This is a genomic window from Pseudomonas sp. (genome assembly GCF_030698175.1).
In the GTDB taxonomy this organism is placed as follows: Bacteria; Pseudomonadota; Gammaproteobacteria; order Pseudomonadales; family Pseudomonadaceae; genus Aquipseudomonas.
This window is the reverse complement of record NZ_JAUYNT010000001.1, coordinates 1-115343: the sequence shown is the minus strand read 5'-3', so window position 1 is coordinate 115343 and position 115343 is coordinate 1. Positions and strand designations below refer to the sequence as shown.

Here is a 115343-nt window from a genome sequence, read left to right as displayed (position 1 = left end):
ACCAACGCCTACAGCAATGTGGTGTCGAGTTTTTTCAGCAGCAAATTTCAGCGTTCGGTGGAGGAGTTACTGGTTTCGCCGGTGTCGCCCCATGTGATTTTGATTGGTTATGTGGTCGGCGGCGTGTTGCGTGGCTTGGCGGTGGCGTTGATCGTGACCCTGCTGTCACTGTTTTTCACCAATCTGCAGGTGCATCACCTGGGGATCACCATATTGGTTATCACCCTAACCGCCTGTATTTTTGCCTTGGGCGGTTTTATCAATGCGGTGTATGCGCGCAACTTTGATGATATTTCGATTATTCCGACCTTCGTGCTGACGCCACTGACCTACTTGGGCGGGGTGTTTTACTCGATCCATATGTTGCCGCCGTTTTGGCAGGCGGTGTCGCTGGCCAATCCGATTCTGCACATGGTCAATGCCTTTCGTTACGGGATTCTCGGCGTGTCTGATCTGAATATCGGTGTGGCCATTGGGCTGATGTTGCTGACCGCCGCGCTGCTCTATTGGCAGTGCATTCGCCTGCTGATCAGTGGTCACGGCATGCGTCAGTAACGCCGCTGCGGTTAGCGCTGCGGGCGGGTTGTGCGCGGCGCTGAAAACAGCCGGCAAATTGGATACAATCGCCGTCTGTTCAGATTTGGAACTCCTCCCATGCATCCCGCCGCAGAACACTCACCGCTGGGCAAAGCCAGCGAATATGTCGCCACTTACACGCCAGCGTTGCTCTTTCCTATTCCGCGCGCGGCAAAGTGGGCGGAGCTGGGCTTAACCGCCCAGACGCTGCCGTACCAGGGCGTCGATCTGTGGAACTGCTATGAGCTGTCTTGGCTGACCCCGTCGGGCAAGCCGGTGGTGGCCATCGCCGAGTTTGCGATTCCCGCCGACTCGCCGAATATCATCGAGTCGAAATCCTTCAAGCTGTATCTCAACTCACTGAACCAAAGCGTATTTGCCACGCGCGACGATTTGGCGGCGGTGCTGCAGCGCGATTTGTCCGGCGCTGCTGGTGCGCCGGTTACCGTGCGGTTGCGTAGCTTGACGGAGGTTGAGGCCGAGGGCATTGCGCGCCTGCCCGGCGTTTGTATCGACGAGCTGGAGGTGGTCATCGAGGACTACAGCCAGCCGCAGCCAGAGCTATTGCGCTGCGAGCCAGGACGGGTGATTAGCGAGTCGTTGCACAGTCATTTGCTGCGTTCCAACTGCCCGGTCACCGGCCAGCCAGATTGGGGCACTGTGGTGGTCGAGTATTCGGGCGCAGCCCTGGATCACGGCAGTTTCTTGCGTTACCTGGTGAGCTTTCGCCAGCATGCCGATTTTCATGAGCAATGCGTTGAGCGGATATTTCTTGATCTGCAGCGCCTGCTCAAGCCGCAAGCATTAACGGTGTATGCCCGTTATTTGCGTCGCGGTGGTTTGGATATCAACCCGTACCGCAGCATGTCCGCCGTGCAGGCGGACAATCGGCGCTTGGTGCGGCAATAAGCCAGTCTATCAGCCTGCGCTGGGCATTAGATGCCCATATTGGCCAGGCTTTGGACAATGCTGCGCAAGGTTGCGGCAAGGGTCGGGTGCTCGGCTTCGAAGCGCTCAACGGCAAGATTGACCCCGTCGGTCAGTGAGGCGCTTGGCTTGTTACTGACCCCGAGGACCAGTTGCTGGTCGATTTCCTGCATAAGCGCGCTCAGCTCTGCGCGCTCGGCATCACTGAGTGACGGCTTTTGCGCCAGTTGATTGCGAAGCTCTTGCAGTTGCTGCTGCAGGTGTGCAGGCATAACGGTCTCCCTGAGTAAAACTTAAGTACTTACGAGTCAGCGTGACAAATTGCGCTGCCTACTTACAGACTAAGCCAAACGCGGCATTCTTGTCTGATCAGAGTCAAGGCAGGGTTGATCGCGCGGATGGATTCACGTCAGTTTGTGGCTGCCTAACTCGGCGTGTCAGGCTTTATACTTGCGCACAGGGAACTGGCTGCGCGGCCGGTGAATGACACAGTGGAGTAAATGACTATGGCTGTAATAGCTGAAAATTGGGCTCAGCAACTGGGCAAACTGGTTGCCTGCGCCGGGCTGGCGTTGCTGCCGTTGATGGCGCAAGCCGCCAGCGAAGATGATCCCTGGGAGAGCTTTAATCGCCCGGTGTTCACCTTCAACGATACCCTCGATACCTATGCGCTTAAGCCGTTGGCGCAAGGCTATCAAGCCGTCACGCCACAGTTTCTTGAAGATGGCGTGCATAACATGTTCAGTAACGTCGGCGATGTCGGCAACCTGGTGAATGACCTGCTGCAAGGCAAGGTGCATGCGGCGGGTGTTGATACCAGCCGGCTAATCTTTAATACCACCTTCGGCTTGTTGGGCTTTTTTGATGTGGCCAACAAGATGGATCTGCGTAGAAACGATGAAGATTTCGGTCAGACCTTTGGTGTCTGGGGAGTGGGCAGCGGCCCTTATCTGATTTTGCCACTGCTCGGCCCTAGCACTGCGCGCGATGCCGTCAGCAAGATTCCTGACAGCGTGCTGCAACCTTACCCGTACATCAGCGACGTGCCGGTACGTAACAGCATTCATGGCCTGGAAGTGATCGACACCCGCGCCAGCCTACTGTCTGCGGAGAAAATGATCACCGGTGATAAGTATGTGTTTATCCGCAATGCGTATTTGCAGAACCGCGAATTTAAAGTGACCGATGGTCAAGTGGTTGATGATTTTTGAATGATGTTGATACAAACAATGAAGGCGGCCTAGGCCGCCTTCATTGTTTTCAGTGGGATATCGGTCAGCTCATCGACAAAATAGTGAGCCCCAGTGATTGTCGACCGTCGCCTAAGTCAATGACGCGCACGACCTCGGTTTGCGCATCCAGGCCGGATAATTTGTCGTGGTCGGAGGCGATGTGAACCTTTACCTGCTGGCCCATTACCAGGTTGCTGGTGGCTTCTACCTGCATGCCAGTGCTGGAAAGATCGAGGCAGCGTGCCGGAGTTTCTTGGCCGTCATGGAGTAGGGTGACTGAGGCTTCCATTTGCATGCGGATGTAGTCGCGTTTCTCGCTATAGACACGATCAATTCGGCTCATAAATCCTTTCCTCTTGTTCTATGGGCTGCTCTGCAAACGTTCTTATAACCCCCCATGATTTGAGGTGTAAAGACGTTGTGCGACGATCGGCTCAGGCTTGAACCGCTCGGCAGATGGGAGTACCTTCTGCGCCTTGAAGTTAAGCCTCGCTAACGCACCAGCGCCCGCGCCTTGGTGCCAATTTTAACTCGTCCCCGGTGTTGTTTGCCTGGATAGCCAATGCACAATTCCAGTGCCACGCTGCTGATCATTGATGACGACGACGTCGTCCGAGCGAGCCTTGCGGCCTATCTCGAAGACAGCGGTTTTAACGTTCTGCAGGCCACCAATGGATTGCAGGGCCTTGAGGTGTTTGAGCGCGAGCAGCCAGATCTGCTGATTTGCGATTTGCGCATGCCGCAGGTCGATGGTCTTGAGCTGATCCGTCGCATTACCGCCCTTGGGGTGCAAACCCCGATCATCGTGGTGTCTGGCGCCGGCGTGATGAGCGATGCCGTCGAGGCGCTGCGTTTGGGCGCTGCCGACTATCTGATTAAACCCTTGGAAGATCTGGCGGTACTTGAGCACTCGGTGCGCAGGGCCTTGGATCGCGCGCAGCTGCGCTTAGAGAATCAGCTCTATCGCGACCAGCTTGAGGCGGCCAACCAAGAGCTACAGGCCAGCTTGAGCTTGCTGCAAGAGGATCAGAAAGCTGGTCGCCAAGTGCAGATGAATATGCTGCCGGAAACGCCCTGGCTGGTTGATGGCCTGCAGTTTGCGCACCAGATCATTCCTTCGCTGTATTTATCCGGCGACTTTGTCGACTACTTTCGACTCGATGAAAACCGGGTGGCCTTTTATTTGGCCGATGTTTCCGGGCATGGCGCTTCGTCCGCGTTTATCACCGTGCTGCTTAAATTTATGACCACCCGCCTGCTGTACGAATCGCGGCGTGGTGGTGTGTTGCCGCCGTTCAAGCCTTCCGACGTTTTAGTCCACATCAATCGCAGCTTGCTTAACTGCAAGTTGGGTAAGCACGTCACCATGATTGGTGGGATAGTCAACGTGCAAGCGCGTACGCTGACCTACAGTATTGGTGGTCATTTACCGCTGCCGGTACTCTTTAGTCAGGGTAAGGCGCAGTATTTAACCGGGCGCGGCTTGCCTGTGGGTTTATTCGATGAGGCCACTTATCAGGATCACACGATCGAGCTGCCCGACTCATTCAGCTTAACGTTGCTTTCGGACGGTATTTTGGACTTGTTACCCGGCGATACCTTGAAAGAAAAAGAAGCGCAGTTGCCTGAATTGATCAGTGCTGCGGGCGGTACCTTGGACGGGCTGCGCAAAGCCTTTGGGCTGGCCAAGCTCGGTGAGATGCCGGATGATATTGCCTTGCTGGTGATGAGCAGGAACCTTGCATGAGTAGCGGTAAAATCCAGTTTGCCGAGCAAAGCGGCACCTTTGTGTTGAAGTTTGTCGGTGAGGTGCGCCTGACCCTGTGTTCGGCGTTGGATACCACGATTGAGCGGATTTTCACTGCGCTAAATTTTTCCGCGATCGTGATCGATCTGACCGAAACCCGCAGCATCGACAGCACCACCCTGGGCTTGCTGGCCAAGTTGTCGATTCTTTCACGGCAGAAAATCGGCTTATTGCCGACCGTAGTCACCACCCACGAAGACATCACCCGCTTGCTGCAGTCGATGGGCTTCGATCAGGTGTTCAACATCGTCGATACGCCGCTGCCGTGCCCCGAGTGCTTAGCGGATTTGCCCTCGCAGGATCAGTCGGAAGAAGTGGTTAAGGCCAAGGTGCTTGAAGCGCACCGCATCCTGATGGGGCTTAATGAGTCCAATCGCGAAGCGTTCCACGACTTGGTCAGCGCCCTCGAGCGTCAGCACTGATTGGTTTTTTGGCAGCAAACTTGAACGCTAGAAACAACGGGTGACAGCCAAAAGCTGTCGCCCGTTGTGCGTTTAGGGCGGGATTTTTAGGCTTGGTTGGCGAGCAGTACTTCGAGCTTCTCTTGGTCGCGGGCGAACAGGCGAATACCCTCGGCCAGTTTCTCGGTGGCCATGGCATCTTCGTTCATGGCCCATCGGTACTGGCTCTCGTTCAGGTTTTGCCGTGCTTCGCCGGGGTTGCCGGGCTTAAGCAAACGGGGCAGTGGGGCCTGCTCGTCGGCGAGTTTCTGCAGTAGTTCAGGGCTGATGGTCAGACGGTCGCAGCCGGCCAGTTGCTCAATTTGGCCGAGGTTACGAAAGCTCGCGCCCATCACTACGGTGTTGTAGCCATTGGCCTTGTAGTAGTTGTAAATGCGCGTGACTGACTGCACGCCTGGGTCTTCGGCGCCAACAAAGTCGCGACCTTCGGCTTTTTTGTACCAGTCATAAATTCGCCCGACAAAGGGCGAAATCAAAAACACCCCGGCGTCGGCGCAGGCGGCAGCTTGAGCAAAAGAGAACAGCAGGGTCAGGTTGGTTTGAATGCCACTGCGTTCGAGTTGCTCGGCGGCTTTGATGCCTTCCCAGGTGGCTGCGACTTTGATCAGTACGCGCTCGCGGCCAACGCCGGCGTCCTCGTAGATGCCGATCAGGCGTTCGGCGCGGCGCAGGGTGGCCTGGGTGTCGAAGGACAGGCGGGCATCCACTTCGGTGGAAATTCGCCCGGGGATTAGTTTAAGAATCTCCTGGCCAACCGTGGCGCCAAACAGATCGCAAGCCAAGCCCAGGTCACCGGCGCAATTGCCCATGGCGTTGGCCAGTAAGGGGGCATAGCGTGGCAAGGAGGCGGCTTTGAGCAGTAGCGAGGGGTTGGTGGTGGCGTCCACCGGTTGCAGTTTGGCAATAGCGTCGAGATCGCCGGTGTCGGCGACCACGGTAGTGAATTGTTTGAGTTGATCCAGTTTAGAAGTCATGAGAGCCCTTGTCGTTGCGGATGCCATGACCTTACCCCAGTGTTGCGGGGCGCTCAACGGCTGCTAGTGGCCTTCGAGCAATTGCGTGGCTTGATCGAGCAGCAGTAGCGGCTCGCTAGCCTTGTGGATATCGACTGAGAGCAGCTGACGAAAGCGCCGGGCGCCGGCAAAGCCCTGGCCAAGCCCGAGTACATGGCGGGTGATGTGGTGCATAGCACCGCCGCTCGCCAAATGCTGCTCGATATAGGGCCGCAGCTGCCTGAGCGCCTCGGCGCGGCCAATAACCGGGTTAGTGCAGCCGAACAGTTGTTGGTCCACCGTCGCGAGCAGGTAGGGGTTGTGATAGGCCTCGCGGCCCAGCATTACGCCATCGAAGCCTTGTAGGTGGGTGCAACATTCATCGAGGGTTTTGATGCCGCCGTTGAGGATGATTTCCAGGTCGGGAAAGTCTTGCTTGAGTTGCGCCGCTACCTCGTAACGCAGGGGCGGCACTTCGCGATTTTCCTTCGGCGACAAGCCCGCCAGAATCGCAATCCGCGCATGCACGGTAAAGCTCTGACAGCCGGCGTCACGCACGGTGCCGACAAAATCGCAAAGTTCGGCGTAGCTGTCGCGGCCATCGATACCGATCCGGTGTTTAACCGTGACCGGGATGCTCACCGTATCAAGCATGGCTTTTACGCAGTCGGCCACCAACGCCGGATGCGCCATCAAGCAGGCGCCGATCATGTTGTTCTGCACCCGGTCGCTGGGGCAGCCAACGTTCAAGTTGACCTCGTCATAGCCGGCCTCTTCGGCCATCTGCGCGCACGCCGCCAAGTCGCTGGGCACACTGCCGCCCAGCTGCAAGGCCAGTGGGTGTTCCGCTTGGTTGTAACGTAAAAACCGCTCGTGGTCGCCGCGCAGCAAGGCACCGGTGGTGACCATTTCGGTGTACAGCAGGGCGTGCTTGGACAGCAGGCGCAAGAAGTACCGGCAATGGTGATCGGTCCAATCCATCATCGGCGCAACGGAGAAACGGTGCGACAGTGTAGGTGGCGTGGTTGCTGGGTTTGAGCCTTGTAGCATGCGGGTCTCCGGCGTGCGTGTAGCTAACGTGTTGCGGGTGTTTTTAATTACTGGGTGGTACGCGCTACCACCTAAACACCCGTCTGTACCACCGGCCCGCAGGATGTACCACCATGACAACCATCAGCCCCAGAAAGAAGGCTGACGGCTCGATCAGTTACACCGCGCAGATACGAATCAAAAAAGATGGGGCGCAAGTTTACACCGAGAGCTAAACCTTCGTGGGTAAGAAGGCGGTCGAGGCGTAGGCTAAGCGGCGTGAAACTGAGTTAAGCGAAGCCCACTGCGCCTCCTGCTTGGTGCTTGGTGCGCCAAGCATGCCGGCTGGCTTGGGAGGTGCCTTCTTGACTCGATCACTCGGCGCGCTGAAGGGGCGCTTCAGATCTTATAGCCCTAGCTCCGTCAGGCTTGGATGATCGTCCGGGCGGCGGCCCAGAGGCCAGTGGAACAGGCGCTCGCTGGCATCAATGGGCAGATCGTTGATGCTGGCATAGCGCAGGTGCATCAGCCCTTGCTCGTCGAATTCCCAGTTCTCGTTGCCGTAGGAGCGAAACCATTGACCGTTGGCGTCGTGCCATTCATAGGCAAATCGCACGGCAATACGGTTGTCATTATGGGCCCAGAGTTCCTTGATCAAACGGTATTCCTGCTCACGCTGCCATTTGCTGGTGAGGAAGGCGCGAATCTGTTCGCGACCGCGCGGAAACTCGCTACGGTTACGCCATTGACTGTCGGCCGTGTAGGCCAGGGCTACGCGCTCGGGGTCGCGGCTGTTCCAGCCATCTTCGGCCATGCGCGCTTTCTGCATGGCGGTTTCGCGAGTAAAGGGCGGCAGAGGTGGGCGGATTTCGGAGTTGCTCATGGTCAGTGTCCTGGTGGGGGGTATGTGTGGCGTGCTGGATTCAAAGGTCGAGGACCAGTGGCGGATTGCCCGTGGCGCTGGCTGCGGGCACTGCACAGCAGATCAGGGCCAGGCCGGCTTCCGGTAATTCGGCGGGCGGCAATGGATAGGTCACGGCGCCACTGATGATGGCCGTCTTGCAGGTGCCGCAGGAGCCACCGCGACAACTGAATGCAGGCGTCAGGCCACGGCTTTCGGCCAGCTCCAGTAGGCTGCCGCTGCCTGGGGTCCAGCGTGCCTTTTTGGCTGAGCGCGAAAACAATACCGGTACTGCCGAACGGGCTGCGGGCAGTTGGGCTGGCGTGCTGCTGCCTTGATCGGGTTGACGGCGCAGGCTGGAGGGACCAAAAGTCTCCGCATGGATGCGCGCATCGCTGACATTCAGCGTCCGTAGGCCGTCGTACAGGTCTTGGGTGAAGCTACTCGGGCCGCACAGGTAGAAGTCGTAGTCGTCGAAGGGCAGCAGCGACTTGAGCAGCGTCACATCGATGCGCCCGGCCAACTCGAAGTCCTGGCCTTCCAGGGCATGGGGCTCGGGTTGGCTGAGCAGGCGCAGGGCATGCACCGCTTGCGCGCCGCGTTGCAGCAGGCTGAATAATTCATCACGGAAGGGCAGTTCGGCCAGGCTGCGCGCGCTTTGCACCAGCCACACCGGTCGCGAGCGGCGCAGCCGTTGGTTCTGGTAGATGGCCTCGCGCAGCATGGCCAACAGTGGCGTGATGCCCACTCCGGCGGCGAGCAACACCAGCGGGCGCTGCTGCTCGGCATCCAGGCTGAAGCGTCCTTGCGGGGCGCGCGCTTCGAGCAGGCTGCCAACCTGTACCTGTTCGTGCAGGTAGCGCGAGACCAACCCTTCGCGCTTGACGCTGATGCGCAGAAAGTTATCCGACGGTGCGCTGGACAGGCTGTAGGTGCGGATCAGCGGCTGGGCCTGGCCGGCAATCGATAGGCGCAGGGGCAGGTGTTGACCGGCGCTAAAGGCCGGTAAACCAGCGCCATCGGCGGGCTCGAGGTAGAACGAACGAATGCTGCTGCTTTCATCGACGATGCGTGCCACCCGCAGCGGGCGCCATTGATCGCGCAGGGCATCCGCCGCCAAGCGCGCTTGGGCATCGGCCCAGTCGCCGGTCATCAGGCTGTTCGGCGAGTAGCTGTGAAAGTCCCAGCGCAAGACTAGGGCTGCCGGACGCCAGACCTGCCGCTCGACCTGCACCTGCCAGAGGCGTTCGGCGCCCTGGAAGGCCTTGACCTGCGGGCCTTCCAGGATCAGTTCAGTACGCCCGCTGACCTGCAGCAGATTGCCGCTGGCGAAGTCGATAAACAGCAAGCCGGCGCGCGGATTGAGCAGTAAGTTGCCCAGGGTGTTGAAGTGCAGGTTGCCGGCAAAGTCGGGGATGGTCAGGCAATCGCCGTCGACTTTGACGAAACCCGCCTGGCCGCCCCGGTGTGATACATCCACCGAGCGACTGCCATCGGCATGCTCGATGTAGCTGGCGACGAAGAAGGTGTCGGCCTGGGTAATCAGTGCGCGGGCCGCGTCATCCAGGCCGCTGCGCCGTTCGGCTGCGGGGCGTGCGCTCGGCGCGATGGCTTGGCTGAAGTGAAACTGACGCTGCTGAATGTACTGTGGGCAGTTACCAAAGGCGTGCTCGACGGCAATGTTCAACTGCGCGGCATCACGGGTCAGCACATGGCCATTGAGGCGGTTGCGTCGGCGGCTGTGCAGTTCGATGCCGAGCAAGCCAATCGCGGCACCGGTGGTCAGCGCCTGGGTGGCCGGATCGTCAGTCGCTAGTGGGCTGTGCAGTTGCAACAGTTGCGGCGCGGGGGCCTGGGCAAAGCCTGGCGGGCCTTCAACAATACTGGCCCAGGGGCGCCCCTCGGTATCCACGGCGCCGAACAGGATAAACGGCAGTTGCTGATAAAAAAGACGGTGTTGCTCGGGCATGTGATCGCGAATCACCCGCTGACCAAACACCTCCATGCGCTCGGCCACGCCAGCGCGTTGCTGCAATTGCTTCTCCCCGGCGTGCCAAGGTGAGGGGCCGCTGTCGTTGGGCGAGTGCATGCTGAGGCTCCGCGTGGATCTAAAAAATTGCCGGGCAGGCGCCTGCGCGCGGAGGCTAAGCGGCCGCCCGGCGCACTACATCAGGCGCTTTGCAGGCCGACGGCGGTGCGCTGCATCGGCACGAAACCCGGCAAGGCCTCAATGCGGGCCAGCCAGGCGCGCACGTGCGGGTAGTCGGCCAGCGAGACATTGCCTTCCGGGGCATGGGCTAGGTAGGTATAGGCGGCCACGTCGGCGATGGTGGCCGTGTTGCCGGTGAGGAGCGGGCTGCTGGTCAATTCTTGTTCCACAACTTGGAGCAGGGCATGGGCGCGGGCAATGGTCGACTCGGCATCGTAAGGTGCACCGAACACGGTGATCAGCCGCGCGGTAGCCGGGCCGGCGGCAATCTGGCCGGCGGCCACCGACAACCAGCGCTGTACCTTGGCGGCAGCGACGGGTTCGTTGGGCAACCAACGACCGCTGGTGTCGTACTTCTTCGCCAAGTACACCAGGATGGCGTTGGAGTCGCTTAATACGGTGCCGTTGTCATCGATTGCCGGCACTTGGCCGAAGGGGTTGATGGCGAGGAACTCGGGTTGCTTGTGCGCGCCCTTGGCCAGGTCGACGAAGACCAGTTCGGTCGGCACTTTCAGCAATGAAAGCAGCAACTCGACGCGATGAGCATGGCCGGACAGCGGGTGACGGAACAGCTTGATGGCATTGGGCATGGTGAACTCCGCAAGTAAGAAGCTGACTCAGCTACGGGGTGGCGATATACCAAGGTCTGCCGTGCTGATGGGGGCATCTTCGCTTTCTATGCGGGAGAGGAGAATCGCCATAAATGGCAATCCTTTGTTTCATATTGCGCAATAAAGCGCGACAGGTTGGTGTGTTTGCCTGGGGCCGGGTTAACGCAGTGCCGGATGTTCGCGCAGGCGGCTGACCGCAAAATCGACAAAGCTGCGCACCCGTGCTGCCGCCTTGCGGCCTTCCCGGTAGGCCAGATACACCGGCAGTGGCGGCAGCTCATAGGCCTGCAACAGGCGGCACAGGCGGCCTTGCTCGATGAGTTCGTGGACCTGGTAACTCATGCAGCGAATCAGGCCGCCATCTCTGCAGGCGGCAACAATGGCGGCTTGATTGGTGGTGCAGGTCAGGCGCGGGCGCAGACTGACGTTCAGAGCACTGCCCTGGTCCTGGAAGCGCCACTCTGGCAGGCGTGCATCGGCGCTGGAGTGAATGATCTGCTGGTTGAGCAACTCCTGCGGGCGCAATGCTGTGCCATGGCGCTGCAGATAGGCCGGGCTGGCGCAGACCACCCGACGAATGCTGCCGATCTTGAGGGCGAACAGTGAAGAGTCCGGCAGGGCGCCCATCAGCACGGCTACGTCGATCCCTTCTTCATGCAGGTTGGGAAAACGGTCGAGGTATTGGGCAAAAATATCCACTTGCGGGTAGGCATGCAGATAGTCGAGCAAGGTGCTCGTCATGATTTGTTGGCCGAACAGTAACGGCATGGCCAGGTGCAGCTGGCCACGGGGCTCGGCGTGCAGGCCGCAGGCCGAGGCTTCGGCCTCGTTGACCTCCTGCAGGATGCGCTGGCAGTCGCTGGCAAAGCGTTCACCGGCCGCGGTCAAACTTACCCCGCGAGTGCTGCGCTGCAGCAGTAGCGTACCCAGACGCTGCTCCAGTGCGGCCATTGCGCGGGTCACCGTGGGTGCCGAGATATTCAGGTGGCGGGCTGCTGCTGCCAGGCTGAGATCGCTGACCAGCGCCTGGAAAATACGCATTTCTTGGTAGCGATTCATCGCGCTCAGTCTCGGGCGACAGGGTTGAGTGCGTCGGATTGGCTCAGTTGCGCGCTGCAGAAATCGACAAAGGTGCGCACCTTGGCCGGCACTTTGCGCCCGCTTTGGTAGACCACATGGATGGGCAGGGGCGGTTGCTCGAACGCCTGCAGGACAATTTCCAACTCGCCGGCCGCCACCTTGCTGGCTACCTGATAGGACAGCACGCGTGTGAGCCCCCAGCCCAGGCACACGGCATTGATGGCGGCCTGGTTGGCGGTGACCACCAGTCGGGGTTGCGGACGAATATTAATGGGCCCCTGCGGGCCACTGAATTGCCAGTCGGTGAGCAGGGTGCTGGTGGCTGCAACCACCACTTGGTCCTGGCGTAGATCGTCGGGGTGCTGTGGGCGGCCATGTTCGTGCAGGTACGCCGGCGAGGCGCAGATCACCCGGCGCACCTCGCCGACTTTCAGCGCATGCAGACCGCTGTCGGGCAGGTTGCCGATGCGGATGGCCACATCGATGCCTTCATCGACCATGCTCACGACCCGGTCCACCAGCAACGCCTTGATGGTTACGGCCGGGTGCTGGGCCAGGTAGTCGACCATTACCGGGGTGATGAACAATTCGCCGAACAGTACCGGAGCGGTCAGGGTCAGTTGGCCACGGGCGATGGCGTGACTGCCGGCCGCCGACTCTTCGGCCTCCTCCAGTTCGGCGAGAATCCGTCGGCAGTCTTCCACATAGCGCTGGCCGGCTTCGGTCACATGCACGCTGCGGGTGGTACGGGCCAGCAGCAGGGTGCCGATGCGCTCTTCCAGGGCCGCCACGGCGCGGGTCACGCTGGGCGGCGACAGGTTCAGGCGGCGCGCTGCGGCGGCAAAACCTTGTTCTTCGGCCACGGCCAGAAACACCTGCATTTCCTGAAAACGATCCATCGAACGCTCCTCTCGGTCTGCGGTGAGTGTGCGTGATTTGTTTCATTTCTTGCAATAGAACCTTGTCGGTTGCGGTCGTTCATCTTCACAGTGTTGCTACCTACAGTGGTTCCACGTCGAACGCAGTTGGTTTCGACGCACTCAGGCACCTGAACCGACATCGATACTCCTCATGGCAAGGGCTCGCTGACAGCGCTCAAGCGTCCCTGAGTGGTGATCGAAATGTTCAGTAATCCCCTGTGCGCCGGAGCCGATGTGGCGTTCAAATCGCAGTACTTTGACGTGTTGTTGGCCGATACCCAACGCGTTGATTTCATCGAGATTCATGCCGAGAACTACTTCGGAGTGAGCGCAGATTTGACAGATTATCCAGTCCGGCTATTTTCAAATGGCGCGGGTCAAGGAGTACCGCGTAGCCCTAATAAGACACGGAGTGTTAATCATGCAAAAAATCCACATCCCTTCTGTTCTGTTTGCTCTCTTGGCGGGTGTTTCGGTTGCCGTTTCGGCCGCTGAGCCAGCGCCTATTCAAGCGACACTGCCTGCGCACACGCAAACTTCTGCCGCGGCGGTCGCCGAAGTTGGCAAGGTCAATCTTAATACTGCCGATGCCGCCACCCTTGAACGCGAGTTGCTGGGCATTGGTACGGTGAAAGCCAATGCCATAGTCGAGTACCGCGCTGCGAATGGCGCCTTTGCTTCGGTCGATGATTTGCTGGAGGTTAAGGGGATAGGTGCGGCAACCCTGGAGAAAAATCGCGACAAACTGAGCATCAACTAAGGTCACGGATGACCTAACCAAACCGGCCGATCACTGATCGGCCGTTTTGTTTTCAACCGGCAATCGGCAAGGTGCCACGGCATGGCGCTAATCAAGCCGGGTAGGCCATGGCTGGTCAGTACCTCGGCAAGCCTTCACCTGCTGGTCGGCAGGTGGTCGAGCCGTTGCTGCATGTGCCGCCATCGAGGACGATTATGATCTGCTGGTAGTGGCGCTGGTCGAGTTGCAGGGCATTATCGGTAAGCAAGTGGCGCACAGCTATGAGTGCGAGGCTGGAGTTTTTGCTATTTGGCTCCACGACCTGAAGTCGACAGCGCAGCTGAACGTGCTTTAGCACGGCCCCGCAGGGGTGAGCGTCAGCGAATCACCTGGGACGCAGTCCCTGGTGAGAGTTCGGCAGGCACAAAAAAGCCCCGGGATTAACCGAGGCTTTGTATTTGGCTCCACGACCTGGACTCGAACCAGGGACCCAGTGATTAACAGTCACTTGCTCTACCAACTGAGCTATCGCGGAATTACCGCTCGCATCCTACTGATTTAAAAGGCGAAGTCAAGCTTGTGGGGCAAGCTTGATGGCGCTTTTTAGAGAACTTTAGCGATCGCGTGGGTGACCGCCTCAAGGTTGTTATGGTTGAGCGCGGCCACGCAAATACGGCCAGTGCTGACGGCGTAAATGGCGAACTCATTTTGCAGGCGTTCTACTTGCGCGGCAGTCAGGCCCGAGTAAGAAAACATCCCGCGTTGGCGGGCGACGAAGCTGAAGTCGCGCTTGGCGTTTTGTGCGCTGAGCTGCTTAACCAGCGCTAGGCGCATGCCGCGAATCCGTTCACGCATTTCGCCCAACTCTTGCTCCCACAATGCGCGCAGTTCCGGGCTGTTGAGCACGCTGGCGACTATGGTGGCGCCGTGGGTCGGCGGGTTGGAGTAGTTGGTGCGGATCACCCGTTTAACTTGCGAGAGCACCCTGGCGGCTTCTTCTTTCGAACCGCTGACAATCGACAGCGCGCCAACACGCTCGCCATACAGCGAGAAAGACTTGGAGAACGAGCTGGAAACAAAGAACGCCAGCCCGGATTCGGCAAACAGGCGCACGGCGGCGGCGTCTTGCTCGATGCCATCACCAAAGCCCTGGTAGGCGATATCCAGGAAAGGCACATGCTCGCGCTCGCGCAGCACGTCCAGTACGGCTTGCCAGTCGTCCAGGCTGAGGTCGACGCCGGTCGGGTTGTGGCAGCAGGCGTGCAATACCACAATCGAGCGGGCCGGCAGGTTTTTCAGGTCTTCCAGCATGCCGGCACGATTTACGCCGTGGTTGGCGGCGTCGTAATAGCGGTAATTCTGTACCGGGAAACCGGCCGCTTCAAACAGGGCGCGGTGGTTTTCCCAGCTTGGGTCGCTGATGGCAACCACGGCACCGGGCAGCAAGTGCCTAAGAAAGTCGGCGCCGGTTTTCAGTGCGCCCGTGCCACCGACCGATTGGGTGGTGACGACGCGGCCGGCAGCCAGCAGTGCCGAGTCGGCACCAAACAGCAGCTTTTGCACGGCTTGATCGTAGGCGGCGATGCCCTCGATTGGCAGATAGCCGCGCGGTGCGTGGGCTTCAATGCGGGCTTGTTCGGCCGCGGCGACGGCGCGCAACAGCGGAATGCGGCCTTCTTCATTGAAATAAACCCCGACCCCTAAGTTGACCTTGTTGGTCCGGGTGTCGGCGTTGAATGCTTCGTTGAGGCCCAGGATGGGGTCGCGCGGCGCCATTTCGACGGCAGAGAACAGGCTCATGATGCGGCAACTCGAGAAGAAAGACGGAAGGCATGCAACACCTAGACGCTTCTAGCGTTAGGGGTTGCGCAAACGGGTCGCTATTATAGCCACCAAGAACGGGCGCGGCGATACGCTTGCGCACGCTTTTCACGGGTGTATGACGCCATCTGCCTAGTCGAGTCACAGGCGTTTATCGAGGTTTGCATGTCGAAGTTTGAGTTGGTTACGCGCTTCAAGCCTGCCGGCGACCAACCGCAGGCCATCAAACTGATGGTGGAAGGCTTGGAGGCGGGGCTGTCGCACCAAACCTTGCTCGGGGTGACCGGTTCGGGCAAAACCTTCAGCATCGCCAATGTGATTGCCCAGGTGCAGCGACCAACCATTATCCTGGCGCCGAATAAAACCCTGGCAGCCCAACTGTATGGCGAGTTCAAGGGTTTTTTTCCGAATAATGCTGTCGAGTATTTCGTCTCTTATTACGATTACTACCAGCCCGAGGCCTATGTGCCGTCCTCGGATACCTTTATCGAGAAGGACGCCTCGATCAATGACCATATCGAGCAGATGCGCCTGTCGGCGACCAAGGCGCTGCTGGAGCGCAGCGACGCGATCATAGTCACCACGGTGTCCTGCATCTATGGCTTGGGCGACCCGCAGTCGTATCTGAAGATGGTGTTGCACCTCGATCGCGGCGACCGCATGGACCAGCGCGAATTGCTGCGCCGTTTGGCCGACCTGCAATACACCCGCAACGACATGGATTTCGCCCGTGCGACCTTCCGGGTGCGCGGCGATGTGATCGATGTGTTTCCGGCGGAATCCGATCTGGAAGCCATTCGCATCGAATTGTTCGATGATGAGGTGGAAAATCTCTGCGCCTTCGATCCGCTCACCGGCGCGGTGATCCGCAAGCTGCAGCGTTACACCCTCTACCCCAAGAGCCACTACGTCACCCCACGGGAAAAATTGCTGGAGGCGGTGGAACACATCAAGGTCGAGCTCAAAGAGCGCCTCGAATACCTGCGCGTCAACAACAAATTGGTCGAGGCTCAGCGTCTGGAGCAGCGCACCCGTTTCGATATCGAGATGATTGTCGAGCTGGGCTACTGCAACGGCATCGAAAACTACTCGCGTTACCTGTCCGGGCGCGGTCAGGGCGAGGCGCCGCCGACCTTGTTCGATTACCTGCCGGCTAACTCGCTGCTGGTGATCGACGAGTCCCACGTCAGCGTGCCGCAAGTGGGCGCCATGTATAAGGGCGACCGCTCGCGCAAAGAGACCCTGGTGGAATACGGTTTTCGCATGCCTTCGGCGCTGGATAACCGGCCGATGCGTTTCGATGAGTTCGAGCTGATCAGCCCGCAGACTATTTTTGTTTCGGCCACGCCAGGCAATTACGAGGCCGAGCATTCCGGCCGGGTGATCGAGCAGGTGGTGCGCCCCACCGGCCTGGTGGACCCGCAGATTGAAGTGCGGCCGGCGCTGACCCAGGTCGATGACTTGCTGTCGGAGATCGCCAAGCGCGTGGCGCTCAAGGAGCGGGTGCTGGTCACCACCTTGACCAAGCGGATGTCCGAGGATTTGACCGATTACCTGGGCGATCACGGCGTGCGGGTGCGTTATCTGCACTCGGACATCGACACAGTCGAGAGGGTGGAGATCATTCGCGATCTGCGCATCGGCGTGTTCGACGTGCTGGTCGGCATCAACCTGCTGCGCGAAGGCCTGGATATGCCGGAAGTCTCCTTGGTGGCGATTCTGGATGCCGATAAAGAAGGCTTCCTGCGCTCCGAGCGCTCGCTGATTCAGACCATTGGCCGCGCCGCGCGTAACCTCAATGGCCGGGCGATTCTGTACGCCGACCGCATGACCGGCTCGATGGAGCGGGCGATTGGCGAAACCGAACGGCGCCGCGACAAGCAGATCGCCTTCAACCTGGCCAATGGCATCACCCCGCAAGGGATCTTCAAGGATGTGCAAGACATTCTCGAAGGCGCCGTGGTGCCCGGCTCGCGCAGCAACAAGCGGCGTGGCATGGCCAAGGCGGCCGAGGAGAGCGCCCGCTATGAAAGCGAGCTGCGCACCCCGGGCGAGATCGGCAAGCGGATAAAGCTGATGGAAGAGAAGATGTACCAGTTGGCCCGCGACCTGGAGTTCGAAGCCGCCGCGCAACTGCGCGACGAAATCCACAAGCTGCGTGAGCGGTTGCTGCAGGTTTGACTGGTCGTGAAAGACGCTAGGGAGTGTTAGCCGCTGTAGATTTTTAGGCTGTACTCGCCGCAGGCAGTACGGCACAGACTGCTCGGCTGCTCACGATTGGCGGGCTGTGCGCTGCGCTCCTGAGTCCGCCCTACATTTGCGTCTGTCCTCCGTTCTTAACGGCGTCGGCCAAAAATCATCAGCGACACGCCGCCCAAGGTGGCCAGGCAGGCTAGGCCGGCGATCAGGCTGAGTTGTTCGTTGAGCAGCAGATAACCCAGTAGCAAGGCCACCACCGGATTGACGAAGGCGAAGGTCGACACCAAGCTCGGTGGCACTTCGCGCAGCAGCCAGAAGTACGCGGGGTACACGCCTAGGCTGACCGGCAGCACCAAGTACAGCATCCACCACCATGAGTCTTGGCTGAGTTGTGCGAGGGTAAAGCCTTGCCAGTCACCATGCCAAAGCCCCAGCAGTGCCAGTACCGCGGCACCGATCAGCATTTGCAAACTCAGGCCCAGCCAGCTGGAGCTGAACGGCGGGCGCTGGCGCAACAGCCAGGCGCCGCAGGCCCAGAGCAGGGTCGCCAGCACCACTAAGCTGCCGGCAAACCATTGCTCGGGAGTGGCGCTGCTGCCCAGGCTGTTGCCCATCAACAGCACTATGCCGGCGCTGGCGACCAGCAGGCCGAGTATCACCCAGGCGGCCGGGCGCTCGCCCAGCAACCATTCCAGTGCCACGCTCCACAAGGGCAATGTGGTGTAGAGCATCGCCAACAAGCCGGTGGGCAGAAATTGGTTGGCGTAGATCAGCGCGCCCTGGCCGATGGCGATCAGCAGAACCCCGCCAATCAAGGCGCTGCCCCAGTCGCTGCGCTGCATCTTGGCGCGCGGGCGACTCAAGGCCCAGGCCAGTGCCAGCCCGCCTGCCAGCAGAAAGCGCAAGGTGCCCAGCACAAAGGGTGGCAGTTCACGCAGCAGGAAGTGATTGGCTAGATAAGTGGTGCCCCAGCCGATATAGATAACGGCAAAAGCAGTGATGATCAGCAACGTACGAGTGCGGGCGGTGGACATAAGAACCTGGCTGGCTTGCATGAGGCGGGGTGCGTAGGGTGGGCTTTAGCCCACCAAGACCTTGGTGTCGCGCTGCGGTGGGCTGTGTGGCAAATATTGAGCGGTGGTTAGTGCGCGGCGCTGGTGCCACTGGTGGCGCCGGCCGGTAGGTGGCGGGTAAAGAGTACCGCCAGCATGCTGATGCCGAGGGCAATGCCGATAAAATGGAAGGCGTCATTGTAGGCCATGATGGCGGCCTGCTGGTGGGTCATTTCACTGAGTTTGGCCAGCGCGGCCTGCTCGCTGCCGAGTTTGTCGGCCCAGAAGCTCAGGCGTTCGGCGACCTGCGGATTGCTCGGCACCAGGGCTTCGCGCAGGTAATCGAAGTAGGTTTTGGCGCGGTTGTCGATCAGGGTAGCGATCAGCGCAATGCCAATGGCGCCGCCCAGGTTGCGCAAGATATTGAACAGGCTGCCGGCGGAACCGGCGTCCTCTGCGCGCAGATAAACCGTGGCAATCAACGACAGGGTGACCATCACGAAGGGCAGACCGATGGCGCGCAGAATCTGAATTTGGTTGAGTTGGTCGCCGGCAAAATCCGGATTAAGTACTCCGGAGGCGAAGTTGGCAAAACCGAACATGGCAAAGCCGAAGGCGCACAGCCACTTGGGTGAAATGTGCTTCATGATCAGCGGCACCAACGGGATGATCAGCAACTGCGGCGCGCCCATCCACATGATCACTTCGCCGATTTGCATGGCGTTGTAGCCCTGGATTTGCGCCAGATACAGCGGCAAGGCATACACCGAGCCATACAGACCTATGCCTAAGCCGACGCTGGAAATACTCGACAAACCGAAGTTGCGATTGCCGAGGATGCGCAGGTTGATCAGCGGGTTGTCGCGGGAAAACTGCAAGATCACAAACAGAATCAGGCTGATCAAGGCGGTCGAGCCGAGACCGACAATAAAGTCGGACTCCAGCCAGTTGTTGCGGTGGCCTTCTTCCAGAAACACCTGCAGGCAGCCCAGTCCTAGGGCCATGGTCAGGATGCCAGGGTAATCGGCGGTATTGAGCATGCTCCACTGGGTGGGTTTTTTCTCCAGGCTGTAGAGCAGCCCGGCAATCATCAGCAGGCCGGGTGGCACGTTGATGTAGAAAATATATTCCCAGCCAAAACTTTCGGTCAGCCAGCCGCCCAAAGTTGGGCCGATGGCCGGGGCGAAGGTGGCGGTCACGGCAAACAAGGCCATGCCCTTGGCTCGATGGTGCTCGGGCAGTTTGATCAGCGTCATGGTGAACGCCAGCGGAATCAACGCGCCGCCGGTGAAGCCCTGAAAGGCGCGAAAGACGATCATGCTCTCCAGATTCCAGGCGGTGGAGCAGAGCAGCGAGGCGATCAGAAACAGCGCCGACACCCACACCGCCATTCGCCGCGCGCCGAACACCTGCACCAGCCAGGCGCTGAGCGGGATCATGATGATCTCGGCGACCAGGTAGGAGGTGGAAATCCACGAGCCTTCCTCTAGGGTGGCCGAAAGCGCGCCCTGAATGTCTTTCAGCGAGGCATTGGTGATCTGGATGTCGAGCACCGCCATAAAGGCGCCGAGCATCACGCTCATTACCGCAATCCAATCGCGCCGGCTGGGTTCGCCGACCGGCCGGATTAGTTCATCAGCTGCCACTGTCAGCGGCCTTGATCGAGACCTTGACCAGCACCGACATGCCCGGACGGATCTTGCCTTTGAGCGGGTTATCGGCGGCGAAGGTCAGTTTCACCGGAATGCGCTGCACCACCTTGGTGAAGTTGCCGGTGGCGTTGTCCGGAGGCAACAGGCTGAACTGCGCGCCGGAGGCGGCAAACAAGCTGTCGAGGCTGGCCTGAATCGGCTGGTCGGGGTAGGCGTCGAAGATCAGTTCGGCGGACTGGCCGACTTGCATATGGCCGATCTGGGTTTCCTTGAAGTTGGCCTGAATCCAGATGTCCTGATCGGGCACCAGTGACATCAGGTAGGCGCCGGTCTGCACGTATTGACCGTTACGGGCGGCGCGCTGACCGATGATGCCGCTAATCGGGGCGTGAATTTGCGTGCGGCTGAGGTTGAGTTCGGCCTGCGACAGTTCGGCGTGGGCGTTGGCGATCTGTGCTTCGAGGCGTTTGATCTCGGCATTCAGCGCGGCCACCTGTTGGCGCTGGGCTTGCAGGTCGGCTTGCGCCTTGCTCACCAGGGAGCGGGCCACGCGGCTGTCGGCGGCCAGGGTGGTGACGCGCTCTTCGGATACATAGCCGGGTTTGCGCAGCGCCTGGGCGCGGGATAAGTCAATTTGGGTGCGGCCGAAGGTGGCCTCGGACGCACCAACATCGGCTTGGCCGGCATCAATCAGGCTGGCTTGCTGCAACAGCTTGCTGCGCGCTTGCAGCAGTTCGGCCTCGCGGCTGGCCAGTGCGGCGCGGGCGCGTTCGATGGCCAGGCGAAAGTCCTCGGACTCCAGCTCAAGAAGTAAATCGCCTTGTTGCACGTGCTGGTTGTCGGTCACCAAGACTTTTTCGATCCGCGCACTCAGCTGGCTGGAGACTCGGGTGATTTCGCCCTGCACATAGGCGTTGTCGGTGCTTTCGATAAAACGGCCGATCAGCAGCCAATGGGCAAAAAAACCGCCGACCACGATGGCCAGCAGCGCTAGAAAAATGAATAAACGACGTTGCAAATGGGCGGACATAAAAGGCTCGGCTGACGACTGGCAGAATGTCGGTAAATCTAGCAGTGTTCCTTGTGTGCTTGTAGTCGGTAGACTTCGGAAACTTTGTTGCTTATGAGGAACAATCATGGGGCTAGATGATGCCTTGATCTTCACCCGGGTGGTCGAGTGCCATAGCTTCACCCAGGCAGCGCTTGGGCTGAACATGCAAAAGTCGACAGTCAGTCGGCGGATCGCCTTGCTGGAGGAGCGTTTGGGGGTGCGTTTGCTCAATCGCACCACCCGCAAACTGCGCCTCACCGAGGTGGGGCAGGCCTATTACGAGCGTTGCCGGCAAATCATGTTGGATTTTGCCGAGGCCGAGCAAGCGGTCATGCAGTTGCAGTTGCAGCCATCCGGCTTGCTGCGGATCACCGCGCCGATTGAATTTGGTCAGCTATTTCTGGGCCGGGTGCTGGGGGATTTTATGCGCGAATACCCGCAGATCACTGCCGAGGTTGAGCTGACCTCGCGCAAGGTTGATCCGGTCGAGGAGGGCGTCGATATCGTGATGCTGGTCGGTCAGCCGCAGGATTCGACCCTGATCGCCCGACGCCTGCTGATCAGTGCGCGCAGCCTGTGTGCCAGCCCGGCCTATTTGCAGTTGCATGGTGCGCCGCAGACGGTGGCGCAGTTGAGTGAGCATCGAGCCATTTTGCTGCCGGCGGATTCGCCGCGTTACTGGCCGGTATTGGGACAAAACATCGCCTGCCAGCGGGTGTTGTCGTGCAACAACATCACTTTTGCCCGTGAGGCGGCGCTGGCCGGGGCCGGGATTGCCGGGTTGCCGCTGATGATCAGTCGTGAAGAAGTGGCCAGCGGACGGCTGATTGAGCTGTTGCCGCAGGCGCAGCTGCCCAGCAGTGAGCTGTATGCGGTGTACCCGTCGCGGCGTTTTCAAACCATGAAAGTGAAGGCTTTCCTGGATTTTTTGCTGGCTAACCTGAGCACCGAGGTGGGGCCTTTGCTGGAGCCTTGAGTGGCGAGGCTGTAAGATTCGGGTCTTGATTGATCTGCGCTATTGCAAGCCGAGAGCCGAGAGTTTCCATGACCATTGTTCGTACCCGTATCGCGCCATCCCCGACTGGCGATCCGCACGTTGGCACCGCCTATATTGCGTTGTTCAACCTGTGTTTCGCCCGCCAGCACGGTGGTCAGTTTATTTTGCGCATTGAAGACACCGATCAGGTGCGCTCCACGCGCGAATCCGAGCAGCAGATTTTTGACTCGCTGCGCTGGCTGGGTATCGAGTGGGACGAGGGCCCGGACATCGGCGGCCCGCACGGCCCGTATCGGCAAAGCGAACGTGGCGAGATCTACAAGAAGTACTCCGATGAATTAGTCGCCAAGGGCCATGCCTTCCCGTGCTTCTGCTCGTCCGAGCGCCTCGACCAGGTACGCGCCGAGCAGATGGCCAACAAGGAAACCCCGCGCTACGACGGCCATTGTTTGCATCTGGAACCGGCCGTTGCGCAGCAGCGCATTGCCGCTGGCGAAGCCCATGTGGTGCGCATGCAGGTGCCGAGCGAGGGTGTTTGCGTGGTGCCGGACATGCTGCGTGGCACGGTGGAAATCCCTTGGGATCGGATGGACATGCAGGTCTTGATGAAGACCGACGGTCTGCCGACCTACTTTCTGGCCAACGTAGTGGATGACCATTTGATGGGCATCACCCACGTGTTGCGCGGTGAAGAGTGGCTGCCGTCGGCGCCCAAATTGATCAAGTTGTATGAGTACTTTGGCTGGGAGCAACCGCAGCTGTGCTACATGCCGCTGTTGCGTAACCCGGACAAGAGCAAGCTGTCCAAGCGCAAGAATCCGACCTCGGTGACCTTCTACGAGCGCATGGGCTTTCTGCCCCAGGCGATGCTCAACTATCTGGGGCGCATGGGCTGGTCGATGCCGGATGAGCGGGAGAAATTCAGTCTGGCTGAGATGATCGAGCACTTCGATATTCAGCGGGTCTCCCTCGGTGGGCCGATCTTCGACATGGAGAAGTTGTCCTGGCTCAACGGTCAGTGGCTGCGTGAACTGAGTGTCGAGACCTTTGCCGCCGAAGTGCAGAAGTGGGCATTCAATCCCGAGTACCTGATGCAGATCGCCCCGCACGTGCAGGGGCGGGTCGAGACTTTTAGTCAGATCGCCCCGCTGGCCGGGTTTTTCTTCGCCGGTTCGGTACCGCTGGACGCCAAACTGTTTGAACACAAAAAGCTGTCGCCTGAGCAAGTGCGCCAACTGATGCAATTGATTTTGTGGAAGCTCGAAGCGCTGCGTCAGTGGGACAAAGAGCGCATCACCGGCTGCATTCAAGCGGTGGTTGAGTCGCTGGAACTGAAGTTGCGCGATGCCATGCCGCTGATGTTTGCGGCCATCACCGGCCACGCCAGTTCGGTCTCGGTGCTGGATGCGATGGAGATCATCGGGCCGGACATGACCCGTTTCCGCTTGCGTCAGGCCCTTGAGTTGCTGGGCGGCGCATCGAAGAAAGAAGTCAAAGAGTGGGAGAAATTATTGGCGGCAATCGCCGGTTAATTGCGCTCCGGCCGCCGGATTATGCCGGTGGTCGGGGGGTAAGTGGTTGTTCTAGCAGCATAAACAAAGTCTGTTAAGCTAAATGGGTGTTGACAGACACAAGGGCCGCGCTTAACATGCGCCCCGTCCTTGAATGGGGGTATAGCTCAGCTGGGAGAGCGCTTGCATGGCATGCAAGAGGTCAACGGTTCGATCCCGTTTATCTCCACCAATTCTTGAATCTAGAGCTGGCCACCTCGGCTTTAGGTAGTTACACAGAAGGTTTTGCGTCCCCTTCGTCTAGTGGCCTAGGACACCGCCCTTTCACGGCGGTAACAGGGGTTCGAGTCCCCTAGGGGACGCCATTTTCAAACCGCAGTGCTTCGGTGTTGCGGGTCGAGAGACGTTAAATCTGGGGGTATAGCTCAGCTGGGAGAGCGCTTGCATGGCATGCAAGAGGTCAACGGTTCGATCCCGTTTATCTCCACCAATTATTGAGCCTAACGCTGGCCACCTCGGCTTTAGGTTGTTGTAAATAGAAGGATTTGTCCCCTTCGTCTAGTGGCCTAGGACACCGCCCTTTCACGGCGGTAACAGGGGTTCGAGTCCCCTAGGGGACGCCATATTTAGTTTTCCCGGTTTTCGGGTTCAGGGGTCATCCATTGGATGGCCCCTTTTGTTTGCCTGGATTTTTTCCGGGCAAGAAAACTTGTCCCTTGAGCGATCCTGGCGGTTAGCTGCCCTGGTTATTACGCCGCGGAGCGGGAGGGCGCATGATGATGGTTTCAACTCTGCTGTCCTGAGGCTGCCGTGAGCCAATCCCCTGCAATCATTCATGCCTTTAGCGAGCGCCGCGACTGTGTGCAGGCGCTGAGTGCCGAGCTCGCCGCGCAACTGCAGGCCGCGCTGAGCGCCAAGCCGCGCGCCAAGATGCTGTTGCCGGGTGGTAGCAGCCCGCAATTGTTGCTGCCGTTGCTGGCCGAGGCTGCGCTGGATTGGTCGCGGGTGGATCTGAGTGCCACCGATGAACGTTGGGTGCCGGCGGCCGATCCCGCCAGCAACCTGCGCTTGTTGCAGCAAGGCTTGCCCGCCGCGGTTTGTTTAGATCCACGTCAGGAGGCGAGTCCAGAGCTGGCTGTCCAGGCCTGGGGGGCGCAGCTGTGCACTTGGCTGCCGCTGGATTTGGTGCTGCTGGGCATGGGCGAAGATGGTCACTTTGCCTCACTGTTCCCGCAGATGCCGGGGGTGGCGGCGGCTCTTGACCCAGACTGCGAACCCGCCGCGCTGCTGGCGCAAGCGCCGAGCGAGCCACGCGTGCGGCTATCGACCAATTTGGCCCTATTGGCCAGTAGTCAGTGGTTGGGGCTCTTGGTGTTTGGCGCGGTCAAGCGCGAGATGCTCGAGGCGGTGCTCGCCGACATGCCGGCCAGTCGCGCTTGGCCGGTGCATGCGCTGATCTGGCGGACGACGCAACGGGTGCAGATCTTTTCCGCGCCCTGAGCCGTTACACTCGGCATTAATAGCTGTGTGAATAAACAGGATTGGCCATGTTGAGTGTCATTATGGCGACTGGATCGAAGTGGATACTCTACGTGGACTGTTGCAAGTTGAGTTAAGTGCCGCCTGGAAGACCCGGCCGATCAGGGCGCAACGAGTTTGGACTGGGACTCATAACATGGGAGTTAGAGCTATGCAGTTGAGCATTGAACAGGTACTCAAGCGCGCTCGCCCGGTATTGCCGGTGCTGGTGATTGAAGATGTCAGTCTGGCGCTGGATCTGGCGCGGGCGCTGTATGCCGGTGGCGTCGAGGTGCTCGAGGTAACCCTGCGTACCCCGCGAGCGCTGGATGCGCTGGCCGCGATTCGCCAAGAGCTGCCGCAGTTGCTGGTGGGCGCCGGCACACTGATCCACAGCGAACAGTTTCTGGAAGCCCGCGAGGCCGGTGCGCAGTTCGCGGTCAGCCCCGGCTGTACCGAACGCTTGGCTGCAGCGGCGGAAGATTCAGGGCTGCCGTATTTGCCGGGGGTGATGACACCGTCGGAGATCTTGCTGGCGCTCGAATACGGTTATCGCTCGCTGAAGTTGTTCCCGGCTGACGGCAGCACCAGCGTGAAGATGCTGAAAAGTTTCAAAGGCCCCTTCACCGGCATTAGTTTTTGCCCCACTGGTGGGGTGACACCGGACAATCTACTCAGCTTTTTGCGCTTGCCGAATGTCGCCTGCGTCGGTGGTACTTGGCTGGCACCGAGTAATTTGGTCCGTGCTCGGGCTTGGGATCAAATTACCCAACTGGCTTGCGAGGCTCGCGAAAGCGCCGCGCGCTTGGATCAGCAGTCATGAGTTGGGACTTGCCGACACCCTTTGTCATCGATCTGACGGTTAGCCCCGAGGATATCGACGGCCTTGGGCATGCCAACAACGCCGTCTATGTCAGCTGGCTGGAGCGCTGCGCCTGGCGGCATTCGCAGTACCTGGGCTTGGACCTGTGTGAGTACCGCCGGCTCGACAGGGCCATGGCGGTGTTGCGTCATGAGATCGACTATCTAGCCAGCGCCTATGAGGGCCAGCAATTACAGATGGCCACCTGGATTGTCGAGTCTGACCAGCGCTTGAAGATGACCCGCCGTTTTCAGCTGTGGCGCCCGGAAGACGCCAGCACCTTGCTGCGCGCGCAGACCACCTTCGTCTGCATCGAGATCTCCAGCGGCAAACCCAAGCGCATGCCGGCGGAGTTTCTCGAGGGTTATGGCGCGGCGGTGACCGAAGCTTATCCACTGCAGCTGTAAATGAGCTGAGTGGCGATGGACTGTTCGCTGCGCTCCTGAGTCCATCCTACGTCTTGCCTTCGGTACTGGATTGTTCGTCGTTTCAGACCGCTGAACGGCGGCAGATTTTGCCGTTGGCCCGAGCGCGCCTGCAGTACAATCGCCGCCCTTATTTCAGCCTGTGGATATTCTTGCGTGCAAATTGCCTTGGCGCCGATGGAGGGTTTGGTCGATGAAATCCTCCGTGATGTGTTAACCCGTGTCGGCGCTATCGACTGGTGCGTGACTGAATTTATCCGCGTCAGCGAGCGTCTGCTGCCGCTCAGTACCTTTGAAAAATTAGCCCCGGAACTGGCCAGCGGCGCCCGCACCGCCGCCGGCACGCCGTTGCGGGTGCAGTTGCTCGGCTCCGATCCGACCTGTCTGGGCGATAACGCCGCCTTTGCCTGCACCCTCGGCGCGCCGGTGATTGATCTGAACTTTGGCTGCCCGGCCAAGACCGTCAACCGTTCGCGCGGTGGTGCGGTGTTGCTCAAAGAGCCCGAGTTACTCCATCGCATCCTCTGCGAGGTACGCCGAGCAACGCCGGCGCATATCCCGGTCACCGCCAAGATGCGCCTGGGTTTTGATAGCCCCGACGCCGCCCTCGAGTGCGCGCAGGCGCTGGCAGACGGCGGTGCGGCACAGATAGTGGTGCATGCACGGACCAAAGCCGATGGCTACAAGCCGCCGGCCCACTGGGAGTGGGTGGCGCGGGTGCAGGAGGTGGTCAAGGTGCCGGTGTTTGCCAATGGTGAAGTCTGGGATCTGGACGACTGGCGCCGCTGCCGCGAGATCAGTGGCGTCGAGGACATCATGCTCGGCCGCGGCCTGGTCTCCCGCCCCGATCTGGCCCTGCAGATTGCCGCCGCGCGGGCCGGTGTTGAGGTTGCACCGATGACCTGGCTGCAGTTACAGCCAATGTTGTGCGAGTTCTGGCGGCAGGTGCGCAGCAAGATGACCGGCCGTTGCGCCACCGGGCGTTTGAAACAGTGGCTAGCGATGCTGAGCCGCAACTATCCGGAAGCCATGCTGCTGTTTCATGAAGTGCGCCGCGAGCATGACTGCGTCCGGGTTGATTTGCTGCTGGGTTTCAATGGCGCCGGCGAGGCGCTGTCGGCCTAAATTTCTGCCGTCCTTAATTGAGCGGTGGCCGTTGTTTGGCATGTGCCAGCAGGGCGCGAAAGGTCGGTAAGGGCAGGGGCTGGCTGTACAGGTAGCCCTGATACAGGTGGCAGCCTTGCAGTTGCAGTAGGGCTAGCTGCTCTTGGTGCTCAACCCCTTCGGCAATTATCTCAAGGCCCAGGCTGAGCGCCATGGCGACAATGGCGCGGATGATTTCGGCATCATTGGGGTTTTGTGTGGCGTCGCGCACGAACGACTGGTCAATTTTCAGGATGTCTACCGGCAAGCGCTTGAGGTAGGTCAGGGAAGAGTAACCGGTGCCGAAGTCGTCCATGGCAAAGCTGATGCCGAGTTTCTTCAGTTGCAGCATCTTGGCGATGGTGTCGTCGAGGTTGTGGATGACGATGCCTTCGGTGATCTCCAGGGTCAGCAGGGCGGTGTTCAGCCGACTGGCGCTCAGGCTGTGCTCAACCCGCTCGACGAAACCCGGCTGGCGGAACTGTCGCGGGCTGATATTTACGCACAAACTGAACTGCCCGGCGTTGATCAGCCCTTCGTCGAGGAGCTGGGCGCACAGATGGCAGGCTTCGCTCAGCACCCAGTCGCCGACCTCGACTATCAATCCGCTTTCTTCCAGTACTTCAATGAAGTGGATCGGCGATTGCGGGCCATGTTGCGGATGATTCCAGCGCAGCAAGGCTTCGGCGCCGATTATCTGGCCATCGCGGGCATCCACTTGGGGTTGCAAATACAACTCGAACTCGCCGCGGGCCAGGGCCAGGCGCAAGTCGTGTTCCAGGCGCAGCCGAGCGCTGGCGGCTGCCTGCATGTTTTTGCGAAACATCTGCAAGGTATTACGGCCGCTGGCTTTGGCGCGATAAAGGGCAATGTCGGCACGTTTGAGTAAGTCCGTCGGGGTGTCGCCGTGATCGGGAATCAGTACCATGCCGATGCTCGGGGTGACTTGCAGGCGATGGCCGTCGAGCAGCATCGGTTCGCTCAGCAGTTGCCGCAGCTTGTTGGCGACCTCCCGCACCTGGCGCGCCACTTCGGCACGCGAACCCTCAAGCCCGGAGATCAGTACCACGAACTCATCGCCCCCCAGGCGCGCCACCGTATCTTCCTGGCGGACGCTGATTTCCAGGCGCGCGGCGACCATCTTCAGTACGGCATCGCCGAGCGGATGGCCGAGGGAGTCGTTGATGTGCTTGAAGTGGTCGAGGTCGATAAACAACAGTGCACCGCGCAAGTTGTGGCGCTTGAGCAGGGCTACTTGTTGGCTAAGACGATCCATTAACAGGCTGCGGTTGGGCAGGTTGGTCAGTGAGTCGTGGTAGGCCAGGTGTTCAATCTGCGCCTGAGCTTGCTTGAGATCGCTGATGTCGCGGGCAATCAGCAGCAGGCAAGCGGTGCCGTCGATGGTGATCGGCTGTACCGAAATCTGCGCTGTCATCAACTGGCCATTGCGACCGCGGATATGCATCTCGAGGTTGCGGGCGCAGCCGTCACTGGCGAGGGTTTCCAGTAATAATTGACGCTGCTCAGCGTCCCATAGGTTGAGTTCCAGTGAGGTACGGCCGATGACCTCTTCTGCGGGGTAGCCGCTGATCCGACAAAAGCCTTGATTGACCTCTAAAAAGCGACCGCTGCTGAGCTCGCTAATGCTGATGCCATCGGGGGATGCGTGGAAGGCTTTGGTGAATTTCTCTTCGCTGAGAATGCGCAACTGTTCTGCTGCTTGCTGCGCGCTGATGTCACGAAAGGTGGTGATCATGCAGCGTTGCCGGCCAACACGAATCAGTCGGGCGGCGATTATGCAGGTCAGTAGTTGGCCGTTCTTGGCGCGAAATTTGACAATGATATTGTTCAGTTGACCCTGCGCCATCAGTTGTTTACCCAGCTGTTTGCGCAGTTCGAGGTCGAGCCAAAAATCTATTTCCAAGGCGTTTTTGCCGATGATCTGCTCTGGCTGCCAACCAAATGCCTGGGTAAAGCTTGGGTTGATCTCGATAAAAACGCCATCGCTCAGGCGGGTGACGCAAATAGGCTCGGGGCTGCCCTGGAACAACGAGGCGAATTTTTCTTCGGAGGCCACCAGTGCCTGCTCGCGCAGGGTGCGGGCGGTAATGTCGCGTAATACCCCCACCATGCGCTCGGGCTGGCCCTGAGCGTTGCGGTAGAGCTTGGCGCTGCCCTCCAGAAAATGCTGGCTGCCATCGGCATGCCGGGCGCAATAGGTGGTGCGCGTGTTGCTTTGGTGGCCGTCACGCAGTTGCTTGAAGGACGCCACTGCAGTGCGTTGGTCCTCCAGTGGAATGTGGGTAAAAAAGCTTTCCAGGGGGCCGTTATAGGTGTCGTTAGCCAGGCCGTGCAGGCTGGCGGCGCGCGCCGAGGCAAACAGTTGGTTGCTGGGCAGATGCCAGTCCCAGAGGCCCAGTTCGGCGCTCTCCAGTGCCAGTTGCAAGCGTTCCTGGCTGTCGCGCAAGGCTTGCTCTTGCTGGCGCTGGTGGCTGATGTCACGCAGGGTCAGGGCCAGGCAGACTTGTCCATCAATCAGGCACTCGGCGCCATACAACAGGTTGGTGCTGTGGTTGCCGTCGTGGTGGGTTAGTTCGACTTCCAAGTCTTCAAAGTGGCCATTGTCGGCCAGGACAGTGAGCATTGTTTGCCGGTCTAGCGGATTGCACCAGAGGCCCATTTCAAGGCTGGTGTGGCCGATGGCTTGCGCCGAGCTCCAGCCAAACTGGCGCTCAAAGGCCGGATTGACCTGCAGCAAAGTACCGGTGTCGCGCTGGGTGATGATCATGCTGTCGGGGGTGCTGCGAAACGATGCGGCAAATTTGTTTTCGCTAGCCCGCAGGGCGGCCTCGGCCTGCGCCGTGCGGCTTTCGCGCAGTAAGCCGGTCAGCTGCAGCTCGCCGTTGGCCAGTGACTGGCGCTGACCGCTGAGTTGCAGCCAGTGCATTTGCCCGTCGCTGTGCTGCACGCGGTGATGCAAGGCGGTTTCCAGGGGCAGGCCATTGATCAGCCGGCTGAGCGCCTGTTCGACGCTGGCTTGATCGTCGGGGTGCACCAATTCAAGGTAGGTCTGTGCTGCGCTGGGCGCTGGACCTAGCAGGCCGAGTAGTTGGCGGGCGGTGTTGGAGAGATAGATCCGCTTATGCGCCAAGGGCCAGCACCAAAAGCCCAGGTTTTCCTGCTCAAGCAGGCCGAGCAGGTTGCTGGCGACTTGCTGCAGTTGCGGCTCGTCCTCGCCCGGGCGTGGGTGAATCAGGGCTGAGAGCGCGGACGGCAAGTCGATCATGAGGGTGCCTGTGTTATGCGTTGAGTAGCTGCCAGGGTCGTTCTGCACTGGGGTGCGAGGGTTGCCGGGCGCTAGTCTTTGTTATTTTCAGGATTGACCTCAAGGTAGCTGTTTGGCAGCTGTGGGTGCAAGGTCGGCCTGCGCGTCGAGCAGCGCCATAAAGGCGCGGGTAGCATTGGATAGGGTGCGCTCGCTGTGCACGATATAGCCTAGCTGACGGCGCAGCTGAATACCTTCCAGCGGCAGGCGTGCTACCTGCTCATCGAGCATGGTGCGCGGCAGTACGCTCCAGGCCAGGCCGATGGAGACCATCATCTTGATGGTCTCCAGGTAGTTGGTGCTCATGGCGATATTGGGTGTTAGCCCCTGGGCTTCAAACAACCGGCGCACAATATGGTGGGTGAAGGTGTTGCCGCCGGGAAATACTGCCGGGTGCTTGGCCACATCCTTGAGGGTGATAGAGCCATTCGCCGCCAGCGGGTGTTCGGGGGCGGCAACGAAATCCAGCAGGTCATCCCACACGGCAACCGCGCGCACCGGCTCGCGGGTTTGCGGTGCCAGGGTAATCACGGCTAATTCGGCGCGGCCATGCAACACCTCTTCGTAAGCGACCTCGGAGTCGAGAAACTGAATATCCAGGGCGACGTGCGGATAGGCGCGCGTGAAAGCACGCAGCAGTGGCGGCAGGCGATGCAGGCCAATGTGGTGACTGGTGGCCAGGGTCAGTCGACCACTGATCTCGCCATTCAGATTGGTCAGGGCTCGGCGGGTATCATCCAGTACCCCGAGAATCTGATAGGCCCGTGGCAGCAGTGCGCGGCCGGCTTCGGTGAGGCTGACAACACGGCCTAAACGGTCGAACAGGCGCACCTTCAACTGTTGTTCGAGACCGGCAATGCGCTTACTGATGGCCGGTTGGGTGAGAAACAGACGCTCGCCGGCCAGGGAAAAACTGCCGGTTTCGGCGATGGCGATAAAGGCGTTAAGGCTGGCTAAATCCATGGGCGCTCCAAGTCCTGTTTCTGTATTCCTTGTGGGAATGATTTGGATAAAAAATATGAATTTGAGTTATTTATGCTAAGCCCCTAGCATCTCGTCTACAAGCTTTGCGGCTGCTTCTGTAAGCGGCTTCTCAATAGCACCACGCCTGATGAGGATTGACCGATGGCCGGTAAAACGCTCTACGACAAGCTCTGGGATGCGCACGAAGTTAAGCGTCGCGATGATGGTTCGTCGCTGATCTACATCGACCGCCATATCCTTCACGAAGTGACCTCGCCCCAGGCCTTCGAAGGGCTGCGTTTGGCTGGCCGTAAACCGTGGCGGATCGACGCCAACATCGCCACCCCCGACCATAACGTGCCGACCACCAAGGCCGAGCGCCAGGGCGGGCTGGAGTCGATCACGGACGAAGTGTCGCGCCTGCAGGTGCAGACCCTGGACGAGAACTGCGACGATTTCGGCATTCTCGAATTCAAGATGAACGACCACCGTCAAGGCATCGTCCACGTGGTCGGCCCGGAGCAGGGCGCTACTCTGCCGGGCATGACCGTGGTCTGCGGCGACTCGCACACCTCGACCCACGGCGCTTTCGGCGCGCTGGCCCACGGCATCGGCACTTCGGAAGTTGAGCATGTGCTCGCGACCCAGTGCCTGGTGGCCAAGAAAATGAAAAATATGCAGGTGTTGGTCGAGGGCCAGGTGCCGTTCGGCGTCACCGCCAAAGACATAGTGCTGGCGATTATCGGCAAGATCGGCACCGCCGGCGGCAACGGCCATGCGCTGGAATTCGCCGGTAGCGCGATTCGCGAACTGTCGATGGAAGGCCGCATGACCATCTGCAACATGGCCATCGAGGCCGGTGCGCGGGTAGGTGTAGTGGCTGCAGATGAGAAAACCATCGCCTACGTGAAAGGCCGTCCATACGCACCTAAGGGCGCCGATTGGGATGCGGCAGTTGCGGCCTGGGCCGATTTGGTCTCCGATGCCGATGCGCAGTTTGACACTGTGGTTGAGCTGGACGCAGCGCTGATCAAGCCGCAAGTCACCTGGGGCACTTCGCCTGAGATGGTCTTGCCGGTGGATGCGCAGGTGCCGGACCCGGCCGCCGAGAGCGACCCGGTCAAGCGCGATTCGATCGAACGAGCGCTTAAGTACATGGGCTTGAGCGCCAATCAGCCGATCACCTCGATCCAGTTGGATCGGGTGTTTATCGGCTCCTGCACCAACTCGCGGATCGAAGACCTGCGCGCTGCGGCCGTGGTGGCCAAGGGACGTAAAGTGGCCTCGACCATCAAGCAGGCGCTGGTGGTGCCGGGCTCCGGCTTGGTTAAAGCGCAGGCCGAGCTGGAAGGGCTGGACAAGATTTTTATCGAGGCAGGTTTTGAGTGGCGCGAACCCGGTTGCTCGATGTGCCTGGCGATGAACCCGGACAAGCTCGGTAATGGCGAGCATTGCGCCTCGACCTCCAACCGTAACTTCGAAGGTCGGCAAGGCACCGGTGGTCGCACTCATTTGGTCAGCCCGGCCATGGCTGCCGCGGCCGCAGTCACCGGACGCTTTATTGATGTACGCGAACTGAGCAACGCAGGAGCAGGCCAATGAAAGCGTTTACCCAGCACAGTGGTTTGGTCGCGCCGCTTGATCGCGCCAACGTCGACACCGACCAGATCATTCCCAAGCAATTTTTGAAGTCGATCAAGCGTTCGGGCTTTGGTCAGAACCTGTTCGATGAATGGCGTTATTTGGACGTTGGGCAGCCTGGGCAAGACTGCTCTAATCGCCCGCTGAATAAAGACTTCGTGCTCAACTTCGCCCGCTTTCAAGGCGCTAGCGTGCTCTTGGCGCGGGAAAACTTTGGTTGCGGTTCGAGTCGCGAACATGCGCCTTGGGCGTTGGAAGAATACGGTTTTCGCAGCGTAATCGCGCCGAGCTACGCCGACATCTTCTTCAACAACAGTTTCAAGAACGGCATGTTGCCGATCATTTTGACTGAGGCCGAGGTGGATGAACTGTTCCAGCAGTGCGAGGCCTGCGAGGGCTATCAACTGAGCGTCGACCTGGCCGCGCAAACCGTGACCCGTCCGGATGGCAAGGTCTATCACTTCGAGGTCGATGCCTTTCGCAAGCACTGCCTGCTCAATGGTCTGGACGATATCGGCCTGACCCTGCAGGAAGGCGAGGCGATTGCCGCCTTCGAAGCCAAGCACCGGCAGAGCCAGCCTTGGTTGTTTGGCGCGCTGTAAATTTGTGCTGCACACGCTAAGGAGGCGGCCATGAGTGACCACGAACAGGTTGTGCAACGCCAGTTTGGCGAACAGGCCGATGCCTACTTAAACAGTGTCGTGCATGCCCAAGGCAGCGAGTTTGCGTTGTTGCAGGCAGCGGTTGCCGGCCGCAGCGATGCGCGGGTGCTGGACCTGGGCTGTGGCGCTGGGCATGTGAGCTTTCACGTTGCGCCGCTGGTGGCCGAGGTGGTGGCTTATGATCTGTCCGCGCAAATGCTTGAGGTGGTGGCGCAAGCTGCGGTGGCGCGCGAGTTAAGCAATCTGCGCACCGTGCAGGGCGCCGCCGAGTGTTTGCCGTTTGCCGATGGCGAGTTCGACTTCGTGTTTAGTCGTTATTCGGCGCATCACTGGAGCGACCTAGGGCTGGCCTTGCGTGAGGCGCGGCGGGTGCTGAAACCCGGCGGCGTCGCGGCCTTTATCGATGTGATGTCACCCGGCACGCCGCTACTGGATACCCATCTGCAAACGGTAGAAGTGCTGCGTGATAGCAGCCATGTGCGCGATTATTCCTGCGTCGAGTGGCTGCGGCAGGTCGGTGAAGCGGGCTTGCAAGTGCGCAGCCATACGCGCCAGCGTCTGCACATAGACTTCAGGTCCTGGGTCGAGCGGATGCGCACGCCAGCGGTGTTTTGTTCGGCGATTTTGGCCTTGCAAGCGGCGGTGGGCGCCGAGGTCCGTGAGTATTTCGAGGTGGCCAGCGATGGCTCCTTTAGCTTCGATGTGTTGGTGCTTTGGGCCGAACGTTGAGCGGCTCTTATAAAACGAATTGATTGAGAGAGACGTAATGAGCAAGCAGATTCTGATTCTCCCAGGCGACGGTATTGGTCCGGAAATCATGGCCGAAGCGGTCAAGGTGCTAGAACTGGCCAACGACAAGTACAGCCTGGGTTTTGAGCTGTCGTTCGACGAGCTGGGCGGCGCCGCCTACGAGAAATATGGCGTGCCGCTGGCCGATGAGACCCTCGAGCGCGCCCGCGCCGCCGATGCGATTCTGCTCGGCGCGGTCGGTGGCCCGCAGTGGGACAAGATCGAGCCAGCCCTGCGCCCGGAGCGCGGTCTGCTGAAAATCCGCTCGCAACTGGGGCTGTTCGCCAACCTGCGCCCGGCGATTCTCTATCCGCAACTGGCCGATGCGTCGTCGCTGAAACCTGAGGTGGTGGCGGGGCTGGATATTCTGATCGTGCGTGAACTGACCGGCGGCATCTACTTCGGCCAGCCGCGGGAAACCCTGGTGCTGGAAGATGGCCAGCGCATGGCCTACGACACCCTGCCGTACAGCGAGAGCGAAATCAGCCGGATCGCCCGGGTCGGTTTCGACATGGCGCGGGTGCGTGGCAAGAAACTTTGCTCGGTGGACAAGGCCAACGTGCTGGCCTCCAGCCAGTTGTGGCGTACCGTGGTGATGGAGGTGGCCAAGGATTATCCGGACGTCGAACTCAGCCATATGTACGTCGATAACGCCGCCATGCAGTTGGTGCGTGCGCCTAAACAGTTCGATGTGATGGTCACCGACAACTTGTTCGGCGATATCTTGTCTGATGAAGCGTCGATGCTCACCGGCTCGATCGGCATGCTGCCGTCGGCATCCCTGGATGCCAATAACAAAGGGATGTACGAGCCTTGCCACGGCTCGGCGCCGGATATTGCCGGGCAGGGGATTGCTAACCCGCTGGCGACCATTTTGTCGGTGTCGATGCTGCTGCGGTACAGTTTCAATCTGCATGAAGCGGCAGCGGCCATTGAGCAGGCGGTGAGCCTGGTGCTCGATCAAGGCCTGCGTACCGGCGATATCTACAGCGCTGGTACCACCAAGGTAGGCACTGCGGCGATGGGCGATGCGGTAGTCGCGGCCCTGCGCGGTTTGTGATGTGTAATGTGTGATTTTTGCCGCGCGGCCACGGCTGCGCGCTGACTCTTTATTGAAGGTAGTGCTATGAAGCGCGTAGGTCTGATCGGTTGGCGGGGCATGGTGGGTTCGGTGCTGATGCAGCGAATGTTAGAAGAGCGGGACTTCGACTTGATCGAGCCAGTGTTCTTCACCACCTCCAATGTGGGTGGCCAAGGCCCGGCAGTGGGTAAAGACATTGCACCGCTGAAAGATGCTTACAGCATCGATGAGCTGAAAACTCTCGACGTGATCCTCACCTGCCAAGGCGGCGATTACACCAGTGAAGTCTTCCCCAAGCTGCGCGAAGCCGGTTGGAAGGGCTATTGGATCGATGCTGCCTCGACCCTGCGCATGGCCGATGAGTCGGTGATAGTGCTGGACCCGGTCAACCGTAAGGTGATCGACCAGTCGCTGGATGCCGGCGCCAAAGACTATATCGGCGGTAACTGCACCGTTAGCCTGATGCTGATGGCCTTGGGCGGCTTGTACGAAGCTGGCTTGGTCGAGTGGATGAGCGCCATGACCTATCAGGCGGCGAGCGGCGCCGGCGCGCAGAATATGCGTGAGCTGATCAAGCAGATGGGCGCCACCCATGCGGCGGTGGCCGATGATCTGGCCAACCCGGCCAGCGCTATTCTCGACATCGACCGCAAAGTGGCCGAGGCGATGCGCAGCGACGCATACCCGACCGATAACTTCGGTGTGCCTTTGGCCGGCAGCTTGATCCCGTGGATCGACAAAGAGCTGCCTAACGGTCAAAGCCGCGAAGAGTGGAAAGGCCAGGCGGAGACCAACAAGATTCTCGGCCGCAACAAGAGCCCGATTCCAATCGACGGTTTTTGCGTGCGCATCGGCGCCATGCGCTGTCACAGCCAGGCACTGACCATCAAGCTGAATAAAGATGTGCCGTTGGCGGATATCGAAAGCCTGATCAGCCAGCACAATCCCTGGGTCAAACTGGTGCCAAACCAGCGCGAGGCGAGCATGCGTGAGCTGTCGCCGACCGCAGTCACCGGCACCCTCAGCGTACCCGTTGGACGCTTACGCAAGATGAACATGGGCTCGCAGTACCTGGGTGCCTTCACCGTGGGTGACCAGTTGCTGTGGGGCGCGGCCGAGCCGTTGCGGCGCATGCTGCGGATTCTGCTGGAGCGTTAAGCGTTGTGGCTGGCGGCCGCGAGGTTGGTGCGGGCGCCGGTTTAACAGGCTGTTGAAAAAAGTAGCGAGCGAAGGTCAGGCAAGGCGAAATCAGCCGAAAAAGCGCAGTTTACTGGTCGTAAATGAGCATTTTTAGGCTGATTTCAACGCAGCATGGCCGAGCGCAGTAGTTTTTCAATGGCCTGTTAAAATTGCCTGGGTGCGGGGTGGCAGTTACAGTGCGCTCCCCGTTTCGCCTGAGGTCATGCTGTGAGCCAATCTTTTAATATCGCCGTAGTCGGCGCCACTGGCACGCTCGGTGAAACCCTGGTGCAGCTGCTGGAAGAGCGCGATTTTCCGCTGGGCACCTTGCACCTGCTGGCCAGCGCCGAGTCGGCTGGGCATTCGTTGCCGTTCAAAGGTAAAAATCTGCGGGTGCGTGAAGTCGAGGGTTTCGATTTTGCGCAGGTGCAACTGGTGTTTTTTGCCGCCAGCGAAAAGGTTACTAGCCGTTTTGCCCCGCTAGCCCATAAGGCTGGGTGCAGCTTGATCGATCTCAGCGGCGCTTTGCCGCTCGAACAGGCGCCGCGGCTGGTACCGGAGGCGAATGCCGAGCTGCTTGAAAGCCTCTCAGCGCCCTATCAATTGACCAGTCCGAGCCCATCGGTGGTTGCCTTGGCAACAGTGCTGGCACCATTGCGTGGCTTGCTTGAGTTGCAGCGAGTGACGGTGACGGCTTGCCTGGCAGTATCCAGTCAGGGTCGTGAGGGGGTGACTGAGTTAGCCCGGCAAACCGCCGAATTACTCAATGTGCGGCCCCTGGAGCCGCGCTTTTTTGATCGGCAAATCGCCTTTAATCTGTTGCCGCAAGCGGGCGCAGTTGATGCGTCCGGTCATGGGCTGCTTGAATTGCGGTTGGCGCGCGAGCTTAAGCAGGTATTGGCCTTGCCGAAACTGTCAGTGGCGGCCGCTTGCGTGCTAGCCCCGGTGTTTTTTGGCGATAGTTTGAGTTTGTCCGTGCAGACCGGCGCGGTGGTTGATCTGCCGGCTATTGCTACTGCTTTAAATGCGGCTGCAAGCGTTGAGTTGGTTGAGCTGGGCGATTATCCAACGGCAGTTGGCGATGCGGTTGGGCAGGATGAGATCTATGTCGGTCGGCTGCGCAGCGGGTTGGATGATTTGACTGAACTGAATTTGTCGATTGCGTCTGATAATGTGCGAAAAGGTGCTTCACTGAACGCTGTGCAAATAGCCGAGTTGTTGATAAAACACTATCTGTAAAAGATACTTAGCGTTAGATTTGAAGAATCATTCTAACTTAGCAATACTGAATTGGCTGAACGCTGGCTGGGATTCGTCGCAAGGCGCATGCAGTCAGTGACTTGAGACCCTCGCGTACGTCGAGAAAAAAAAGATAAAACAAAGGATCACGCTATGGTTCAGGTTCGCAAACTAGTACTGGCAATTGCAGCTGCTTCGGCGCTGAGCTCTGGTATGGCGCAAGCGTTAGGGCTCGGGGAAGTGTCCCTGAAGTCTTCGCTTGATCAGCCGTTGGTGGCAGAGATTGAATTGCTGGAAGTGCGCGACCTCGCCACTGGCGAGCTGATTCCAAGTTTGGCCTCGCCTGAGGACTTTACTCGGGCCGGAGTTGATCGGCAGTTTTTACTTAATGACCTTAAGTTCACGCCGGTGATCAAGGCCAATGGTAAAAGCTTTATTCGCGTCACCTCCAGTAAGCCCATACGTGAACCCTACCTGAATTTTTTAGTTGAAGTGCTCTGGCCAAGCGGTCGACTGCTGCGCGAATACACGGTATTGCTCGATCCGCCGCTGTACTCCCCGCAAACGACTGCCGCAGCTGCGCCGAGAATGCCGGTAGCAGCGCCTATGCCGCGCCCTGTAACTCCGGCGGTGCGCCCGGTTACCGCGGCAGCTCCAGCTCCAGTTGCCGCAGCTAGCCGTCCAGCAGCAGCGCCAGTTGCTGCGACATCCAACAAGCTCAGTGGCAAAGATTACAAAACCACCTCCAGCGACACCCTATGGGAAATTGCCCGTCGTCTGCCTGGCGGCAGTGCGAATGCTCATCAGACCATGCTGGCTATTCAGGACCTCAATCCGGATGCGTTCATTGGCGGCAATATCAATCGCCTGAAAAGCGGTCAGGTGCTGCGTCTACCCGATCAACAACAGATCAATAGTCGCTCGCCAAGTGAGGCGATTGCCCAGGTTAATGAGCAAACTGCCGCATGGCGCGAAGGCCGTAGCATTGCCAGCAGCGAGAACCGCCAACTGGATGCAACTAAGCGTAATGTTGCCGGTGCCGCGCCTGCAAAAACCGAAGCTAAAGACAGTTTGCAGTTGGTCGCAGCCGAGACCGGTAAGGCCGGCGCAGGTAGCGACAAGGGCGCTAATGGCGACAGCAAGGCGTTAAATGATCAGTTGCAAGTAACCAAAGAAAGCTTGGATTCAACTCGTCGTGAAAATGGCGAGTTGAAAGGTCGGATGACCGATCTACAAAGCCAGTTGGATAAGTTGCAACGTTTGATTCAACTCAAAGACGATCAGTTGGCCAAGCTTCAGGCCGACTTGGCCGCTAAAGGTAAAACAGCAGCGCAGCCGACTGCTGTGGTTGTGGCTCCCGCGCCAGCAACTAAAGAGCCTGCGGTTGCGGCACCTGCGGTAAAAGAGCCAGTTGCTGCGCCAGTACCGGTGCCAACTCCTGCCCCAGTCCCGGTGCCGGCCGTAGACGCTGGCAAGCCTGCTGCTACCCCTGCGCCAGCCACAGATTTCAACTACAGCGAAGAACCGGCAAAGCCCGCGGAAACTGTAGCGCCTGCTCCGGTTGAAGCTGCTAAGCCTGTAGTAGAAGTCGCCCCGGTTAAGCCAGTTGCCGTTGCGCCAGCTATGGCACCGGTTGCAGAACCTGAAGCGGAAAGCTTTATTGATGGTCTGCTGGCCAATCCAATGCTCCTGGCGATTGCCGGTGGTGGTGGTTTGCTGGCGTTACTGATCGGCTTGATGATGCTGTCCAAGCGTAACGCTCAGAAAGAAGCTGAGTTGCTCGAAGGCCTGCATGCAGACGATGACGAGCCGCTCGATAGTGATCTGGAACTGCCAGAAAGCAGCTTCGACGAGCTAGACACTCCGGTCGATACCGATGCTGATCTTGATGCTGCGCCTGAGCGGGTAACGGCCCAAACTGCAGACCCGCTGGGTGAGGCTGATATTTATATCGCTTATGGCCGCTTCAATCAGGCCGCGGAACTGCTGCAGAACGCCATCAATGACGAGCCACAACGCAGTGATTTGCGCCTGAAGTTGCTCGAGGTACAAGCTGAGTTGGGTGATCGCGATGGTTTTGCTCGGCAAGAAAGTGAGCTGCGTGAAATTGGTGGTGTGACTGCCGATGTCGATCAAATTAAAGCCAAGTACCCAGGCATGACTGCCGCAGCGGTAGCTGTTGGGGTTGCTGCTGCCGCGAGCAACATGGACGCTGAGTTGGATGCCTTTAGTCTGGATGATCTGGACTTGGATGAGCCTGCTGCAGCGGCTCCTGGGCAAGATATGGATGATGCGTTCGATCTAAGTTTGGATGACCTTGAGGCTGAGTTGGATAGCGACTTAGCTGCGAGCAATGCACAGGGCTCAAGCGCAGACTTTGCCGACCTGAGTCTGGATGGTGATTTTGATTTGGCTGATGAGGCGGTTAAGCCGACGGCGAATCAAGAGCTGAGTTTTGATCTTGAGTTGGATTCGCCAGTTAGCACGGCAGAAGAAGAGTTTGACCTGGCCGATTTCAGCCTGGAAATGGAAGCCGACGGTCAACCCTCTGTGGCTGGCGCCGATGAAGATTTCCTGTTGAGCCTGGATGATGAGCCTGCGGCAGTGACTAATGACTTTTCTGCGCTGAGCCTGGATTTGCCGGCAGACGAGCCGGCGGATGCGCTTGACCTGCCAGCAGACTTCGATCTGTCTTTGGCTGAAGAAGCGCCGGCAGTGGTAAGCACTGACAGCTTTGCCGCTCATCTTGATGAGGTGACGGCTGAGCTTGAGCAGTTGGCGAACAACCTCGATCAACCAGATGCTATGGATGATCTAGACGCGCCACTGCTTGATCTTGAGTCTGCCGAAGGCCTGGATGGCGATGACGACTTCGACTTCTTGTCCGGCACCGATGAGTCGGCCACCAAGCTTGACTTGGCCCGTGCCTACATCGATATGGGCGATACCGAAGGGGCGCGCGACATTCTCGATGAGGTTGTTGCCGAGGGCAGTGACACTCAACAACAGGAAGCGCGCGACTTGATCGCCCGTCTCACTTGATCAATGACTGAAGCAGTATTACCAGTGGCAGCCAATGTGGCTGCCACTGGCATTTTCAGGGTGGCCCTCGGGATTGAGTACAAGGGTTCGCGCTATCGTGGTTTTCAGCGCCAGCGAGCAGGCGTGCCAACCATCCAGGAAACCCTAGAAAACGCCCTGTCGAAAGTCGCGGGCGGCGCGCCGGTTAGGCTGAGCTGCGCCGGTCGCACCGATGCATCGGTGCATGCCAGTGCCCAGGTGGTGCACTTCGACACCAGTGTCGAGCGCAGCCTGCATGCCTGGGTGATGGGCGCCAATATGAATTTGCCGGCGGACATCAGCGTGACTTGGGCCAAGCTAATGCCGGCACATTTTGACGCACGCTTTAGCGCCAAGGCGCGGCGCTATCGCTATGTGATTTACAACGATCAAATTCGTCCCGCGCATATGGCCGAAGAAGTCACCTGGAATCACCGACCCTTGGATGTCGAGTTGATGCGCAGCGCCGCCTTGCAATTGGTGGGCACCCATGACTTCAGTGCGTTTCGTGCGCGCCAGTGTCAGGCTAAGTCGCCGATCAAAACGGTTCACCATTTGCAGTTACAGACCTTTGGCCGACTGATTGTGTTGGATATTCGTGCCAATGCCTTTTTGCATCATATGGTCCGTAATATCGCTGGCGTGTTGATGACCATAGGTGCCGGTGAGCGCCCGGTTGAATGGGCGCGTGAGGTGCTGGAAGGCCGCGTGCGTCGCACTGGCGGGGTAACGGCGCATCCTTTTGGTTTGTATCTGGTGCAGGTTGAATATGCCCAGGACTTTGATTTGCCGGTGCGTTATCTCGGCCCGCATTTTTTATCCGGGTTACCGGATGTTATGGTCGACCTTGAGTAAAGTTTCGCAGTCATGCCCATAGTCTGAGGTAGCCCTAAGGTGTCAGTCGTACGCAGCAAGATCTGTGGCATCACCCGTATCGAGGACGCATTGCTCGCGGTGGCCGCTGGAGCCGATGCCTTGGGTTTTGTGTTCTACTCGAAGAGCCCGCGGGCTGTTAGCGTTGAGCAGGCGCAGGCGATTATTGCGGTCCTGCCACCCTTTGTGACTACGGTGGGCTTGTTTGTTAATGCCAATCGGCGCGAGTTAACTGCGCTGCTTGATGGGTTGCCGCTGGATCTGTTGCAGTTTCATGGTGATGAGACTCCGGCCGATTGCGCCGGTTATCAGCGTCCCTACATCAAGGCGTTACGGGTTAAACCGGGTGATGATATTGCCCAGCTGGCTGCGCCCTATGAGCAGGCTTCGGGGATATTACTCGACACCTTTGTGCCTGGTGTTCCAGGTGGCACTGGCGCCGCATTTGATTGGTCATTGGTGCCGCACAACTTGTCCAAACCGGTGATACTGGCGGGCGGGCTCACGCCACAAAATGTGTTTACCGCTATCGAGCAAGTGCGCCCTTATGCGGTGGACGTCAGTGGTGGGGTAGAGGCGAGCAAGGGCATCAAAGATGCTGGCAAACTTGAGGCTTTTTTACGCGAAGTTCGCCGGGCCTAATGCTCGAACGGGCGTGCTGGAATGTTACTGAGGCATGGCTTTGCGGCTGATAGTGCTATGTGACGACCGCAGATGCTTGGCCGTCCATCAAGCTGCAATCAAGCATTTGCTCGGGTCTGCACTGCATGGCCGAGGCCAGCAGCTAGGCTGGGCCTACATTTTTAGAATTAAGAGCTGGAGAAAGAGAGCATGAGTAACTGGCTGGTCGACAAGCTGATTCCCACCATCATGCGTTCTGAGGTGCAAAAGAGCTCGGTCCCTGAGGGCTTGTGGCACAAATGCCCGTCTTGTGAGGCGGTGCTTTACCGTCCTGAGTTGCAAAAGACCTTGGACGTCTGCCCGAAGTGCAATCACCACATGCGCATCGGCGCGCGGGCGCGGCTGGATATCTTTCTTGATGCCGAGGGCCGTGAAGAGATCGCCGCAGAACTTGAGCCGGTTGATCGGTTGAAGTTTCGCGATAGCAAAAAATACAAAGACCGTTTGCTCGCAGCACAAAAACAGACCGGTGAAAAAGATGCGCTGATTGCCATGCGCGGCGCCGTGCTCGGTCTGCCGGTAGTGGCTTGTGCTTTTGAGTTCGGCTTTATGGGCGGCTCGATGGGCGCCATTGTTGGCGAGCGTTTTGTCCGGGCGGCGAATGTCGCGCTGGAAAAAGGCTGCCCCTTGATTTGTTTTGCCGCCTCCGGTGGCGCACGCATGCAAGAGGCGTTGATTTCGCTGATGCAAATGGCGAAAACCTCGGCGGTGCTGGCGCGTTTGCGCGAAGAGGGCGTGCCCTTTATTTCGGTGTTGACCGACCCGGTTTATGGCGGTGTATCAGCCAGTTTGGCCATGCTCGGTGATGTCATAGTTGCCGAACCGCGCGCTTTGATTGGTTTTGCCGGGCCGCGGGTGATCGAGCAAACGGTGCGTGAAAAGTTGCCCGAAGGCTTTCAGCGCAGTGAGTTTTTGCTTGAGCACGGCGCTATCGACATGATCATTCACCGTGAAGAGTTACGTCCGCGGTTGGCCCGTATTTTGGCGCAGATGCAGCATTTGCCTACGCCAACGCCAGTAACCACAGCGGCGATCGCTGCCCTATGACGCAACGGGCGCTGGCCGATTGGCTGAGTTATCTGGAGCAATTGCACCCGTCGGCCATCGACATGGGTTTGCAGCGTGTGCAACAGGTTGCCACTCAACTTGGCTTGAGTCGGCCAGCGCCCTTGGTTATTACCGTAACAGGCACTAATGGCAAGGGTTCTACCTGCGCCTTTTTGGAGTCCTTGCTGCTAGCGCAGGGGCTCAAAGTGGCTGTTTACAGCTCCCCGCATCTATTGCACTACAACGAGCGGGTGCGGATTGCCGGTGTCGATGCTACTGACGCCGAGCTCTGCGTTGCCTTTGCTGAAGTTGAGCGTGCCCGCGCGCAGATATCCCTGACTTATTTTGAGATGGGTACTTTGGCTGCCTTTTGGCTGTTTGAGCGCGCCGCTTTGGATGCGGTAATTCTTGAGGTTGGCTTGGGCGGACGGCTGGATGCCGTCAACCTGATTGACGCTGATCTGGCGCTGATCACCAGCATCGGCCTGGATCACGCCGACTGGCTGGGGGATACCCGTGAGTCGGTGGCCTTCGAGAAGGCCGGCATCCTGCGTGCTGGGAAGCCGGCGTTGTGCGGTGATCTCGACCCGCCCCTACCATTGCTGGAGCGAGTGGCTGAGCTCGACTGCCCGTTATTTCTCCGTGGCCGTGATTACGATCTGACGATTGATGGGGCGGTCTGGAGCTGGCGCGGCCTGAATGCACGCGGTGAAGTCTTGCAGTTAGACGCTTTGCCCTTGCTGGATTTGCCGCTGGAAAACGCCGCCTTGGCCGTGCAAGCCTACGCTTTGCTGGATTTGCCTTGGCGGCCTGTGCAGCTGGCGGCAGCCTTGGCGGCGACGCGGGTGGTTGGGCGTTTGGATCGGCGTCAGCTGCATTGGCAAGGTAAGTCACTGACACTGTTGCTGGATGTTGGGCATAATCCCCACGCGGCTGAGTATCTGGCGCAGCTGCTAGCCAGCCGGCCAGTACCTGGCAAGCGTCTGGCGGTGTTCGGTTTGCTGGCGGATAAAGACTTGTCGGGGGTGCTGAATGCCTTGCGCGATGAGGTTCAGGACTGGGCGGTGGTCAATTTGCCCACCGAGCGAGCGCGCCCGGCGGCGGAAATAAAAGCGGCGCTGCTTAACTTGGGTGCTCAGGTCGAGGCCTATGTGGATGTCGCAGCTGCGCTGCAGGTGCAGTGCGCGCAGGCCACGGCAGACGATGAAATTCTGGTATTTGGATCTTTTTATTGCGTTGCGCAAGCCCTGGAATGGTTGGCTTGTGTTGCTGCACAGGAGGTAGGCAATGGCTTTGCTCGATAGTGGGCTCAAGCAGCGAATCGTCGGTGCTTTAGTGTTGCTGGCGTTGATGGTGATTTTTCTGCCGATGTTGCTGTCTCGTCAGGATGATTTGCAGCGCGTGGTGGTCGATGCCCCTGCTATGCCGCAAGCGCCAGTGATGCCTCAGGTTGAGCTGGATCCGGTTAGCGTGCCACAGGCGCAGTCACTGCCTGAAGAGCCAGTACCGATGACCGAGTCGGAGATCGCGGCAGCTGCACCAGCCGTAGCTGTGCCGGCTAAGCCGGTGGCCGCAGTAACGCCGCCAGCCGCTACTAAGCCGTCGGTCGCCGAAGTCGCAGCGCCAGCCAGCCGTTTGGATGCCAACGGTCTGTCTGTCAGCTGGTCGATTCAACTGGCCAGTTTATCCAGTCGCACCAGTGCCGATAGCTTGCAGAATCGCCTGCGTGGTGCCGGCTACAATGCCTACGTACGCAACGTCGAAGGCATGAATCGGGTCTTTGTCGGCCCGGTCATTGAGCGCGCTGAGGCTGATCGTTTGCGCGATCAATTAACCCGCCAGCAGAAGCTCAATGGCTTTGTGGTGCGCTTTCAGCCCGAACGAGGCTGAAGCGCAGCTTACCGTGAGGCCGGCGCTCTGTTAAAATCGCCGGCCTTTCATGTATGCAGGCTTTGCTGTGGCACTTACTTGGGTTGATTGGGCGATTATCGCCATCATCGTTATCTCCTGTTTGATCAGCCTCAAGCGCGGCTTCGTCAAAGAAGCCCTGTCGCTGGTGACCTGGATCATTGCCGGCGTTGTTGCCTGGATGTTTGGCGGCGCGCTAGCCCAGCACCTCACCGACTTTATTGAAATGCCTTCGGCGCGAATTATCGCCGGCTGCGCGATTTTATTTGTGGCCACCTTGCTGGTGGGCGCCTTGGTTAATTTCCTGATCAGTGAGTTGGTGCGGGTGACCGGTTTGTCGGGCACTGATCGCTTTCTTGGCATGGTCTTCGGTGGCGCTCGCGGCGCCTTGCTGGTGGTGGTGCTAACCGGGCTGCTAAGCCTGGCACCCGTTCAGCAAGACCCGTGGTGGCAGCAATCGAGCCTGATTCCACATTTTCTAATAGTCGCCGATTGGTCAAAAAACCTGATTGTCGGGATGGCGGGTCAGTGGCTTGCGAGCAGTTTGCACGCGCCGAGTTAAAATCGCAGTTAAAGGGGCGTTGTGTGCTGCGCACCAATGCCCAGAATTAGCAGTACTACTAGCAGGGGTTGCGTCACATGTGTGGCATCGTCGGTATCGTCGGTAAGTCGAACGTCAATCAGGCGCTGTATGACGCGCTTACCGTCCTCCAACACCGTGGCCAGGATGCTGCCGGTATTGTGACTAGCCATGATGGCCGGTTGTTTTTGCGCAAGGACAACGGCCTGGTACGTGACGTGTTTCATCAGCGCCACATGCAGCGCTTGGTCGGCCATATGGGCATTGGCCATGTGCGTTACCCGACTGCCGGCAGCTCCAGCTCTGCCGAGGCGCAGCCGTTTTACGTCAACTCGCCCTACGGCATTACCCTGGCGCACAACGGCAACCTGACTAACGTCGAGCAGTTGGCCAAAGAGATCTATGAGTCGGATCTGCGTCACGTCAACACCAACTCCGATTCTGAAGTGCTGCTCAACGTGTTCGCTCACGAGTTGGCGCAGCGCGGTAAATTGCAGCCGACCGAAGACGACGTGTTTGCGGCCGTCACCGATGTGCATCAGCGCTGCATTGGTGGTTACGCCGTGGTGGCGATGATCACCGGCTACGGAATTGTCGGTTTTCGCGACCCGAATGGGATTCGTCCGATTGTCTTCGGTCAGCGCCACACCGATGAGGGCGTCGAGTACATGATCGCCTCGGAAAGTGTCTCGTTGGACGTGCTCGGTTTTACCTTGATTCGCGATCTGGCCCCGGGTGAAGCGGTGTACATCACCAGCGATGGCAAGCTGACAACCCGTCAGTGCGCCGCGAAGACCTTCTACTCGCCGTGCATCTTTGAGTATGTGTACCTGGCTCGTCCTGACTCGATCATGGATGGCGTCTCGGTGTACAAGGCGCGCTTGCGGATGGGCGAGAAGCTGGCGGAGAAAATCCTCCGTGAGCGGCCTGAGCACGACATCGATGTGGTGATCCCGATTCCCGATACCAGCCGCACCTCGGCGCTGGAGTTGGCCAACCATCTGGGCGTTAAGTTTCGCGAAGGCTTCGTCAAGAATCGCTATATCGGTCGCACCTTTATCATGCCGGGCCAGGCGGCCCGCAAGAAATCGGTCCGGCAGAAGCTGAATGCCATCGAGCAAGAGTTTCGCGGCATGAACGTCATGCTGGTGGATGACTCGATCGTGCGCGGCACCACCTGCAAGCAGATCATCCAGATGGCGCGTGAAGCCGGGGCGAAGAATGTCTACTTCTGCTCGGCGGCGCCGGCTGTGCGTTACCCGAACGTGTACGGCATCGACATGCCGAGTGCCCACGAATTGATCGCGCACAATCGCAGCACCGAAGAAGTGGCCGAGTTGATTGGCGCCGATTGGCTGATTTATCAGGATCTGGCCGATTTGGTCGAGGCGGTCAGTGAAAGCAATCCGGCGCTGCAAGGCTTTGATAATTCTGTATTCAACGGCGAATACGTGACGGGCGATATCGATTCGGCCTACCTGCACAAGATCGAGCAGGCGCGTAATGACCTGTCCAAGGTCAAGTCCAGCGCCGTCAGCGCGATCATCGATCTGTATAACAACTGAGTGGGAAGTGGGGAGTGAGTGATATGACGCGCGATTGGGATGCCGGGCGACTGGATAGCGATCTTGAGGGCGTAGCCTTCGACACCTTGGCGGTGCGCGCCGGTCAGCATCGCTCGCCAGAAGGCGAGCATGGTGATGCGCTGTTCTTGACCTCCAGTTATGTCTACCGCTCTGCCGCCGAAGCGGCCGCGCGCTTTGCCGGCGAAGTGCCGGGTAACGTTTACTCGCGCTATACCAACCCCACGGTGCGCACCTTTGAAGAGCGCATCGCGGCGCTCGAAGGCGCTGAGCAAGCGGTGGCAACTGCCTCCGGCATGGCGGCGATTCTGGCTTGTGTCATGGGCCTGTGCAGCGCCGGTGATCATGTTCTGGTGTCGCGCAGCGTGTTCGGTGCCACGGTTACCCTGTTTGAGAAGTACTTTAAGCGTTTCGGCATTCAGGTCGACTATGTGCCGTTGACCGATCTCGATGCTTGGCAGCGGGCGTTCAAGGTCAACACCAAGCTGCTGTTTGTCGAGTCACCGTCTAATCCCTTGGCCGAGTTGGTTGATATTGCCGCGCTGGCAGACATTGCCCACGCGCGTTCGGCGCAGTTGATCGTGGATAACTGCTTCTGCACCCCGGTGCTGCAAAAGCCCTTGGCGCTGGGGGCGGATATCGTTATCCATTCGGCCACCAAGTTCATCGATGGTCAGGGCCGTTGCCTGGGCGGTGTGGTGGCGGGCCGTGCGGCGCAGATGATCGAGGTGGTGGGCTTCTTGCGCACCGCGGGGCCGACCATGAGCCCGTTCAATGCCTGGGTGTTCCTCAAAGGCTTGGAGACGCTGCGTTTGCGCATGCTGGCCCATTGCGCCAGTGCCCAGGCGCTGGCCGAATGGCTTGAGCAGCAACCGCAGGTGGCGAAAGTCTATTACGCCGGTTTGCCCAGCCATCCGCAGCATGAGTTGGCCAAACGGCAGCAGAGCGGTTTCGGTGCGGTGGTGAGCTTTGAGGTGGTCGGCGGTAAAGAGGCTGCGTGGCGTTTTATCGACGCCACGCGGTTGATTTCGATCACCGCTAACCTGGGCGATACCAAAACCACCATCACTCATCCCGCGACCACTACCCATGGTCGCTTGTCGGTTGAGGATCGCGCCGCGGCAGGTATTCGCGACAGTCTGATTCGTTTGGCGATTGGCCTGGAGGATGTGGTTGATCTAAAAGCTGACTTAGCCCGTGGTTTAGCGGCGCTATAAAGACAGTTTGCGTCTGTAGTTGTAACTGTTCGGTCCAGGGTGCTGAGTCTTGGGATTCTGCTGGCAAGGCATCAGTTGATGCTTTGCCAGGCGCTTTGAAATTTGCCTGTTTTTAGAAAAACTTCAAGCAGGCTATTGACTTAGCATCGCCCCATGGGTAAATTGCACACCTCGCGAGACACTGGGTGATTAGCTCAGCTGGGAGAGCAGCTGCCTTACAAGCAGCGGGTCGGCGGTTCGATCCCGTCATCACCCACCAGTTCTCACGAGTACGAACGAAAGTTCGGCCGCTGCGCAGCGGTAGTTCAGTTGGTTAGAATACCGGCCTGTCACGCCGGGGGTCGCGGGTTCAAGTCCCGTCCGCTGCGCCATATTCGAAAGCCCTCAAGCAGAAATGCTTGGGGGTTTTTCTTTTGTTTCGGTTTTTGTTGTCATCTTTTGTTCATTGGGGATCTTTAGGCTGCGAGGTGGGTCTTGGTAAGACTCACTTTCGCAATCAAGGATTATCCCAATGAACGACTATCAAGAAGAGTTGCTCGACTACCACGCCACTGACTGGGAGCCGGCTGAGCCCATCGATGATGCCACCGAGCTCTAAGTGGGTTTAATGGGCGAGCCGTTGGCTGCGGCGAAATTCGCCGGGAGTCTGGCTGCTCCAGCGCTTAAACGCACGCTGAAAGGCCTCTGCCGACGCAAAGCCAAGCAGAAAGGCGATTTCACCAAAAGCCAGGTCGGTGTCGCGGATATAGCTGATGGCGAGGTCGTGGCGGGTGTTGTTGAGCACCGCCCGAAATTGCGTGCCTTCCTCGGCCAATTTGCGCCGCAGGGTCCAGCTCGGTAACTGCAAGCGCGCGGCAATCTCGGCCAGTTCCGGCTCACGACCATGCAGTAACGGCCCCAGCAGTTGGCTGATGCGTTCGGTCAGGCTGCGGGTACGGGTTAACTGCTCTAGTTCGCGCTCGCAAATCTCGAGTAGATGCCGCCAGGTGCTCGGGCAGTGCTGTGGGTTACGCAGGGCCAGGCTGGCTTGGCTTAGCTGCAGCTGATTGCGCTCGGCGGCAAATTCGACTGGGCCACTAAAGGCTTGCGGGTAGTGCTCGGCATAGCTGGGGGCGGCGAATTCGATGCAGGTCTGTTCCGCACTCAGGCGTTGGCCAGCCAAACTGCTCAGTTGCTGCACCCAGCCGGCCAATACCGAGTCGACCACGAAACGGTTGTAGGCGTTATACGGACTGATGGAGTAGAAACGCAGCCAGGCGCCCTGGGCGTCTTCGTGAAAACTCGATTGGCCGCGATAGTTATAGGCATACAGCGGCTCAAAACGAATCAGGGTGCGCGCGGCTTCCCGTACCGTGGGCGCCTGCGCTGCGGTAATGCCCGCCAGACCTGCCTGGTTGAAGCGGCTGAGTTGACCCATTTGCAGGCCCAGATAGGCCGCGTTGGTCAGTTGCATGGCGGCATGCCCCAGGCGCATATAGCGCGGGATCGACAGGCGCGCACGCGGTTGCGCCAGGCGCGCCGGCGCAAGATCAAATTGCTCGAGCAAGGCTTGCGGGTCTTGCCCGAGGGCTTGCACGCTTTCGGCTAAGCACTGCACAAAGCCCACCGATAAATCACCGAGGCGAACGCGGGGGGCTTTCATGGGCGTAGATTGCTGTGGTTGTGGCTCATGTTGTCCATATCCGGGCGGTGGTTTGCGCTCAGATTAGGGGGGAGGGTGGCGTTTGCCAAGGCTGGCTGCGCATTTTGATCAATAGGTTGTAATTTGCAGTCATTGATCGTCGCCCTGCGGGTCTTTATTGTCAGCACATAACCGATCGCTGCCGTTGATAAGGCCGGCGACATTCCGTGAATACACTGCCTGCTCTGGAGTTTTTATGCCTGCCGCTCATTTTCCGCATTTGTTGGCCCCGCTTGATCTGGGTTTTACCACGCTGCGTAACCGCACCCTGATGGGGTCGATGCACACCGGCCTGGAAGAAAAACCCGGTGGTTTTGAGCGTATGGCGGCTTACTTTGCAGAGCGTGCCTTGGGTGGCGTTGGCTTGATGGTGACCGGGGGTATTGGCCCGAACGCCGAAGGCGGGGTGTATGCCGGTGCGGCCAAGTTGACCACGCTGGAAGAGGCCGAGAAGCACAAGGTTGTTACTCAGGCCGTGCACGAAGCCGGCGGCAAGATTTGCATGCAGATTCTGCACGCCGGCCGTTATGCCTACAGCCCGCAGTCGGTGGCGCCGAGCGCCATCCAGGCGCCAATCAACCCGTTCAAGCCGCGCGAGTTGGATGAAGACGGTATCGAACAGCAGATCCAGGACTTCGTTAACTGCTCGGCACTGGCGCAAGTGGCAGGCTATGACGGCGTCGAAATCATGGGGTCGGAAGGTTATTTTATTAACCAGTTCCTGGCCCTGCACACCAATCAGCGCACCGATCGCTGGGGCGGTAGCTACGCAAACCGTATGCGTCTGCCGGTGGAAATCATCCGTCGGGTGCGTGAAGCGGTCGGCGCGAACTTCATCATTATTTACCGCCTGTCGATGCTCGATTTGGTCGAGGGCGGCAGCAGCTGGGACGAAATAGTTCTGCTGGCCAAGGCTGTCGAACAGGCCGGCGCGACCATTATCAATACCGGGATCGGCTGGCACGAGGCGCGCATTCCAACCATCGCCACCAAGGTGCCGCGCGCGGCCTTTACCAAGGTTACCGCCAAGTTGCGTGGCGAAGTCAGCATCCCGCTGATCACCACCAACCGCATCAATACGCCGGAAATCGCGGAGCAAGTGTTGGCCGAAGGCGACGCCGACATGGTCTCCATGGCGCGGCCATTCCTGGCCGACCCGGAGTTCGTCAATAAGGCCGCCGCCGGCCGTAGCGATGAAATCAACACCTGCATCGGCTGCAACCAAGCCTGCCTGGATCACACCTTTGGCGGCAAGCTGACCAGTTGCCTGGTTAACCCGCGCGCCTGCCACGAAACCGAGTTGAACTACATCAAAACCATGGCGGTGAAGAAGATTGCCGTGGTTGGTGCCGGCCCGGCGGGCCTGGCTGCCGCCACAGTGGCGGCTGAGCGTGGCCATCGGGTGACCTTGTTTGACTCGGCCAGTGAGATCGGTGGTCAGTTCAATGTGGCCAAACGGGTGCCGGGCAAGGAAGAGTTCGTGGAAACCTTGCGTTACTTCAAGCGCAAGCTGCAAACCACCGGTGTCGAACTGCGTCTGAATACCCGGGTAAGTTCGACTGAGTTGGCCGCAGGCGGTTTTGATGAAATCATCCTGGCCACCGGCATTGCGCCACGCACCCCGGAAATTGACGGCGTGGATAATCCGATGGTGATCAATTACCTGGATGCCATCCTCGGTCGCAAGCCAGTGGGTCAGCGGGTTGCGGTAATTGGCGCCGGTGGCATTGGTTTTGATGTGTCGGAGTTCATCACCCATCAGGGCGAAGCCACCAGCCTCAATCGCGAAGCTTTCTGGAAAGAGTGGGGCATCGATACCGATCTGGTTGCCCGTGGTGGGGTGGCCGGCATCAAGGCTCAGGTGCATGCGCCGGCGCGCCAGGTGTTCTTGCTGCAGCGCAAAAAATCCAAAGTCGGTGATGGCTTGGGTAAAACCACCGGCTGGATTCATCGCGCCGGGCTGAAGAACAAAAATGTGCAAATGCTCAACAGCGTCGAGTACCTGAAAGTCGATGACGCCGGGCTGCATGTGCGAATTGCCGCTGGCGAGCCGCAGTTGCTAGCGGTCGATACCGTGATTATCTGCGCCGGCCAAGACCCGCAACGTGAGTTGCAGGCAGCGTTGGAAGCCGCCGGGCAGAAGGTGCATTTGATCGGTGGTGCAGACGTGGCCGCTGAGCTGGATGCCAAGCGTGCAATCAATCAGGGCTCGCGCTTGGCGGCTGGGCTGTAAGTACCCGTCTATGCCTAGGTCGCGTTGCAGCTAATACGGCTGCAACGCTTGGATGTGGTGCCTAGGTAGCCGTTGTTGAGCCAGTGATCGGGCCAAGGCTTGCCGAGCAAGCACTTGCTGCGCCAACCAGCTGCGCGGCACTGTCCGACCGCATCACAGTTTTTGCTTGTCGCAGACCCTCTGCGTCTTAGCGGCCGGGCGGCTGCCAACCCAGTCACATTGCCCGTCGGTGATTTTCCCCTAAACTTGCAAAGCACAGGCTCGCGTTTGACTGCTCAGGTTCGCACCTGGCTGGCTGGCTGAATGTTGGCTGCGGCGCCGGGTGCTTGGTCGGTTTAGAGGAATATTCATGAGCCTGCAGAAAAAACCGCAGATGGTCGAAGCCGTGATGTTCTTCAGTGAGCGTGGCGGGATCTGTAAAGAAATGCTCTTTGCCGAGTTTGAAGCGCTGCTCGACGCTGTGGTCAACATGCCCGAATACGCCGACCAGCAGGTGCGCATGGCCTATCTGTTGGTTAATCCGCGGCTGCTGGTTCGTTCTGTGGTGTTCTTTTACCTCGATTTTGACGAAAAAGGCGCCGCCGATAGCGGCTGGAATATTCCGCTGCGGCATCTGGCCGACAACGCCGGGCGTGGGCCGGATCTGGGCGCCGGACCCATTCGTTTGGCGTGCCGCAGCCAATGCCCGGTGTCATGGCATCAAATGCACCTGTGGGATCCGAGCCTGAGCCCCGGGCACAACGATTTGGCGCTGCTGCGTGATACGGTTAAACGCAATCACATGGGTTTGTTGGTCGAGGATGATGCGCCGCAAGTGGTCGCTGCCGAGCGCCTGCAGATGGCCGTCGAAGATCACTGGTACCCGCCGGATCCACAGCAGTTACAGGCCGAGCAGCAAGCCCAGGTGCAAGCCGAGAAGGTTGATCAAGAGCAGCGGGTTAAGGCGGCTCAATTAATCAAGCAGCAACGCTTGCGGATCAACAGCCTGGCTCAGCAGCATGAGCAAGAGTTAGGCAAGTTCCGGCTGGCCAGCGACGAACAGAACCAGGCGTTGCACACTCAGTTGCAAGCTTTGCAGCAGGCGCTGCGTCAGCAGGAGGGGTTAAATCGCAGTCTCAAGGCGCAATTGAGCACGCAGGCCGATGAGTTTCAGAACGGCAGAGAGTTGATGACCGCTCAGCTACGCGCCCTTGAACAGCACGCGCAAACCGAGGCGGATATTTTTCGGCGCCAGTTTGAGGCTGAATTACAGGCGAAAGTGGCCGTGGCGGTGCTGGGGTACCAAGAACAATTAGCGCTGCGCGATGAGCAAGGCACGGGCAAGTCGCGCGAAGCCAGCGATGAACAAAACCTGTCGCTGCAAACCCAGCTGCAGGCAATGCAGCAGGCAGTTCGTCAGCAAGAAGAGCTTAACCTAAGCCTCAAAGCCCAGCTGAGCAGCCAAGCTGAGGGCTTTCAAAGCAGTCGCGAACAAATGGCCGGGCAACTGCGTGCACTTGAGCAGCACGCGCAAACTGAGGCCGATATCCTGCGGCGCCAGTTTGCGAGCGAGTTGCAAGCCAAGGTGGCGGCGGCGGTGGTTGAGTACAAAGAGCAAATTGCCATTCGCGATGTCGAGTTGGCCTATCGCAACGAACTGGATACCCAGTTAGAGCAAGAAGTCGCGCGCCTCAAGCATGAGCGCGACGAGTATGCCGGGCAGGGCAGTGAACAGGTGCTGGAGCGCTTGTCCAAGCTTGGCGTGGTGTTTGTGGTGTATCACCCGGGCGCCGGCCATCTGACTATTCCGTTGGCCGATGTTGCGCGCTATCAAGACAACCCCATGGCCTATGTGGCGGCCAAGTGTTTTGTCAGCGAGGCGCAGTACCGAGAATGGCATGCGCACTATCAGTCACCCACCTGCGCCGGCTTATTGCCCAGTGGCGAGCGCTGCGGCATACCGCTGGATCGTGTCGATGCGCCCAGCCGTTTTGTGCTTGGGCATTCCAACTGCTGTGCGCGGCACAAGAGCGCAAGTCCCTTGCGCACTGCGGGTTAACCTTTGCCATTAGTCATCCCGCACTGGCAACCGCAGGCCTTGCTTGAATCCTTGGAGTTTGACTGGTCGCGCGCCGCCGGAATTGAATTGGCCGTGCTGCGCCTGGAACTGATCGACCCGCTGATCTCCGGGAATAAATGGTTCAAGTTGGCGCCGTATTTGAGCGCCGCCGCCAAGGCTGGTTTTAACGGGCTGATCAGCCTTGGTGGGCCGCACTCCAATCATTTACATGCCCTGGCCGGTGCCGGCAAACGCTTTGATTTTCCGGTGGTTGGCCTGCTGCGCGGCGAGCCGCAAGACACCCCGACGGTGCGTGATCTGCAAACCATGGGCATGCAATTGCATTGGCTCGGTTATGGCGGTTATCGGGCGCGGCATCAGGCCGATTTTTGGTTGCCTTGGCAGCAGCGTTATCCGCATTTATTTGCCGTTGCCGAAGGTGGCCTGGGCTTGCTGGCCGCCCACAGTTGCGCCAGTTTGCGCCAGCAGGTGCAGGCCCAGCTCGATACCCTGGGCTGGCCCGACTATGACGCCTGGTGGTTGGCGGCGGGGACCGGTACCACTGCGGCGGGCTTGGTGATTGCCGAAGCGGGCGAGCACCCGGTTTATGCTGCCCTGGCGGTGCCGGCGGGGCATGGTACTGATAGGCAAATCGCGGCCTTATTGGCTGAGGCTGGAATGGCTAATCAGGGCTACCATCTAGTCGACGCTTGCCGCGGCGGCTTTGCCCGGGTTGACCCCGAGTTGCTGGCCTTTATGAGTGCCGCCGAGCAATCTAGCGGCGTCCAGTTTGAACCTGTGTATACGGCAAAAGCCTTGCTGGCATTGCGCCAGCATGTCGAGGCCGGTTACTTTGCGCCAGCAACCCGTGTGTTGTTCGTGCATACCGGTGGTTTGCAAGGTCGCCGCGCGTTGTTGTCGCCCCTGAGTTAAGCGTCCCGAGATGCTGGTCGCGTCGACAGAAAACCCAAATCTCGGTCCACGGAATCTGGATATTGTCATGAGCGAGCCGTTAAACCCCGAGCAACTTCGCAGCCTGACACCGCTTAATGCGCTGTCCGAGCAGCAGTGGCGCGAACTGCGTAGCCAATTGGTGCCGCAGCATTTGCTCGCCGGTCAGTTGCTGTTTCGCCGGGGCGATAAAGCTCGGCACACCAATTACCTGCTGTCTGGCACCTTGCTGCTGCGCGATGAAGCCGGGCTTGAGCACGAGTTGCAGGCTGGCACTGAGGCGAGCTGTCATCCACTGTCGCCCAGTTTGCCGCGCCTGCATGAGGTGCACGCGCTCACCGATGTCAGTTTGTTGCTGCTCGACAGCGCCACTTTGACGCGCTTGTTGACCTGGCGTTCGGCCTATCACGACCTGTTGCTGGAATTGGCTTCGACCGGTGAAGACATTGACTGGATCGAGCGCTTACTGGAAAACCCCATTTTTAACCGGGTGCCGCCGTCCAATGTGCGCGCCATGCTCGAACGTTTGCAGCGCCTTGAGCTGCTCGCGGGCAGCTCTGTGTTGAGTGAAGGTGAAGTTGGCGATTGCTGCTACTTCCTTAAAAGCGGCCGCGCCGAAGTGATTCGCGGCGCCGGCAGCGCCCACCAAGTGTTGGCCGAGCTTGAGGTGGGTGCCTGTTTTGGTGAGGAAGCTTTGCTGGCCGATTTACCCCGTAACGCCAGTGTCACCATGCTGGAGGATGGCGTGGTGCTGCGCCTGGATCGGCAAGATTTTTTCGCGCTGTTAAAGGCCCCAGTGGTGGATGAGGTGTCCTTTGGCGAGGCCACGCGTTTGTTGACTGCCGGCGCCCAATGGTTGGATGTGCGCCTGCAGCAAGAGTACGAGCACACCCATGCGCAGCAGGCGTTAAATATGCCCTTGCATTTACTGCGGCTGAAGGCCCGTTTGCTCGACAAAACCCACACCTACCTGTGCTACTGCGACAGCGGTAAGCGCAGTGCCAGCGCGGTATTTCTGTTGTCGCAGTTGGGTTATCAGGCCTATGCCTTGCGCGATGGTTTGGATGCGTTGCCGGCGGTGCAGCGCGGCGCTTTGCTCTGTGAGCACGGCTCGGGTTACCTGGCCCGCTCCGGTGGCCGCACCGAGCGCAGCCTATAACGGCGTGCTCCGCAATCAGCCGGTTTTTCCATGAATTCGGCGTCACCAGCAAAGCGCTGGCTGGTTGTTACTCGTCAGGAGTCGGCCAGTCATTGTTGACCAGAAACAGCCGTTGCAATTCGTGCCAGGCACCGCTCGCCCGCTGCTCAAGTTGCACCAGCAGCAGCGGTGCTCGAGAGTCGGCGCTTTGCTGCAGGTACAGTTCTAGCTGCGCCAGCGTTAGGCTGCTGTCTTCATCCGCGCGGGCCGGGGCCAGCCAGCGGCTGCGCGGCAACACTTGCCAGCGTGCCTGTGTGGCCTGTGCGGCAAAGCTGGGCCATTGCGCTCGATGCAGCCAATGCCCGCGTAAATGTGCGGCATGGGCGCCCTGGGGTGGTGTGCAATTGCTCGGCCAGGGGTAGAACAAATAACCGCCCAGCCACAACTCTGCCTGCACCGCCTCTATGTGCCAGTCGGTGAGCGCCGCGCCGCCTAGCGGGCTGCTGGACAGCGGCAACTGATGGTGGCGCAAATGCTCAAGTTTTAACCCCAGCCGATCTTGACCGCCGGGGCCGAGCCAGTTGGCTGGGTCGAGACCGCTGCAGTGCTGGGGGCCCAGGTAAAACTTGCAGGCCAGTTCGATGTGATGATCGCCGTCCGCATCGCGGATCAGTAAATCCATTTCGCCCAGGGTTTGCCCGCCTTGACGAATTGCCACGTTGGCCGCCAACAGCTCAACCCCAGGCGCTGCCTGCAGGGCGAATTGCCAGAGCTTTTCGTAGTACAGCCCCAGGCGCCGATTAGAGGCACGGGCCAGCCAGGCATCCAGCGCGCTCGGATCTTGATCCTGGCCCTGCAGCCAGTCGACCAATTGCTCCGGTACTTGCGCCCAGTCGCTGGCCGCCAGGGGATGGCGTTGTGGCCAGTCAGCCTCGAGCAGCAATGGTTGCGACAGCAGCACCCACGCCAGATCGCGCACGGCCGGGTGCTGCAGTTGTGCGGCTAATTCGCGCAGTTGGCTAAATGGATTCATAGCGCCAGCATAGCGCCTGGCTTGCACATTAGGCGCGTGCCGAACGAGGCTATGCAGCCGCCCGCTGGCTGCCAGCGGGATGTCAGTCGGTGCTTAGCTCGCGCGGATGACGTGTTTGATTTCCTGAAATGCCTGCAGGCCCCATGGCCCTAGTTCGCGGCCGATACTGCTCTGCTTGTAGCCGCCCCAGGCGGCCTGGACAAAGATCACCTGCGGTGCATTGATCCAGACCAGGCCCGCTTGCATGGCATTGGCGACTCGCTCGGCAGCGGCCTGGTCACGGCTGATTACGCTGGCGACCAGGCCGAACTCGCTGTCGTTGGCCAGTGCGATGGCTTCGTCTTCACTGCTGAACGTGCGCACGCACATCACTGGGCCGAAAATCTCTTCGCGCCAGAGCGCACTGTCTGTCGCTACGTCGGTGAAAATTGTCGGCTGCAGAAAATAGCCCTGGGCTAATTCGGTTGGTCGCTCGCCGCCGCAGAGCAGTTGTGCGCCGGCCTGCAGACCCGCTGCGATGTGCTGGCGAACCCGCTGATATTGCGCGCGGTTGACCAGTGGACCCATTTCAACGCCCGCTGTAAAAGGATCGCCAACGCGAATAGCTTGAGCCCGCGCCTTGAGCCGTTGCAGAAAGACCTCAGCCAGCTCCTCAGCTACTAGTACCCGGCTAGTTGCCGAACACATTTGCCCAGCATTAAAGAACGCCCCGGCGCAGGCGAGTTCCACCGCCAGCTCCAGATCAGCCTCTGCCAGCACCAGCAACGAGGACTTGCCGCCCAGTTCCAGGCTCACGCCCTTAAGCGTTTCGGCGGCGCGCTGCATCACCTGCACGCCCACGGCGTTGCTGCCGGTGAAGGAGACTTTTGCTAGCCGAGGATCGCTCGTCAGCGGTGCCCCGACGGCCAGCCCGGTGCCGCAAACGAGGTTGAATACACCGGCGGGCAGCCCGCTTTGGGCGATGATGTCCGCCAGCTCCAACTCGGGTAGCGGGGTAACTTCAGAGGGCTTTAACACCACGCTACAGCCTGCCGCCAAGGCCGGTGCCAGCTTCCAGGCGGTGGTGACCATGGGGAAGTTCCACGGCACTATCAGGCCGACCACGCCGCACGGCTCGCGGCGCAAGCGTGCGGTGAAATCGCGGCTGGGTAGCGCCACGTTGCTGTCCTGCTGGGCGTCCATGGTGTCAGCCAGGTCGGCGTAATACTCAAAGGTGCTGATCACGTCATCGACATCCAGCGCCGCTTCGCTCAGTGGTTTGCCGCTGTTGCTCGATTGCAGTTGGATTAAGCGCTGCCGGCGCGTCTGTACTCCACTGGCGATCGCCCGCAAGCACCGCGCTCGAGTCGCGCCGGTGCTCTGGGCCCAGGCCGGAAAGGCCGCGCTGGCGGCATCCACTGCCAACTTGACGGTAGCGGCGTTACCCGCGCCAACGCGGGCCAATGCTTGCTCGGTGGCGGGATTGATCACCACCAGCCATTCGCTAGCGCTCTGCCATTGCCCGTTGATATAAATGCCGGCGCGGCTCTCGCTCAGGCACGGTTGTGTGTTCAGCATGGCGTCATCCTGTTTGTCCGGTAGTGCCGATCGATTTAGATCGGCGCAGGTATTGCCCATAACGGCGGCTTACTCAGCGCTGTGTGATGGGCTTGCGAGACTTAGGTCTACGTCAGGCGGCTTCGCGCGCTTGAGGCATGGCTGCTGTGCGGGGATTTGCACTGAGCCAGCGCGGGCCTAACGGGCCATAGACTTCGGCCGGTTCCGGGAACAGCTTGAGCAACAGCAGATAGAGCAGGGCGGCCAGGCCGAGGGTGACCGGTAGGCTGATATCGATACCGCCAGCCAGGTCACCCAGCGGGCCAACGAACTGCCCCGGCAGATTGACGAAGCACAGGCCGATCACTGCGCTGGGAACCCAGGCGCCCATGCCGCGCCAGTTCCAGCCGTGGTGGAACCAGTAGCGGCCACCGGTTTCGCCGCGGGTAAACACCTGCAGGTCATCCGGGCAGTAGAAGCCGCGGCGAATGATCAGGCCGAGAATCATGATCACCATCCAGGGGCTGGTGCAGGTAATGATCAGCACGGCGAAGGTCGACACGCTCTGCACCAGGTTGAAGGCAAACCGACCAATAAAGATGAAGCTGATCGACAGCACGCCAATCAACAAGGTCGCCTTGACCCGGCTGAGTACCCGTGGGAACACGCTGGACATATCCAGACCGGTGCCATACAGCGCGGTGGTGCCGGTGGACATGCCGCCGATCACCGCAATCAGGCACACCGGCAGGAAGAACCAGGTTGGTGATACGGCTAGCAGGCCGCCGACATAGTTGTTGGCGGCGATGTAGTCCGGGGCGTTGGCCGCGACTATGGTGGCGGTGACCAGGCCGAAGAAGAACGGAATCAAAGTGGCGATCTGCGCCGCGACCACGGCCAGCATAATCCGGCTTTTCGAGGTCTGCCGCGGGATGTAGCGCGACCAGTCACCGAGGAAGGCCCCGAAGGAGACCGGATTGCTCATCGCCAGCAGGGTGGCGCCGATGAAGGCCGCCCAGAAGCCTTCGGCACCCAGGTTGACGCTACCGGCGAAGCCCGCATCGAAGGGGCCGGCGAAGGCCGCAACGCCGAGCAAAAACAACAGGCTGGCGGCCCAGACGGCAATCTTGTTGACCCACAGCATGAAGCGGAAGCCGTAGATGCACACGGTTAGCACCAGAATGGCGAACAGGCCGTAGGCCAGGCCCAGGGTCAGGTCGGTCTCCGGCAGGCCGATCAGCCGCTTGGCGCCACCGACCAGGGCGTCGCCCGAACTCCACACCGACAGCGAGAAGAAGGCGATGGCGGTGAGCAGTGAGAGAAAGGAGCCGACGATCCGCCCGTGCACGCCAAAGTGCGCACCGGAAGACACCGCGTTGTTGCTGCCATTGAGCGGGCCGAACAGACCCATGGGCGCGAGAATGATTGAGCCGATCAGTACACCGAGCAGAATCGCCCAGGCACCGGCCTGGAACGACAGGCCGAACAGCACCGGGAAACTGCCCAGTACGGCGGTGGCGAAGGTGTTGGCTCCGCCGAAAATCAGGCGAAACAGGTCGATGGGTTTGGCGTTGCGTTCGGCGTCGGGGATCTGTTCGATGCCGAAGGATTCAATTTGGGTAATGGCTGGTTTATTGTTTTTGTTATGCATGATTTCTCTCCTGGGAGTGGCGCTGCAGGTCAGGTCGCTGGACTGTGTTTGGGCATTGCCGACAAGTGCTCATGGCACGCCAGCCAACGGCCTGTTTGCGGTTGCTGGCGAAAGACGATGGTCTCGCGCTCCAGACTCAGACTCTCGTTGCCCTGAATGCATAGCCGGGTGCTGACGTCGTGGATAAAAATCGCCACATCGCCCTGCAGGCTGACGAACTGATTGCTTGAGGTGCAATCGAGCACCTCGAAACCGTCGCGCTGCCAGCTGTCCCACAGTTGGCGATAGGCGCTGCGCGAGAGCAGCGGCTGCTCGCAGCTGTGGAAGACGAAGCTGGCGTCTTCGCTGAAAGCCGCGAAGTAGGCGTCGCTGTCGTTGCTGGCGAAGGCGGCGACCAGTTGGGTGGCGGCCTCGAGTACCTGTTGGCGGCTCATCGCTTTGCCACTCCCGGCAGCACGCAGAGCATTTCGTAGAGCAGGTTGGCGCCGAGCAGCGAGGTGTTGCCGCTGGTGTCGTAGGGCGGGGAAACCTCCACCACATCGCAACCGATCAGCTCCAAGCCCTGGCAGCCGCGGATGATTTCTATTGCCTGAATGGTGGTCAGGCCGCCGATTTCCGGGGTACCGGTGCCGGGCGCCCAGGCGGGATCGATGCCGTCGATATCGAAGCTCAGGTAGACCGGGCCGCCGCCGACTTTCTCGCGCACTTCGGCCATCAGTGGAGCCAGGGATTTGTGCCAGCACTCTTCGGCCTGGACCACGCGAAAGCCCTGCTTGCGGCTCCAGTTGAAGTCCTCGGCGGTGTAGCCCTGGGCGCGCAAACCAATTTGTACCACGCGGTCGCAATCCAGCAGACCTTCTTCCACGGCGCGGCGGAAGGTGGTGCCGTGGGCGATTTTCTCGCCGAACATATGGTCATTCACATCGGCGTGGGCATCGATATGCACCAGGCCGATCTTGCCGTGCTTCTTCTTCAGGGCACGCAGAATTGGCAGAGTAATGGTGTGGTCGCCACCCAGGGTCAACGGCAGGATGCCGTGGCCGACGATTTTGTCGTAGGCCTCCTCGATGATGCGCACGGCGTCGAGCAGGTTGAAGGTGTTGATCGCCACGTCGCCGATATCGGCCACGTTCAGCGAGTCGAACGGGGCGGCGCCGGTGGCCATGTTGTATGGACGGATCATCACCGATTCGGCGCGAATTTCCCGTGGCCCAAAGCGGGTGCCGGGGCGCAGCGAGGTGCCAATGTCCAGCGGTACGCCGATAAAGGCGGCGTCCAGAGCATCCAGTTCAGCGGCAGTTTGAATATGCGGCAGGCGCATCATGGTAGCGATGCCACCGAAGCGCGGCATTTCGTTACCGCCCAGGGGCTGATGAAGAATCTTATCCACGAAGTGGCCTCACGCTTATTGTCGTTGTAGGAGTGAGGCGGATTTTGCGCAGAGTGGTTTGTCGGACAAATCGTTGGCGGCAAATACTTAGTTCAGAGATTTCTAAACTAACGGCCGCGACGTAGACTCGTTCGCAGAGTGGGTTTCAGCCCACCCTACGCCACCTGGGGCGCACCGCCGCGCCTGCATTAGCTGATGAGAAAGCCATGTCCAGCGTCTTACCCGATCTGAAACTGCTGCGGATTTTTGTCAGTGTGGTCCGTCATCAGGGCTTTGCGGCGGCGCAACAGGAGCTGAATCTGTCGACCTCGGCGATCAGCACCTATATGAGTCAGCTGGAGGGCCAGCTTGGCCTGAGCCTTTGTCATCGCGGGCGTGGCGGTTTCAGTCTGACCAGCAAAGGCGAGCTGTTCTTCCAGGAAACCTTGCGTTTGCTCGGCGAGTTGGAAGGTTTCGAGCGCTATGCGGCGGCGCTCAAAGGCGAGCTGCGTGGCACGCTTAATCTGGGGGTGATCGACTCGACGGTCAGCGACCGTGCCTTGCCGCTGGTCGAGACCATCGGCGTTTATAGCCAGGAATACCCAGCGGTGCATTTGCACCTGGCGGTGATGAGCCCCTATGAGTTGCAATTGGCGGTGCTGGGAAATCGTCTGGATTTGGCCATCGGCGCGTTCTCGACGCGCATGAGCGGTCTGGTCTATCAGCCGCTGTACCGTGAGCAGCATTGGCTGTACTGCAGTGATAGACACGCCTTATTTAGTGAGCGGCGGATACCGGCCGAGCTGATCACCCAGCAACGTATGGTCGGGCGCGGCTATTGGAGTCAGGCGGAGCTGGCGCGCCATGGTTTTAAGCACAGTGCGGCGACGGTGGAGAGTATGGAGGCGCAGTTGGTGCTGGTGCTGTCCGGTGCGTACATCGGTTACCTGCCCGAGCATTACGCGCAATCCTGGGTCGATCAGGGGCGCCTGCGGCCCTTGCTGCCGACGGCTTTCGGTTATCAGGCGCCGTTTTCCCTGGCGCTGCGCCGCGGGCGCTCCCGCGAGCCGTTGCTGCAGGCTTTTCGTGATCTGCTCAAGGCCCAGCTTAATCAGCCTTGATGGCGCCTTAGGCGCGCGCTTAAGCCCGCCGAATCAGCGATCTTTTGGCCAGATGATCACGCGCAGGTTTGCTGCCGCTGTTGGCTTGCGCCCATAATCGCCGCAGTCCATCTACCTTAGAGAGCCCCATGGAGCAATTTCGGAATGTCGGCATCATTGGTCGCCTCGGCAGTGCGCAGGTGCTCGACACCATTCGGCGGCTGAAAAACTTTTTAATTGCCCGCCAGCTGCATGTGATTCTGGAAGACAGCATTGCCGAGGTATTGCCCGGCCACGGCCTGCAAACCTCGTCGCGAAAATTGCTCGGGGAGATTTGTGATCTGGTGATAGTCGTCGGCGGTGACGGCAGTTTGCTCGGCGCGGCGCGGGTGTTGGCGCAGCACAAGGTGCCGGTGCTGGGAATTAACCGTGGCAGCCTGGGCTTTTTGACCGACATCCGCCCCGATGAATTGGAGCTGAAAGTCGGTGCCGTGCTGGATGGCGAGTACCTGTCGGAAACTCGGTTTTTATTGTCGGCCGAGGTGCGCCGGCATAACGAGGCGATAGGTCAGGGCGATGCGCTGAATGACGTGGTGCTGCATCCGGGCAAATCAACCCGGATGATCGAGTTTGAGCTGTATATCGACGGTCAGTTTGTTTGTAGCCAAAAGGCCGATGGGCTGATCGTCGCCACGCCCACCGGCTCCACCGCCTACGCCCTGTCGGCGGGCGGACCGATCATGCACCCCAAGCTGGATGCGATTGTGATTGTGCCGATGTACCCGCACACATTGTCGAGCCGACCGATTGTGGTCGACGGCAACAGCGAGTTGAAAGTGGTGGTGTCCAAAGACCTGCAGATCTATCCGCTGGTGTCGTGCGACGGCCAGAACCACTTCACCTGTGCCCCTGGCGACACCATCACCATCAGCAAAAAGCCGCAAAAACTCAGTTTGATCCACCCCCTCGATCACAATTTCTACGAAGCCTGTCGGACCAAATTGGGTTGGGGCAGTCGCTTGGGCGTACACGACTGATGTTGCTCGATCCGGATCGTGGTTATGACCTGATTGGCGACGTGCATGGCTGCGTCCACAGCCTCGAGCACCTGCTCGATCAGTTGGGTTATCGCCAGCATGCCGGGGTTTGGCGCCACCCACGGCGGATGGCGTTGTTTCTCGGCGATATCATCGACCGTGGTCCGCGTATTCGCGAAGCCTTGCATTTGGTCCATGCCATGGTCGATGCCGGCCAGGCCGCGTGCCTGATGGGCAATCATGAGTTCAATGCCCTCGGCTGGCAGACCTCGGTGGTCACGGCCGATAGCACCCGCTATGTGCGCGAACACACCCCCTTGCATGCGCGCCAGTTGCAGCAAACCCATCAACAGTTTGCCAACTACCCGGATGAGTGGCGCGAATTTATCGACTGGTTTCAGCAGTTGCCGCTGTTTATCGATGCGCTGCGTTTTCGCCTGGTACATGCTTGCTGGGACGCGCAGCTGATCGCGCAACTCAAACTCAGTTATCCGGACGGAGTCATCGATCAGGCCTTTGTCCAGGCGGCGGCAGAACCTGGCAGCTTTGCCAGTCGAGTGTTTAACCGACTGCTGCGCGGCACCGACATGCGCCTGCCGGATGGCCTGACCCTGACTGGGGAAGACGGTTATACCCGCGCGCATTTTCGCACCAAGTTTTGGGCCGATGCGCCGCAGACCTACGGCGATATCGTCTTCCAACCCGATGCTCTGCCCGAGCAGGTGGCGCAGACGCCCTTGTCGGTCGAGCAAAAGAGCCGCCTGCTGCACTACCCCGAGGATCAGCCCTTATTGTTTGTTGGTCATTACTGGCGACGCGGATTGCCAGCGCCGATTCGGCCGAATCTGGCCTGTTTGGACTACAGCGCCGTACTGAACGGCAAGTTGGTGGCCTATCGACTCGATCAAGAGCGCCAACTTGAGCCGAGTAAGTTTTGTTGGGTCGAGGTTGAACACCTGGAGGCGCCAAGGTGAGTGGGGTCTCTCTTTCTTTCCGTAATGGAGCTTTAGCGCTATATGGATGATGTGATGCTGGTTCAGTTGGAGACGGCTTTAGCCCTTTCTCCAGACAACGAAGCGCTATTGGGCCTGCTGCTGCAGGCTTATATCGAGCGCAACGAGTTTGCCCGTGGGTTAGCCAAGCTGCCGACAGGCCTGGAGGCTCGTGGCGATGCTCAGGCATTACGTCACCTGTCGGCGCGTATCTGCCTGGGTGCTGGTGAGCCGCAGCGGGCATTGCTGTTGCTGCCAGCGGATATGCCAGAAGAGCAGCTGCTGCGCGCCCATGCTCTGGCTGATTTGCAGCGCCGCGACGAGGGTCTTAAGGAGTATCGCTTGGCGGTGCAGGCTAACCCGGCGCTGGAGGACGTTTCCTTGCAGCGCCGCCTCAGTGCGCAGGTGGTGGATTTTCCTGGCGGCGAGGGGCGACCACGATTGCGGGTTATCTCCAACGATGATACCGAACAATCCGAGGCCACTCGCTTGCTGGCGCCGAACTCGGAAATCCTGACTTTCGAGGATGTTGGCGGCCTCGACGAGTTGAAGAAAACCATCCATAAAAAAATCATCCTGCCGTACCAAAAACCAGGGCTTTTCCAGCGTTTCCGCAAACGTGTGGGCGGCGGCATTCTGCTCTATGGGCCACCGGGTTGCGGCAAGACCATGCTGGCTAGGGCGACGGCGGGCGAGTGTAAGGCGACCTTTCTCAATGTGGCGATTTCCGATGTGTTGGATATGTACATAGGCGAGTCTGAGCGCAAGCTCCATGCGTTGTTCGAAGAGGCTAGGGCGAAGGCGCCGGCAGTGCTGTTTTTCGACGAGGTAGAAGCTTTGGGCGGCAAGCGCACTAATACCCGCGAGGCGACATCGTCCAAGCTGGTCAGCCAGTTTCTTACCGAGATGGATGGCTTTGCCCAATCCAACCATGGTGTGCTGATTCTTGCTGCGACCAACGTGCCTTGGTCGGTTGATGCCGCATTTCGTCGCCCTGGGCGTTTTGATCGGGTGTTGTTCGTACCTCCACCAGACCGTCCGGCACGGGCCAATATGCTGCGCCTGATGATGGCCGACCGGCCTTGCGAAGGGGTGTTTGACTACGAATTCCTTGCGCGCAACACCTCGGGTTTCTCAGGTGCAGATCTGCGCGAATTGGTGGAAACCGCCGTGGATGAGGCGATTGAGGAATCTATTGCCGAAGGGCGCGAGCAGCCCGTGACGGATCGCCATCTCAAAGCGGCGCTGAAAGAGGTGCGTGCCACCACGGTGGAATGGTTGACTACGGCGCGCAATTACGCCCGCTACTCCAACGAAGGCGGCCAGTACGACGAAGTGCTGGCGTTTCTCGAACAACATGGCAAGGGACGTTAATGGGCGAGCGTAGTGTGTATCGGATCGAAGATGAGTCGCGCCCCGGCAACCTGGCCAAATTTGCGGTCGAGCCACTCTGGCCAATGCTGGGGTTGATGATGGGCGGTGCCTGGCTCGGCTTGCCCTGGTTTGCCCTCAATGGCATTGCCGTTGGCAGCCCGACGCGGGTGCGCGAAGCGGTGCTCGCTGGGGTTGGCTTGCTGGGTAGCCTGGCCTTGGCGTTTGTGCTGCTGCATCTGTGGCAGAGCGGGTATGTGGTCTCCAAAGAAATGCTCCAGTACGCGCTGCTAGTGCTGGTGGTGTGGAAGCTGACCATCGGTTACATGTTGTTTTTGCTGCAGAGTTCGACCATCGAACTCTATCAATACTACGGCGGAGTGCTTAATCGCTTTGGCCTACCGGTGGCCTTGCTGGGCGCGTTTGCGCTGCGTGGTCTGGTGCTGGGCTTGCTGCCGTTCACGCTCTGGCAGTTGGTGATGAGTTGATGAACGAAACTTACCTATTGGATCTGGCCTACCAGCGCCTTAATAACGGCCAGGTCGAAGGCGCGATCAATTGCTTGCGGCAGTTGCTCAGCAATGCGCCTGAGCATGCCGAGGCTCATGCCTTGCTGGCGCTGTGTTTGCTGGAGATGCGCCGTGCGGTGGCGGCGGAACGTGAAGTTGGTCTGGCTCTGGCCAGCGATGCGCAGTTGGAGTTCGCCCATTTTGTTGCTGCACGGGTAGCGATGATGCGGCGCAAGTTCAAGTTGGCCGCTCGCCATCTGGCGCAAGTGCTGGAAATGAACCCCTTGGAGGTGCGCTATCAACTGGCCCAGGCCGACCTCCAGGCCTTGCTTGGCAGGCGCGCGCAGCAATTGCCCTATCTCCTGCGCGCCCTGGAGTTGGCGCCGGATGATCCGGATTGTCTGGCAGCGATGGCGGAGTTTTATCGTCGTGGTGGTGAAGTTGAACAGGCTGAGAATTTCGCTCGCCAGGCTTTGCAACAGCATGCCGCTCATAGCGGCGCAATCGTTACTCTTGGTCATTTGCTGTTGCGGCGCGGCGAGGTGCAGGCGGCGCGCGAACACGCGACCTGGGCCTTGGGCGAAGATGCCAATGACATTGCGGCGCTCTACCTGATATCGGCAGTGAAGGCGCGCAGCAACCCGCTGATGGGGCTCTGGTGGCGTTACAACTCGTGGATGTCGGAGCTTGGCCCTACGCACTCGATTATCGTGTTGCTGGTAATGTTTGTGGTTTATCGGGTGGCAGTCATCGCGGCAGGTCAGCACGGCCATATCATGCTTTCGCAGGTTATCCAGTGGGGGTGGTTGGCGTTCGTGATTTACAGTTTTGCTGGTCCGCAGATATTCAAGCGCTCATTGGCCAAGGAGTTGGAGCAGGTGAAGTTGTCCCGCGACTTCTAGCTTCGAGCTATGTTCTGACCGCCGTCGGTGCGCTGGCGCGCCTTCGCCGTTAAACTGCCGCTTTGTTTTGGAGACCGCTATGTCGTCCTTTGTTGAAATGATCGAAAACATCACCCCGGATATTTACCAAAGCCTGAAGTTGGCGGTGGAAATCGGTAAATGGGCCGATGGTCGCAAGCTGACTCTGGAGCAAAAGGAGCTGACGCTGCAGGCGATGATTGCCTGGGAGCTGAATAACCTGCCGGAAGAACAGCGCACCGGCTATCTGGAGCAGGAGTGCGAATCCCATCCGGCGCCGAAGCTGAATATCTTGTTCAAATCTTCGGACACCCAGCACTGATGCTGGAGCTTGGGCGCGGCGCCCTGAGTAAAATGAGCGCGCAGCTTGGCTCGCTGGAGCAGCCGGTGCAGTACGCGTTTTGCTTGGGTGAGCAGGAGGTGCCGGTTAATCCGCTGATCGGTCAGCGGCTGCGCCTGGATTATCTTGGCGCCATCCATTGCACGCATTGCGCGCGTAAAACCAAAAAGAGCTTCAGTCAGGGTTATTGCTACCCCTGTTTCACCAAGTTGGCGCAGTGCGACACCTGCATGATGAGCCCTGAGCGTTGCCATTACGCCGCCGGCACCTGTCGCGAGCCGAGTTGGGGTGAGCAGTTTTGCATGACCGACCATGTGGTCTATCTGGCCAACTCCTCCGGGGTCAAGGTCGGCATCACCCGCGCCACCCAGGTGCCAACCCGCTGGATCGATCAAGGTGCCAGTCAGGCGTTGCCGATCATTCGCGTCAGCACCCGGCAGCAATCAGGCTTTGTCGAAGACCTGCTGCGCAGCCAGGTGGCCGATCGCACTAACTGGCGCACCATGCTCAAGGGCGAGGCCGCGCCAGTTGATCTGCGCCAAGTGGCCGAGCAGATTCTTGGTGTGTGTGCCGAGGGTATGAGTGAGTTGCAGCAGCGTTTTGGCTTGCAGGCGATTCAGCCGCTGAGTGATGCCCAGGTGCTCGACATTCGTTACCCGGTCAGCGCCTATCCGAGCAAAATAACCAGTTTAGATTTAGAGAAAACCCCGCAAATCGAGGGCACCCTGCTGGGCATTAAAGGCCAGTACCTGATCTTCGATGTTGGGGTGATTAACATTCGTAAATACACCGCTTACCAACTTGCCGTGCAGCAGCTTTAGAGGTCACTCGTCATGCGTACCGAACAGCCGAAAATGATTTATTTAAAAGACTATCAGGCGCCCGAATACCTGATCGACGAGACTAATCTGACCTTCGAACTGTTCGATGACCATACCCTGGTGCATGCGCAGTTGCTGATGCGCCGCAACCCTGCGCGGGGTGCCGGTTTGCCGGCGCTGGTGCTGGATGGTCAGCAACTGGAGTTGCTCTCGCTGAGCATGGACGATCAACTGCTGCAGGCCGGCGACTACCAGCTGACCGATAACCATCTGACCCTGCAGCCCACGGCCGCCAGTTTTACCCTTAACAGCAGCGTGCGGATTCATCCGGAAACCAATACGGCGCTGGAGGGGTTGTACAAATCCAGCGGCATGTTCTGCACCCAGTGCGAGGCCGAAGGGTTTCGCAAGATCACCTACTACCTCGATCGCCCCGATGTGATGAGTCGCTTCACCACCAGCCTGAGCGCCAGCAAGCAGGACTATCCGGTGCTCTTGTCCAACGGCAACCCGATTGCCAGCGGTTCAGAAGAGGGCGGGCGGCATTGGGCGACCTGGCAAGATCCCTTTATGAAACCGGCCTATCTGTTCGCCTTGGTTGCCGGTGATCTCTGGTGCATTGAAGACAGCTTCACCACCATGAGTGCGCGTGAAGTGACGCTGCGTATCTATGTCGAGCCGGAAAACATCGACAAGTGTCAGCACGCCATGGACAGCCTGAAAAAATCCATGCGCTGGGACGAAGAAGTCTATGGCCGTGAGTACGACCTCGACATCTTCATGATTGTCGCGGTCAACGATTTCAACATGGGCGCCATGGAAAACAAGGGCCTCAATATCTTCAACTCCAGCTGTGTGCTGGCTCGCGCTGAAACCGCCACCGATGCCGCGCACCAGCGGGTCGAGGCGGTGGTGGCCCATGAATACTTCCATAACTGGTCGGGCAATCGGGTGACCTGTCGCGACTGGTTTCAGCTGTCGCTGAAAGAGGGCTTCACGGTGTTTCGTGACGCCGAATTCAGCGCCGACATGAACTCGCGCACCGTTAAGCGCATCGAGGATGTGGCCTACCTGCGCACCCATCAGTTCGCCGAAGATGCCGGTCCCATGGCCCACGCCGTGCGGCCCGACAGTTTTATGGAAATCTCCAACTTCTACACCCTGACCGTTTACGAGAAGGGTTCCGAGGTGGTGCGCATGCTGCAGACCCTGCTCGGCGCCGAAGGTTTTCGTAAGGGCAGCGATCTGTACTTTGCCCGCCACGACGGTCAGGCCGTGACCTGCGATGACTTTATCCAGGCCATGGAGGATGCCAATTCAGTAGAAGGGCAGGCTGTGGACTTGAGCCAGTTCAAGCGCTGGTACAGCCAGGCAGGTACGCCGCGCTTGGCGGTCAGCGAGGCTTACGATGCAGCTGCCAAGACTTATCACCTGACATTTCGTCAGGATTGCCCGGCCAGCCCAGGGCAGGTTGCCAAGTTACCCTTTGTTATCCCGGTCGAACTGGCGTTGCTCGACGCCCAAGGGCGCGAGTTGCCGCTGCGGCTAGTGGGCGAGGCTGCAGATGCAGTCAGTACGCGGGTGCTGTCGGTAATTGAAGCTGAGCAGAGCTTTAGCTTTGTCGATATCGCCGAGCGGCCGTTGCCGTCGTTGCTGCGCGGATTTTCCGCGCCGGTGAAGTTGAGCTTTCCCTACAGTCGCGAGCAGCTGCAGTTTCTGATGCAGCACGACAGCGATGGTTTTAATCGCTGGGATGCCGGCCAGCAGTTGGCGGTGCAGGTGTTGCAGGAGCTGATTGGCCAGGTGCAGCGCAACGAGCCTTTGTTGCTTGATTCGCGCTTGGTCGAGGCTTTGCGTGCGGTGTTAACCAATGAAAGTCTGGATCCGGCCATGGTTGCCGAGATGCTCTCGCTGCCGGGCGAGGCCTATCTGGCCGAGATCAGCGCAATGGCGGATGTCGAGGCCATTCATAACGCTCGCGAGTTTGCCCGCAAACAACTGAGCGAGGCCTTGTTTGAGCCGTTGTGGCAGCGCTATCAGGATAATCGCGTGGCTTCGCGGCAGACGGCCTATGTCGCCCAAGCCGCGCACTTTGCCCGGCGTAGCCTGCAAAACATTGCGCTGTCGTATCTGCTGCTCAGCGAGCGGCCACAGGTGTTGGCCGCCTGCCTGGAGCAATATGCAGTCGCCGACAATATGACTGAGCGCTTGGCGGCGCTGGCTTGTTTGGTCAATTCGCCGTTCGAAACCGAGCGGGCGCAGACGCTGGCCGACTTTGCCGAGCAGTTCAAAGCCAATCCGCTGGTCATGGATCAGTGGTTCAGCGTGCAAGCGGCCAGCGGTTTGCCTGGTGGTTTGCAGCGGGTGCAGCAGTTAATGACGCATCCGGCCTTTACCCTGAGCAACCCCAACAAGGTTCGCGCCTTGATCGGCGCGTTCGCCGGGCAGAACCTGATCAACTTCCATGCCGCCGACGGTTCGGGTTACCGCTTCCTCGCCGAGCAGGTGATTAGCCTGAATGCCAGTAACCCGCAGATCGCCTCCCGCCAATTGGCGCCGCTGACCCGCTGGCGCAAATACGATGCGCCCCGGCAAGCACTGATGAAGGCCGAGCTAGAGCGGATTCTTGCCTCTGGTGAGCTGTCTAGCGATGTTTATGAAGTGGTCAGCAAGAGCTTGCTGTAGCGCTTAACGGGCAAGATCGGCTTTAGACAAAGTGTTACCAGGCATGGCTGGGTAACACTTTTTTGTTACCTAAGGGAGTAAGCAGGATTTTGCTCATGCAAAGTCTTTCTTATAGCTGGTTAATTTGCCTTGACGGATAAATATTTTGCTGAAGGTTGATGCCGGTGCGAACTGATCGCGAATGACTGCGCGAGCCAGATCGTTAGACAAAGTCGGTGGGGGATGTGAAAAAGACGCTGTGACTGATCGGTCGCTGTACAGTCACAAAAGCGACGCTGCACCTTAGACGTGGAATCTCACTGTTTTTTAAGACTTTTGCCGAGTTGGCACTGTATGTGCTCTGTAGACAGGGTTAAGTGGGCGACTTTGATTGCCCCGCAAGCAAAAGGTCGTCATAGAAGTACGACCAAATCGGGCGCCTGAGTTCAGGTGCTCAATACAATAAGATTACTGTCAGCGGAGTAGAGCAACGATGGAATTTAAGACCCGTAAGCCCCTGTTGCGTTTCGCCCCGGCGAAAGCAGGTTTTGCCTTGGCTGGTTTGCTGCCGCTGCTGGTTGCTGTGCAAGCACAAGCTGTTGAATTCAGCTTCGCCGATGATGAAGTGACAGGTTCCGTTGATAGCACCGTGTCCTACGGTCAGCTGTGGCGTGTGCAGGGTCGAGACAAGACCAACGACGATATCAATGCCAACGATGGTAATCGTAACTTCGATACCGGCTTGGTTTCTGAAGTGTTTAAAATTACTACCGACGCCGAAGCTAAATATCAAAATTACGGCGTTTTTGTTCGTGGTACGGCGTCTTATGACACCCAGCTTATGGATAAGCGTAACGACTATTACGATAATAATAATCCTGCGCAGCCTAGCCAGAACTATCCGAAAGACAGCAGCTATACCTACGATACCCGTCACACTGCGGGCCGTAACGCTGAGATTCTTGACGCCTATGTGTATGGTAACTGGGATATTGCCGAGAAGCCGGTAACAGCACGTCTGGGTAAGCAGGTATTCAACTGGGGTGAGGGCCTTTTTTATCGCGGTGGCGTTAACACCACCAACCCTATCGATGCCGCCAAGTTCCGCTTGCCAGGTTCCGAGCTGAAAGAAGTACTGATTCCGGTGGAAGCGCTTAATCTTAGCGTGGGTCTGACCGATAACCTGTCGATGGAAACATTTTACCAGTTCAACTGGAAAGAAACTGCAATCGATCCAGTCGGCACTTACTTCTCTGAGACGGATTTGTTTGCTCCGGGTGGTAATACGGCCTATCGCGACTTTAGCGGAACTTCAGCAGCTCCGCTGATTCCTATTTACACGGCCATCGGTAATGGTACGGGTCCACTTGCTTTTCTTTCGCCTGCCGCCAAAGCAACAGGTTTGTATCAGCAGGGGGTTAATTTTTCAGACGGTAATGTTCTGAGAGTTGCCGAGATTGATAGTGATATCAATGCGAAAAATGATGGTCAGTTCGGTACTTCATTCAAGTATATAGCTGAAGGATTGAATTCGACCGAGTTCGGTGCGTACTTTGTGAATTATCACTCGAAAGAACCAGTCATTGCGGCCGACTTGAATGGTTATACCGGTGTCGATCTTGCAGCGCTTACAAGTGCTTTGGGTGGCTCTGCCGCTGCCGCTGGTGGTGCGGCTACCATTGATATTTTGGGCGCTGTGCGCGGCAAGCGCGAATATGTGGAAGATATCCGCATGATGGGCCTGAGTTTCAACACTACGTTGGATGAAACATCGGTATTTGGTGAGTTGGCCTATCGCCCGAATAATCCGATTGGTATCGCGCCGACTAACGACTTGATCGGCGACCTTATTCTGCAGGGTGCGCAGTTGGCTGATACCTCTGGCAGTCGGGGGCCTAATAGTGGCACGGCGTTGCTCGGCGGCGAACGTATTAATCGCAATGGCGAAGTTCATAACTATACCCGCGTAGAAACCTTCAATGCTTCTCTCGGGGCAATACAAAACTTCGGTACCGCATTGAGTTTTGACTCGCTGTTTGGTGTGGCTGAGTTGGCTTCCGAGCATTATCGCGGCGATAACCTGCAGTACACCGCATTTGATGGGTCTAATCGCTACTATGCGGGTCGTCCTAATAGCGCTTACCTAAGCGGCTATGATCGCTCCAGCCAGATCAACAAAAATGCCTATGGCTACACCCTGTTGCTTAACGGTACCTGGAATGATGTTTACGCAGGGGTGAACCTTTCCCCGTATGCAGTTTACAAGAGCGACTTTGAAGGTAACTCGAGTCAGACCGGTAACTTCATCGAAGGGCGTCAGGCTTATACCTTGGGCTTGCGTGCTAGTTATCTGAGCAGCCTAGAAGCTGAGCTGGCTTATACCGAATACTACGGCGCCGGTCAGGATAACGTTGCGCGTGACCGCGATAACATCGGTATGAACGTTAAGTACTCGTTCTAATTATTAAAAAATACCGAGGGCCAATGAGCCCTCGGTTGTTGAATCATCACGGAGAGATATGATGCTGAAAAAGCACACGCTGATTGGCGCCGCAATCGCACTGGCGCTGTCTGCTGGTAACGTTATGGCGGCAGTTTCGCCACAAGAAGCTGCGAAACTCGCTACTACCTTGACGCCATTCGGCGCTGAGAAAGCCGGTAATGCTGCAGGTACTATTCCGGCTTGGACGGGCGGTATCACTAAGGTTCCGGCTGAGTACAAAACCCCAGGCCAGCATCACCCTGATCCGTTCGCGGGTGATAAGCCGCTGTACACCATTACCAAAGCCAATATGGATCAGTACAAAGCCAACCTGACCCCAGGTGTTATTGCGCTGTTCAATGCTTATCCAAATTCGTTCCGTCTGCCGGTTTATCAGACTCGCCGCTCCGGTTCTGCACCGCAGTGGGTGTATGACAACACCGCTAAGAACGCCACCACCGCCAAGCTGGTCGAGGGTGGTAACGGTTTTGTTGACGCCTACGGCGGCACCCCGTTCCCAATCCCACAAAATGGTGTTGAAGCCCTGTGGAACCACGTGGCTCGCTACCGTGGCAGCTTCATCGTGCGCCGCGCCACTGAAGTGGCCGTACAGCGTAACGGTGACTACAACCCAGTGACTTCGCAGCAAGAAGCCTTGTTTCGTTTCTATAACCCTAAAGGCACGGCTGCCGATCTGAACAACACCCTGTTCGATTACCTGTCGTTCACCAAGAGCCCGGCTCGTTTGGCTGGCGGTGCGATTCTGGTTCACGAAACCCTCGATCAGGTAAAAGAGCCACGTCAGGCTTGGGGTTATAACGCCGGTCAACGTCGTGTGCGTCGTGCGCCTAACTTGGCCTATGACACGCCGATCTCGGCTGCCGATGGCCTGCGTACCGCCGATGACACCGATATGTATAACGGTGCTCCAGATCGTTACGAGTGGAAGTTGATTGGTAAAAAGGAAATCTACGTTCCTTACAACAACTACCGAGTTACTGCGCCTGGCGTTAAGTACAAGGATCTGCTGCAAGTGGGTCACTTGAATCCTGATCTAACCCGTTGGGAACTGCACCGCGTTTGGGTAGTTGAAGGCAAACTGAAAGAAGGCGCGCGTCATATCTACTCCAAGCGTGTGTTGTTCCTCGACGAAGATAGCTGGCAGGCTGCTGAAGTTGACCAATACGACGGTCGTGGCGATTTGTGGCGTGTGTCGGTTGCTTATCTGAAGAACTTCTACGAGCTGCCAACTACTTGGTCGGCACTGGATGTGTTCCACGATTTGCAAGCGCGTCGCTACCACGTACAAAACTTGGATAGCGAAGAGTCGACCACCATCGACTTCAGCCAACCGATTCCGGACGATGGCTACTTCAAGCCAGCTGCCCTGCGTCGTCGCGGCACTCGTTAAGCGTTACTGTTAAGTGCTAAGGCCGCTCATTCGTAGCGGCCTTTTCACGTTATAAGTCGACCAAATTGCAATTGCCGGCGATAGGTAACAAAACATAACGTCGCGCCGATTGTCAGGGGTTTGTATTGCTCGCTAGGATAGGCGGCCTACTTCGTAGAGCTTCCGATAATAATCAAGGGGATAGGTGTATGCGTGAGCCCATTTCGCGGCGCACACAGTCGGGTATTAGTGCAGCTTTGCTGCGCATGCCTGCGTTGCGCTGCCAGTCACCACTGGCTAAGGCCGTTTCGTTGCTCGGCGCCTTGTCGCTGCTAAATTTGTTTACTGCGCCGGTGATGGCGGCGAGTGCTGCAGATGCGCCGGTGTACTCGATAGTGATGCCAAAGGCCGCCAATAGCTTGCTGCTAGATGTTGCCCGAGCCGGCAGCCGTTTGGTCGCGGTGGGTGATCGCGGGCATGTGCTCTATTCCGACGACAACGGTGCCACCTGGACGCAAGCCAAGGTCCCTACTCGGCAAATGCTCACTTCGGTGTTTTTTGTCGATGACAAAAAAGGCTGGGTGACTGGGCATGACTCGCTGATTCTCGCCACTGCTGACGGTGGTCTGACCTGGACTGAGCAGTTCAGCGACCTCGAGCGTGAAGCGCCGTTGCTGGATATCTGGTTCAAGAATGCCGAACAGGGCTTTGCCGTCGGCGCCTATGGCGTCTTGCTGGAAACCACCGATGGTGGTGCGCAGTGGGACGATGTGAGTGATCGGCTGGATAACGAAGATCAGCGGCACCTAAACGGCATCACCGAAATCAAAGATTCCGGCCTGTTTGCGGTTGGTGAAATGGGCAGCATGTACCGCTCCAGCGACTGGGGGCAGACCTGGGAAACCCTGGAAGGCCCTTATGAGGGTTCATTATTTGGCGTTTCCGCCACCAGCGAAAGCGGTTCGGTGCTGGTGTATGGCTTGCGCGGGCATTTGTTCCGCTCCAGTGACTTCGGTAAGACCTGGCAGCAAGTTGATTTAAAAAGCGGCAATGGTGTCTTGGACTTCGGCTTGGCCAATGGTGCTTTGCTCAAGGACGGCTCGGTGGTGGTGGTTGGCCACGGTGGTAGCGTGCTGAAAAGTACCGACAAGGGGCACAGCTTCAGTGTGCTGAACCGTGCAGATCGCTTGTCTTTGTCCGGCGTTAACGCTGATGACAAAGGTAATTTGATTTTGGTAGGTCAGGGCGGTGTGCATGTCGCAACGTCTACTGGCGCCGCGCCACAACAATAAGCCGGGCTCGATAAGGTATTAGCGATGAGTAAGCATCACCAGGACAAGGCGACATTTCTCGAACGCCTGATTTTTAATAACCGCCCGGCAGTGATTTTAATCTGCCTATTGGTCACCCTATTTCTGGGTTTCCAGGCGTTGCAAGTGCGGCCCTCGACCAGTTTCGAGAAGATGATCCCTCTGCACCATCCGTTCATTCAAAAGATGATGCAGCACCGCGATGACCTGGCGGGTTTGGGCAATACGGTACGGATCTCGGTTGAGGCGGTGGATGGCGATATCTTCTCCAAGGAATATATGGAGACGCTGCGCCAGATCAACGACGAGGTGTTGTACATTCCCGGCGTTGACCGTTCGGGCTTGAAGTCGCTGTGGACGCCCAACGTGCGCTGGACCGAAGTTACCGAAGAAGGTTTTACCGGTGGCTCGATTATCCCGCAAACCTACAATGGCTCCTCCGACAGCTTGAATGAGTTGCGTAACAACATCCTCAAGTCGGGGCAGGTTGGCCGTTTGGTCGCCAACAACTTTAAATCGAGCATTCTCGATGTGCCGTTGCAGGCCTCCTATCCCGATCCGAATGACCAGGGCACGCTGTTGCCGCTGGACTACCGGCAGTTCTCCCACCAGCTGGAGGAGCGGATTCGCGACAAGTTTCAGCAGCAAAATCCGAATGTGAAAATTCACATCATCGGGTTTGCCAAGAAGGTTGGCGATCTGATTGATGGCTTGCTGATGGTGGTGATGTTCTTCGGCATCGCCTTCGGCATTACTTTGGTGCTGCTCTACTGGTTCACCTGGTGCATGCGCAGCACCATTGGCGTGCTGGTCACCACCCTGGTGGCGGTGATCTGGCAGCTGGGCCTGATGCACCTGGTCGGCTTCGGGCTAGACCCGTACTCGATGTTGGTGCCGTTTCTGATTTTCGCCATTGGTATTTCCCATGGCGTGCAAAAAATCAACGGTATCGCCCAGCACTCAAGCGATGCCGAGAACGCTTTAACTGCCGCGCGGCGCACCTTCCGGCAGTTGTTCCTGCCGGGGATGATTGCGATTCTGGCCGACGCCGTGGGCTTTATCACGCTGATGGTGATGGATATTGGCGTGATCCGCGAGCTGGCCATTGGTGCCTCGATCGGTGTGATGGTGATCGTGTTCACTAACCTGATTCTGCTACCGGTGGCCATTTCCTACCTCGGTATCAGCAAGAAAGCGATTGAGCGCAGTAAGAAGGATGCCAACAGCGAGCAGCCGTTCTGGCGTTTGCTGTCGAACTTTGCCCACCCGGTGGTGGCGCCGATTTCGGTGGTGATTGCCTTGATGGCCTTCGGTGGTGGCCTCTGGTACGGCCACGACCTGAAAATCGGTGACCTGGATCAGGGCGCACCTGAGTTGCGTCCCGATTCGCGCTACAACCTCGACAACAAGTTCATCATCAATAACTACTCAACCAGCTCTGATGTGTTGGTGGTGATGGTCGAAACGGCCCCTGAGGGTTGTTCAACCCATGAGGCACTGACGCCGATTGATGAGTTGATGTGGAGCCTGGAAAACACCCAGGGCGTGCAGTCGGCGATTTCCTTGGTGACTGTCTCCAAACAGGTCATCAAGGGCATGAACGAGGGCAACCTGAAATGGGAAACCCTGTCGCGTAACCAAGACGTGCTGAACAACTCGATCTCGCGCGCCGACGGCCTGTACAACACCGACTGCTCCTTGGCGCCGGTGCTGGTGTTCCTCAACGACCACAAAGCCGAAACCCTTGATCGTGCCGTCGCTGCCGTGCAGGCGTTCGCCAAAGAACACGACACCGATAACCGCAAATTTGTCCTGGCCGCAGGTAATGCCGGGATTGAAGCGGCCACCAACGAGGTGATCAAGGAGTCTGAGCTCACCGTGCTGTTGTTGGTGTATCTGTGCGTGGCGACCATGTGCATGATCACCTTTCGCTCATTCGCCGCGACCCTGTGCATCGTGCTGCCATTGGTGTTGACCTCGGTACTGGGTAACGCGTTGATGACCTTCCTTGGGATTGGCGTCAAGGTGGCGACCTTGCCGGTAATCGCCCTGGGTGTGGGTATCGGTGTCGACTACGGCATCTATATTTACAGCCGTCTGGAGAGCTTCCTGCGCGCCGGTTTGCCGTTGCAAGAGGCCTACTACCAGACCCTCAAGTCGACCGGTAAGGCGGTGCTGTTTACCGGCCTGTGCTTGGCGATTGGCGTGGCGACCTGGATGTTTTCGGCGATCAAGTTCCAGGCGGATATGGGTTTGATGCTGACCTTTATGCTGCTGTGGAACATGTTCGGCGCCCTCTGGCTGTTGCCAGCACTGGCGCGCTTCTTGATCAAACCTGAGAAGCTTGCAGGTAAAGTCGGCGGCTCCTTGCTCTCGCACTGATACTCGCGAGCGCCATAAAAAAACCGCAGCCTTGGCTGCGGTTTTTTTATGGCCGTGGATTCGTTATGTGTTGCAGCGTCGTAGCTCTTTGTAGGATGGGTTGAGCTTGCGATACCCATCGAGAATCCGACGGCGATCAAGTCGGTGATGGGTATCGCTGCGCTTCACCACATCCTACGGTTGGTTTTCACGGTTAATGGCTATCAACCCATGACGGGGACATAGCCATTTTATGGTTGTGTCCCCGTTGTCTGTTGAAGGCAGAGTCGTAGGACGGGCTCAGGAGGAGCGAGCCGTGCGTCGTTTAAGCGCTGCGATCTGGCACAACAGTAGACGTACCTGTGCTTTCTGCCAGCAGACTCACCCAGGTGCTCAGTGAGTGCCTGTGTGAGTTTGTCGGGCTTAGCGCGGATACAGCGGCGGCAGCGGGCTTGGCTCTTGGGTGCTGCTGCCGACGGATTCGGCGGCGGGCAGGGTGCGGATGGCGCGCCAGAGGTCTTCGCCTTGCCAGTGCTGGCCGGTTTCGCTGTAGAGCGCGCCGTTGAGGCCGTCGAGGGCGGCCGACAAGGGCAAGAATCGCGCGGCTAAGTCGGCCAGGGTTTCCGGCTGCTGGCGGGCCCAGGCATCCAGGGCTTGGCGGGTGGCTTGCGGCTCATTGCTTTGGCAGGCGCGTTTCAGATCATCCAGCAGGGTGCGCGGGCTCGGGCCGGTTTGGCTGGCGGCAGCTATGGCCGGTTGGCGGCGGGCACGCCACCACAGGCCAAAGCCCAGTAGGCTGGTGCCAGTCAGCAGGCCACAGGCCAGTTGCCAAGGCCACAGGGGCGGCCCTTCAATCGCCGGCAACAGCGCTGGTGGCTCGTTGCTGGTTGGCGGTTCAATCCCTGGATTCGCCGCGACTTCCAGCTGCCGGGCCGGCAGGCTGAGGTGTTCGAGGGTATCGGTTTGGGTGTTCCACCACGGCAGCTCGATGGCCGGTAACTCGACTGTGCCACTGCGGTTGGGCACCAAGGCTTCGCGCTCCTCGCGACTGCCGAGCAGGCCCTGCTCATTGATTTGATTGCTCAGCTGCGGCTGGTCCGGGTAATTACGCAGCCCGGCAATTGAACTGCTGGGCAGCGGCGGGAGTTGGGCGCTGGAGAGGCCTTCGGCGTTGAGTTTGAGGATCCGGGTTAGCGAATCGCCGACCTTGACCTTGTCCGGTTGCGGACTCCAGTTCTCACTGAGGGTGAGTGCCCGCGCCGGCAGCCAGGCGGCGTCGGCGGGGTACTGCGCCGGCTTGGCTTTGACCTGCAGATTGATCGGTGCCGAGTTAACCCGGGTCGGACGGCCGGGTCGGTCAAAGGGGCTGAAGTCATTGTTCTGTCGGGCGCTGGCGACCGTGGCGCTGAATTGCAGGGCCGGGATGGTCAGCTCGCCACTTTGCTGGGGGAAGATGCCATAGCGCAGCTCGATCACGCCATGGCGTACGCCGTTCAGCAGTTTCTCGTAGGTGCGTGGCTCGCTCAGTTGTTCGATGCGGGCATCGGTCATTTGCAGCGGGGTCAGACTGCTGTCGTCGTACAGCGACACCGAGTGGTAAATGCGTAGGGTCAAAATCGCCTGGGCCTGCACATAGACGCTGTCCTGGTCGAGGCTGGCCTCGATAAACACCGGCGCCAGTTTGCCCTGAGCCTTTTGACTGGCGGCAGTTAATACATGCAGGGTTATCGGTTGGCTGCTGACATCGCCGAGCTGGATCGGCGGTATCACCACATAGCCGGTTTGCTTGGGCTGCAGGGTAATGACCCAGCTGGTGGTGGAGTGGGCATTACCATTGTTGCTGCTGATTTGATTGAGTTGCCGGGTACCCAGTTGCTCGAACAGTTCATTCAGCGGGCTGAGGTCGGGTTTGCCGAATAAGGTGATGTCATCGGACTCAAGCGTTAGCTCGACGGTTTCACCCTCGCTTATTTGCACGCGGTCGACCCGCGCACTAAAGCCTGCGGCCTGCGCCGACAGGCTAAACAGCGCGAGCAATGTGAGTAGCAAGGAGAAGGGCAGTGAAAGTCGGTGGCGGATCATCGCGATTGTTCCTGACGCTGTTGCTGTTCGTACCAAAATTTACGCCGCAAGAGTTCACCCGGTTCGTCCGGGATCTGCCGCAGCCATTGTTCCAGTGCTTGCCGTTGTTCGGTGTCCAGCGGTTTTGCTGGCGTGCCTTCGGGGTCGTCGCTGGGTTGGCCGGGGTCTTTGCTGTCGGCCTGCTTGGCGGATTTTTCCTGGGTGCCTGCTTGGGACTTATCGGCCTTCTCGCCGGGCTTGGCGGGTGGCTGCTGGTCAGCTGGGTTTTGCGCCAAAGCCTGCTCGGTCGGCTGCTTGGCTTGGTCCTTGTCAGCCGCGTCGTTCGCCGGTTTTTCAGCTGACGGTTTTGTCGCCGACTGATCTTTTGGCTCGCCAGGTTCTTGCTGCGACTTGGCATCCGGCGCAGGCTCGCCCGGTTTTTGCGCTTGCTCACCGGCTTGGTTTTGCTGCTGTTGCTGCGAGGACTGCGAATCCTGTGGCTGCTGATCTTTATTGGGTTGCTGTTGATCTTGTTTTTGCTGCTGTTGTTGCTGTTGCTGACGTTGTTGCAGGGCTTGCTCGACCAGGGCTTTATTTTGTTTGGCTTGGGTCAGATCGGCCTGGCGCTCCAGCGCTTGTTCGTAAGCGTCGATCGCCGCTTCCAGTTCGCCGGCTTTGGCCAGGGCATTGCCACGGTTGTAGTGATCGGCGGCGCTATAACCTTGGGCGAAGCGTTCGGCGGCGCCGTTGTAGTCGCCGGCCTGATACAGGGCTTGGGCTTGCCACTGCGGGTTGTCAAAGCGTTTGGCCGCCTCCAGCGGTTTTTGCGCCTCAAGCAGGCGTTGGCCCTGTTGGTCGGGGCGTAGCCAGAGGTCATTAAACTCGAAGGCGTAGCTCGGTTGCGGGGCGGCCAATAACACAGGCAACAGCAGTGGCAAGCAGAACAACCAGCCGCGTCTCCCTGCGCAGGCGGCCAGCAGCAACAGCGGTAGCAACAGCCAGTGGCCCTGATCGGCCCAGGTGGTCAGCTGCGTTGGCTCGCTGCCTTCGCGCAGGCTTTGCGCGCCCTCGAGCAGGTTGAGGCTGCGCAAGTCGTCATCATCCAGGCTGGCGCTGGCATAACGTCCGCCCAGTTGACTGGCCAGTTGCTTGAGACTGCGGCTGTCCAGGCGTGGCAACAGAATTGCGCCTTGGGCGTCTTTCACAAAGCCGCCGCCCTCCAGCGCAATGGGCGCACCTTCGCTGGTGCCAATGCCGAGAATCAACAGCTGGGCTTTTTGCTGCTTGAGGGCCTGGCGAATGCCATCCTGTTCTTGCGGGTCAAGGCCGCTGTCGATTAGCAGGATTTTGCCCGCACCCTGGGCGCCTTGTTTGAGTAAGTCGGCGGCCAGGCTAACGGCCAGATCGGCGCGCTGGCCAGGGGTGGGCATGATCGACGGGTTCAGCGATTCGAGCAGGTTGCGGCTGGTGGCCAAATCATCCGACAGCGGCACCAGGGTGTGGGCGCTGCCGGCAAACACCACTATCGCCGTTTGCGCATCGCGCCGGCTTTGCAGCAAGTCCAGCAATTTGCGCTTGGCCTGGGCGAGGCGATTGGGCTGCACGTCGCTGGCCAGCATCGCCGGGGTCAGCTCCAGCACTACCACTAGAGGGTCGGCACGCTTCAGGCTGTTTTGTTCGACACGCTCCCAGCCGGGGCCGAGCAGCGCCAACAACGCCAGCAACCATGCCAGCGCCAGCGCCAGCCAGGGCAGGCGGCTATTGCGGCGACTGGCGCCGCTGAGCAGCACCTGATGAAAGGCCGCTGGCAGCAAACTTTGCCAGCGCCCGGCGCGTTGCTGGCGATGCCAGAGTTGCCACAGCAGCCAGCCGAGTAACGGTAACAGCAGTAGCCAAAACGGCCGTAACCAATGGGGCCAGAGCCCGCTCAGCGCAAGGCTGCTCATACTTGCCTCCGGCGCCACAGGGATTTGAGTCGTTGGATGTTGGGCCAGAGTTCGCGGCCCGCCAACAGCAGGCTAAGCAGTAAGGCCGCGCTCAGCGGCCAGCAATACAGTGCCAGCGCCGGACGGGCCTGGGTGGCTTGTTGGGCGACCGGTTCGAGTTGGTCGAGGCTGGCTTTGATCTCTTCCAGTTCATCGGCGTCGCGGGCGCGAAAATATTGCCCGCCGGTCTGGCTGGCTATGGCCTTGAGGGTCGGTTCGTCCAGGTCGGAGCCGGGATTCAGGCCAAACATACTCAGGATCCCGGCGTCGGGGTCGGCGCCAATGCCGATGGTGTAGATTTTCACCCCCTGTTCGGCGGCCAGGCGGGTGGCCGTCAGCGGTTCGATGGCGCCGGCGGTGTTGGCGCCATCGGTAATCAGTACCAGTATCCGGCTATTGGCCGGGCGCTGGCGCAGGCGTTTAACCGCCAAGCCAATCGCATCGCCAATCGCGGTGTTCTTGCCGGCGATGCCGATCACCGCCTCATCCAGCCAGGTGCGTACCGTGCGGCGGTCGAAGGTCAGCGGGGCTTGCAGATAGGCCTGGCTGCCAAACAGGATCAGGCCGACGCGGTCGCCGTGACGCTGTTCGATAAAGTCGCTGAACAGGTGCTTAACCAGGCTGAGGCGGTCGACGTCTTGGCCCTGCCACTGCATATCGCGCTGTTCCATGGAACCGGACACATCCACCGCGATCATCAGGTCACGGCCGCTGGCGGCCAACGGCAAGGGTTCGCCGACCCACTCAGGGCGGGCCGCGGCCAGCAGCAACAACAGCCAGATCAGCGCAAAAGGCAGTTGTTGCTGCCAGGCCGACAAGTTGGCCCGCGCCCGGCGCCCGGCCAGGGCTTCCAGCTCCGGTAAGAAGCTGACGTTGAGCGCCGCCTCGCCGCTGTCGGCCACCGGTAACCAGCGGCGCAACAGCCACGGCAGTGGCGCGAGCAAGAAGATCCACGGCCAAGTGAACTCAAACATGTTTGCGAATCCAGATTTCAATCGATTGGTTCAGGCCTTCGATGGCCTTGTCATCGAGTTTGCAGTGCGGCCGATAAGCGCCATCCACCAGCACCATCCAGCGGGTCAGGCCGGCGGCCGGGCAGCGACTGTCGAGGAAGGCCAGCCAGGCGCGGCCATTGAGGGTATGGCTGTGATTGTCCGGGTAATGACTGCGGCACAGGCGCTTGAGCAGACCGTTGAGTTGCTGCAGCCAAACCCCGGCGGGCTGATCAAAAGGCTTGGGCAAAAGGGCCAGCTCGGCCAAGGCGGCCGTACGCAGTGGATCGAGGGGCAGCTGGTCGCGACTTTTTTTCCGTTGCTTGGGCAATTTACGCACTAAACGCCACAGGCCCCAGAGCAGCAGCGGCAACAGCGCCGCCAGCAGCCACCAGCCAGGGGCTGGCGGCCACCATTGAATAGCGGCGGGGGCGATTAAGGGCTGCAGTTGCTCAAGAATGGGCTGAGTCGCTGGTGTGGCGATCTGGGGTTGCAGTTGCTCGCGAATGGGCTGAATCGCTGGTGTGGCGATTAGAGATAGCAGTTGCTCGAGCGGATTCATCGGCTTTTTCTCGGGCGCAGTGCCTGCAGGTGTTCGCGGATCTGTTCGAGTGGCGGGCTTTGGGTGGTTAGTGGCATCAGCGGGGTGCCGAGTTTTTGCGCCAGCAGTTTCCAGCGGGCGCGGCGGGCGTCCGCCGTTTGTCGATAAGCCTGGCGCAAGTCGCTGCTGTGGGTGTCGAGTTCGAGCTGGGCATCGCCCTGACTAAACCGCAGCAAGCCGGCGGCCGGCAGGTCGTGATCGAGCGGATCGGACAGCGGCAGCAGCAGCAAATCGGTGTGGCGGGCCAGCAGCGTCAGTTGCTGTTCGGCGCTGTCCGATAAGGCGCGCTCATCGCACAACACAATCGCCAGACTGCCGGGGCGTAACACCTCACGAGCGCGGCGCAGGGCCAGGCTGAAATCGTCGCCCGCCACTTGCAGCTCACTGTGCAGGGTTTGATTGGCGCGCGCCAGGCGGTTGAGCAATTGCAGCAGGCTTTGTTTGCTACGCCGCGGTTTGATTTCGTGTTGTTGGTTGTTACCAAACACCAAGCCGCCGATGCGGTCGTTATGCCCCAGCACGGCCCAACCGATCAGGCTGGCGGCGTGGGCGGCGAGCACCGACTTGAACATCAGGCTGCTGCCAAAAAACAAGCGGCGGCTTTGCTCGACCAGGATATAAATCGGCCGCTCGCGCTCCTCATGGAACACCTTGGTGTGCGGCACCTGGCTGCGCGCCGTAACACGCCAGTCGATGGTGCGCACATCATCGCCGGGCTGATAGACCCGCACCTGATCGAAGTCGACCCCGCGCCCGCGCAGCTTGGAGTGGTGCAAGCCGGCCAGCGGGCTGTGCTTGGCGTTAGTTGAAAACAGCTGCAACTCACGGGCGCGGTGACGCATCTCGATCAGCTCATTGAGGCTGACCTGGATGCCCGGCGTGGCGATATGGGTACTTGATGACGGCATTTAGGCAACGGCAACCACATCGAGAATGCGCTGTAGCACGCGGTCTTGATCGATGCCGGCGGCTTCGGCCTCAAACGACAAGATGATCCGGTGGCGCAGCACATCGAAGAACACCGCCTGAATATCTTCCGGGCTGACGAAGTCGCGCCCCGCCAACCAGGCGTGGGCACGGGCGCAGCGATCGAGGGCAATCGAGCCGCGCGGGCTGGCGCCGTAGGTCAGCCATTCGGCCAGCTCGGGGTCGAACTTGAGCGGGGTGCGGGTGGCCATCACCAACTGCACCAGGTACTCCTCCACCGCATCGGCCATGTACAGACCAAGGATTTCATTGCGCGCGGCAAAGATCGCCGCTTGGGTCAGTTTGTGTTCGGGTTTGGTTTCGCCATTCAGGGCTTCGCCACGGGCCTGCTGGAGAATTTTGCGCTCCACCACAGCATCCGGAAAACCGATTTTCACGTGCATCAGGAAGCGGTCGAGCTGGGCTTCCGGCAGCGGATAGGTGCCTTCCTGCTCGATTGGGTTTTGCGTGGCCATCACCAAAAATAACGGCGACAACGCATAGGTGCTGCGACCGACGCTGACCTGACGTTCGGCCATGGCTTCCAGCAACGCCGATTGCACCTTGGCCGGTGCCCGGTTGATTTCATCGGCCAGCACCAGGTTATGGAAGATCGGTCCTTGCTGGAACACGAAACTGCCGGTTTCCGGGCGATAGATTTCGGTGCCGGTGATGTCGGCCGGTAACAAATCTGGGGTGAATTGAATGCGGTGGAACTCGGCCTCGATGCCTTCGGCGAGCTCCTTGATGGCCTTGGTCTTGGCCAGTCCCGGAGCGCCCTCGACCAGCACATGGCCGTCTGCCAGTAGGGCAATCAGCAGTCTTTCGATGAGTTTTTCCTGGCCAAGGATCTGGGTTGAAAGAAAATGTCGCAGCGCGACAAGCGCCTCACGGTGTTCCATCGGTAAGCTCTTCTGGCAAATGTGACTGGTTGGTCGAGAGTTGCTTCAGGTTCTTGTAGGCGGCCACTTTAAAGCAATCCGGCGGCCGTACCTATTAGCAACAATCTCAGACCGCTACAGCTGTGATTTAGTTCTTGAACTAATGTTGAACAACAGGTTGCGCAGCACCCTTTGCTGCGCAATGGCATTCGGTCACGTGGGCTCTTGAGTTCATGGGCTGTTAAATAGAAATAACAACAGCAAGCCAACGGAGTAACAGCATGGCGTTCTTCACTGCGGCCAGCAAAGCCGACTTTCAGCATCAACTGCAAGCAGCACTGGCGCCGCACGTCAGCGAGCAAGATCTTCCACAAGTAGATCTGTTCGCTGAGCAATTTTTCGGCATAGTCGCCCTCGAAGAATTGACCGAGCGACGACTCTCCGACCTGGTTGGTTGCACCTTGTCGGCCTGGCGCCTGCTTGAGCACTTCGAGTATGACCAGCCGCAAGTTCGCCTGTACAACCCCGATTACGAAAAGCACGGCTGGCAGTCGACCCACACCGCAGTCGAAGTACTGCACCGCGATATCCCGTTCCTGGTTGACTCGATCCGCATGGAGCTGAATCGCCGCGGTTACAGCATCCATACCTTGCAGAATAATGTCCTCAGCGTACGCCGCAAAGCCAATGGCGATCTGCAGGAAGTCTTGGCCAAGTCCAGCCAGGGCGAGGGCGTGATACAGGAGTCGCTGATTTACCTGGAGATTGATCGCTGCGCCAATGTCGGTGAGTTGCGCACCCTGGAGAAAGCCCTGCATGAGGTGCTCGATGAGGTGCGTCAAGCGGTGCTGGATTTCCCCGCGATGCAGGCTCGCGCGCAAGCGTTGTTGGCCGGCCTCGACAAGGGCAAGGCGGCAGTTGACAGCGCCGAGCTGGCGGAAATTAAAGTCTTTATGAGCTGGCTGCTGGACAACCACTTCACCTTCCTCGGTTACGAAGAGTTCAGTGTGGTGGCCGATCAAGACGGCGGTCGGATGGTCTATGACGAGACCTCGCTGCTGGGCTTGTCAAAATCGTTGCGCCTTGGTCTGCACCAGGACGAGCTGCATATCGAGCCGCAAGCCGTCGACTACCTGCGCGAACCTCGGCTGTTGTCCTTTGCCAAGGCCTCTCTGCCCAGCCGTGTACACCGGCCGGCCTATCCCGATTTCGTCTCCATTCGGCAGATCGACGGCAAGGGCAAAGTTATTAAAGAGTGTCGCTTTCTCGGCCTCTATACCTCGACGGTGTATGTCGAGAGTGTGCGGCAAATTCCCTATATTCGCCGCAAGGTGATCGAGATTGAGCAACGTTCTGGCTTTGCCAGCAGCGCGCACTTGGGCAAAGAGCTGGCGCAAATTCTCGAAGTCTTGCCGCGCGACGATCTGTTTCAAACCCCAGTCGATGAGCTGTTCAATACCGCCATTGCCATCGTGCAAATTCAGGAGCGCAACAAGCTGCGCCTGTTCTTGCGCAAAGACCCCTACGGACGTTTTTGCTACTGCTTGGTCTATGTGCCGCGGGATGTTTACTCCACCGAAATTCGCATGAAAATCCAGCAGGTTCTGATGGAGCGCCTGCAGGCCAGTGACTGCGAGTTCTGGACCTATTTCTCGGAATCGGTGTTGGCGCGGGTGCAGCTGATTCTGCGGGTTGACCCGAAAAACCATCAGCAAATCGATATCGCCAAGCTTGAGCAGGAAGTCATTCAAGCCTGCCGCTCATGGAAGGATGACTACGCCAGTTTGGTGGTCGAAAGCTTTGGCGAGGCCCAGGGCACCAATGTGCTCAGCGAGTTCCCGGACTGCTTCCCGGCCGGTTACCGCGAGCGTTTTGCCGCCCATTCGGCGGTAGTCGATATGCAGCACCTGCTCAGCTTGACCCCCGAGCGCAAGTTGGTGATGAGCTTCTATCAACCGCTGGCCTCGACCGAGCAGCAACTGCATTGCAAGCTCTATCACGCCGACTCGCCTTTGGCGCTGTCGGATGTGTTGCCGATTTTGGAGAACCTTGGCCTGCGGGTATTGGGTGAGTTCCCTTACCGCCTGCGCCATCAAAATGGCCGCGAGTTCTGGATTCACGATTTCGCCTTCACCTATGCCGAAGGCCTGGATGTGGATATCCAGCAGCTCAACGACACCCTGCAAGATGCCTTTGTGCACATCGTCGAAGGGGCGGCTGAGAATGATGCCTTCAACCGCTTGGTGTTGACTGCGGCCATGCCGTGGCGCGATGTAGCGCTGCTGCGCGCCTATGCGCGTTACCTCAAGCAGATTCGACTGGGCTTTGACCTGAGCTATATCGCCAGCACCCTGGTTAACCATGCCGACATCGCCAAAGAATTAGTCCGGCTGTTTAAAACCCGCTTCTACCTGGCGCGCAAGCTGACTGCCGAAGACTTGGCCGACAAGCAACAACGTCTGGAACAGGCGATTCTGACTGCACTGGACAACGTCGCGGTGCTCAACGAAGACCGCATCCTGCGTCGCTACTTGGACTTGGTGAAGGCCACCCTGCGCACTAACTTCTATCAGTTGGATGCTAACGGCCAGGCCAAGGCCTATTTCAGCTTCAAGCTTAATCCTCGGGCGATTCCTGATATCCCGCGGCCGGTGCCAAAATTTGAAGTGTTCGTCTACTGCCCGCGGGTCGAAGGCGTGCATTTGCGCTTCGGCGATGTGGCCCGTGGCGGCTTGCGCTGGTCGGATCGCGAGGAAGATTACCGTACCGAAGTGCTGGGTTTGGTCAAAGCCCAACAGGTGAAGAACGCGGTGATTGTGCCTGTGGGCGCCAAGGGCGGCTTCATTCCCCGCCGCTTGCCACTGGGCGGTTCGCGCGATGAGATTCAGACCGAGGCGATTGCCTGCTACCGGATCTTTATTTGCGGCTTGCTCGACATCACCGACAACCTCAAAGAGGGCGCGGTAGTGCCACCGCAAAACGTGGTGCGTCACGACGAGGATGATCCTTACCTGGTGGTGGCGGCCGACAAAGGCACCGCGACCTTCTCCGACATTGCCAACGGCATTGCCGCTGAGTACGACTTCTGGCTGGGTGATGCCTTTGCCTCGGGCGGCTCGGCCGGTTACGACCACAAAGGCATGGGCATTACCGCCAAGGGCGGCTGGGTTTCGGTGCAGCGGCATTTCCGCGAGATGGGCATCGATGTGCAAAAAGACCCGTGCACGGTGATCGGTATCGGCGACATGGCCGGCGACGTGTTTGGCAATGGTCTGCTGCTGTCAAAATCCTTGCAGATGGTCGCCGCCTTTAACCATATGCATATTTTTATCGATCCCAATCCCGATGCGGCGTTGAGCTTTGTCGAACGTCAGCGCTTGTTTGATCTGCCGCGCTCGTCCTGGGCCGATTACGACACCAAGCTGATTTCCGAAGGCGGTGGATTGTTCCTGCGCAGCGCCAAGAGCATCCCCATCAGTGCGCAAATGCAGCAGCGCTTCGATATCCAGGCCGACAAGTTACCGCCCACCGAGTTGCTCAATGCACTGCTGAAGGCGCCGGTGGATTTGCTCTGGAACGGCGGCATTGGCACCTATGTGAAAGCCAGCAGCGAAAGCCACACCGATGTCGGCGACAAGGCCAACGACGCCCTGCGCGTCGATGGCCGCGAGTTGCGCGCCAAGGTGGTGGGCGAGGGCGGAAACCTCGGTATGACTCAGTTGGGGCGGGTCGAGTACTGCCTCAATGGCGGTGCCAGCAATACCGACTTTATCGACAACGCCGGTGGCGTCGATTGCTCCGACCATGAGGTGAATATCAAGATTCTCCTCAATGAAATCGTCGGCAGCGGCGACATGACCGGCAAGCAACGCAACAAGTTGCTGGCCGAGATGACCGATGCGGTCGGCAGCCTGGTGCTGGGCAATAACTACAAGCAAACCCAGGCCTTGTCTCTGGCACAGCGACGGGCGCGCGAGCGGATCGCCGAGTACCGGCGCCTGATGAATGCCCTGGAGGCCGATGGCAAGCTGGATCGGGCGCTGGAGTTTTTGCCCACCGATGAGCAGCTGGCTGAGCGGGTGGCTAACGGCCAGGCGCTGACGCGGGCCGAACTGTCGGTGCTGATCTCCTACAGCAAAATCAACCTGAAAGAGTCGCTGCTCAAATCCCTGGTGCCGGACGATGAGTACCTGGCGCGGGACATGCAAACCGCTTTCCCGCCGCTGCTGACCAAGAAGTTTCCACAGGCCATGAGCCGCCATCGACTCAAGCGGGAAATCGTCAGCACCCAGATCGCCAACGATCTGGTCAACCACATGGGTATTACCTTTGTGCAGCGTTTGAAGGAGTCCACCGGCATGAGCGCGGCCAATGTCGCCGGCGCTTACGTGATAGTGCGTGATGTGTTCCAGTTGCCGCACTGGTGGCAGCAGATCGAGGCGCTGGATTATAAAGTGCCGGCCGAACTGCAACTGATGTTGATGGATGAGCTGATGCGCTTGGGGCGCCGGGCCACCCGCTGGTTCCTGCGTAGCCGCCGTAACGAGCTGGATGCCGCCCGTGATGTGGCGCATTTTGCTCCGCGCGTCGAGGCCTTGGCCGGTCGCTTAGATGAGCTGTTGGATGGGCCGGTGCGCGAGCAATGGCTGGCGCGCTTCCAGAGCTATGTCGAGGCCGGCACACCTGAGCCGCTGGCGCGGGTGGTGGCGGGCACCAGCCATCTGTACACGCTGCTGCCGATTATCGAAGCCTCAGATGTTACCGGGCAAGACCCGGCGCGGGTGGCGAGTGCCTACTTCGCGGTGGGTGGCGCGTTGGATCTAACCTGGTATTTGCAGCAAATCACCAGCTTGCCGGTGGACAATAACTGGCAGGGCTTGGCCCGCGAGGCGTTCCGGGATGATCTCGACTGGCAACAGCGGGCGATTACCGTTTCGGTACTGCAAATGGCCGATGCCCCCGATGATATCGAGGCTCGCACTGCGCTGTGGCTCGAGCAAAATCGGCCCTTGGTAGCACGCTGGCGCGCAATGATGGCCGAGCTGCGCGCAGCCACCAGCGTCGATTACGCCATGTACGCCGTGGCTGGGCGCGAGCTGCATGATCTCGCCCAAAGCGGCCAGCATGGGGTGAACATCTCATAATGGCGCACAGGTAAAACCATTGAGCCCCGCCAAGTGCGGGGCTTTTTTATCGGTTTGATTTGGTTTTAGCGAGGTGGGCGGTGCTGGTGTTGCAGCGCTAGACGCTGCTTAGCGTTTGAGTTGCTGCAAGTAACTGACCGCGTCAGGTGCTCCGGCTAAGCGTAAACCGTCGCCCAAGGCACGGGCTTGCTCGTGGGCTTTGGGCAGCAGCAGGAACTCGGGAGCGCCGGGGCTGCGCAACAGCGATAAACGCGCGTAGGGCAGGCCGTGGTCGAGCAGCAGCGCCATAAAGGCCGGATCGCTCCAGGCTTGCACCGGCATTGCCAGCATGTGATAGCAGCTTTGCAGCTCGCTAAGGCCTGCGGGGTCGATCTGGTAATGGGTCAGCTGCGCCGGCAGACTGATCTCCAGGCCGCGCCGGCGCGCATAGGCGATGGCACAGGCGAAGGCTTCCAGATTTTGTTCGCCGCTCCAGTACAGTTGTTCGCCATGCCAGTTAGCCTGGCGCAGGTTGATCTGCTCGCCAGCAAGAAAACGCGGCAGCGCTTGGCTGATGGCTTTGACGAAGTCTTTGTAGCTGATGATGCGAATGTGGTGGCACGCCGCAGAGGCGGCGTACTCCTCGAAGCTGCTGCAGTGCGCCCGACTGCTGTCGGTGCAGGAGAAACCGCTGATGGTGCGCAAATCAAAGTTGTCGAGCTGTTCTTGGCGCTGCTTGATCAGGCGGATGAGCACCGCATGGGCTTGGGCCTTGTCTTCTTGTACCGGGCCGGAGAGGGCGCCGCGGGGCAAATCCAGCAGTCGCTGCAAGGGCGGGCCAGACTCCCACCAGATGCTTTGCTCAAGGCTCGGCAGCGCCTGAAAGGGTAACTGCAGGCTGCTGGCACGCGCAAAAATCTGTCGTGAGTTGCGCCCGGCAAGGCCTAAGCGTTGAACGAGGGCGCCCAGTCGCGAAGACAACGATGCAGACTGCTCAGTAAAGCTCATGACCAACCATGCTCTCCTTGATTACGACTAGCGCTGGCGTAGCTAAGGCCTTGCCAAATAACCTTCGCCGCTCTGCTTGGTGCTGCTGCTTGTGGCAACATTACATGCTTCATAGTCCCGGGTGCTTCCATGCCAGTTCTGTTGTTGGATATTGCACTATCTGCGCAATCTTTGCTCGCCGTCTATCAAGGTCGGGCGAACCGGGTATTGGTGTCCAGTCGCGATGGCCAGCGGGTGAATTTGCCGGCCCATCATTTACGGCCTTTTCTGACCCATGCCGGTGTCTATGGTTCCTTCGCCTTGGAGTTTAATGCGGCCGGTGAGTTGCTGAGTTTGCGCAAGATCAGTCAATAGCCACATAGCTGCCTCGCTTGCCAGGGGTGGCGCGGCTATAATGGCCGGCTAATCAGGCTGCATAGTCGCGCGCGGTAGTTTTTATCCGGCCTGTAATTTCCAGTCTAACTATTGAGCCAAGCCTGCCCATGTATACCCTGGCCCGCAAGCTGCTGTTTAACCTCGCCCCGGAAACCTCCCACGAGCTGTCCATCGATCTGATCGGTGCGGCGGGACGCTTGGGGCTGAATGCCTTGCTAACCAAAGCCCCGGCGAGTTTGCCGGTGCGGGTCATGGGCTTGGATTTCCCCAATCCTGTGGGGCTGGCTGCCGGGTTGGACAAAAATGGCGATGCTATCGATGGCTTTGCCCAGTTGGGTTTCGGTTTTGTGGAAATTGGCACAGTCACCCCGCGCCCACAGCCGGGCAATCCCAAGCCACGCTTGTTTCGTTTGCCGGCGGCCGAGGCGATCATCAATCGCATGGGCTTTAACAATAACGGCGTCGATCATCTGCTGGCGCGGGTGCAGGCGGCCAAGTTCAAGGGTGTGCTGGGGATTAACATCGGCAAGAACTTCGACACCCCGGTTGAACGGGCGGTGGATGATTACTTGCTGTGTCTGGATAAAGTCTACGCCCACGCCAGCTATGTCACGGTGAACGTCAGCTCGCCCAATACCCCAGGGCTGCGCAGCCTGCAGTTTGGCGACTCACTCAAGCAGTTGCTCGAAGCCTTGCGTCAACGTCAAGAGGATCTCGCTGCCAAACATGGCAAGCGTGTGCCGCTGGCGATCAAAATTGCCCCGGACATGACCGATGAGGAAACCGTCGAGGTCGCTGCGGCATTAGTGGAAGCAGGTATGGATGCGGTCATTGCTACCAATACCACGCTGTCGCGCAGCGGCGTTGCCGGGCTGCAGTTCGCCGATGAGGCCGGTGGGCTTTCCGGGGCGCCAGTGCGCGAGCAAAGCACCCACATCGTTAAGGTGTTGGCGGCAGAGCTGGCGGGGCGTTTACCGATTATCGCGGTGGGCGGGATTACCGCAGGCCAGCATGCGGCCGAGAAAATCGCCGCCGGTGCCAGCTTGGTGCAAATCTACTCGGGCTTTATCTATCAAGGCCCAGCGCTGATCCGCGAATCTGTAGATGCGATTGCGGCCTTGCCACGTAAAGCCTGATGACGGTGCGTTAGAACTAAAAAGGGCCCGGTTAAGGGCCCTCTGCAGCAATTGCCCTTCGGGGCATCATTGATGAGGTCGGCAGCAGTTCTTAGCCGACAGCGTGGAGTTCGTTGAGGCGGTGGATGCCAGCGGTACCGGTCATGCCGGCCCAGTTGTCACCGCGGCCCTCTCGCCAGCCGTTAATCCAGGCTTGGCGAACACTTGCTGCAGTGAATGGACAGAGTTCGTACGACTTACCATGAACGCCATATTGATAACCGCGTAAAAAAGCTTTTTCCATTGGATCACGCTTAAGTCTTCTCATAGGGTGAAGCCCTCAAATGTTGACTGTGATATTCCTTTGGCCCCTAGCTGGGGTCGGGCAGAAAGTTCTGCCGGCGCAGCCCATTGCCATTGTGGCGGGTTGCTGCCGACACCAAGACGGTGTCGGGCTGGGTTAATTTCTAACCAATGCCGTTAGCCCTGTGAATGACCTTTTTGTCATAAGAAGGTAACGGTTTTGTGAGTCGGGCCATAAGGCTGGAGTGCCAGTGGCCTAAAAATTTGCCTGAGCCCCAGTGTTCAGCGGCGCGCAGAAGGTGCGTCGGTGTTATTGCCAGCGTCGAGTCGGCGGTGGCTGGGGGCCTGTTTATTCCGACGAAGGGTCGCTCTGCGGGCTTTTGTCACTTACTTTTGTTGTGCGTACAGTTTGTGTGCGCGACTAACTGCCTTAGGCACTGGATATCCCCATGTCGGATCGTTTTGAACTCTTTCTTACCTGCCCCAAGGGCCTGGAAGCGCTGCTGGCCGAAGAGGCTACTGCTTTAGGGTTGGAGGAGGTGCGCGAGCACACCTCGGCGATCCGTGGCTTTGCCGATATGACCACGGCGTACCGGCTGTGCCTCTGGTCACGCCTGGCTAACCGGGTGTTGCTGGTGCTGTCGCGCTTTGCCATGCAAGACGCCGACGATCTGTATGACGGCATTCTGGCGGTCGATTGGCACGAGCATCTGCTGCCCACCGGCAGTCTGGCGGTGGAGTTCAGTGGCCAGGGTTCGGGTATCGATAACACCCACTTCGGCGCGCTGAAGGTCAAGGATGCGATTGTCGATAAATTGCGTAACGCCGCCGGTGACCGGCCTTCCATCGACAAGCTCAACCCGGACATGCGCGTGCACCTGCGCCTGGATCGTGGTGAGGCGGTGTTGTCGTTGGATTTGTCCGGCCACAGCCTGCACCAGCGCGGTTATCGCCTGCAGCAGGGTGCGGCACCGTTGAAAGAAAACCTCGCTGCGGCGATTTTAATCCGCTCCGGCTGGCCACGAATCGCCGCCGCTGGTGGCGCGTTAACCGACCCGATGTGCGGTGTGGGCACCTTTTTGGTCGAGGCAGCGATGATCGCCGCCGATATCGCGCCGAATCTTAAACGCGAACTTTGGGGCTTCTCGGCCTGGCTCGGCCACGTGCCGGCGCTCTGGCAGCGTCTGCATGCCGAGGCGGTCGAGCGGGCGGCGATTGGTTTGGCTAAGCCGCCGTTGTGGATTCGTGGCTATGAGGCCGATCCACGCTTGATTCAGCCGGGGCGCAACAACGTCGAGCGTGCAGGCTTGTCGAACTGGATCAAGATTTATCAGGGCGAACTGGCCACCTTTGAGCCGCGCCCGGATCAAAACCAAACTGGTTTGGTGATCTGCAACCCGCCCTATGGTGAGCGCCTCGGTGATGAGGCCAGCTTGCTCTATCTCTACCAGAACCTCGGTGAGCGTCTGCGTCAGGCCTGCTTGAACTGGGAGGCGGCGATCTTTACCGGCGCCCCCGACTTGGGCAAGCGCATGGGCATTCGCAGCCACAAGCAATATGCCTTCTGGAACGGCGCCTTGCCGTGCAAGTTGCTGCTGATCAAGGTCAGCCCCGAGCAGTTTGTCACCGGCGAGCGGCGCACCCCTGAGCAGCGTCAAGTGGAACGTGAGCAACTGGCCATCGACGGCCCAAGCACTGAACCAGTAGCAGCGCCGGTGGTGGCGGAGTTGGCGCGTTTGAGCGAAGGCGGGCAGATGTTTGCCAATCGCCTGCAAAAAAATCTCAAGCTGCTGGGCAAGTGGGCGCGCCGCGAAGGCGTCGAATGCTACCGGGTGTATGACGCCGACATGCCTGAATACGCCGTGGCCATCGACCTGTATGGCGATTGGGTGCATGTGCAGGAATACGCCGCCCCGCGCACCATCGAACCGGAAAAAGCCCAGGCACGTTTGTTCGATGCCTTGGCGGCGATTCCGCAAGCGCTGGGCGTGGACAAAAACAAGGTGGTGGTCAAGCGCCGCGAGCGCCAGAGCGGCACCAAGCAATACACCCGCCAGGCGGCCCAGGGGGTGTTTCGCGAGGTCAACGAAGGCGGCGTCAAGCTGCTGGTGAATCTCACCGATTACCTGGATACCGGTCTGTTTCTCGATCACCGGCCGTTACGCTTGCGCATCCAGAAGGAGGCGACCGGCAAGCGTTTCCTCAATCTGTTTTGCTACACCGCCACCGCCACCGTGCATGCGGCCAAAGGCGGGGCGCGCAGCACCACCAGCGTCGACCTGTCGAAAACCTATCTGGACTGGGCACGGCGCAACCTGGCGTTGAATGGCTTCTCCGACAAAAACAAGCTGGAGCAGGGCGATGTGATGGCCTGGCTAGCGGCCGATCGCAGTGAATACGACCTGATCTTTATCGATCCGCCGACCTTCTCCAACTCCAAACGCATGGAGGGGATCTTCGATGTGCAGCGTGATCATGTGCAGTTACTGGACTTGGCCATGACCCGCTTGGCACCGGGCGGCGTGCTGTATTTCTCGAATAACTTTCGCAAGTTCATCCTGGATGAAGGCTTGGCCGCGCGTTATGGCGTGGAAGAAATCAGCGCCAAGACCCTTGACCCCGATTACGCCCGCAACAGCAAGATCCACCGCGCCTGGCGATTGACGGCACTGGCGGCTAACGCGGAGGTTTGAAAAGGTAGGGGCTCAGGAGCGTAGCGAGCAATCCGCCGGCTGCGGGTGTACTGCCTGCGGCGAGTACACCCTACGGTTTAAGGCTTGTTGACCTTGCTTTGCTGATACAGCCCCAGCAGCACCTGATCGAGAATCGACGAGGCGCCCCATGGTCGTGGATGGTTGAGGATGGCCACCACTGCCCAGGTGTTGCCGTTGGCGTCGCGGCTAAAACCGGAGATTGCCCGCACGGTGTTCAGGGTGCCGGTCTTGATATGGCCTTCGCCTGCCAGGGCGGTGCGCCGTAGACGCTTGTGCATGGTGCCGTCCATGCCTACCAGTGGCAGTGACGATATAAACTCGGCGGCATAGGGGCTGTTCCAGGCCGCTTGCAGTAATCCCGCCATTTCCCGCGCGCTAATGCGCTCCTGGCGCGACAAGCCGGAGCCGTTCTCGATCATCAGGTGTTTAGCATCGATGCCTTTGCGTGCCAGCCATTGCCGTATCACCCGCAGCGCAGCCTTGGCGTCATCGGCGTCGCTGGCAGTGCGAAACTGCGCGCCAATGCTCAGGAACAGCTGCTGGGCCATGGTGTTATTGCTGTACTTGTTGATGTCGCGAATGATCTCCACCAGGTCGGGAGAGAAGGCGCGGGCTAGCAGACGGGCGCTTTTGGGCACATTGTCGACCCGGTCGTGGCCGTTGATAGTGCCGCCCAGCTCTTGCCAGATGGACCGCACCGCTCCGGCGGCGTAGCTCTGGTGATCAAGCAGCGCCAGGTACGTCTGGCTGCTGCAACCGTCGACCAGCTTGCCGCTGACCACCAGATTGATACTGCCATCCGCCTGTTTGCTTGGGCTGTAGCGCACATCCGGATTGGGGCATTTGCCGGCTGGCAGGGCTTTGACCCGGTTGTCGATATGAATGCTGGCAATCGGCGGTTCGGCGGCCAGGGTCACCTTGCCGCCTTCATTGCGGGCGATAAAACGCACCGACTTGAGGTTTACCAGTAACGAATCTGGGCCGACCAGGAAAGGTTTGTTGTCGTCATTACCGTCATCATTAAAGGCCGCTAGCTGCGGTTGCACGAAGTGGCTGCGGTCGAGCACCAGATCGCCGGTAATCTGCTGCACACCATTGGCGCGCAGGTCGCGCAGCAGCAACCAGAGTTTCTCCATGTTCAACTTTGGATCGCCGCCGCCCTTGAGGTACAGGTTGCCCTGCAGTACGCCGTTGCGCAGCGTGCCGTCGGTGTAAAACTCGGTTTTCCATTGATGGGTCGGGCCGAGCAACTCCAGCGCTGCATAGGTGGTGATCAGCTTCATGGTCGAGGCCGGGTTCACTGCCGCGTCGGCATTGACTATGGTGGCCAGCCCCGGGCCATTGAGTGGCAGCATAACCAGCGACATGGCGCTGTTGTCGATTTTTGCGGTCTTTAACGCCTGCTGGATTTTCAGCGGCAGTACAGTGTTGGTTGGCGCGGCGTTAGCGCTCACGGCCAGCGGTAATAACAGGCTGGCGAGGGCCAGTTGACGCAGGGTGCGCAGCGCCAGGCCCAGACCCGACAGGCGACGGTTAACAAGAAAAGATGACATTAGTACAAGGCTTCCACACAAGTTTGGCAAAACAGCTTCTGAAAGATCGGCATTATGCCCGAAGCGCCCTTTGCATGCGCCCTGCGCTGATGGGCTGGGCAGCTTGCTGGCGGGCAGGTCGCGCGACAGAGAGTCGGGCGGTCGCGACGCTAAGCTGTTAAAGTGCCGCGGCTTATTTTATGAATTTAAGTTTTATTTATTTAAGAAAGGTGAGGATTTTTCATGGCTACTAACCGTTCCCGTCGTCTGCGTAAAAAACTCTGCGTTGCCGAGTTCCAGGAGCTTGGTTTTGAGCTGACCCTGAATTTTCAGGAAAACTTGGCTGAAGAGTCGATCGATGACTTCCTGGAAGCCTTCGTTGCAGACGCAATCACTGCTAACGGCATGGGTTATGTCGGCGGTGATGACTATGGCTTCGTGTGCCTGGGCAAGCGTGGTTCGGTCAGCGCTGAGCAGCGCGCCCTGGTTGAGGCCTGGTTGCAAGGCCGCAGCGAACTGACAGCTTTTACTGTTAGCCCGCTGCTGGATGTGTGGTATCCAGAAAACGATATCGCCCAGGCTTGATCCTGGCAGCCTGTCGGGCTTAGGCGTCCGTAGCGAGGGAAAGACCGGTTTGAGGCAGTTTTTGCGCTCTTTTGAGGCGAATAGTCATTCTATTCAACGAGAAAGAGCGCAGGAAATGACCAAATCCGGCTTTTCCGCAGTAGGACAGACCTACGCCCGACAGGCTGCTGGTGTTCAGGGCTGGCGCTGGCCGGCCCTGAACCGCTGTTTGTTAGGTTGCACTCCTCGCGTTAACACCTCGTTTATCCCCGCTGTCTCAGTCGGCCGCCAGCTTGGCTAATAAGCTGCTTTCGTCGACCGCATCAATCTGTTCAGGCTTCAGGAAGCGTTGCGCGTACTGGCGATAAACCCCGCTGCGCACGAACAACTCAAACAGTTGCGTATCCACATGCGCGCCCTTGCACATGCCGAGCATGATGTTTAGCGACTCGGACAAGGTTTTGCCTTTCTTGTAGGGGCGGTCCACCGCTGTTAGCGCCTCAAAAATATCGGCAATCGCCATCATGCGGGCCGGCAGGCTCATGTCTTCACGTTTCAGGCGTTTCGGGTAACCCGTGCCATTCATCTTTTCATGGTGGCCACCGGCGATTTCCGCGACGTTTTTCAAGTGCGGCGGGAAGGGCAGGTGGTTGAGCATGCGGATGGTTTGCACGATGTGATCGTTGATGATGAAACGGTCCTCTGCGGTCAAGGTGCCACGGGCGATGCTCAAGTTGTACAGCTCGCCGCGATTGAATTTGTAGGTCGGCACCTCGAGCTTGAAGCCCCATGGATTGTCGGCGGGCATTTGCTCGCTGGCCTTGCGTTCAAGCAAATGCTCGGGGCGATCGGCCAGCAGTGGCTCGTCCACCGGCAGACTGGGCGCTGGGCTACGGGCTTGACGTTGCGCCTCTTCCCACGACACCCCGAGTCGGTCATCGAGGGTGCGCCGCCAGGTGCGCTGGGCGATGTGCTGAATGCGTGCCAGATCGGCCTCGGCCATGGCCTCACCGCCCAGATTACAACGGGCGATAAAGGCGAACTCTTCATCCAGGGCGCTTAACCGCTGGTCACGCTGCAGCGCTTGCTGGCTGGCATCGGCGCCTTCGCTGCGGGCCTGCCAATAGTCGATCCAGGCATCGCGTTTAAGCACTTCAAAGCGGGTGCGGATTTCATGGATGCGGTCGTAGAGGGTTTCCAGTTTGGTGGCTTTATCGACCACGTATTCGGGCGTGGTGATCTTGCCGCAATCGTGTAGCCAAGCGGCGATATGCAGTTCTTCCCATTGCTCCTCAGTCGGTTGGTAGCTGGCAAAGGCCGGCTCCGGGCTGTCGGCGGCGGCGTGGGCGAGCATCAGCGTCAACTCCGGCACCCGCTGGCAGTGGCCGCCGGTGTAAGGGCTTTTGGCGTCGATGGCGCCGGCCAACAGTTGGATAAAAGCTTCCAGCAAGTGTTTTTGTTGCTCCAGCAAACGCTGACTGTCGATGCACAGGGCAGCCACGCCAGACACCGCCTCGATCAAGGCAATGCGCTCGGGGCGTAGCAGGGTTGGGTCGTGTTCGTCAGTGTTATCACGGTGCAGTAATTGCAGCACGCCGAGGGTCACGCCCTGGCGGTTATGCAGGCCACAGCTGACCAGGTGAATCATCGGGCTGTCGAGGCTGTGCAGCAGGCTTTGCAAGGGCCCGGCTTGATCAAAACCCAGGGCGACCACAGCGCTGGCGCCGCCACTGGCCGGGCCTTTGAGCCAATCGGGCAGGCTGGGGTCGCCGCTGTGGTAACTGCTGAGGGAGTGCTCGCTGAGGTTTTGTTGCACGCCATCAATAATCAGCGCCTGGGGGATCAACTGGCCGCTGTCGGGCTCGATCAAATACAGCAGGCCGCCGCTGGCCTTGCCGATGCTGACGGTCTCATCGAGCACCCGCTGCAATAAGGTATCGAAGCGTTTTTCGGCCGATAAGCTGGCGGCAATCTCGAGAAAGCTGGCGATGGTTTCTTTCATGCGGTTCATCGACAACGCCAGGCGGTCAACTTCCAGCAGGGGCGAGCGGCCGCTGGCGGGATGGTTAAAGTCAAAGCGCTGAATCGCTTCGGCCTCCAATACCAACGCGTTCAGCGGTTTGACCACGCTGCGCGAGGCCAGCCAGCCGACCGGCAGGCACAACAACAGGGTGGCGAGGGTGATGATCGCGCCTTGCCAGCGAATGCGGTAAGCCTCGGCCAGTAGTTCGTCTTCGGGCACCAGCAGCGCCAGCTCCAAGCCTTGCGGGCCGCCCTCGTTGATATGGGTGCGCGAGATGATCCAGTCGCGCTTGTTCAGGCGCAAATGCCCCTGCTGCTGCCGATTATTGTTTGGCTGTAGCAGGGCGGCCAAGGGAACGCTGAGTTCGGCGGCCTTGAGCAACTGCACGCTGCCGCCGGTTTCTACCAGCAGCGTTGGTCGGCCCGGATAGGCAATGGCGTCGCCGTCGCTGTCGAACAGCAACACTTCGGTACTCGGGGTGATTTGATGTTTGCTCAGGGTGGCAGACAGGTCGTCGAGGGTTAGGTCGGCGGCCAGCACTATGTTGAGGCCGATGTTGCGCGCCAGGGTGGTGCCGACTTGCTTGCTGGAGAAAAACCCATAGGGCGCCGTGGTGATTTGCTCGGCATCGCTAAGCGCACTCTGATACCAGGGCCGCGTGCGCGGGTCGAAGTCCTCACCGCTGCGCTGGATATGGCGCAGCAGATTCAATTGTTGATCGAAGAACTGATAGCTCGACTGCACGGCGCCATCGTTGTGTTCGATGGTCCAGAGTTGGAAGGCGGCGTTCTCGGGTGCTTCAAAGCGCTGCCTGAACGCGGCGCTGCGCAGTGGCCGCAGCATGAAAAAATCGCCATTGGGGTAGCCCAAATACAGCGCGGCGAGTTTGGGGTTATCGCTTAGGGCCTGGGCGAAAGGCGCCAGTAACGCTTGTCGCTCGCGGGGTTGCGCCTTACGGGTGCTTGGGTCAAGCGCCAACAGGCTGAGCAGTTGCCGAATGGGTGTGTAGGTGTGGTCGAGGTCCAACTGCACTTCAGTTGAGATTCGCGCAAAGAGTTTTTCGCTGCTGGAGAGAATAATGCTGCTGGTTTGCTGGTAATTGAACACCCCCAAGACCATTCCGGTGGCCAGCAGCAGCAGGGTAAAGAGCGCGCTGATGTGCATGTGCAGTGGAAAGCGACGGGCAGTTGCGGGTTTGGCTTTGGCCATAGCATTAGCGTCCAATTTGCTTAAGGGCGGGCACAAGCATAGATGGACTGGGGTGCAACTGTGCAGACCGGCCGCCAACTGTGATTGGCGGTCGGTTCAGGGCTTACACCGGGCTGGAGCGACCGGTCATTTCGCGGGCCATCTCGGTGGCGTAGCTGTCAGTCATGCCGCCGATAAAGTCGATCATCCGTAAAAACGACTGATACAGCGGCCAGCTCGGGTCGGGGGCATTATTGCCGAGCAAGTCGAGAATCCGCCGGCTCTTGAACGACGGTGTACGTCCACCATGTTGCTCCACCGCCGCGCCGCAGAAGGCATTCAGCAGAATCTCCAGGGTGGTGTAAGCGCCAATTTCGTGCAGGGTTTTGCGCTTGTCCTGGAAGATTTTTTTCCGCGCCAGGTCTTTGGCTTCCAGCACGCAACGCTTGGCCGGGCCGTGCATATGCTCAACCAGGTCGCCCTCCAGATTACCGGCCAGCAGCGCTTGCTGTTGCTCGACAAAGGCCCGCGCTGCGGCATTGGTCAGGTGCTCGATGGCCTTGCCGCGCAGAATCGCCAACTTGCGCCGCCGTGAGTCCTTGGGGCCGAGCTGGCGATAGGTTTCCGGCAAGTCGTCGCCGACCAGGTTGAGCAGCAGGGCTTCGACTTCGCTGTAGTCGAGAAGCTCCATTTCCAGGCCGTCTTCCAGGTCGATCAGGCCGTAGCAGATGTCATCGGCGGCCTCCATCAAATACACCAACGGATGGCGCGCCCAGCGTTGGTCTTCGATCTGTGGCAGGCCCAGTTTGCGGGCGATTTGCTCAAGTATCGGCAGCTCACTTTGGTAGCAGCCGAACTTGTGTTTTTTATAGCCCAGGGCCTGGGCATGGCGGGCGGTCCAGGGGTATTTCAGGTAGGTGCCCAGGGTTGCGTAGGTCAGCCGGGTGCCGCCATCGAACTGGTGATATTCCAGCTGGGTCAGCACGCGAAAGCCTTGGGCGTTGCCTTCAAAGTTAAGAAAGTCGCCGCTCTCTGCGTCGCTCATCGCATCCAGCCAGCCGCGCCCGGCGGCCTGCTGAAACCAATGGCGGATGGCATCTTCACCGGAGTGGCCAAAGGGCGGATTGCCGATGTCGTGGGCCAGGCACGCCGACTGCACGATCATGCCCATGTCGCTCGGGTCGCACCAATCGGGCAGCTCTGCGCGCAGCACTTCGCCGACGCGCATGCCCAGCGAGCGACCGACGCAACTGACCTCCAGCGAGTGAGTCAGGCGGGTGTGGATATGGTCGTTACTCGACACCGGGTGTACTTGGGTCTTGCGCCCCAGGCGGCGAAAGGCGCCGGAGAAAATGATGCGGTCATGGTCTTTATGAAACGGACTGCGGCCGAGCTCATCGGCGCTGTGCAGCGGTTTACCAAGACGTTCGCGGGTAAGCAGGGTTTGCCAATCCAAAACTGATCCTCGCCATTAAGTGGCTATTAGATCCTTAGCTTCGGTGTTCGGTTGCGCGCCTGCAAGGGCCACAAACAAACTGCGCGGGGCTGTTAAGAATTATTAAGGGCTATGTCCCAGTTATGTGTTGCAAAGCGCAAGTCCCGTAGCCTCTGGTTTGTGACCCAGATGGATGTGGAGAAAAGAACGGCTGTGGCTCTGCAGGATTGTCAGCGTACTCACGTTTGCTTCGCGGATAAATCCGCTCCTACACAAGCCCAGCACCTGCAATAATTTCATCGGCTGCCTCCCTGTAGGAGCGGATTTATCCGCGATTGGTCGGTGCAGGCAGCACAAATATCAAGGCTAATTCCCTCTCGCGAAAGGGGCCCTCGCAAGGCATCGCTGGTACATAGTCCTTAATCAGGGGCCAGTTGGCTGGCGCTGAGCTGATGTTCTTCGCCGGCGTAATAGGCCCGCACACGCGGGTCCATCACCGCTCGCCAAAGCGGCGGAAACAGCGCCAGCACCACCATGCCGGCGTAGCCGTTGGGCAGTTGCGGGCTGCTTTCGTGGTGGCGCAGCACCTGATAGCGACGTTTGGCGTAGGCGTGGTGATCGGAGTGGCGTTGCAGATGGAACAAAAACAGGTTGGTCAGCAGGAAGTTGCTGTTCCACGAATGGGCCGGACCGGTTCTTTCATAGCGACCGTTTTCCAGCTTGCGTCGGTGCAGGCCGTAGTGCTCGAGGTAGTTGACGATCTCCAGCAGGGTCACGGCCACCAGGCTTTGGCCGAGAAAAAAACCCAGCCCCAGCCAGCCAAAGGCCCAAGTAAAGCCGAGGGCGAAGGTTGCGCTGAGGGCGTACCACCAGATCAATTCATTGTGCGCAGACAAGGCTGGCAGGCCTTTGCGCTGCAGGCGCTCGGCTTCGAGCTTCCAGGCATTCAGGAAGTTGTGTTTGTAGGCATGCGGCAAGAAGCTGTACAGGCTTTGCCCGAAGCGCGAAGAGGAGGCGCACTCCGGGGTTGAAACATGCACGTGATGGCCGCGCACATGCTCGACTTTAAAGCCGGCGTAGCAGACGGCGGCCAGCAGCACGCCGCCGGCGTTTTGCTCGATGGCCGGGTCTTTGTGCACCAGTTCGTGGGCCACGGTGATGCCGATGGCGCCCATCACAATGCCCACCGAGAGCGTCCAGCCCAGTTGCCCCAGCCAACTCCACTCGGGATTGTTGGCCAGTATCCAACCGGCCCAGGCCAGCATGCCGAGCAGGATTGGCACGCAGGCCAGAGTCAGCAGCCGGTAATAAAATTCGCCCTCCAGTTGCGGCACCTGCAGGCGTTCTTCCGGGTTGGCCGGGTCGCGGCCGAGCAGGGCATCGACGAAGGGAATCAGGCCAAAAATCACCAGCGGCACCAGAAAGCTCCAGGCATCGGCATGGCTGCTGCCTTGCGACAGGTAATAGCTCAGGGGCACTAAAGCGACCGGCAGTAGCCAGAACCAGTAGCCGATTTTTTTCAGGCTGAGCATCCAGTCGGATGAGCAAGTTGCAAACATGGTGGGCTCCTTGGGGTTTAATCGTTGTCGTTTTTATTGTTGGATTGTCGGACAATTATTGCCGGCAATTGCGCCCCGCCCAGCCTATCTTTAGCACGGCAACACCAGTGGCTACCGGGGTGGTTGGGTAACGGCCTGTGTTACACTCGCCGGCCTGCGTGGCAGACCATTTAAAGGAACAGCATGACGTTCAAGGCCCCGGACAGCCTCGCTGAGCAAATCGCTCACCACCTTGCCGAACGCATCATTCGTGGCGAGTTAAAAGAGCGCGAGCGCATTCAAGAGCAAAAAGTCACCCAGGCCCTGAATGTCAGCCGTGGTTCGGTGCGCGAGGCCTTGCTGATTCTCGAGCGCCGCCACCTGATCGTGATCTTGCCGCGCCGCGGCGCGCAGGTTACCGAGCTGACAGCGCATAACGTCAAAAGCCTGTATGCGCTGGTGATGGAGCTGTACATAGTGCTGGGCAACGCGGTGGCCGTCAGCTGGCGTAACGAGGCCGACTTGGCGCCGCTGCTGGCAGTGCAGCGGCAATTGCAAGCCAGTGCGGCGCGCGAGGATATCGACGCCTTTGTGGAAAATAGCTTCGATGTGATGCGTGCAGCATTTCCCTTTGCCAACAATCCGTACTTGCAAGAAACCCTGGAAAACCTGCTGCCGGCCATCAGCCGCACTTACCACCTGGCGCTGGCACGGCGTAAATCTGAAATGAGCCAGTTCCTGAATACCTTTGCCAGCTTGCTGCAGGCGGTGTTGGCGCGTAATGCCGAGCAAGTTCGTAGCGTGTTGCTGGCCTACGGTCAGCGCAACTGCACACTGGTGCTGGCCGCAATGGCCGAGCGCTAAGGGCCTAAGGGAAACGGATTGCTATGCGGCTAAAGTGCATCAAACTGGCGGGGTTCAAGTCCTTCGTCGACCCGACTACGGTCAACTTTCCGAGCAATATGGCGGCGGTGGTTGGGCCTAACGGCTGCGGCAAATCCAATATCATCGACGCCGTGCGCTGGGTGATGGGCGAAAGCTCGGCGAAGAACCTGCGTGGCGAGTCGATGACCGATGTCATCTTCAATGGCTCCACCAGCCGCAAGCCGGTCAGCCAGGCCTCGATCGAGCTGGTGTTCGATAACAGCGACGGTACCCTGCTGGGTGAATACGCCAGCTATGCGGAAATCTCGATCCGCCGCCGGGTCACCCGCGACAGCCAAAACACCTACTTCCTCAATGGGGTGAAATGCCGGCGGCGCGACATTACCGATATTTTCTTGGGCACCGGCCTTGGCCCGCGCAGTTACTCGATCATCGAGCAGGGGATGATCTCCAAGCTGATCGAGGCGCGCCCCGAGGACTTGCGTAACTTTATCGAAGAAGCCGCCGGCATCTCCAAATACAAGGAGCGCCGCCGCGAGACCGAAAACCGCATCCGCCGCACCCACGAGAACTTGGCGCGTTTAACCGATCTGCGTGAAGAGCTGGAGCGCCAGCTCGAACGACTGCAGCGCCAAGCCCAGTCGGCGGAAAAATACCAGCAGTACAAGGCTCAGGAGCGCGAACTCAAGGCCCAGTTGTCGGCCTTGCGCTGGCAGAGCCTGAATCAGCAGGTCGGCCAGCGTGAAGCGGTAATCGCCCAGCAAGAAATCGCCTTCGAGGCGCTGATTGCCGAACAACGCAGCGCCGATGCCAGCATCGAGCGGTTGCGCGACGGCCATCACGAGTTGTCCGAGCAGTTTAATGCGGTGCAAGGGCGGTTTTACTCGGTCGGTGGCGATATCGCCCGCATCGAGCAAAGCATCCAGCACGGTCAGCAGCGCTTGCGCCAATTGCAGGATGACTTGCGCGAGGCCGAACGGGCCCGCCAAGAAACCGCAGCGCACCTGGGCCATGATCAGGATTTACTCGCCAGCCTGACTGAAGAGCTGGCCCTGCTCGAGCCCGAGCAAGCCCTCACTGCGGCCTCTGCTGAAGAAGCCGCTGCCAGCCTGGAAGAGTCGGAAACGGCGATGCACGGATGGCAAGAGCAGTGGGACACCTTCACCCAGCGCAGCGCCGAACCGAGGCGTTTGTCTGAGGTGCAGCAGTCGCGGATTCAGCAGCTCGAGCAAAGCCTCGAACGCCTGGCCGAGCGCCAGCGGCGCCTGACCGAGGAACGTCAGCAACTGGCTGCCGACCCGCAAGACGCGGCCATTCTCGATCTGGGCGAGCAGCTGGCGATCAGCGAGCTGACCGTCGAGGAATTGCAAACGGCAGAGCTACGGCTGGCCGAACAGCTGGAACAATTACGCGGCCAATTACAGGCGGCCAATCAAGCTCAGCAGCAGGCCCAGGGCCAGTTGCAACGCTTGAATGGACGGATTGCCGCCCTGGAGGCCTTGCAGCAGGCGGCATTGAATCCGGGCAAAGGCACGGCGCAATGGCTGCGCGAACAACGCTTGAGCGAGCGGCCGCAGTTGGCGGCCGGCCTGCGGGTTGCGCCCGGTTGGGAGCTGGCGGTCGAGACGGTGCTGGGCGCCGATCTACAGGCGGTGTTGCTCGATGAGGGGCAAAGCGCCGGCTTGGCTGAGCTGGATTTCGCCAGCTTTAACCAGGGCGATTTACGCTTGATCACCGCCGGCGTTGCGGGCCTGCGTTTGCCTGGCAGTTTGCTCGATAAAGTCGAGTCGGGCATCGATTTAGCGCCTTGGCTGGGCCAGGTGCTGCCGGTCGAAAGCCTGCAAGAGGCGCTGGCGCTGCGCAGCCGATTGGCGCCCGGCAGCAGCCTGATCAGCCGCGACGGCTATTGGCTGGGTCCGCACTTTCTACGGATTCGCCACGCCGATGCCGCCGAAAGTGGCGTGCTGGCCCGTGCCCAGGAATTGGAACTATTGCTGGCCGAGCGTGAACAATATGAAGCCGAGTTGGCCGAGCTTGAATTGCACTTGCAGCAATTACTCGGTCAACAGCGCGAACAAGAGCAGCTGCGCGAACAGCAGCGCCGCCGCTTGCAGGATGAGACCCGCAGCGCCGGTGAATTAAAAGCCCAGTTGTCGGCCGTGCAGGTCAAGGTCGAGCAGTTGCAACTGCGTCAGCGCCGCCTGGATGCCGAGGTCGAGGAGTCGACCGAGCAGTGCGCCCAAGAACAAGAGCAATTGGGCGAGGCTCGGTTGATCTTGCAGGACGCCCTGGACGCCATGGCGCAGGACACCGAGCAGCGCGAGAACTTGCTGGCCGCCCGCGACAGCTTGCGCGAGCGGCTCGACCGGATTCGCCAAGAGGCGCGCCAGCACAAAGACCATGCCCATCAACTGGCGGTACGCCTGGGCGCGCTGCACAGTCAGCACAACTCCACCCGGCAAGCGCTGGAGCGCCTGCAATTGCAAGCCGAGCGCCTGCATGAGAAGCGCGAACAGCTCGATCTGAACCTGGGTGAAGGCGAGGCGCCGCTGGAAGAGCTGCGCATGAAGCTGGAAGAGTTGCTCGACAAACGCATGGCCGTCGAAGACGAGCTAAAGCTGGCGCGTTTGGGCCTGGAAGATGCCGATCGGCAACTGCGCGACAGCGAGAAGCGCCGCAATCAGGCCGAGCAACAAGCGCAACTGTTGCGCGGCCAACTGGAACAACAACGCCTCGACTGGCAGAGCCTGAATGTGCGCCGCGCCGCGGTGGTTGAGCTGCTGGAGGCCGAGAGTTATGACCTGCACACAGTGCTGGCCAACTTGCCGAGCGAGGCCAGCGAAAGCGTCTGGACCGATGAACTGGAGCAGTTGGCTGGGCGCATTCAGCGCTTGGGCGCGATCAACCTGGCGGCGATTGAGGAGTATCAGCAGCAGTCCGAGCGCAAGCGTTACCTGGATGCGCAAAACGCCGATCTGGTGGAGGCGTTGGATACCCTGGAAAACGTGATCCGCAAGATCGACAAAGAAACCCGCAACCGTTTCAAAGCGACGTTTGACCAGATTAATGGCGGCCTGCAGGCCTTGTTCCCCAAGGTGTTTGGTGGCGGCACGGCGTATCTGGAATTGACCGGTGAAGACTTGCTGGATACCGGCGTGAGCATCATGGCCCGGCCGCCCGGCAAGAAGAACAGCACCATTCACCTGCTGTCCGGTGGCGAGAAAGCCCTGACCGCGCTGGCGCTGGTATTTGCCATCTTCCAGCTCAATCCCGCGCCGTTTTGCATGCTCGACGAAGTTGACGCGCCGCTGGATGACGCTAACGTCGGCCGCTATGCACGCTTGGTTAAAGAGATGTCGGCCACCGTGCAGTTCATCTATATCACCCACAACAAGATTGCCATGGAAATGGCCGATCAGTTGATGGGGGTGACCATGCACGAGCCGGGCTGCTCGCGCTTGGTGGCGGTGGATGTCGAAGAAGCCTTGGCAATGGTTGAAACTTGATGCGACAGACGGTGTAAAATTGACTTTTGTCGTGCTAGTTTAGCCAAAAGTTTTTGTAAGCCCCGGAAAACGCCTGCTAGAACATGGAGTTGGCGCCAGGGTTGAGTTAAGAGTCGCGGGCCGGGAAGCCCTTTAATCATTATTTTTTTAGTCGGAGTTAGTGGATTACATGGAAATCGGTCTGCGTGAGTGGCTGATCGTCATCGGCATTGTGGTGATCAGCGGCATTCTTTTTGACGGCTGGCGCCGTATGCGCGGCGGCAAGGGCAAACTTAAATTCAAGTTGGATGGACGCTTTGGCGACCTGCCCGATGACGATGGTGATCCAGCTTTGCTAAGCCCGGCGCGGGTGGTCGACCGCCAGCGCGAGCCAAAGCTGGACGAAGAAGATTTGCCGGTAATGAACGCCAGCGAATTGAATCGCCGCCGCGCTGGTGAGCCGAGTCAGGGCGACCTAAACCTCAGTGAGCCAGTGCCCACCCTGCTCAATCCAGTGGTGGCTGGCGAGCCTAAGCAGCCGGCGCTGAGCCAAGAAGACAGTCAGCCATTACCGCCGGTTGAAGAAGTTTTGGTGATCAGCGTGGTGGCCCGCGAAGACGAAGGTTTTAACGGCCCGGCGCTGCTGCAGAATATTCTGGAAAGCGGTCTGCGTTTCGGCGAAATGGATATTTTCCATCGTCACGAAAGCATGGCCGGCAACGGTGAAGTGTTGTTCTCCATGGCCAACGGGGTAAAACCTGGCACCTTCGACCTGGATGATATCGATCACTTCACCACCCGCGCCGTGAGCTTCTTTCTCGGCATGCCGGGACCGCGTCATCCGCGCCAGGCCTTCGATGTGATGGTGGCGGCGGCGCGCAAGTTGGCCAGCGAGCTGAACGGCGAACTCAAAGATGATCAGCGCAACACCATGACCGCACAAACCATCGAGCATTATCGTCAGCGCATCGTCGAGTTTGAGCGCAAGCACATCATGCCCAAGCGTTGAGGCAACCTTACTCGCTGCTAAGCGTTAAGTGAGTCGTTAAAAGAGCAGCCTCGGCTGCTCTTTTGCTTTTTGAGAGAAATTGTTATGACCGACACCGCCGCAAACGCCGCCCAACGCATCCTCGAACTGCGCGCCGAACTGGACAGGCACAACCACAGTTACTACGTGTTGGACGAGCCGAGCATTCCGGATGCCGAGTATGATCGCTTGTTCCGCGAATTGCAGGCGCAGGAAGCTGAACATCCAGCGCTGGTCACGGCCGATTCGCCGACGCAACGGGTCGGCGGTACGGCGCTCAGTGCCTTTGGCGAGGTCAAGCATGAAGTGCCAATGCTCAGCCTGGGTAATGCCTTTGAGGAAGGTGATCTGCTGGATTTTGACCGCCGTGTGCATGAGGGGCTGGACCTGCCGGTCGGCGATTTGTTTGGCGGCGGCGCGGAAGTTGAATACTGCTGCGAGCCCAAGCTAGACGGTCTGGCCGTCAGCTTGCTGTACGAGAACGGCCTGCTAGTGCGTGGTGCCACCCGTGGTGATGGCAGTACGGGTGAGAACATCAGCACTAATGTACGGACCATTCGCAACGTGCCGCTAAAGCTGCACGGCGAGGGCTGGCCGAGCGTTCTGGAAGTGCGCGGCGAAGTGTTTATGTCCAAGGCCGGTTTCGCTGCACTCAACGCACGGCAACTGGAGAATAGCAGCAAGACCTTCGCCAACCCGCGCAACGCGGCGGCTGGCAGCCTGCGCCAGCTGGACCCGAAGATTACCGCCAATCGTCCGTTGGAGTTTTGCTGCTATGGCATTGGCCGCGTCGAAGGCGAGTTGCCGGCGACTCAGGTGGGCATTCTCCAGCAACTGAAAGTATGGGGGCTGCCGATCAGTCGCGAGTTAAAGCTGGCCAGGGGGGCCAACGAATGCCTGGCCTACTACCGCGATATCGGCGAGCGGCGTGCCAGTCTGGCCTATGAAATCGATGGTGTAGTGTTCAAGGTCAATGACCTGGCCTACCAGCGCGAGCTGGGATTTCGGGCTCGCGAACCACGTTGGGCGATTGCGCATAAATTCCCGGCGATGGAGGAACTCACCGAGCTGTTGGATGTGGAGTTTCAGGTCGGTCGCACTGGCGCAGTGACGCCGGTGGCGCGCTTGAAACCGGTGAAAGTTGCCGGGGTGATGGTGGCCAATGCCACGCTGCACAACATGGACGAAGTCGCGCGTTTGGGCCTGATGATCGGCGACACGGTGATCATTCGCCGTGCCGGTGATGTGATCCCGCAGGTGGTGCAAGTGGTGCTGGAGCGACGCCCGGCGGATGCGCGGCCGGTGCAAATCCCCGAGCAGTGTCCGGTGTGTGGTTCGGCGGTTGAGCGCAGCCAACTAATCAAACGTAGTAAGGGCCGCGAGACCATCAGCGAAGGCGCGGCGTATCGCTGCGTTGGGCGACTGGCCTGTGGCGCGCAACTCAAACAGGCGATCATTCACTACGTGTCGCGCCGTGCCTTGGATATCGAAGGCCTGGGCGAGAAAAGCGTCGATCAGCTGGTGGACGAAGGTTTGGTTCGCTCGCCAGCCGACCTCTATAAATTGACCTTCGAGCAAGTTGTCGAGCTGGAAGGCTTTGCCGAGCTATCGAGCAAGAACTTGCTGGCCGCTATCGAAAACAGTAAGAAACCTGAGTTGGCGCGCTTCATTTATGCCCTCGGTATTCCCGATGTCGGCGAGGAAACGGCCAAAGTATTGGCGCGTTCGCTGGCCTCGTTGGCGCGCATCAAGCAAGCCTTGCCCGAAGTGCTCACCTACTTGCCGGAGGTGGGCCTGGAAGTGGCCTATGAAATTCACGAGTTTTTCAGCGATGCGCACAATCGCAGCGTGATCGAGGCGCTCGAGCAAATACTGGATATTCAGGGTCAGGGCGAGTTGGGCGCAGAGTTTGCCGCCAGCACCACCTTGGCCGGTTTGCTCGACAAACTGCATATTGCTTCAGTCGGCCCTACAGGCGCTAAAACCCTGGCCGCCAAGTTTGGCGAGTCGCTGCAAAAAGTGCTGGAAGCCGATTGGCTGGACCTGCGGCAAGCGTTGAGCGAGAAACCAGCGAATGCCGTGCGTGAGTTTTTCAGTGTGCCCGAGCACTGCGAACGCGCGCTGAAAATCGAAGCGCAGCTGCGTGAGTTCGGCATGCACTGGGAAAGCCAAAAGCGAGTGGTCGAGGGTTTGCCGCTGGCCGGCCAGACCTGGGTGCTGACCGGCACCCTGGAAGTGATGAGCCGCGATCAGGCCAAGGCCAAGCTCGAGTCTTTGGGCGCTAAGGTGTCGGGCTCGGTGTCGGCGAAAACCCACTGCGTGGTGGCGGGGCCCGGGGCTGGCTCGAAGCTGGCGAAGGCATCCGAGTTGGGCGTTGCGGTGCTGGATGAGGCGGGGTTTTTACAGCGCATGCTAGAGCTTGGGCTGACGACCTGATCGCGCCGATCAGGTCGTCATAAACACTTAGTTGATGGCGTCGCTGAGGGCTTTGGCCGGGACAAACTTAACCACGTTCTTGGCGGCGATTTCGATCGCTTTACCGGTTTGTGGATTGCGCCCGGTGCGGGCCGGACGCTGAGTGACTTTCAATTTGCCAATCCCCGGCAGGGTGATTTCATCGCTGTTTTCCAGGGCGTCGCTGACGATTTCGCTCAGTTGCTCAAGCAGTGCACGAACCTTGGTTTTCGGGCTGTCGACAGCTTCGGCAAGGTCGTTGATCAGTTGGTCTTTGCTGGTGGCCATGGTGTTGCTCCTTGGGTTGGAAAGGCGATATCTCGGGATCGAGGCAGGCACGTTAGGGTCTGTTGCCGTTTCATCGCGAGCCGCGTTGCCGCGAGAAATGACCCCCGGTTAGGCCGCGCCCGCTCCCGGCGGGCTTGCGGCATTCACCCCATCCATGGGGATTGCGCAGGACGCAGGTAATGGTTATTCCCTTGCCAAGTCCTGCAACAACAGCGGGGGCCATTTCTCGCGCAACCCGAAGGGCCGGGCCTGTTTTTGCGCGAGACGGCGTTTCTCGTCGCTCATTTGGAACAACCAAACCGCGCTCCTCGTGCCTTGCCTCGCGCAAAA

At 59.2% G+C, this 115343-nt stretch carries 89 protein-coding genes, 7 tRNA genes and 1 pseudogene (1 of these 97 running past the window's edge); 61 read left to right on the top strand and 36 right to left on the bottom strand.

What is annotated here, in order from left to right:
• Positions 1 to 555, top strand: the 3' portion of a protein-coding gene (locus Q8R10_RS00485; RefSeq protein WP_305650015.1) for an ABC transporter permease. The gene continues 240 nt to the left of window position 1, outside the view; the window shows 555 of its 795 coding nt (coding positions 241-795); the start codon falls outside the window, past its left edge; it ends in the stop codon at positions 553 to 555.
• A gap of 99 nt (positions 556 to 654) precedes the next feature.
• Positions 655 to 1485, top strand: coding sequence for an NADPH-dependent 7-cyano-7-deazaguanine reductase QueF (gene queF / locus Q8R10_RS00480; RefSeq protein ID WP_305650013.1), 831 nt, complete (start codon positions 655 to 657; stop codon positions 1483 to 1485).
• 26 nt (positions 1486 to 1511) lie between these two features.
• Here queF and Q8R10_RS00475 read toward each other — a convergent pair whose 3' ends face one another.
• Positions 1512 to 1775, bottom strand: a complete 264-nt coding sequence (locus Q8R10_RS00475; RefSeq protein ID WP_305650011.1) for a DUF4404 family protein — start codon at positions 1773 to 1775, stop codon at positions 1512 to 1514.
• A gap of 234 nt (positions 1776 to 2009) precedes the next feature.
• Between Q8R10_RS00475 and Q8R10_RS00470 the strand changes: the two genes are divergently transcribed.
• Positions 2010 to 2714: a VacJ family lipoprotein gene (locus Q8R10_RS00470; protein ID WP_305650010.1), complete on the top strand. Its 705-nt coding sequence runs from the start codon at positions 2010 to 2012 to the stop codon at positions 2712 to 2714.
• Between the two features lie 64 nt (positions 2715 to 2778).
• Here the strand turns inward: Q8R10_RS00470 and Q8R10_RS00465 are convergent, their stop codons facing one another.
• Positions 2779 to 3078, bottom strand: coding sequence for a PilZ domain-containing protein (locus Q8R10_RS00465; protein WP_305650008.1), 300 nt, complete (start codon positions 3076 to 3078; stop codon positions 2779 to 2781).
• 219 nt (positions 3079 to 3297) lie between these two features.
• Between Q8R10_RS00465 and rssB the strand changes: the two genes are divergently transcribed.
• Positions 3298 to 4482, top strand: coding sequence for a two-component system response regulator RssB (gene rssB, locus Q8R10_RS00460; protein WP_305650007.1), 1185 nt, complete (start codon positions 3298 to 3300; stop codon positions 4480 to 4482).
• Complete coding sequence (gene rssC / locus Q8R10_RS00455; protein ID WP_305650005.1) at positions 4479 to 4964, top strand: anti-sigma factor antagonist RssC; 486 nt, start codon at positions 4479 to 4481, stop codon at positions 4962 to 4964. Before rssB ends, rssC begins: the two co-directional genes overlap by 4 nt.
• 86 nt (positions 4965 to 5050) lie before the next feature.
• Here rssC and tal read toward each other — a convergent pair whose 3' ends face one another.
• Both tal and dusA read right to left on the bottom strand, forming a co-directional pair.
• Positions 5051 to 5977 (bottom strand): transaldolase, encoded by a 927-nt coding sequence (tal, locus tag Q8R10_RS00450; protein WP_305650003.1) that lies wholly within the window; start codon positions 5975 to 5977, stop codon positions 5051 to 5053.
• Positions 5978 to 6040: 63 nt separating this feature from the next.
• Positions 6041 to 7045 carry a tRNA dihydrouridine(20/20a) synthase DusA gene (gene dusA / locus Q8R10_RS00445; protein WP_305650001.1) on the bottom strand — a complete coding sequence of 335 codons (1005 nt, stop codon included), beginning with the start codon at positions 7043 to 7045 and terminating at the stop codon, positions 6041 to 6043.
• A 113-nt stretch (positions 7046 to 7158) separates the two neighbouring features.
• Between dusA and Q8R10_RS00440 the strand changes: the two are divergent.
• A pseudogene (locus tag Q8R10_RS00440) lies at positions 7159 to 7290 on the top strand (site-specific integrase); the annotation flags it as partial.
• A 140-nt stretch (positions 7291 to 7430) separates the two neighbouring features.
• Here the strand turns inward: Q8R10_RS00440 and Q8R10_RS00435 are convergent.
• The 6 genes from Q8R10_RS00435 to Q8R10_RS00410 form a co-directional block, all read right to left on the bottom strand.
• A complete protein-coding gene (locus tag Q8R10_RS00435) occupies positions 7431 to 7907 on the bottom strand; it encodes a nuclear transport factor 2 family protein (RefSeq protein ID WP_305649999.1) in 477 nt (158 codons plus the stop codon).
• Between the two features lie 40 nt (positions 7908 to 7947).
• A complete protein-coding gene (locus tag Q8R10_RS00430; RefSeq protein WP_305649997.1) occupies positions 7948 to 10014 on the bottom strand; it encodes a pyridoxamine 5'-phosphate oxidase family protein in 2067 nt (688 codons plus the stop codon).
• An 80-nt stretch (positions 10015 to 10094) separates the two neighbouring features.
• Positions 10095 to 10724 (bottom strand): glutathione S-transferase family protein, encoded by a 630-nt coding sequence (locus Q8R10_RS00425; RefSeq protein WP_305649995.1) that lies wholly within the window; start codon positions 10722 to 10724, stop codon positions 10095 to 10097.
• Positions 10725 to 10904: 180 nt separating this feature from the next.
• Positions 10905 to 11804 (bottom strand): LysR family transcriptional regulator, encoded by a 900-nt coding sequence (locus tag Q8R10_RS00420; protein ID WP_305649993.1) that lies wholly within the window; start codon positions 11802 to 11804, stop codon positions 10905 to 10907.
• Positions 11805 to 11809: 5 nt separating this feature from the next.
• Complete coding sequence (locus Q8R10_RS00415) at positions 11810 to 12724, bottom strand: LysR family transcriptional regulator (RefSeq protein WP_305649991.1); 915 nt, start codon at positions 12722 to 12724, stop codon at positions 11810 to 11812.
• A gap of 141 nt (positions 12725 to 12865) precedes the next feature.
• The gene (locus Q8R10_RS00410) at positions 12866 to 13051 is read right to left on the bottom strand and encodes a hypothetical protein (RefSeq protein WP_305649990.1); all 186 of its coding nucleotides are present in this window, start codon (positions 13049 to 13051) and stop codon (positions 12866 to 12868) included.
• Positions 13052 to 13166: 115 nt separating this feature from the next.
• Between Q8R10_RS00410 and Q8R10_RS00405 the strand changes: the two genes are divergently transcribed.
• Entirely contained in the window at positions 13167 to 13505 is a 339-nt protein-coding gene (locus Q8R10_RS00405) for a ComEA family DNA-binding protein (RefSeq protein ID WP_305649988.1), read from the top strand.
• Between the two features lie 438 nt (positions 13506 to 13943).
• Here Q8R10_RS00405 and Q8R10_RS00400 read toward each other — a convergent pair.
• Positions 13944 to 14019, bottom strand: a tRNA-Asn gene (locus Q8R10_RS00400).
• Positions 14020 to 14087: 68 nt separating this feature from the next.
• On the bottom strand, positions 14088 to 15284 hold the full coding sequence (locus tag Q8R10_RS00395) for an amino acid aminotransferase (RefSeq protein ID WP_305649986.1): 1197 nt from the start codon (positions 15282 to 15284) through the stop codon (positions 14088 to 14090).
• 186 nt (positions 15285 to 15470) lie between these two features.
• On the opposite strand from Q8R10_RS00395, the gene uvrB reads away from it, so the two are divergent.
• Positions 15471 to 17486, top strand: coding sequence for an excinuclease ABC subunit UvrB (gene uvrB, locus Q8R10_RS00390; RefSeq protein ID WP_305649984.1), 2016 nt, complete (start codon positions 15471 to 15473; stop codon positions 17484 to 17486).
• A gap of 155 nt (positions 17487 to 17641) precedes the next feature.
• On the opposite strand, the gene Q8R10_RS00385 is transcribed toward uvrB, so the two are convergent.
• The 3 genes from Q8R10_RS00385 to Q8R10_RS00375 all read right to left on the bottom strand — a co-directional run bounded on the left by Q8R10_RS00385 (position 17642) and on the right by Q8R10_RS00375 (position 21238).
• Positions 17642 to 18538, bottom strand: a complete 897-nt coding sequence (locus tag Q8R10_RS00385) for an EamA family transporter (protein ID WP_305649982.1) — start codon at positions 18536 to 18538, stop codon at positions 17642 to 17644.
• A 107-nt stretch (positions 18539 to 18645) separates the two neighbouring features.
• Positions 18646 to 20139, bottom strand: coding sequence for an MDR family MFS transporter (locus Q8R10_RS00380; protein WP_305649980.1), 1494 nt, complete (start codon positions 20137 to 20139; stop codon positions 18646 to 18648).
• Between the two features lie 52 nt (positions 20140 to 20191).
• A complete protein-coding gene (locus tag Q8R10_RS00375) occupies positions 20192 to 21238 on the bottom strand; it encodes an HlyD family secretion protein (RefSeq protein WP_305649978.1) in 1047 nt (348 codons plus the stop codon).
• Between the two features lie 106 nt (positions 21239 to 21344).
• On the opposite strand from Q8R10_RS00375, the gene Q8R10_RS00370 reads away from it, so the two are divergent.
• The 10 genes from Q8R10_RS00370 (at position 21345) to Q8R10_RS00325 (ending at position 27697) form a co-directional block, all read left to right on the top strand.
• Positions 21345 to 22235, top strand: coding sequence for a LysR family transcriptional regulator (locus Q8R10_RS00370; RefSeq protein WP_305649977.1), 891 nt, complete (start codon positions 21345 to 21347; stop codon positions 22233 to 22235).
• 68 nt (positions 22236 to 22303) lie between these two features.
• Positions 22304 to 23788 (top strand): glutamate--tRNA ligase, encoded by a 1485-nt coding sequence (gene gltX, locus Q8R10_RS00365; protein ID WP_305649976.1) that lies wholly within the window; start codon positions 22304 to 22306, stop codon positions 23786 to 23788.
• A gap of 135 nt (positions 23789 to 23923) precedes the next feature.
• Positions 23924 to 23999 (top strand) — tRNA-Ala (locus Q8R10_RS00360).
• Between the two features lie 57 nt (positions 24000 to 24056).
• Positions 24057 to 24132 (top strand) — tRNA-Glu (locus Q8R10_RS00355).
• Positions 24133 to 24181: 49 nt separating this feature from the next.
• Positions 24182 to 24257: transfer RNA gene (locus tag Q8R10_RS00350), tRNA-Ala, on the top strand.
• A 57-nt stretch (positions 24258 to 24314) separates the two neighbouring features.
• Positions 24315 to 24390 (top strand) — tRNA-Glu (locus Q8R10_RS00345).
• A gap of 187 nt (positions 24391 to 24577) precedes the next feature.
• Positions 24578 to 25267 (top strand): 6-phosphogluconolactonase, encoded by a 690-nt coding sequence (gene pgl / locus Q8R10_RS00340; protein WP_305649975.1) that lies wholly within the window; start codon positions 24578 to 24580, stop codon positions 25265 to 25267.
• 190 nt (positions 25268 to 25457) lie between these two features.
• Positions 25458 to 26108: a bifunctional 4-hydroxy-2-oxoglutarate aldolase/2-dehydro-3-deoxy-phosphogluconate aldolase gene (locus Q8R10_RS00335; RefSeq protein ID WP_305649974.1), complete on the top strand. Its 651-nt coding sequence runs from the start codon at positions 25458 to 25460 to the stop codon at positions 26106 to 26108.
• Complete coding sequence (locus Q8R10_RS00330) at positions 26105 to 26554, top strand: thioesterase family protein (protein ID WP_305649972.1); 450 nt, start codon at positions 26105 to 26107, stop codon at positions 26552 to 26554. Before Q8R10_RS00335 ends, Q8R10_RS00330 begins: the two co-directional genes overlap by 4 nt.
• 174 nt (positions 26555 to 26728) lie before the next feature.
• Entirely contained in the window at positions 26729 to 27697 is a 969-nt protein-coding gene (locus tag Q8R10_RS00325; protein ID WP_305649970.1) for a tRNA-dihydrouridine synthase, read from the top strand.
• Between the two features lie 13 nt (positions 27698 to 27710).
• Here the strand turns inward: Q8R10_RS00325 and Q8R10_RS00320 are convergent, their stop codons facing one another.
• Positions 27711 to 31001, bottom strand: a complete 3291-nt coding sequence (locus Q8R10_RS00320; RefSeq protein WP_305649968.1) for an EAL domain-containing protein — start codon at positions 30999 to 31001, stop codon at positions 27711 to 27713.
• A gap of 99 nt (positions 31002 to 31100) precedes the next feature.
• Positions 31101 to 32003: a LysR family transcriptional regulator gene (locus Q8R10_RS00315; protein WP_305649966.1), complete on the bottom strand. Its 903-nt coding sequence runs from the start codon at positions 32001 to 32003 to the stop codon at positions 31101 to 31103.
• Between the two features lie 162 nt (positions 32004 to 32165).
• On the opposite strand from Q8R10_RS00315, the gene leuC reads away from it, so the two are divergent.
• From leuC to Q8R10_RS00230, 17 genes are all read left to right on the top strand, one after another.
• Positions 32166 to 33605: a 3-isopropylmalate dehydratase large subunit gene (gene leuC / locus Q8R10_RS00310; protein WP_305649964.1), complete on the top strand. Its 1440-nt coding sequence runs from the start codon at positions 32166 to 32168 to the stop codon at positions 33603 to 33605.
• Positions 33602 to 34246 carry a 3-isopropylmalate dehydratase small subunit gene (leuD, locus tag Q8R10_RS00305; protein WP_305649962.1) on the top strand — a complete coding sequence of 215 codons (645 nt, stop codon included), beginning with the start codon at positions 33602 to 33604 and terminating at the stop codon, positions 34244 to 34246. Before leuC ends, leuD begins: the two co-directional genes overlap by 4 nt.
• A 30-nt stretch (positions 34247 to 34276) precedes the next feature.
• Entirely contained in the window at positions 34277 to 35035 is a 759-nt protein-coding gene (locus Q8R10_RS00300; protein ID WP_305649960.1) for a class I SAM-dependent methyltransferase, read from the top strand.
• 37 nt (positions 35036 to 35072) lie between these two features.
• The gene (leuB, locus tag Q8R10_RS00295) at positions 35073 to 36155 is read left to right on the top strand and encodes a 3-isopropylmalate dehydrogenase (RefSeq protein ID WP_305649958.1); all 1083 of its coding nucleotides are present in this window, start codon (positions 35073 to 35075) and stop codon (positions 36153 to 36155) included.
• A 66-nt stretch (positions 36156 to 36221) separates the two neighbouring features.
• Positions 36222 to 37334 carry an aspartate-semialdehyde dehydrogenase gene (gene asd / locus Q8R10_RS00290; RefSeq protein WP_305649956.1) on the top strand — a complete coding sequence of 371 codons (1113 nt, stop codon included), beginning with the start codon at positions 36222 to 36224 and terminating at the stop codon, positions 37332 to 37334.
• A 249-nt stretch (positions 37335 to 37583) separates the two neighbouring features.
• Entirely contained in the window at positions 37584 to 38594 is a 1011-nt protein-coding gene (locus tag Q8R10_RS00285; protein WP_305649954.1) for an aspartate-semialdehyde dehydrogenase, read from the top strand.
• 153 nt (positions 38595 to 38747) lie between these two features.
• The gene (locus tag Q8R10_RS00280; RefSeq protein WP_305649952.1) at positions 38748 to 41636 is read left to right on the top strand and encodes a FimV/HubP family polar landmark protein; all 2889 of its coding nucleotides are present in this window, start codon (positions 38748 to 38750) and stop codon (positions 41634 to 41636) included.
• A gap of 3 nt (positions 41637 to 41639) precedes the next feature.
• Positions 41640 to 42509, top strand: coding sequence for a tRNA pseudouridine(38-40) synthase TruA (truA, locus tag Q8R10_RS00275; RefSeq protein ID WP_305649951.1), 870 nt, complete (start codon positions 41640 to 41642; stop codon positions 42507 to 42509).
• A 39-nt stretch (positions 42510 to 42548) separates the two neighbouring features.
• A complete protein-coding gene (locus tag Q8R10_RS00270) occupies positions 42549 to 43169 on the top strand; it encodes a phosphoribosylanthranilate isomerase (protein ID WP_305649950.1) in 621 nt (206 codons plus the stop codon).
• A gap of 189 nt (positions 43170 to 43358) precedes the next feature.
• Positions 43359 to 44255 carry an acetyl-CoA carboxylase, carboxyltransferase subunit beta gene (gene accD / locus Q8R10_RS00265; RefSeq protein WP_305649948.1) on the top strand — a complete coding sequence of 299 codons (897 nt, stop codon included), beginning with the start codon at positions 43359 to 43361 and terminating at the stop codon, positions 44253 to 44255.
• On the top strand, positions 44252 to 45559 hold the full coding sequence (gene folC / locus Q8R10_RS00260; protein WP_305649946.1) for a bifunctional tetrahydrofolate synthase/dihydrofolate synthase: 1308 nt from the start codon (positions 44252 to 44254) through the stop codon (positions 45557 to 45559). Before accD ends, folC begins: the two co-directional genes overlap by 4 nt.
• Positions 45543 to 46145, top strand: a complete 603-nt coding sequence (locus tag Q8R10_RS00255) for an SPOR domain-containing protein (protein ID WP_305649944.1) — start codon at positions 45543 to 45545, stop codon at positions 46143 to 46145. The genes folC and Q8R10_RS00255 overlap by 17 nt, the downstream gene beginning before the upstream one ends.
• A gap of 67 nt (positions 46146 to 46212) precedes the next feature.
• A complete protein-coding gene (locus Q8R10_RS00250) occupies positions 46213 to 46725 on the top strand; it encodes a CvpA family protein (protein WP_305649942.1) in 513 nt (170 codons plus the stop codon).
• Between the two features lie 77 nt (positions 46726 to 46802).
• On the top strand, positions 46803 to 48308 hold the full coding sequence (gene purF / locus Q8R10_RS00245; protein WP_305649940.1) for an amidophosphoribosyltransferase: 1506 nt from the start codon (positions 46803 to 46805) through the stop codon (positions 48306 to 48308).
• 23 nt (positions 48309 to 48331) lie between these two features.
• Positions 48332 to 49543 (top strand): O-succinylhomoserine sulfhydrylase, encoded by a 1212-nt coding sequence (locus Q8R10_RS00240; protein WP_305649938.1) that lies wholly within the window; start codon positions 48332 to 48334, stop codon positions 49541 to 49543.
• A gap of 183 nt (positions 49544 to 49726) precedes the next feature.
• Positions 49727 to 49802 (top strand) — tRNA-Val (locus tag Q8R10_RS00235).
• Between the two features lie 35 nt (positions 49803 to 49837).
• Positions 49838 to 49914, top strand: a tRNA-Asp gene (locus tag Q8R10_RS00230).
• A gap of 233 nt (positions 49915 to 50147) precedes the next feature.
• Here the strand turns inward: Q8R10_RS00230 and Q8R10_RS00225 are convergent.
• Entirely contained in the window at positions 50148 to 51185 is a 1038-nt protein-coding gene (locus Q8R10_RS00225) for an AraC family transcriptional regulator (RefSeq protein WP_305649936.1), read from the bottom strand.
• Positions 51186 to 51420: 235 nt separating this feature from the next.
• On the opposite strand from Q8R10_RS00225, the gene Q8R10_RS00220 reads away from it, so the two are divergent.
• From Q8R10_RS00220 to Q8R10_RS00205, 4 genes are all read left to right on the top strand, one after another.
• A complete protein-coding gene (locus tag Q8R10_RS00220; RefSeq protein WP_305649934.1) occupies positions 51421 to 53457 on the top strand; it encodes an NADPH-dependent 2,4-dienoyl-CoA reductase in 2037 nt (678 codons plus the stop codon).
• Between the two features lie 349 nt (positions 53458 to 53806).
• A complete protein-coding gene (locus Q8R10_RS00215) occupies positions 53807 to 55495 on the top strand; it encodes a chromosome partitioning protein ParA (protein ID WP_305649932.1) in 1689 nt (562 codons plus the stop codon).
• A 3-nt stretch (positions 55496 to 55498) separates the two neighbouring features.
• The gene (locus tag Q8R10_RS00210) at positions 55499 to 56428 is read left to right on the top strand and encodes a 1-aminocyclopropane-1-carboxylate deaminase/D-cysteine desulfhydrase (protein ID WP_305649930.1); all 930 of its coding nucleotides are present in this window, start codon (positions 55499 to 55501) and stop codon (positions 56426 to 56428) included.
• A 67-nt stretch (positions 56429 to 56495) separates the two neighbouring features.
• Complete coding sequence (locus Q8R10_RS00205; RefSeq protein WP_305649928.1) at positions 56496 to 57605, top strand: cyclic nucleotide-binding domain-containing protein; 1110 nt, start codon at positions 56496 to 56498, stop codon at positions 57603 to 57605.
• A gap of 67 nt (positions 57606 to 57672) precedes the next feature.
• Here the strand turns inward: Q8R10_RS00205 and Q8R10_RS00200 are convergent, their stop codons facing one another.
• The 5 genes from Q8R10_RS00200 to speB form a co-directional block, all read right to left on the bottom strand.
• Positions 57673 to 58617 (bottom strand): DUF1853 family protein, encoded by a 945-nt coding sequence (locus tag Q8R10_RS00200; RefSeq protein WP_305649926.1) that lies wholly within the window; start codon positions 58615 to 58617, stop codon positions 57673 to 57675.
• Between the two features lie 93 nt (positions 58618 to 58710).
• Entirely contained in the window at positions 58711 to 60174 is a 1464-nt protein-coding gene (locus Q8R10_RS00195; RefSeq protein ID WP_305649924.1) for an aldehyde dehydrogenase family protein, read from the bottom strand.
• Positions 60175 to 60286: 112 nt separating this feature from the next.
• Positions 60287 to 61804 (bottom strand): cytosine permease, encoded by a 1518-nt coding sequence (locus tag Q8R10_RS00190; RefSeq protein WP_305649923.1) that lies wholly within the window; start codon positions 61802 to 61804, stop codon positions 60287 to 60289.
• A gap of 29 nt (positions 61805 to 61833) precedes the next feature.
• A complete protein-coding gene (locus Q8R10_RS00185) occupies positions 61834 to 62238 on the bottom strand; it encodes a nuclear transport factor 2 family protein (protein WP_305649922.1) in 405 nt (134 codons plus the stop codon).
• Positions 62235 to 63194, bottom strand: coding sequence for an agmatinase (gene speB / locus Q8R10_RS00180; RefSeq protein ID WP_305649920.1), 960 nt, complete (start codon positions 63192 to 63194; stop codon positions 62235 to 62237). The genes Q8R10_RS00185 and speB overlap by 4 nt, the downstream gene beginning before the upstream one ends.
• A 206-nt stretch (positions 63195 to 63400) precedes the next feature.
• Here speB and Q8R10_RS00175 point away from each other — a divergent pair, with 206 nt between their 5' ends.
• The 13 genes from Q8R10_RS00175 to Q8R10_RS00115 all read left to right on the top strand — a co-directional run bounded on the left by Q8R10_RS00175 (position 63401) and on the right by Q8R10_RS00115 (position 80491).
• Positions 63401 to 64294: a LysR family transcriptional regulator gene (locus tag Q8R10_RS00175; RefSeq protein WP_305649918.1), complete on the top strand. Its 894-nt coding sequence runs from the start codon at positions 63401 to 63403 to the stop codon at positions 64292 to 64294.
• A 128-nt stretch (positions 64295 to 64422) separates the two neighbouring features.
• Complete coding sequence (locus Q8R10_RS00170; RefSeq protein WP_305649916.1) at positions 64423 to 65310, top strand: NAD(+) kinase; 888 nt, start codon at positions 64423 to 64425, stop codon at positions 65308 to 65310.
• The gene (locus Q8R10_RS00165) at positions 65310 to 66284 is read left to right on the top strand and encodes a metallophosphoesterase (protein WP_305649914.1); all 975 of its coding nucleotides are present in this window, start codon (positions 65310 to 65312) and stop codon (positions 66282 to 66284) included. The genes Q8R10_RS00170 and Q8R10_RS00165 overlap by 1 nt, the downstream gene beginning before the upstream one ends.
• Positions 66285 to 66326: 42 nt before the next feature.
• The gene (locus tag Q8R10_RS00160; protein ID WP_305649912.1) at positions 66327 to 67676 is read left to right on the top strand and encodes an AAA family ATPase; all 1350 of its coding nucleotides are present in this window, start codon (positions 66327 to 66329) and stop codon (positions 67674 to 67676) included.
• Positions 67676 to 68161: a hypothetical protein gene (locus Q8R10_RS00155; protein ID WP_305649911.1), complete on the top strand. Its 486-nt coding sequence runs from the start codon at positions 67676 to 67678 to the stop codon at positions 68159 to 68161. The genes Q8R10_RS00160 and Q8R10_RS00155 overlap by 1 nt, the downstream gene beginning before the upstream one ends.
• On the top strand, positions 68161 to 69084 hold the full coding sequence (locus tag Q8R10_RS00150; RefSeq protein ID WP_305649909.1) for a tetratricopeptide repeat protein: 924 nt from the start codon (positions 68161 to 68163) through the stop codon (positions 69082 to 69084). The genes Q8R10_RS00155 and Q8R10_RS00150 overlap by 1 nt, the downstream gene beginning before the upstream one ends.
• Positions 69085 to 69163: 79 nt before the next feature.
• Complete coding sequence (locus Q8R10_RS00145; RefSeq protein ID WP_305649908.1) at positions 69164 to 69424, top strand: YeaC family protein; 261 nt, start codon at positions 69164 to 69166, stop codon at positions 69422 to 69424.
• Positions 69424 to 70263, top strand: coding sequence for a DUF2797 domain-containing protein (locus tag Q8R10_RS00140; protein ID WP_305649906.1), 840 nt, complete (start codon positions 69424 to 69426; stop codon positions 70261 to 70263). Before Q8R10_RS00145 ends, Q8R10_RS00140 begins: the two co-directional genes overlap by 1 nt.
• Before the next feature lie 12 nt (positions 70264 to 70275).
• The gene (pepN, locus tag Q8R10_RS00135) at positions 70276 to 72948 is read left to right on the top strand and encodes an aminopeptidase N (protein ID WP_305649904.1); all 2673 of its coding nucleotides are present in this window, start codon (positions 70276 to 70278) and stop codon (positions 72946 to 72948) included.
• Positions 72949 to 73420: 472 nt separating this feature from the next.
• Positions 73421 to 75388, top strand: a complete 1968-nt coding sequence (locus Q8R10_RS00130) for a DUF1302 domain-containing protein (protein ID WP_305649902.1) — start codon at positions 73421 to 73423, stop codon at positions 75386 to 75388.
• 61 nt (positions 75389 to 75449) lie between these two features.
• A complete protein-coding gene (locus Q8R10_RS00125; protein ID WP_305649900.1) occupies positions 75450 to 76820 on the top strand; it encodes a DUF1329 domain-containing protein in 1371 nt (456 codons plus the stop codon).
• Between the two features lie 188 nt (positions 76821 to 77008).
• On the top strand, positions 77009 to 78091 hold the full coding sequence (locus Q8R10_RS00120) for a YCF48-related protein (protein ID WP_305649898.1): 1083 nt from the start codon (positions 77009 to 77011) through the stop codon (positions 78089 to 78091).
• Positions 78092 to 78115: 24 nt separating this feature from the next.
• Positions 78116 to 80491 (top strand): RND family transporter, encoded by a 2376-nt coding sequence (locus Q8R10_RS00115; RefSeq protein WP_305649896.1) that lies wholly within the window; start codon positions 78116 to 78118, stop codon positions 80489 to 80491.
• Between the two features lie 402 nt (positions 80492 to 80893).
• Here Q8R10_RS00115 and Q8R10_RS00110 read toward each other — a convergent pair whose 3' ends face one another.
• From Q8R10_RS00110 to Q8R10_RS00085, 6 genes are read right to left on the bottom strand one after another with little or no spacing between them, the layout of a single operon-like run.
• Positions 80894 to 82552, bottom strand: coding sequence for a BatD family protein (locus tag Q8R10_RS00110; protein WP_305649894.1), 1659 nt, complete (start codon positions 82550 to 82552; stop codon positions 80894 to 80896).
• Positions 82549 to 84477 (bottom strand): VWA domain-containing protein, encoded by a 1929-nt coding sequence (locus tag Q8R10_RS00105; RefSeq protein WP_305649892.1) that lies wholly within the window; start codon positions 84475 to 84477, stop codon positions 82549 to 82551. The genes Q8R10_RS00110 and Q8R10_RS00105 overlap by 4 nt, the downstream gene beginning before the upstream one ends.
• Positions 84474 to 85490 carry a VWA domain-containing protein gene (locus Q8R10_RS00100; protein ID WP_305649891.1) on the bottom strand — a complete coding sequence of 339 codons (1017 nt, stop codon included), beginning with the start codon at positions 85488 to 85490 and terminating at the stop codon, positions 84474 to 84476. The genes Q8R10_RS00105 and Q8R10_RS00100 overlap by 4 nt, the downstream gene beginning before the upstream one ends.
• The gene (locus Q8R10_RS00095) at positions 85483 to 86070 is read right to left on the bottom strand and encodes a DUF4381 domain-containing protein (RefSeq protein ID WP_305649889.1); all 588 of its coding nucleotides are present in this window, start codon (positions 86068 to 86070) and stop codon (positions 85483 to 85485) included. Before Q8R10_RS00095 ends, Q8R10_RS00100 begins: the two co-directional genes overlap by 8 nt.
• Positions 86067 to 87017, bottom strand: a complete 951-nt coding sequence (locus tag Q8R10_RS00090; protein ID WP_305649887.1) for a DUF58 domain-containing protein — start codon at positions 87015 to 87017, stop codon at positions 86067 to 86069. The genes Q8R10_RS00095 and Q8R10_RS00090 overlap by 4 nt, the downstream gene beginning before the upstream one ends.
• The gene (locus Q8R10_RS00085) at positions 87018 to 87977 is read right to left on the bottom strand and encodes a MoxR family ATPase (RefSeq protein ID WP_305649885.1); all 960 of its coding nucleotides are present in this window, start codon (positions 87975 to 87977) and stop codon (positions 87018 to 87020) included.
• A gap of 260 nt (positions 87978 to 88237) precedes the next feature.
• Here Q8R10_RS00085 and Q8R10_RS00080 point away from each other — a divergent pair, with 260 nt between their 5' ends.
• On the top strand, positions 88238 to 93100 hold the full coding sequence (locus Q8R10_RS00080) for an NAD-glutamate dehydrogenase (protein WP_305649884.1): 4863 nt from the start codon (positions 88238 to 88240) through the stop codon (positions 93098 to 93100).
• Between the two features lie 108 nt (positions 93101 to 93208).
• Here the strand turns inward: Q8R10_RS00080 and Q8R10_RS00075 are convergent, their stop codons facing one another.
• On the bottom strand, positions 93209 to 94087 hold the full coding sequence (locus Q8R10_RS00075; protein ID WP_305649882.1) for a DUF6685 family protein: 879 nt from the start codon (positions 94085 to 94087) through the stop codon (positions 93209 to 93211).
• Between the two features lie 129 nt (positions 94088 to 94216).
• Here Q8R10_RS00075 and Q8R10_RS00070 point away from each other — a divergent pair, with 129 nt between their 5' ends.
• Both Q8R10_RS00070 and Q8R10_RS00065 read left to right on the top strand, forming a co-directional pair.
• The gene (locus Q8R10_RS00070; protein ID WP_305649880.1) at positions 94217 to 94441 is read left to right on the top strand and encodes a DUF2835 domain-containing protein; all 225 of its coding nucleotides are present in this window, start codon (positions 94217 to 94219) and stop codon (positions 94439 to 94441) included.
• Between the two features lie 128 nt (positions 94442 to 94569).
• The gene (locus Q8R10_RS00065) at positions 94570 to 95598 is read left to right on the top strand and encodes a quinone-dependent dihydroorotate dehydrogenase (RefSeq protein ID WP_305649878.1); all 1029 of its coding nucleotides are present in this window, start codon (positions 94570 to 94572) and stop codon (positions 95596 to 95598) included.
• 91 nt (positions 95599 to 95689) lie between these two features.
• Here Q8R10_RS00065 and rmf read toward each other — a convergent pair whose 3' ends face one another.
• Complete coding sequence (rmf, locus tag Q8R10_RS00060; protein WP_305649877.1) at positions 95690 to 95905, bottom strand: ribosome modulation factor; 216 nt, start codon at positions 95903 to 95905, stop codon at positions 95690 to 95692.
• A 424-nt stretch (positions 95906 to 96329) separates the two neighbouring features.
• Between rmf and rlmKL the strand changes: the two genes are divergently transcribed.
• Positions 96330 to 98573, top strand: a complete 2244-nt coding sequence (rlmKL, locus tag Q8R10_RS00055; protein WP_305649876.1) for a bifunctional 23S rRNA (guanine(2069)-N(7))-methyltransferase RlmK/23S rRNA (guanine(2445)-N(2))-methyltransferase RlmL — start codon at positions 96330 to 96332, stop codon at positions 98571 to 98573.
• Between the two features lie 77 nt (positions 98574 to 98650).
• Here the strand turns inward: rlmKL and dacB are convergent, their stop codons facing one another.
• Positions 98651 to 100147 (bottom strand): D-alanyl-D-alanine carboxypeptidase/D-alanyl-D-alanine-endopeptidase, encoded by a 1497-nt coding sequence (dacB, locus tag Q8R10_RS00050; RefSeq protein WP_305649874.1) that lies wholly within the window; start codon positions 100145 to 100147, stop codon positions 98651 to 98653.
• A 222-nt stretch (positions 100148 to 100369) separates the two neighbouring features.
• On the opposite strand from dacB, the gene Q8R10_RS00045 reads away from it, so the two are divergent.
• The gene (locus Q8R10_RS00045) at positions 100370 to 100711 is read left to right on the top strand and encodes a 50S ribosome-binding protein YggL (RefSeq protein WP_305649872.1); all 342 of its coding nucleotides are present in this window, start codon (positions 100370 to 100372) and stop codon (positions 100709 to 100711) included.
• A 256-nt stretch (positions 100712 to 100967) separates the two neighbouring features.
• Here Q8R10_RS00045 and Q8R10_RS00040 read toward each other — a convergent pair whose 3' ends face one another.
• The 3 genes from Q8R10_RS00040 to Q8R10_RS00030 form a co-directional block, all read right to left on the bottom strand.
• Complete coding sequence (locus Q8R10_RS00040) at positions 100968 to 103922, bottom strand: HD domain-containing phosphohydrolase (RefSeq protein WP_305649870.1); 2955 nt, start codon at positions 103920 to 103922, stop codon at positions 100968 to 100970.
• Between the two features lie 103 nt (positions 103923 to 104025).
• Positions 104026 to 105357, bottom strand: a complete 1332-nt coding sequence (locus tag Q8R10_RS00035; protein ID WP_305649869.1) for a deoxyguanosinetriphosphate triphosphohydrolase — start codon at positions 105355 to 105357, stop codon at positions 104026 to 104028.
• A gap of 398 nt (positions 105358 to 105755) precedes the next feature.
• Positions 105756 to 106895, bottom strand: coding sequence for an alkane 1-monooxygenase (locus Q8R10_RS00030; protein ID WP_305649867.1), 1140 nt, complete (start codon positions 106893 to 106895; stop codon positions 105756 to 105758).
• A 183-nt stretch (positions 106896 to 107078) separates the two neighbouring features.
• Between Q8R10_RS00030 and Q8R10_RS00025 the strand changes: the two genes are divergently transcribed.
• The 4 genes from Q8R10_RS00025 to ligA all read left to right on the top strand — a co-directional run bounded on the left by Q8R10_RS00025 (position 107079) and on the right by ligA (position 114707).
• Positions 107079 to 107738: a GntR family transcriptional regulator gene (locus Q8R10_RS00025; RefSeq protein WP_305649865.1), complete on the top strand. Its 660-nt coding sequence runs from the start codon at positions 107079 to 107081 to the stop codon at positions 107736 to 107738.
• 23 nt (positions 107739 to 107761) lie between these two features.
• Complete coding sequence (gene smc, locus Q8R10_RS00020; RefSeq protein WP_305649863.1) at positions 107762 to 111265, top strand: chromosome segregation protein SMC; 3504 nt, start codon at positions 107762 to 107764, stop codon at positions 111263 to 111265.
• A 169-nt stretch (positions 111266 to 111434) separates the two neighbouring features.
• Positions 111435 to 112253 (top strand): cell division protein ZipA, encoded by an 819-nt coding sequence (gene zipA, locus Q8R10_RS00015; RefSeq protein ID WP_305649861.1) that lies wholly within the window; start codon positions 111435 to 111437, stop codon positions 112251 to 112253.
• 84 nt (positions 112254 to 112337) lie between these two features.
• Positions 112338 to 114707: an NAD-dependent DNA ligase LigA gene (gene ligA, locus Q8R10_RS00010; RefSeq protein ID WP_305649859.1), complete on the top strand. Its 2370-nt coding sequence runs from the start codon at positions 112338 to 112340 to the stop codon at positions 114705 to 114707.
• Positions 114708 to 114734: 27 nt separating this feature from the next.
• On the opposite strand, the gene Q8R10_RS00005 is transcribed toward ligA, so the two are convergent.
• Complete coding sequence (locus Q8R10_RS00005) at positions 114735 to 115013, bottom strand: HU family DNA-binding protein (RefSeq protein ID WP_305649857.1); 279 nt, start codon at positions 115011 to 115013, stop codon at positions 114735 to 114737.
• Positions 115014 to 115343: the final 330 nt, after the last annotated feature.

Excerpts from the sequence above, each read along its gene's own strand:
- queF (WP_305650013.1), top strand. The coding sequence starts at position 655 with ATGCATCCCGCCGCAGAACACTCACCGCTGGGCAAAGCCAGCGAATAT.
- Q8R10_RS00475 (WP_305650011.1), bottom strand. The coding sequence starts at position 1,775 with ATGCCTGCACACCTGCAGCAGCAACTGCAAGAGCTTCGCAATCAACTG.
- Q8R10_RS00470 (WP_305650010.1), top strand. The coding sequence starts at position 2,010 with ATGGCTGTAATAGCTGAAAATTGGGCTCAGCAACTGGGCAAACTGGTT.
- Q8R10_RS00465 (WP_305650008.1), bottom strand. The coding sequence starts at position 3,078 with ATGAGCCGAATTGATCGTGTCTATAGCGAGAAACGCGACTACATCCGC.
- rssB (WP_305650007.1), top strand. The coding sequence starts at position 3,298 with ATGCACAATTCCAGTGCCACGCTGCTGATCATTGATGACGACGACGTC.
- rssC (WP_305650005.1), top strand. The coding sequence starts at position 4,479 with ATGAGTAGCGGTAAAATCCAGTTTGCCGAGCAAAGCGGCACCTTTGTG.
- tal (WP_305650003.1), bottom strand. The coding sequence starts at position 5,977 with ATGACTTCTAAACTGGATCAACTCAAACAATTCACTACCGTGGTCGCC.
- dusA (WP_305650001.1), bottom strand. The coding sequence starts at position 7,045 with ATGCTACAAGGCTCAAACCCAGCAACCACGCCACCTACACTGTCGCAC.
- Q8R10_RS00435 (WP_305649999.1), bottom strand. The coding sequence starts at position 7,907 with ATGAGCAACTCCGAAATCCGCCCACCTCTGCCGCCCTTTACTCGCGAA.
- Q8R10_RS00430 (WP_305649997.1), bottom strand. The coding sequence starts at position 10,014 with ATGCACTCGCCCAACGACAGCGGCCCCTCACCTTGGCACGCCGGGGAG.
- Q8R10_RS00425 (WP_305649995.1), bottom strand. The coding sequence starts at position 10,724 with ATGCCCAATGCCATCAAGCTGTTCCGTCACCCGCTGTCCGGCCATGCT.
- Q8R10_RS00420 (WP_305649993.1), bottom strand. The coding sequence starts at position 11,804 with ATGAATCGCTACCAAGAAATGCGTATTTTCCAGGCGCTGGTCAGCGAT.
- Q8R10_RS00415 (WP_305649991.1), bottom strand. The coding sequence starts at position 12,724 with ATGGATCGTTTTCAGGAAATGCAGGTGTTTCTGGCCGTGGCCGAAGAA.
- Q8R10_RS00410 (WP_305649990.1), bottom strand. The coding sequence starts at position 13,051 with ATGAATCTCGATGAAATCAACGCGTTGGGTATCGGCCAACAACACGTC.
- Q8R10_RS00405 (WP_305649988.1), top strand. The coding sequence starts at position 13,167 with ATGCAAAAAATCCACATCCCTTCTGTTCTGTTTGCTCTCTTGGCGGGT.
- Q8R10_RS00395 (WP_305649986.1), bottom strand. The coding sequence starts at position 15,284 with ATGAGCCTGTTCTCTGCCGTCGAAATGGCGCCGCGCGACCCCATCCTG.
- uvrB (WP_305649984.1), top strand. The coding sequence starts at position 15,471 with ATGTCGAAGTTTGAGTTGGTTACGCGCTTCAAGCCTGCCGGCGACCAA.
- Q8R10_RS00385 (WP_305649982.1), bottom strand. The coding sequence starts at position 18,538 with ATGTCCACCGCCCGCACTCGTACGTTGCTGATCATCACTGCTTTTGCC.
- Q8R10_RS00380 (WP_305649980.1), bottom strand. The coding sequence starts at position 20,139 with ATGAGCGTGATGCTCGGCGCCTTTATGGCGGTGCTCGACATCCAGATC.
- Q8R10_RS00375 (WP_305649978.1), bottom strand. The coding sequence starts at position 21,238 with ATGTCCGCCCATTTGCAACGTCGTTTATTCATTTTTCTAGCGCTGCTG.
- Q8R10_RS00370 (WP_305649977.1), top strand. The coding sequence starts at position 21,345 with ATGGGGCTAGATGATGCCTTGATCTTCACCCGGGTGGTCGAGTGCCAT.
- gltX (WP_305649976.1), top strand. The coding sequence starts at position 22,304 with ATGACCATTGTTCGTACCCGTATCGCGCCATCCCCGACTGGCGATCCG.
- Q8R10_RS00335 (WP_305649974.1), top strand. The coding sequence starts at position 25,458 with ATGCAGTTGAGCATTGAACAGGTACTCAAGCGCGCTCGCCCGGTATTG.
- Q8R10_RS00330 (WP_305649972.1), top strand. The coding sequence starts at position 26,105 with ATGAGTTGGGACTTGCCGACACCCTTTGTCATCGATCTGACGGTTAGC.
- Q8R10_RS00320 (WP_305649968.1), bottom strand. The coding sequence starts at position 31,001 with ATGATCGACTTGCCGTCCGCGCTCTCAGCCCTGATTCACCCACGCCCG.
- Q8R10_RS00315 (WP_305649966.1), bottom strand. The coding sequence starts at position 32,003 with ATGGATTTAGCCAGCCTTAACGCCTTTATCGCCATCGCCGAAACCGGC.
- leuC (WP_305649964.1), top strand. The coding sequence starts at position 32,166 with ATGGCCGGTAAAACGCTCTACGACAAGCTCTGGGATGCGCACGAAGTT.
- leuD (WP_305649962.1), top strand. The coding sequence starts at position 33,602 with ATGAAAGCGTTTACCCAGCACAGTGGTTTGGTCGCGCCGCTTGATCGC.
- Q8R10_RS00300 (WP_305649960.1), top strand. The coding sequence starts at position 34,277 with ATGAGTGACCACGAACAGGTTGTGCAACGCCAGTTTGGCGAACAGGCC.
- leuB (WP_305649958.1), top strand. The coding sequence starts at position 35,073 with ATGAGCAAGCAGATTCTGATTCTCCCAGGCGACGGTATTGGTCCGGAA.
- asd (WP_305649956.1), top strand. The coding sequence starts at position 36,222 with ATGAAGCGCGTAGGTCTGATCGGTTGGCGGGGCATGGTGGGTTCGGTG.
- Q8R10_RS00280 (WP_305649952.1), top strand. The coding sequence starts at position 38,748 with ATGGTTCAGGTTCGCAAACTAGTACTGGCAATTGCAGCTGCTTCGGCG.
- truA (WP_305649951.1), top strand. The coding sequence starts at position 41,640 with ATGACTGAAGCAGTATTACCAGTGGCAGCCAATGTGGCTGCCACTGGC.
- accD (WP_305649948.1), top strand. The coding sequence starts at position 43,359 with ATGAGTAACTGGCTGGTCGACAAGCTGATTCCCACCATCATGCGTTCT.
- folC (WP_305649946.1), top strand. The coding sequence starts at position 44,252 with ATGACGCAACGGGCGCTGGCCGATTGGCTGAGTTATCTGGAGCAATTG.
- Q8R10_RS00255 (WP_305649944.1), top strand. The coding sequence starts at position 45,543 with ATGGCTTTGCTCGATAGTGGGCTCAAGCAGCGAATCGTCGGTGCTTTA.
- purF (WP_305649940.1), top strand. The coding sequence starts at position 46,803 with ATGTGTGGCATCGTCGGTATCGTCGGTAAGTCGAACGTCAATCAGGCG.
- Q8R10_RS00240 (WP_305649938.1), top strand. The coding sequence starts at position 48,332 with ATGACGCGCGATTGGGATGCCGGGCGACTGGATAGCGATCTTGAGGGC.
- Q8R10_RS00225 (WP_305649936.1), bottom strand. The coding sequence starts at position 51,185 with ATGAAAGCCCCCCGCGTTCGCCTCGGTGATTTATCGGTGGGCTTTGTG.
- Q8R10_RS00220 (WP_305649934.1), top strand. The coding sequence starts at position 51,421 with ATGCCTGCCGCTCATTTTCCGCATTTGTTGGCCCCGCTTGATCTGGGT.
- Q8R10_RS00215 (WP_305649932.1), top strand. The coding sequence starts at position 53,807 with ATGAGCCTGCAGAAAAAACCGCAGATGGTCGAAGCCGTGATGTTCTTC.
- Q8R10_RS00205 (WP_305649928.1), top strand. The coding sequence starts at position 56,496 with ATGAGCGAGCCGTTAAACCCCGAGCAACTTCGCAGCCTGACACCGCTT.
- Q8R10_RS00200 (WP_305649926.1), bottom strand. The coding sequence starts at position 58,617 with ATGAATCCATTTAGCCAACTGCGCGAATTAGCCGCACAACTGCAGCAC.
- Q8R10_RS00195 (WP_305649924.1), bottom strand. The coding sequence starts at position 60,174 with ATGCTGAACACACAACCGTGCCTGAGCGAGAGCCGCGCCGGCATTTAT.
- Q8R10_RS00190 (WP_305649923.1), bottom strand. The coding sequence starts at position 61,804 with ATGCATAACAAAAACAATAAACCAGCCATTACCCAAATTGAATCCTTC.
- Q8R10_RS00185 (WP_305649922.1), bottom strand. The coding sequence starts at position 62,238 with ATGAGCCGCCAACAGGTACTCGAGGCCGCCACCCAACTGGTCGCCGCC.
- Q8R10_RS00175 (WP_305649918.1), top strand. The coding sequence starts at position 63,401 with ATGTCCAGCGTCTTACCCGATCTGAAACTGCTGCGGATTTTTGTCAGT.
- Q8R10_RS00170 (WP_305649916.1), top strand. The coding sequence starts at position 64,423 with ATGGAGCAATTTCGGAATGTCGGCATCATTGGTCGCCTCGGCAGTGCG.
- Q8R10_RS00165 (WP_305649914.1), top strand. The coding sequence starts at position 65,310 with ATGTTGCTCGATCCGGATCGTGGTTATGACCTGATTGGCGACGTGCAT.
- Q8R10_RS00160 (WP_305649912.1), top strand. The coding sequence starts at position 66,327 with ATGGATGATGTGATGCTGGTTCAGTTGGAGACGGCTTTAGCCCTTTCT.
- Q8R10_RS00155 (WP_305649911.1), top strand. The coding sequence starts at position 67,676 with ATGGGCGAGCGTAGTGTGTATCGGATCGAAGATGAGTCGCGCCCCGGC.
- Q8R10_RS00150 (WP_305649909.1), top strand. The coding sequence starts at position 68,161 with ATGAACGAAACTTACCTATTGGATCTGGCCTACCAGCGCCTTAATAAC.
- Q8R10_RS00145 (WP_305649908.1), top strand. The coding sequence starts at position 69,164 with ATGTCGTCCTTTGTTGAAATGATCGAAAACATCACCCCGGATATTTAC.
- Q8R10_RS00140 (WP_305649906.1), top strand. The coding sequence starts at position 69,424 with ATGCTGGAGCTTGGGCGCGGCGCCCTGAGTAAAATGAGCGCGCAGCTT.
- pepN (WP_305649904.1), top strand. The coding sequence starts at position 70,276 with ATGCGTACCGAACAGCCGAAAATGATTTATTTAAAAGACTATCAGGCG.
- Q8R10_RS00130 (WP_305649902.1), top strand. The coding sequence starts at position 73,421 with ATGGAATTTAAGACCCGTAAGCCCCTGTTGCGTTTCGCCCCGGCGAAA.
- Q8R10_RS00125 (WP_305649900.1), top strand. The coding sequence starts at position 75,450 with ATGCTGAAAAAGCACACGCTGATTGGCGCCGCAATCGCACTGGCGCTG.
- Q8R10_RS00120 (WP_305649898.1), top strand. The coding sequence starts at position 77,009 with ATGCGTGAGCCCATTTCGCGGCGCACACAGTCGGGTATTAGTGCAGCT.
- Q8R10_RS00115 (WP_305649896.1), top strand. The coding sequence starts at position 78,116 with ATGAGTAAGCATCACCAGGACAAGGCGACATTTCTCGAACGCCTGATT.
- Q8R10_RS00110 (WP_305649894.1), bottom strand. The coding sequence starts at position 82,552 with ATGATCCGCCACCGACTTTCACTGCCCTTCTCCTTGCTACTCACATTG.
- Q8R10_RS00105 (WP_305649892.1), bottom strand. The coding sequence starts at position 84,477 with ATGAGCAGCCTTGCGCTGAGCGGGCTCTGGCCCCATTGGTTACGGCCG.
- Q8R10_RS00100 (WP_305649891.1), bottom strand. The coding sequence starts at position 85,490 with ATGTTTGAGTTCACTTGGCCGTGGATCTTCTTGCTCGCGCCACTGCCG.
- Q8R10_RS00095 (WP_305649889.1), bottom strand. The coding sequence starts at position 86,070 with ATGAATCCGCTCGAGCAACTGCTATCTCTAATCGCCACACCAGCGATT.
- Q8R10_RS00090 (WP_305649887.1), bottom strand. The coding sequence starts at position 87,017 with ATGCCGTCATCAAGTACCCATATCGCCACGCCGGGCATCCAGGTCAGC.
- Q8R10_RS00085 (WP_305649885.1), bottom strand. The coding sequence starts at position 87,977 with ATGGAACACCGTGAGGCGCTTGTCGCGCTGCGACATTTTCTTTCAACC.
- Q8R10_RS00080 (WP_305649884.1), top strand. The coding sequence starts at position 88,238 with ATGGCGTTCTTCACTGCGGCCAGCAAAGCCGACTTTCAGCATCAACTG.
- Q8R10_RS00075 (WP_305649882.1), bottom strand. The coding sequence starts at position 94,087 with ATGAGCTTTACTGAGCAGTCTGCATCGTTGTCTTCGCGACTGGGCGCC.
- Q8R10_RS00070 (WP_305649880.1), top strand. The coding sequence starts at position 94,217 with ATGCCAGTTCTGTTGTTGGATATTGCACTATCTGCGCAATCTTTGCTC.
- Q8R10_RS00065 (WP_305649878.1), top strand. The coding sequence starts at position 94,570 with ATGTATACCCTGGCCCGCAAGCTGCTGTTTAACCTCGCCCCGGAAACC.
- rmf (WP_305649877.1), bottom strand. The coding sequence starts at position 95,905 with ATGAGAAGACTTAAGCGTGATCCAATGGAAAAAGCTTTTTTACGCGGT.
- rlmKL (WP_305649876.1), top strand. The coding sequence starts at position 96,330 with ATGTCGGATCGTTTTGAACTCTTTCTTACCTGCCCCAAGGGCCTGGAA.
- dacB (WP_305649874.1), bottom strand. The coding sequence starts at position 100,147 with ATGTCATCTTTTCTTGTTAACCGTCGCCTGTCGGGTCTGGGCCTGGCG.
- Q8R10_RS00045 (WP_305649872.1), top strand. The coding sequence starts at position 100,370 with ATGGCTACTAACCGTTCCCGTCGTCTGCGTAAAAAACTCTGCGTTGCC.
- Q8R10_RS00040 (WP_305649870.1), bottom strand. The coding sequence starts at position 103,922 with ATGGCCAAAGCCAAACCCGCAACTGCCCGTCGCTTTCCACTGCACATG.
- Q8R10_RS00030 (WP_305649867.1), bottom strand. The coding sequence starts at position 106,895 with ATGTTTGCAACTTGCTCATCCGACTGGATGCTCAGCCTGAAAAAAATC.
- Q8R10_RS00025 (WP_305649865.1), top strand. The coding sequence starts at position 107,079 with ATGACGTTCAAGGCCCCGGACAGCCTCGCTGAGCAAATCGCTCACCAC.
- smc (WP_305649863.1), top strand. The coding sequence starts at position 107,762 with ATGCGGCTAAAGTGCATCAAACTGGCGGGGTTCAAGTCCTTCGTCGAC.
- zipA (WP_305649861.1), top strand. The coding sequence starts at position 111,435 with ATGGAAATCGGTCTGCGTGAGTGGCTGATCGTCATCGGCATTGTGGTG.
- ligA (WP_305649859.1), top strand. The coding sequence starts at position 112,338 with ATGACCGACACCGCCGCAAACGCCGCCCAACGCATCCTCGAACTGCGC.
- Q8R10_RS00005 (WP_305649857.1), bottom strand. The coding sequence starts at position 115,013 with ATGGCCACCAGCAAAGACCAACTGATCAACGACCTTGCCGAAGCTGTC.